The organism is Desulfoluna sp., from assembly GCF_030145185.1.
Classification (GTDB): domain Bacteria; phylum Desulfobacterota; class Desulfobacteria; order Desulfobacterales; family Desulfolunaceae; genus Desulfoluna.
Genome location: NZ_JAQYWB010000017.1, coordinates 1 through 88,062, shown reverse-complemented (window position 1 = coordinate 88,062; position 88,062 = coordinate 1). Strand labels below are relative to the sequence as shown.

74 protein-coding genes, 1 tRNA gene and 1 other RNA gene are annotated in these 88,062 nt (G+C 56.1%); 39 read left to right on the top strand and 37 right to left on the bottom strand.

Annotated elements, in window-relative coordinates:
- Positions 1–300 precede the first annotated feature (300 nt).
- The gene (locus tag Q1Q75_RS07445; RefSeq protein ID WP_300668763.1) at positions 301–891 is read right to left on the bottom strand and encodes a transposase; all 591 of its coding nucleotides are present in this window, start codon (positions 889–891) and stop codon (positions 301–303) included.
- A 151-nt stretch (positions 892–1,042) separates the two neighbouring features.
- Between Q1Q75_RS07445 and Q1Q75_RS07440 the strand changes: the two genes are divergently transcribed.
- The gene (locus tag Q1Q75_RS07440) at positions 1,043–2,269 is read left to right on the top strand and encodes a glycosyltransferase family 4 protein (protein ID WP_300668760.1); all 1,227 of its coding nucleotides are present in this window, start codon (positions 1,043–1,045) and stop codon (positions 2,267–2,269) included.
- Positions 2,270–2,286: 17 nt separating this feature from the next.
- Here the strand turns inward: Q1Q75_RS07440 and Q1Q75_RS07435 are convergent, their stop codons facing one another.
- Positions 2,287–3,147 carry a protein phosphatase 2C domain-containing protein gene (locus tag Q1Q75_RS07435; protein WP_300668758.1) on the bottom strand — a complete coding sequence of 287 codons (861 nt, stop codon included), beginning with the start codon at positions 3,145–3,147 and terminating at the stop codon, positions 2,287–2,289.
- A 449-nt stretch (positions 3,148–3,596) separates the two neighbouring features.
- Here Q1Q75_RS07435 and gcvA point away from each other — a divergent pair, with 449 nt between their 5' ends.
- The gene (gene gcvA / locus Q1Q75_RS07430; protein ID WP_300668756.1) at positions 3,597–4,520 is read left to right on the top strand and encodes a transcriptional regulator GcvA; all 924 of its coding nucleotides are present in this window, start codon (positions 3,597–3,599) and stop codon (positions 4,518–4,520) included.
- Between the two features lie 148 nt (positions 4,521–4,668).
- Here gcvA and Q1Q75_RS07425 read toward each other — a convergent pair whose 3' ends face one another.
- Complete coding sequence (locus Q1Q75_RS07425) at positions 4,669–5,130, bottom strand: hypothetical protein (protein ID WP_300668754.1); 462 nt, start codon at positions 5,128–5,130, stop codon at positions 4,669–4,671.
- 353 nt (positions 5,131–5,483) lie between these two features.
- Here Q1Q75_RS07425 and Q1Q75_RS07420 point away from each other — a divergent pair, with 353 nt between their 5' ends.
- Together Q1Q75_RS07420 and Q1Q75_RS07415 are read left to right on the top strand one after the other, a co-directional pair.
- Positions 5,484–6,689: a diguanylate cyclase gene (locus Q1Q75_RS07420; protein WP_300668753.1), complete on the top strand. Its 1,206-nt coding sequence runs from the start codon at positions 5,484–5,486 to the stop codon at positions 6,687–6,689.
- A 184-nt stretch (positions 6,690–6,873) separates the two neighbouring features.
- Positions 6,874–7,701 carry a hypothetical protein gene (locus Q1Q75_RS07415; protein ID WP_300668751.1) on the top strand — a complete coding sequence of 276 codons (828 nt, stop codon included), beginning with the start codon at positions 6,874–6,876 and terminating at the stop codon, positions 7,699–7,701.
- Between the two features lie 38 nt (positions 7,702–7,739).
- On the opposite strand, the gene Q1Q75_RS07410 is transcribed toward Q1Q75_RS07415, so the two are convergent.
- The 8 genes from Q1Q75_RS07410 to Q1Q75_RS07375 all read right to left on the bottom strand — a co-directional run bounded on the left by Q1Q75_RS07410 (position 7,740) and on the right by Q1Q75_RS07375 (position 20,063).
- Positions 7,740–10,007 carry an ankyrin repeat domain-containing protein gene (locus Q1Q75_RS07410; protein WP_300668750.1) on the bottom strand — a complete coding sequence of 756 codons (2,268 nt, stop codon included), beginning with the start codon at positions 10,005–10,007 and terminating at the stop codon, positions 7,740–7,742.
- A 30-nt stretch (positions 10,008–10,037) separates the two neighbouring features.
- On the bottom strand, positions 10,038–10,745 hold the full coding sequence (locus Q1Q75_RS07405; RefSeq protein ID WP_300668749.1) for an ATP-binding cassette domain-containing protein: 708 nt from the start codon (positions 10,743–10,745) through the stop codon (positions 10,038–10,040).
- The gene (locus Q1Q75_RS07400; protein ID WP_300668748.1) at positions 10,746–11,546 is read right to left on the bottom strand and encodes an ABC transporter permease; all 801 of its coding nucleotides are present in this window, start codon (positions 11,544–11,546) and stop codon (positions 10,746–10,748) included.
- 192 nt (positions 11,547–11,738) lie between these two features.
- Positions 11,739–12,710 carry a tungstate ABC transporter substrate-binding protein WtpA gene (gene wtpA, locus Q1Q75_RS07395; RefSeq protein WP_300668747.1) on the bottom strand — a complete coding sequence of 324 codons (972 nt, stop codon included), beginning with the start codon at positions 12,708–12,710 and terminating at the stop codon, positions 11,739–11,741.
- A gap of 202 nt (positions 12,711–12,912) precedes the next feature.
- A complete protein-coding gene (locus tag Q1Q75_RS07390) occupies positions 12,913–13,644 on the bottom strand; it encodes a hypothetical protein (RefSeq protein WP_300668746.1) in 732 nt (243 codons plus the stop codon).
- A gap of 490 nt (positions 13,645–14,134) precedes the next feature.
- Positions 14,135–18,553: an efflux RND transporter permease subunit gene (locus Q1Q75_RS07385; RefSeq protein ID WP_300668744.1), complete on the bottom strand. Its 4,419-nt coding sequence runs from the start codon at positions 18,551–18,553 to the stop codon at positions 14,135–14,137.
- On the bottom strand, positions 18,554–19,735 hold the full coding sequence (locus Q1Q75_RS07380) for an efflux RND transporter periplasmic adaptor subunit (protein ID WP_300668742.1): 1,182 nt from the start codon (positions 19,733–19,735) through the stop codon (positions 18,554–18,556).
- Entirely contained in the window at positions 19,728–20,063 is a 336-nt protein-coding gene (locus tag Q1Q75_RS07375) for a hypothetical protein (RefSeq protein WP_300668740.1), read from the bottom strand. Before Q1Q75_RS07375 ends, Q1Q75_RS07380 begins: the two co-directional genes overlap by 8 nt.
- A gap of 203 nt (positions 20,064–20,266) precedes the next feature.
- On the opposite strand from Q1Q75_RS07375, the gene Q1Q75_RS07370 reads away from it, so the two are divergent.
- On the top strand, positions 20,267–21,811 hold the full coding sequence (locus Q1Q75_RS07370; protein ID WP_300668738.1) for a sigma 54-interacting transcriptional regulator: 1,545 nt from the start codon (positions 20,267–20,269) through the stop codon (positions 21,809–21,811).
- A 176-nt stretch (positions 21,812–21,987) separates the two neighbouring features.
- Here the strand turns inward: Q1Q75_RS07370 and Q1Q75_RS07365 are convergent, their stop codons facing one another.
- The gene (locus tag Q1Q75_RS07365) at positions 21,988–23,058 is read right to left on the bottom strand and encodes an HD domain-containing phosphohydrolase (RefSeq protein WP_300668736.1); all 1,071 of its coding nucleotides are present in this window, start codon (positions 23,056–23,058) and stop codon (positions 21,988–21,990) included.
- A gap of 759 nt (positions 23,059–23,817) precedes the next feature.
- Between Q1Q75_RS07365 and Q1Q75_RS07360 the strand changes: the two genes are divergently transcribed.
- From Q1Q75_RS07360 to Q1Q75_RS07340, 5 genes are read left to right on the top strand one after another with little or no spacing between them, the layout of a single operon-like run.
- On the top strand, positions 23,818–24,402 hold the full coding sequence (locus Q1Q75_RS07360; protein WP_300668735.1) for a TetR/AcrR family transcriptional regulator: 585 nt from the start codon (positions 23,818–23,820) through the stop codon (positions 24,400–24,402).
- Positions 24,402–25,835 (top strand): TolC family protein, encoded by a 1,434-nt coding sequence (locus Q1Q75_RS07355; RefSeq protein WP_300668734.1) that lies wholly within the window; start codon positions 24,402–24,404, stop codon positions 25,833–25,835. Before Q1Q75_RS07360 ends, Q1Q75_RS07355 begins: the two co-directional genes overlap by 1 nt.
- Positions 25,835–26,821, top strand: a complete 987-nt coding sequence (locus Q1Q75_RS07350; protein ID WP_300668732.1) for an efflux RND transporter periplasmic adaptor subunit — start codon at positions 25,835–25,837, stop codon at positions 26,819–26,821. The genes Q1Q75_RS07355 and Q1Q75_RS07350 overlap by 1 nt, the downstream gene beginning before the upstream one ends.
- Position 26,822: 1 nt before the next feature.
- A complete protein-coding gene (locus Q1Q75_RS07345; protein WP_300668730.1) occupies positions 26,823–28,013 on the top strand; it encodes an ABC transporter permease in 1,191 nt (396 codons plus the stop codon).
- The gene (locus Q1Q75_RS07340) at positions 28,010–29,176 is read left to right on the top strand and encodes an ABC transporter permease (protein WP_300668728.1); all 1,167 of its coding nucleotides are present in this window, start codon (positions 28,010–28,012) and stop codon (positions 29,174–29,176) included. Before Q1Q75_RS07345 ends, Q1Q75_RS07340 begins: the two co-directional genes overlap by 4 nt.
- 65 nt (positions 29,177–29,241) lie before the next feature.
- Here Q1Q75_RS07340 and Q1Q75_RS07335 read toward each other — a convergent pair.
- From Q1Q75_RS07335 to proC, 6 genes are all read right to left on the bottom strand, one after another.
- Positions 29,242–29,317 (bottom strand) — tRNA-Ala (locus Q1Q75_RS07335).
- Between the two features lie 246 nt (positions 29,318–29,563).
- Entirely contained in the window at positions 29,564–30,559 is a 996-nt protein-coding gene (locus Q1Q75_RS07330) for an HDOD domain-containing protein (RefSeq protein WP_300668727.1), read from the bottom strand.
- A 140-nt stretch (positions 30,560–30,699) separates the two neighbouring features.
- Positions 30,700–31,455 (bottom strand): alpha/beta fold hydrolase, encoded by a 756-nt coding sequence (locus Q1Q75_RS07325; RefSeq protein WP_300668725.1) that lies wholly within the window; start codon positions 31,453–31,455, stop codon positions 30,700–30,702.
- A 39-nt stretch (positions 31,456–31,494) separates the two neighbouring features.
- Entirely contained in the window at positions 31,495–32,421 is a 927-nt protein-coding gene (locus Q1Q75_RS07320) for an alpha/beta hydrolase (RefSeq protein ID WP_300668723.1), read from the bottom strand.
- Between the two features lie 155 nt (positions 32,422–32,576).
- Entirely contained in the window at positions 32,577–34,010 is a 1,434-nt protein-coding gene (locus Q1Q75_RS07315; RefSeq protein ID WP_300668721.1) for a hypothetical protein, read from the bottom strand.
- 302 nt (positions 34,011–34,312) lie between these two features.
- Complete coding sequence (gene proC, locus Q1Q75_RS07310) at positions 34,313–35,176, bottom strand: pyrroline-5-carboxylate reductase (RefSeq protein ID WP_300668719.1); 864 nt, start codon at positions 35,174–35,176, stop codon at positions 34,313–34,315.
- A gap of 231 nt (positions 35,177–35,407) precedes the next feature.
- Here proC and Q1Q75_RS07305 point away from each other — a divergent pair, with 231 nt between their 5' ends.
- The 5 genes from Q1Q75_RS07305 (at position 35,408) to Q1Q75_RS07285 (ending at position 38,913) form a co-directional block, all read left to right on the top strand.
- Complete coding sequence (locus tag Q1Q75_RS07305) at positions 35,408–35,704, top strand: YggT family protein (RefSeq protein ID WP_300668717.1); 297 nt, start codon at positions 35,408–35,410, stop codon at positions 35,702–35,704.
- 86 nt (positions 35,705–35,790) lie between these two features.
- The gene (locus Q1Q75_RS07300; protein ID WP_300668715.1) at positions 35,791–36,873 is read left to right on the top strand and encodes a type IV pilus twitching motility protein PilT; all 1,083 of its coding nucleotides are present in this window, start codon (positions 35,791–35,793) and stop codon (positions 36,871–36,873) included.
- 10 nt (positions 36,874–36,883) lie between these two features.
- A complete protein-coding gene (locus Q1Q75_RS07295) occupies positions 36,884–38,053 on the top strand; it encodes a type IV pilus twitching motility protein PilT (RefSeq protein WP_300668714.1) in 1,170 nt (389 codons plus the stop codon).
- A gap of 19 nt (positions 38,054–38,072) precedes the next feature.
- The gene (locus tag Q1Q75_RS07290; RefSeq protein ID WP_300668713.1) at positions 38,073–38,741 is read left to right on the top strand and encodes a zinc-ribbon domain-containing protein; all 669 of its coding nucleotides are present in this window, start codon (positions 38,073–38,075) and stop codon (positions 38,739–38,741) included.
- 4 nt (positions 38,742–38,745) lie between these two features.
- On the top strand, positions 38,746–38,913 hold the full coding sequence (locus Q1Q75_RS07285) for a hypothetical protein (protein ID WP_300668712.1): 168 nt from the start codon (positions 38,746–38,748) through the stop codon (positions 38,911–38,913).
- Between the two features lie 160 nt (positions 38,914–39,073).
- Here the strand turns inward: Q1Q75_RS07285 and Q1Q75_RS07280 are convergent, their stop codons facing one another.
- The 5 genes from Q1Q75_RS07280 to tilS form a co-directional block, all read right to left on the bottom strand.
- Positions 39,074–39,841 carry a type III pantothenate kinase gene (locus tag Q1Q75_RS07280; RefSeq protein WP_300668710.1) on the bottom strand — a complete coding sequence of 256 codons (768 nt, stop codon included), beginning with the start codon at positions 39,839–39,841 and terminating at the stop codon, positions 39,074–39,076.
- Between the two features lie 173 nt (positions 39,842–40,014).
- On the bottom strand, positions 40,015–40,947 hold the full coding sequence (locus Q1Q75_RS07275; RefSeq protein WP_300668709.1) for a CdaR family protein: 933 nt from the start codon (positions 40,945–40,947) through the stop codon (positions 40,015–40,017).
- Between the two features lie 86 nt (positions 40,948–41,033).
- Positions 41,034–41,894, bottom strand: a complete 861-nt coding sequence (gene folP / locus Q1Q75_RS07270) for a dihydropteroate synthase (RefSeq protein ID WP_300668707.1) — start codon at positions 41,892–41,894, stop codon at positions 41,034–41,036.
- A gap of 94 nt (positions 41,895–41,988) precedes the next feature.
- A complete protein-coding gene (ftsH, locus tag Q1Q75_RS07265) occupies positions 41,989–43,884 on the bottom strand; it encodes an ATP-dependent zinc metalloprotease FtsH (RefSeq protein WP_300668706.1) in 1,896 nt (631 codons plus the stop codon).
- A gap of 119 nt (positions 43,885–44,003) precedes the next feature.
- Positions 44,004–45,470 carry a tRNA lysidine(34) synthetase TilS gene (gene tilS / locus Q1Q75_RS07260; RefSeq protein ID WP_300668705.1) on the bottom strand — a complete coding sequence of 489 codons (1,467 nt, stop codon included), beginning with the start codon at positions 45,468–45,470 and terminating at the stop codon, positions 44,004–44,006.
- Between the two features lie 365 nt (positions 45,471–45,835).
- Here tilS and ffs point away from each other — a divergent pair.
- From ffs to Q1Q75_RS07170, 18 genes are all read left to right on the top strand, one after another.
- Positions 45,836–45,918, top strand: an RNA gene (ffs, locus tag Q1Q75_RS07255) — signal recognition particle sRNA small type.
- A 398-nt stretch (positions 45,919–46,316) separates the two neighbouring features.
- Positions 46,317–46,976, top strand: coding sequence for a nucleotide exchange factor GrpE (gene grpE / locus Q1Q75_RS07250; RefSeq protein WP_300668703.1), 660 nt, complete (start codon positions 46,317–46,319; stop codon positions 46,974–46,976).
- A 90-nt stretch (positions 46,977–47,066) separates the two neighbouring features.
- Complete coding sequence (dnaK, locus tag Q1Q75_RS07245; RefSeq protein ID WP_300668701.1) at positions 47,067–48,974, top strand: molecular chaperone DnaK; 1,908 nt, start codon at positions 47,067–47,069, stop codon at positions 48,972–48,974.
- A gap of 401 nt (positions 48,975–49,375) precedes the next feature.
- Positions 49,376–49,618: a BMC domain-containing protein gene (locus Q1Q75_RS07240; RefSeq protein ID WP_300668699.1), complete on the top strand. Its 243-nt coding sequence runs from the start codon at positions 49,376–49,378 to the stop codon at positions 49,616–49,618.
- Positions 49,619–49,799: 181 nt separating this feature from the next.
- Positions 49,800–49,994 carry a hypothetical protein gene (locus Q1Q75_RS07235; protein WP_300668698.1) on the top strand — a complete coding sequence of 65 codons (195 nt, stop codon included), beginning with the start codon at positions 49,800–49,802 and terminating at the stop codon, positions 49,992–49,994.
- Positions 49,995–50,131: 137 nt separating this feature from the next.
- Positions 50,132–52,726 carry a PAS domain S-box protein gene (locus Q1Q75_RS07230; RefSeq protein ID WP_300668696.1) on the top strand — a complete coding sequence of 865 codons (2,595 nt, stop codon included), beginning with the start codon at positions 50,132–50,134 and terminating at the stop codon, positions 52,724–52,726.
- Positions 52,727–52,799: 73 nt separating this feature from the next.
- Positions 52,800–54,293, top strand: a complete 1,494-nt coding sequence (locus Q1Q75_RS07225; RefSeq protein ID WP_300668694.1) for a sigma-54 dependent transcriptional regulator — start codon at positions 52,800–52,802, stop codon at positions 54,291–54,293.
- A gap of 468 nt (positions 54,294–54,761) precedes the next feature.
- Positions 54,762–56,123 (top strand): ethanolamine ammonia-lyase subunit EutB, encoded by a 1,362-nt coding sequence (locus Q1Q75_RS07220; protein WP_300668692.1) that lies wholly within the window; start codon positions 54,762–54,764, stop codon positions 56,121–56,123.
- Positions 56,124–56,142: 19 nt separating this feature from the next.
- Complete coding sequence (eutC, locus tag Q1Q75_RS07215) at positions 56,143–57,039, top strand: ethanolamine ammonia-lyase subunit EutC (RefSeq protein WP_300668691.1); 897 nt, start codon at positions 56,143–56,145, stop codon at positions 57,037–57,039.
- Positions 57,040–57,057: 18 nt separating this feature from the next.
- Positions 57,058–58,575: an ethanolamine ammonia-lyase reactivating factor EutA gene (locus Q1Q75_RS07210; protein ID WP_300668690.1), complete on the top strand. Its 1,518-nt coding sequence runs from the start codon at positions 57,058–57,060 to the stop codon at positions 58,573–58,575.
- Between the two features lie 136 nt (positions 58,576–58,711).
- Positions 58,712–59,365 carry an ethanolamine utilization microcompartment protein EutL gene (gene eutL, locus Q1Q75_RS07205; protein ID WP_300668688.1) on the top strand — a complete coding sequence of 218 codons (654 nt, stop codon included), beginning with the start codon at positions 58,712–58,714 and terminating at the stop codon, positions 59,363–59,365.
- A gap of 13 nt (positions 59,366–59,378) precedes the next feature.
- Entirely contained in the window at positions 59,379–59,990 is a 612-nt protein-coding gene (locus Q1Q75_RS07200) for a BMC domain-containing protein (RefSeq protein ID WP_300668687.1), read from the top strand.
- Between the two features lie 80 nt (positions 59,991–60,070).
- Positions 60,071–61,513, top strand: a complete 1,443-nt coding sequence (locus tag Q1Q75_RS07195; protein ID WP_300668686.1) for an acetaldehyde dehydrogenase (acetylating) — start codon at positions 60,071–60,073, stop codon at positions 61,511–61,513.
- A gap of 92 nt (positions 61,514–61,605) precedes the next feature.
- Entirely contained in the window at positions 61,606–62,271 is a 666-nt protein-coding gene (locus Q1Q75_RS07190) for a hypothetical protein (protein ID WP_300668685.1), read from the top strand.
- Between the two features lie 482 nt (positions 62,272–62,753).
- Positions 62,754–64,037 (top strand): iron-containing alcohol dehydrogenase, encoded by a 1,284-nt coding sequence (locus Q1Q75_RS07185; protein ID WP_300668684.1) that lies wholly within the window; start codon positions 62,754–62,756, stop codon positions 64,035–64,037.
- Positions 64,038–64,764: 727 nt separating this feature from the next.
- A complete protein-coding gene (locus Q1Q75_RS07180; protein ID WP_300668682.1) occupies positions 64,765–66,360 on the top strand; it encodes a BCCT family transporter in 1,596 nt (531 codons plus the stop codon).
- 113 nt (positions 66,361–66,473) lie between these two features.
- A complete protein-coding gene (locus Q1Q75_RS07175) occupies positions 66,474–67,736 on the top strand; it encodes an aconitase X catalytic domain-containing protein (protein ID WP_300668681.1) in 1,263 nt (420 codons plus the stop codon).
- Positions 67,724–68,143 (top strand): DUF126 domain-containing protein, encoded by a 420-nt coding sequence (locus Q1Q75_RS07170; RefSeq protein WP_300668680.1) that lies wholly within the window; start codon positions 67,724–67,726, stop codon positions 68,141–68,143. The genes Q1Q75_RS07175 and Q1Q75_RS07170 overlap by 13 nt, the downstream gene beginning before the upstream one ends.
- A gap of 303 nt (positions 68,144–68,446) precedes the next feature.
- Here Q1Q75_RS07170 and Q1Q75_RS07165 read toward each other — a convergent pair whose 3' ends face one another.
- Positions 68,447–70,396 carry a sigma 54-interacting transcriptional regulator gene (locus tag Q1Q75_RS07165; RefSeq protein ID WP_300668679.1) on the bottom strand — a complete coding sequence of 650 codons (1,950 nt, stop codon included), beginning with the start codon at positions 70,394–70,396 and terminating at the stop codon, positions 68,447–68,449.
- Between the two features lie 606 nt (positions 70,397–71,002).
- Between Q1Q75_RS07165 and Q1Q75_RS07160 the strand changes: the two genes are divergently transcribed.
- The 4 genes from Q1Q75_RS07160 (at position 71,003) to Q1Q75_RS07145 (ending at position 74,656) form a co-directional block, all read left to right on the top strand.
- The gene (locus tag Q1Q75_RS07160; RefSeq protein WP_300668677.1) at positions 71,003–71,887 is read left to right on the top strand and encodes a dihydrodipicolinate synthase family protein; all 885 of its coding nucleotides are present in this window, start codon (positions 71,003–71,005) and stop codon (positions 71,885–71,887) included.
- A 49-nt stretch (positions 71,888–71,936) separates the two neighbouring features.
- A complete protein-coding gene (locus Q1Q75_RS07155) occupies positions 71,937–72,314 on the top strand; it encodes a RidA family protein (protein WP_300668675.1) in 378 nt (125 codons plus the stop codon).
- A 355-nt stretch (positions 72,315–72,669) separates the two neighbouring features.
- Positions 72,670–72,975 carry a hypothetical protein gene (locus Q1Q75_RS07150; protein ID WP_300668674.1) on the top strand — a complete coding sequence of 102 codons (306 nt, stop codon included), beginning with the start codon at positions 72,670–72,672 and terminating at the stop codon, positions 72,973–72,975.
- 61 nt (positions 72,976–73,036) lie between these two features.
- Positions 73,037–74,656, top strand: a complete 1,620-nt coding sequence (locus tag Q1Q75_RS07145; protein ID WP_300668672.1) for a BCCT family transporter — start codon at positions 73,037–73,039, stop codon at positions 74,654–74,656.
- A gap of 114 nt (positions 74,657–74,770) precedes the next feature.
- Here the strand turns inward: Q1Q75_RS07145 and Q1Q75_RS07140 are convergent, their stop codons facing one another.
- From Q1Q75_RS07140 to Q1Q75_RS07130, 3 genes are all read right to left on the bottom strand, one after another.
- Positions 74,771–75,250: a hypothetical protein gene (locus Q1Q75_RS07140; RefSeq protein ID WP_300668670.1), complete on the bottom strand. Its 480-nt coding sequence runs from the start codon at positions 75,248–75,250 to the stop codon at positions 74,771–74,773.
- 188 nt (positions 75,251–75,438) lie between these two features.
- Positions 75,439–76,032, bottom strand: a complete 594-nt coding sequence (locus Q1Q75_RS07135; protein ID WP_300668669.1) for a DUF922 domain-containing protein — start codon at positions 76,030–76,032, stop codon at positions 75,439–75,441.
- A gap of 38 nt (positions 76,033–76,070) precedes the next feature.
- Positions 76,071–76,496 carry a hypothetical protein gene (locus Q1Q75_RS07130; protein ID WP_300668667.1) on the bottom strand — a complete coding sequence of 142 codons (426 nt, stop codon included), beginning with the start codon at positions 76,494–76,496 and terminating at the stop codon, positions 76,071–76,073.
- Between the two features lie 302 nt (positions 76,497–76,798).
- Between Q1Q75_RS07130 and Q1Q75_RS07125 the strand changes: the two genes are divergently transcribed.
- Positions 76,799–77,254 (top strand): hypothetical protein, encoded by a 456-nt coding sequence (locus tag Q1Q75_RS07125; protein WP_300668665.1) that lies wholly within the window; start codon positions 76,799–76,801, stop codon positions 77,252–77,254.
- Entirely contained in the window at positions 77,251–78,081 is an 831-nt protein-coding gene (locus Q1Q75_RS07120) for a type IV pilin protein (protein ID WP_300668664.1), read from the top strand. Before Q1Q75_RS07125 ends, Q1Q75_RS07120 begins: the two co-directional genes overlap by 4 nt.
- Positions 78,082–78,093: 12 nt before the next feature.
- Here Q1Q75_RS07120 and Q1Q75_RS07115 read toward each other — a convergent pair whose 3' ends face one another.
- The 10 genes from Q1Q75_RS07115 to Q1Q75_RS22595 form a co-directional block, all read right to left on the bottom strand.
- Positions 78,094–80,334, bottom strand: coding sequence for an ATPase, T2SS/T4P/T4SS family (locus Q1Q75_RS07115; protein ID WP_300668662.1), 2,241 nt, complete (start codon positions 80,332–80,334; stop codon positions 78,094–78,096).
- Positions 80,335–80,709: 375 nt separating this feature from the next.
- Complete coding sequence (locus Q1Q75_RS07110) at positions 80,710–81,528, bottom strand: 4Fe-4S binding protein (RefSeq protein ID WP_300668660.1); 819 nt, start codon at positions 81,526–81,528, stop codon at positions 80,710–80,712.
- A gap of 244 nt (positions 81,529–81,772) precedes the next feature.
- Entirely contained in the window at positions 81,773–82,369 is a 597-nt protein-coding gene (locus Q1Q75_RS07105; protein WP_300668658.1) for a PepSY domain-containing protein, read from the bottom strand.
- Between the two features lie 320 nt (positions 82,370–82,689).
- Positions 82,690–84,138: a HAMP domain-containing sensor histidine kinase gene (locus Q1Q75_RS07100; protein ID WP_300668656.1), complete on the bottom strand. Its 1,449-nt coding sequence runs from the start codon at positions 84,136–84,138 to the stop codon at positions 82,690–82,692.
- Positions 84,119–84,793, bottom strand: a complete 675-nt coding sequence (locus tag Q1Q75_RS07095; protein WP_300668654.1) for a response regulator — start codon at positions 84,791–84,793, stop codon at positions 84,119–84,121. The genes Q1Q75_RS07100 and Q1Q75_RS07095 overlap by 20 nt, the downstream gene beginning before the upstream one ends.
- A 141-nt stretch (positions 84,794–84,934) precedes the next feature.
- Positions 84,935–85,285 carry a 4Fe-4S binding protein gene (locus Q1Q75_RS07090; RefSeq protein ID WP_300668653.1) on the bottom strand — a complete coding sequence of 117 codons (351 nt, stop codon included), beginning with the start codon at positions 85,283–85,285 and terminating at the stop codon, positions 84,935–84,937.
- Positions 85,286–85,300: 15 nt separating this feature from the next.
- Positions 85,301–86,107 (bottom strand): DUF169 domain-containing protein, encoded by an 807-nt coding sequence (locus Q1Q75_RS07085; protein WP_300668651.1) that lies wholly within the window; start codon positions 86,105–86,107, stop codon positions 85,301–85,303.
- The gene (locus Q1Q75_RS07080) at positions 86,104–87,291 is read right to left on the bottom strand and encodes an MFS transporter (RefSeq protein WP_300668649.1); all 1,188 of its coding nucleotides are present in this window, start codon (positions 87,289–87,291) and stop codon (positions 86,104–86,106) included. The genes Q1Q75_RS07085 and Q1Q75_RS07080 overlap by 4 nt, the downstream gene beginning before the upstream one ends.
- On the bottom strand, positions 87,278–87,742 hold the full coding sequence (locus Q1Q75_RS07075; protein WP_300668647.1) for a MarR family transcriptional regulator: 465 nt from the start codon (positions 87,740–87,742) through the stop codon (positions 87,278–87,280). The genes Q1Q75_RS07080 and Q1Q75_RS07075 overlap by 14 nt, the downstream gene beginning before the upstream one ends.
- Positions 87,743–87,883: 141 nt before the next feature.
- Positions 87,884–88,062, bottom strand: a 179-nt coding sequence (locus Q1Q75_RS22595) for a Fic family protein (RefSeq protein ID WP_366945176.1), incomplete at its 5' end; no start/stop codon positions are given.

Sequence of the window (88,062 nt, the reverse complement as noted above, 5' to 3'; positions counted from 1 at the left end):
ACTCGTGGTCATCGTTAACTTGCGAGGCCGAGGGTCCTCTCTACGGTAGAAGGTGCGGGAGCCGCACCCTACGCGGTGATGAAAAGACGTGACGTATTGGCATTTGAATCTTTCTGTCATTTGCCTCGAACGACCTGGCGAAGGCAAGCTGAATAGTTTCTTTTTCTTTAGCCTTTAGCCTTTAGCCTTTGGCCTTTAGCCTTTGGCCTTTAGCCTTTAGCCTTTAGCCTTTGGCCTTTGGCCTTTAGCCTTTGGCCTTTAGCCTTTAGCCTTTAGCCTTTAGCCTTTAGCCTTTAGCCTTTAGCCTTTAGCCTTTAGCCTTACCATGGGCTCACCGCTTTGTTCATGGGCGTAGAAGAGGTCGGCCTCTTCGCTGGGGATGGGGGTGGCGAGAAAGTCCGACCAATTTTCCTGAACGCGATCCAGCAACGGGGCCACGGTGACCAGGGCGTCGTCTTTTCCGGCGAGGTGGGCAGAGGCGCTGCTGAAGGCCCACGCCTCAGGCGTGGTGACGTATTCGCGCTTGACGGGGTTGATCTCAACGTAGCGGACGCACCGAATCAGGTAGGTGTCGTCCAGAAGGTGTCGCGCCGGCTTTTCTTTAAACTGGGGGAGGCTCGGGGCCCCTTGTTTGATGAGGAAGGCTTTGTAGCGCTGGGTGGCCGTGTGGAGGCATGCATCGATGGCGGTGGCGGCTTCGGCCAGGGCGATGAGGTGGATGTGGTCGGGCATGAGGCAGTAGCCCCAGACGCGGATACGGTGTTCTGCGCAGGCCTGGGCCAGAATGTCAGTGAAGGCGGCGTACTCTTCGTCGGAGAAAAAGAGCGTCTGGCCGTCAACCCCGCGCTGGATGACGTGGTGCGGTGCTTCGGTCCCCTGATGGGTGGGCATGGTTCCTCCGGTGACGGAAATTATGGATGGCGGCGGCCCGGTCACTTGCGATATGAATGAAGCGTGGCAAGGCTCACCGTTTGTTAAACGGTGGTTGAGATTATCGTAAACGCACGGTTCAGTCATTGCTTTTTTCGATGGAAAGGGACCCATGAGAATATTACATCTGCTCAGCCAGAGGCCGGAACAGACCGGAAGTGGGATGTATGTCCAGGCGCTGATTCGTGAGGCGGCATCAAGGGGGCACGAGAATTTTCTCGTTGCAGGGGTTCCGGCAGGGGCACCGCCCGATGTGGCGGAGATTGATGGCAGCCATTGTGCTTTTGTGCGGTTCGACGGAGAGGATTTGCCCTTTCCCGTGGTGGGCATGAGTGACGAGATGCCCTACCGGAGTACGCGATTTTCAGACCTTCTCCCCCGTGAGATTGCGGCCTATGAGGCCGCTTTTTCTGACACGCTGACCCGGGCCGTCTCGGACTTCTCACCGGATATCATCCACAGCCATCACCTCTGGTTGATGAGTGCCCATGTTCGGGATCTTTTTCCTGAGATCCCCATGGTGACCAGCTGCCATGGCAGCGACCTCCGGCAGTTTGAACTTTGTCCCCATCTTGCGGACCGGGTGGCCTCTCCCTGTGGGCGTATCGACGGGGTGATGGCCCTGACGCGCAGTCAGGCCAAGGGAATTGCATCGTGTTGCCCGATCTCTCCACAGCGTCTTCACGTGGTGGGGGGCGGGTATGATGAGGCGCGTTTCGCCTGGGCCGAGAAAGCGACCCCGCCGCCCGTGGAGATTCTCTATGCCGGAAAGCTCAGCCGGGCCAAGGGGGTCCCCTGGCTTTTGAAATCGCTTTCTCGGCTAACGGATCTGCCGTGGCGGCTTCATCTGGCCGGCAGCGGTATCGGTGCGGAGCGAGATCTTTGTGAAGGGTTGGCAACGGAGTTGGGGGCGCGGGTGGTGTTTCACGGGATGCTCTCCCATGGGGCTTTGGCCGATCTGATGAAGCAAGCCCATCTTTTTGTGCTGCCCTCCTTTTTTGAGGGCCTTCCTCTGGTGCTTTTAGAAGCTCTGGCCTCCGGGTGCCGGCTGGTGGCCACCTCCCTGCCGGGGGTCCGTGAGGTCTTAGGGGAAAGCGCCCGAGAGTTTATGTGTTTTGTGGACTTGCCCGCCCTGGAGACGGTGGATGCGCCTTATGCCGCGGATGAAGAGCCGCTGGAGCAGCATCTCGCTGAAACGCTGCGGGATCAGATCATCGGGGTGATGAAAACACCCGAGATCGATGGGGACTCCGTCCGCCAGTTTCTCTCCCCCCACACCTGGAGCGGGGTCTTTGATCGGATCGAACAGGTCTATATGAAAGCCACAGGCGAGGGATAACAGGTGAAAGATCCGGGTTAGGCGGCAAGTCTGGAGGCAGGAAAGGAGAGGGCGATGGCGGCGATGTCATCATGGGATTTGAAACGCGGGTATTTTCGGCATCCGGGGTCGGTTTTTTCAAGGGATCTTACATGGTCGCGAACCCCTTCCAGCCCTCCGGCCAGGTAAAGAGAGACCAGCTCCTTGAAGTTACTTTCGGCCTCGGGATCTTCCCTGGGAATAAAGAGGCCGTCGGTGAACATGAGGATATGCGCCACCCCGGTCAGATTCAGGCTGCCGTGGTTGAGAAAATCCAGGGCCGTCTCCTCACCGTTTATCACCCCGTAGGTGATGTTCATGCCGGCCCGAACCTTCCTTATCTGCACATTCAGCTCGTCTAAGATGGAACCGGATCGCGTTGCGGCGGTCTCTTTCCATAGTTTGAGGGTTTCCAGGTCGTGGTCGAAGTCCTGAACCAGAAGTTCGTGGGTGTGGTCTTCATAGATGACCAGGATCAGGCTGTCTCCGGATTGAACCCAATCGAACATCCCGTCTTCCACTCTACCCACCGCCGCACTGGTGCTCCAGAGGTGTTCCTTTTTTTTCACGTCGACCCCTTTTGAGACCATTTCTCGGAGGATGGCCGTGTTGGCTTTGTCGGCCAGCTCGAACAGGGAGGCGTCGTTGCTGTGGAACATCTCTTCTGCGATGGTGGCGGCCAGGTATCCCCCGGTCTCTCCATGGGCAAAGGTCGTTTTATCAAGGCTCGTGGCCCCGTCAAAGACGCCGAACAGGTTGCCGCTGATGAGCAGGGCATCCTCGTTCATCACGCCTGTTCCCTGCTCGTGGATCGATTGCGTCTGAGGGGTCTGGACAGGGGGGTGGTCGGCTTGTCTCATGGGGCGTCCTGATTGAGAGTTTAAAAAAGGGGAACGAGTCACGGATTGTTTATATAATTGAATGCCGTGGGGGGCAAATTGGTAATATCGATCTGTTTTTGAAATGAATAGAAAAGGTCAATAGATGGCGCGTTGGGGCGTGTTACCTGCCGTACGGGAAAAAATGGATGCGCGGGGGGGGATCCAAGAAAGGGCTCGTTCATGGGGGCTTGAACAGAAAATGTAGAGAAGATAAAAGGGTGGGGTGGGATGAAAAATTTCTGACCGCCGCCGGCGTTGCCGGCGGCCAGAAATCGAACAAGGAGGAGAATCAATGTGTTCAGAATGTCTCCCGACAAAAGGATGGCTGATGCCGGTAGACGATGTTACATGTTGGAGTGACAAAAGTGATATCCTGAAGGCAGACAATAGACAAACCATTAATTCTTAACCGAGTATTAGAAAAACTAATGACGCAGACTCTTCCCCCTTTAAATGCCCTGGTTGTTTTTGAAACGGTGGCCAAATATTTGAGTTTTACCACGGCTGCCAGGGAGCTTTGCATTACCCAGGGCGCTGTCAGTCAGCAGATCAAGAAGCTGGAGGATTTTCTTGGGCACGCTCTTTTTCTTCGAGGTCACCCCTCCCTGAGCTTGACCCATGCCGGTGCCGACTACCTGCCGTCGGTCATCGAAGCGCTGGATAAAATCAGGATTTCCACGGCCGCTCTCTCCCGGAAAGATGCGAAGGGCAGTCTGTCGGTGAATGTCTCCCCCAGTTTTGCCAATCAGTGGCTGCTCTCGAGGTTTCATCTTTTTTGCCAGAAATATCCCGATATTGATTTGAAAATAAATGCCACGCCCATTCGAACGGAGTTTGGAAAAGAGGACGTGGATGTGGCCATTCGCTATGGCGCCGGACCGTGGCCGGGTATTCACTGCGATCGGTTGTCGCATGGACGGGTCTACGCCGTGTGCAGCCCTGAGTTATTGGATGGGCCCCACCCCTTGACAACGATCAGAAATCTTAAGCACCACCTCCTGTTACGGAACAGTGAGCTCTGTCTGTGGCCCATGTGGCTCGAAACCGTGGGGATGAACCTGGCAGAGATGCGGCAGGGGCCCACCTTTAATTTGCTCTACATGGTCCTCCAGGCGGCGGCAAACGGTCAGGGGGTGGCCCTTGGCAGCACGGTTCAGATCTTTGATCAGGTCAATACCGGCAAGCTGGTGGCCCCTTTTAAGGTGGGGGTGATCTCTCCCTTCGCGTACTGGTTTCTTACCCCGGAGATTAAAGCGGAGGCGCCAGCGGTGCTTGCCTTTAAAAACTGGATCACCGCAGAGCTTCAGGACCAAGCCCATTTTATGACGGAAAACGGAGGGGTGTTTACTTGAGAGGCTGGCTTTGAGGACGTGGGAAGAGGGCAGGACGGTAGCGCTGGCCTCCTGCACGGTGATTTTTGCCGTGCAGGATGGTCAGGCAGATACGCAAATCGCATCCCTTTGAGCTATCGAGAGGGCGAACGCACCTCATTTTTTCTCGTTATACGGGCCAGACAGGCTCGTCGTTTGCGAAGGTGTAACCGATTTCGATCTCTACCAGGCGGTCGGCCTCAAACCAGAGAAAAAGGCTCTGCTCCACATACTCCACCAGCAGGTAGTCTGGGGCGTCGTCATCGGAGTGGAACTCCTCTTCAGGCTTTTCATCCAGGTGCTCGGTTAGGTGGGTCAGGACGCGCAGTTTGTCCATCCCGAACAGATCCTTGTCGAAGAGGGTGTGGCCGGGTTCACGGATTGCGATGGTCGAGAGCCGGAAATCGTCGTCGGAGTCGAAGTTGAAGACGAGGCCGTCTCCATAGTATCCCAGGACTTTTGTGCCGTCTCCCAGGGCATCCTCGAACTCGATGTATTCTCGTGATTCGGGCAGGCCCAGGTGTTCGGAAATGCTCTCTTCTTCCTGCCCGAAACGAATGGGGCCGATGCCGATGCCGATTTGAATGTCCATGGTGAACTCCTTGGTTAGTCTGGGGTATTTTCTTACCATACTCCAGCGTTCTTTTCCCTGCAATCGGAATCAGGCAGGGTGACCTTCCTCCGCTGAGTCCTCGACGTGGGTTCCCCCCGGAATCCTTCCAGTCGTCTCTTGTCTCCTTACCTGATATAAAAAACAATATATTGAGTTGTCTGGATGGTACCCCTCTCCTTTTGTGCCGCCTGGCTCGTTTCTGTGGATGTCATGAAAATCATTCTCATGTTCCGTGAACCATCAACCGATAAATAATGACAATGGCCGGGATGTGTGGGGCATGGGCCGTTGTGGTCTGGCGTCGGTACAACAAGACATGGGGGAAAGCTAAGGTGAGATGTAACCTGAAAAGCAGAAAGGATATTCCTCCGCACGAGGTGGCCGGATTTAACGTACGGGCTGCCATGGATAATATGGCCCGTGAGCAGGTCATCGCCCTGCTGGTGATTGTGCAATATCTTCTCTCCCTTTTGTGGGTGATTTTCATGGATGATGTGGGGGCGCTCCTTGCCGATGTGGTTCCAGGCATGGCTTTTGAGCTTTTTTTTGGAGCGGTTTTTCTGCCCCCGTTTCTGACCGTGGCGATCTCCTGGTGGGCTCGACGGTTTCTCCGTGACTCCCCATGGCTTTTTTTTACACATCGGTTGAACCTCTGCCTTTTGATTTTTGGGGCCGCCCTGACCGCTATTTTTGTGGATGCCCCCTTTGTCTTTGAAACGGTTATTCTCTTGAGCTCGCTGCTTATTGTGATCACCCCTTTTTTTTCAAAGGGTCTCTACCTCTCCTCCCTCCTGCTTTTTTTTGTGGGTTCGTCATGGACCGGTGGCTGGCAGGGGTTTTCCTGGTTTGATATCGGGGATGTGGTGCTCACCACGCTGGTGGGGCTGATCATGGTTCGGTTTCGGTTTTCCGATCGGGTGGGAAATTATCTGACGACTCGTACCATCGAAGAGCAGCATCGACAGCTTCGGGAAACCAACCGTGAGCTGGTGGATGCCAATCATCAGCTGCAATCCATTACCCATCTGGATGGATTGACCGGGGTGAGTAACCGGAGGGCCTTTGATGAGACCTTAGAGCGTGAGTGGCGGCGTGCCATGCGCGCTGGGACGCCCCTTGGGATGTTGATGATGGACATCGATTTATTCAAGCCCTACAACGATACCTATGGGCATCAGGCCGGAGATGTCTGCCTGAAAACGGTGGCCGGCGCTCTGGGGGCGGGGACGCGGCGGGCCGGCGAGATGGTTGCGCGCTACGGTGGCGAAGAGTTTGCCGTCATTGTTCCCGGCGGGAACGCAGACGCACTGGCCGTGATGGCGGAGTCCCTTCGCCGAACGGTGGCAACCCTTGGCATCCATCATCCCACCCTTGCCTGGGGGTATGTGAGCCTCAGTATTGGCGGGGCCTTGATGGTCCCTCAGTTTGGAGAGAACCTGGAAACCTTGATTTCCCGTGCTGACGGTTCCCTTTATGCGGCAAAGGAGGCGGGAAGGAATCGGGTGGTGCTTCGGAAATCAGTCAGTGAGAAGGGGTGAGGGGCGTTGGGAAAAGAAGGGGACAAAGTCTATGGGCTTGGGGCATGACCTTGTCGCGGAATTTTTTTCGTAAAAAGGTGGCTGGGAAGGACAAAGACGTGATACATCAGATATCAAGAACCGAGGGCGTGAGACCTCATACCTCACCCCCTGTGTGATCGTCTTTCTATGCGAGGGATTTCTTGTGTTTATCAAACGTTCTCAGCTTTCTACGGTGCAGCATTCTCGAGCCTGCGGCCATTTCACCTACATCTACCCAGTCATCTCCCGCCGTTCCCGCGGCCTCTCCATTGGGGTCAATCTCAATCTTGACAATCGCTGCAACTATGATTGTGTCTACTGCGAAGTGGATCGGGGTGTTGTGGGGTCGGAGACGGTTGTGGATCCAGACTCTTTTGGGCAGGAGCTCTATCAGATTCTTGCCGATATCAAGTCCCAGCCCCATGGTTTGGAGGTGCGGGATGTCACCTTTGCCGGCAACGGCGAGCCCATGGCGGTCCGCTCCCTTGCCCGTTGCATCGACCTGGCCTCGGGCATTCTTGATGCGCTGGGTTTTACCCAGACGCCCGTGGTGGTGATCACCAACGGCACGTTTCTCCATCGTCGGTGGGGACTCCAGGCGTTGCAGAGCCTGGACGCCGCAGGAGGTGAGGTGTGGATTAAACTCGACGCCGGAGATCAGGAGGCCATGACCCGCATCAACGGAACTCATTTTCCCCTCCAACGGTTGGAAGAGAACATCTTCGATGCCAGCAGGATCCTGCCCGTGACCCTTCAGTCCATGTTCATGAAGCGCTGGGGCCAGCCTCCTGCCCCCGAGTCTGTGGGGCATTACCTCGCCTGCCTGAAACGCCTCATAGAGGGCGGTGCCTTGATATCAAAAGTTCAAGTGTACACGGTGGCGCGTCAGCCTCGTTCATCTCACATCACCGCCCTGGATGCCACCACCCTGGGCGAGATCGCCTGCCGTATCCGTCGGGAAACCGGCCTGTCCGTCGAGGTCTTTGCGTGATCCGACATCCGGTGATGGCCGGAAGACACCCTCTTCGCTTATTCGCCTGATGGCGTCGTTGTGGCCGCAACCGTTTCCAGATAGGCGATGACAGCCTTGTTATCATCGAAATGCGCCCAATCCAGAGCGGTCTGGCCACCGCGACACCCGGCATTTACCGGAACCCCCTGTTCCACCAGGTAGCGGACCATTTCCAGGGTGCCGTCCTGGGCAAGGTAATGAAGGGTGGTGCAGCCGTCTGTATCTGCCTGACCGATCTCCCCTCCATAGTCAGCCAATAATTTCATGGCGTCAAAATGCTCCGCCAGGGCCGCCAGGGTCATGGCGGTTCCCTGTTTTCGGTTGGGGTCTCCCCCTTGACGAAGCAGCATGTCCAGGGCGTCCATATTTCCCAGCAGAGCGCTTGTTTCCAGCGGGGTGTATCGTTCGTGGCCAGGATGGTTGGGGTTGGCTCCTGCCGTGCAGAGGGCTTCGATCTGTTCGGGGTCATTGTTTACCGCGGCCTTGTACAAAAGGGTCTGGAGCTGCTCCGGACTTCGTTCCCGTTTGGCGGCAAGGGCCTCTTCGTTGATGGGTGACGCGTTTTCCAAGCCGGCATCGCTGCGGGGGGCCTCGGGCTGGGGAAAAAGATCCGCCAGGGAGTGGATGGAGGCGTGCTTCTTGCCATCAAAGGCGATGAGTTGGTCACGGACCACGTAAAGGGTGGTGATAAAGCGCTGATTTGAATCGATTCTGCGGACAAGACGGGCTTTCCCTTTTTTTGAGAGCCGGTGGATGGTCACCCCTTCGAACCCTTCAGCCCGGAAGAGGTACTCCCCTTTCACCACCAGGGAATCATAATCGGCCAGCCCGCCCACATCAGCCTGGTCGGTGGTGAGGACGTCGCAGATTTTTTTCACCCCTTTGGACCGGTGCGGTTTAAGCACGGAGAAGCGGTCATCGCTCTGGTTGACGACCAGCTTGTCGCCGGCGACTTTGATGGACCAGGCACTCTTTTTAAAGAGTTTACATCGCTTCACCAGGCGGGGCGCGGAGGCCTTGGAGACATCAAACACGGTCACCCCGCGGTTAAAATCGGAGAGGTATACGCGTTGATCGAGGCATGCGATGAATTTGGCGTAGTGGGGGATCAAGGTGCTTGAGATCAGCTCTGGGCTGGCCGGTGTTGAGATGTCATAGAGATGCAGCTGTCCGCGTTTTTTAAAAAAGTGGATGTCCGACACATAGAGATGCTCTCGGTCAACGGCCACGTTGAAGATGTTGTTGCCGAAGGCCAGGTCCTTAAGGTGTCTGGGTTGGCGGGGATTGGAAATATCAATCAGGGAGACCCACCCCTTTTTGCCTTCCAGATAGGGATCGCCCTGGGCAACAAAGGCGATGTCTCCGGCGAGCTGGACGGTCATGGCCCGGCCGGGCAGTTCCATTTGGGAGAGGAGAAGGGGGGCGTCGGCCTGGGTCAGGTCGACGATAAAGAGCCCTTGGGTGCCCCGGGCATAATACCCAAGATCCCCGTCAACGGTGACGCTTTCCGCCCAGAAATCGTCAAGGGCGATCTCCTGGGCGGGTTGTTGTTGGGGAATATCCTGGCCACAGGGCGTGGGTCTGGGATCGTCGGCAAAGAGGATGTTGACATTTCGGGTGTTGACGGTGATGGAGCTTCCTGTCGGGGCATGGAGGAGGGTGTTTCCTTCCCAGACAAAATCGTTGCGGGCGAGGCCTTTACTGAAGATGAAGAATGAGTCGTAGGGGTAGGGGTACCCGGTGAGGTGCTCCCGGGTGAATCGTTGCGTGTTCACGGTGAGGGTGTCATGCCCCCAGTTCGGCTCGAAAATAAAGATGTCGCTGCCGGTTCCGCTGTCCAGGATGTCATCCCCTTCGCCGGCAAGGACGATATCGTTGCCGGTGATGTCGTCAAGCCAGTCATTGCCCTTGCCCATCAGGATGAGTGTGTCGCCTGTGGCACAGGTGACAGAGTGATCGTCATCCGACAGGGCGAGAATGATCTCATCTTCATGGGCTGGACACCTTGCGTCCTCATCCCAGTGGATCAGGGTTCGGAAATCGAGGGCGATGGTTTCCAGGCGGGGCGTTGAGATCGCATCGGCCCGGACCACTTTGTTGGGGAAGTAGCCTTCTCTCTGGCCCTCTTCGATAAAGTGTTTCAAAGCCTCGACCGAGTCGATTTGCTGACTTTGTTTGATGGGATAACGAACCGCGGGTTGTGTGTCGGACCATAGAAAAAAAGAACCGAGAGCGGCGGCAGCGACAACACAGGCAAGAATCAGGAGCAGCGTTCTGTTTTTCATCAATCATACCTTCCTTTGGGAGGGGACGTTTCAAGTGCCCGTGCCCAGAAACCTTGCAACAAAGGGCGTTTCCGGGTGAGAGAAGAGGGCGTGGACCGGACCGGACTGTTCGATGCGGCCGTCACGGATGACGGCCATGGACTGGCCGAGGTATCGGGCTTCGGCAAAGTCGTGGGTGACCATGAGGCAGGTCATTTTTTTCTCTTTGTGGAGGGCTTTGAGGAGGTCGGCGATCTCCTTTCGGGTGGTGGGGTCCAGGGCAGACAAGGGCTCGTCTAAAAGGAGAATGTCTGGTTTGACAGCAAGGGCCCTGGCCAGGGCGGTGCGCTGCTTTTCGCCACCGCTGAGGTTTTTGGGTTTTCGTTTTCTGAGGTGGGTGATGCCGAGGCGGTCCATGAGATCCTGGACGATTGCCTGGGGTTCGGTCGCCTTTTTTTTGGCGTAACGCAGGCCAAAGCCGATGTTCTCTTCCACGGTGAGGTGGGGAAAAAGAGCGCCGTCCTGGTAGACGATGGCAAGGTTTCGCCGTTCCGGGGGCAGATGGGTGATCTCTTCTCCATGTAAGCAAAGCGATCCTGAGGAGATGGGGATCAGGCCGGCCAAGGCTTCTAAAATCAGGCTTTTTCCGGCACCGGTGGGACCAAGAAGAATGAAAAAGTCTCCGGGTTCGATGGATAGAGAGACGTCAGGGATGTCAAAGTCGGGCAGGTGGATGGCAAGGTGCTTTATATCGATCATTTAAGGGGTTTCTCCGCGCAGGGTCAGAACTCGTAAGGCGATAAAAAGCAGGAGACTTGCCGCGATGAGCCAGAAGGCCACGGGCTGGGAGTAGGCAAGGCCGTATGCGGTGAAACGCTCATAGACCATGACCGGGGCCGTCATGGGGTGGTAGGCCACGATGATGACGGCCCCGAATTCGCTCAAGGCACGGGCCGCGCTCATGATGAATCCCACGAGGATGGAGCGCCAGGCCAAAGGCAGGGTGACGCGCAGGAAGGTCTGGGGAAAGGAGGCGCCGAGACTTCGAGCCACATTTTCCAGGCGTTCCGGAACTTTTTTGAACCCGCTCACCGCGCTGCCGATGAAAAAAGGCAGGCCCACGAAGGTGAGGACGGCCACGATGCCTGTGGTGGTGCCCATGATGCGGATTCCCAGGGCGTGCATGAGGTCGCCGATGACATGCCCTTTTCCGGCGATGCCCAGAAAGGCGATGCCGATGACCGGGTGGGGGATCATGATGGGAAGGTCGACAATGCTCTCCACCAGGTGTTTTCCCCAAAATTTTTTCCGGGCCAGAAGGTACGCAAAGGGTGTGCCGAATACCAGACAGAGGGTAGCCGCCCCAAAGGAGGTGCCCAGGCTGAGCCCGATGGCCCCCCGCACATCCGGGTCCCGGATGGCTTCCCCCAGTTGGGCCAGGGTGGGCCCGGTGATCATCTGGATCAGGGGCAGAAGAATCATTAGGGCCACCAGAACACTGGCAAAAACCATGCTCCAGAGGACCGGCCCCGAGTGAACGCGGGAGGGTGAAAATTTCACAAGATTAACCTTGTCTGATTAATATGGGGCAAAATGCGCCTCCGGCGGCAAGGTGTGCCACCTTGAAAGCAGGTTGCAAATGCGCTTTGGATTTATCCAAAATTATTTTTTAAGGCCTGTTTGGCAACCTTTTCAAAAGGTTGGCCCCCGGCAGGGCCGCCGGAGGCAGAGTCTTTTGTGCTGTTTATCCGTTTACATTTTTACTTCCACTCTTTTCTGGAGGTTGGCCGGAAGCTTGCTCAAGGCCGCATCTGAGGGCACTCGGCAGGGGATAAAGGGGGGTTGGCCCATCTCCTGGAGCATTTTCAGGCCCTGGATCGGATCTAAAAGGAAGTCGAGGAAGAGGGTGGCGGCTTCTTTGTTGGGGGCGTCCTTGACCAGGGTGATGCCGTAGGTGCAGGATTTGCCTTTTCGGGTGAGGAAGGTGCCGGGCTTTTTGCCGGAGACCTTCACTTCGGCTTTTTTATAGGTCTCGTCGAAGCGGTAATCCCCCAGGTTGATGGCGTCGGGGAGTTCCACGTATTTCAGGCCGTGCTGGACGGCCACGGAGAGGTATTCAAAGGCATAGTCCATGTGGCCGGTGTTGAGCAGGGAGATCAGTTCCACGGATTTCGGGCGGATGTTCCGTTGGGGACGGTTGGCGATGAGGGCCTTATAGAGCCCTGCCTTGCCATAGTGCATCTCGGCCAGCTTCAGGACCATGACGCTGCGGTAACCGCAGGGGTCGAGGTTGGGATCGGAGTGGCCCCAGACCACGTTTTTACGTTGGAGGATCTCATACCAGTTAAGGCCTGTGATCTCCTGCGCATCCTGGCTCTTGTCGGTGTAGCAGAGGACCAGGCGGTTGGTGGCAAAACGGATGTTCCAGTCGGCGTGGGCAGGGATCAGGCCCTTATCGATGACGGCGTAGTCGGCGGAGGCCATGATATCGGCGGGTTTTCCCAGTTCCGAGATCATGCGGGCCATTTTGGTGCTGCCTCCGGCCTCTCGTTGAATATCGATGTTCGGGTGGGCCGCCTCAAAGGCTTTTTCGATTTTGGCAAAGGGGACGGTGAGGCTGCCTGCGTGAAAAATAATTACCTTGCCGGACGGGGCGGCAAAAAGCAGGGCTGGAATGAGAAGAAAGAGGGCCGTAAAGAGGACGTATCTCAGGGATGTTTTCATGGGTGGTTGTCTCCAGGATGAGAGGGGATGGTGAATCGGTGTCTCCGAATTGTGTGACAGAAAAACTCATATCTTGGAGGGGGAGAAATGGCAAGACCCTAATGAGCAAATGCTCATATCTTTTCGGCTGGAGACCCTGACCCAGGTCGGGGCGGGGCCGATCCCAAACGGGACGCCGGGCGGAAAAAGGCCCGGCGTTTTTTTACGGGGTGTGAGGGTGGAAGGGGTCGTGGGCCTGCATGGCGGGGCGTGTCTCTTCTTCCAGGCGTAGCGCCCCCAGGGAGGACGGCGAGGCGGCCGGGTGCTTCGCTTCACGAGCCACGAGGGTGTCGTGGAGGAATTCAAAGGCACCGAAGAGGATGAGTGCATAGCCCAGGAGCTCGCAGTTCTCTTCCGCGGCGCTTTTGACCGCCCGCATGTAATGGTCTCCCATCACCGCTCGCCAGAGAATCTGCCGGCCAATCAATCGGGAAAAAACGAATACCGTGATAAATCCTCCGGCCATGAGTCCAAAGCAGGGTCGCTCCAGGAAGTCAAGGGTCGCTGTTTTGAATGCCTGGCGGTGTCGAAAGACACGGATGGCCGTGAGGAGAGCCACGCCCAGGGCAAGGCATTGCCAGGCCCCATCAAAGACAAATCGGTCCAGTGCAAAATCGAACTCGCGGATGGAGGCGATGGTCGCGGCACCCAGCAGGACGGCTGCGAGGGACTCTCGGCTGTCGTCGATGTAGCCCGCCAGAAAGGCTGAAGCTGCCGTGAGCAGGAGAAGGCCTGCCTGGAGACTCTCAAGGATGGAGTTCTCTTCGAAGAGGTTCTCCCCGATGTGATGCTGGGCCTCCCAGGTGACCAGACACACCAGGCATCCCATGGTGAGTGAATAGATAAAATAGCGCAGAGCCGTTGCGGTAATCGAGTTGTGTGGTTTTAAAATCATGATGTGTGACCAAATTGAGCTTTTCGGTGGCGCACGGGGTAGGCCTGCAACGCGTCAGGCTGCCGTCTCACCGAAGTGTTTTTAGGGTTAATGGGCCGAAATGATTTGTAAGAGGGGGCGTCGGGTCTGAATGCCCACCCTTGAAGAGCCCTGTTCATCCTTTGTTTACTATATTGTTGGGAATTCAAAATCAAACAATATCCGTGACAATGCCGGTGTTTGCGCCTGTTCATGACCCGGAGTGCTGTTCTCCTGTATTTTCAATGGGTGAGACCTTTGATTTTATCCCGGATATTTCACGAGTTGGGTGCGCTCATATGCAAGGCATCAGAGCTGAAGATGTAGTGGTTTACCTCAAAGCTATGATAACGCGGCAGATGAGTGCACCCGGCTCGCCCGAAGGGTGAGAAAATCAGGCAGAATACCGTGGATTACATTTTGCATTTTTGAAACGACTGAAAATATTACTACAAAGAACTGTAATTACGGATTATTCCTTAGCCCTGATTGTTTTCTCATGAAATATCCGGGTTATGGGGCCTCCGATGGCCCGTTCCAGCTCGCTCAAATGGATCAGGTAGCCGTAGAGGGCTTTAAAGTGATTGGTATCGGCCTGGGTGAGAAAGCTTCGTGCATCCAGCACGTCCTGGGAGGTGGCCAGCTGCTGATGGAAAAGGAGCTGGGTGATGCGCATGTTTTCCCGTGCCTGGCCCAGGGCTTTTTCAGCCGTGTCGATGTTTCGTTGGGAGACGGTGAGGTTCAGGCGGGCCTGTCGTACTTCTAAGCGAATTCGGTCCGACCTGCCGCGTTTTGTCTCTTCCAAGGCCTGACGGCGGTAACGGACGGCGGCCAGGTTTTTCACGGTCGCCCCGCTCTGGAACAGGGTCCATCGAGCCTGGACCCCGGCCCAGCTGTTCTCTTCCAGACCGTAGTCGTTGTCCCTGCCCCCCGCATTCCGTCCGTCTCGCTGGTAGCCAGCCACCAGGGAGACGGTGGGGTAACGCTGGCTCTTTTCAAGCCGTTGGGCCTGAAGGAGGCGCTGGGATTCGAGCTCGAGGATCTTGAGCACGGGCCTTCTCTGGAGAGCCAGGGGGATCAGCGCTTCATCGGGGGTGACGAAGGGCTTGGGGGGCACGGTCTCCATGAGGCATGTGGCGTGCCGCAGGGGCAGCCCCACGAGGAGGTTTAGATCGGCGCGGGCGACCTCCAGGGTCGCGCAGGTGTGTTCTCGGGCCTGTTTGGCATCGGCCAGGGCCACTTGGGCTTTGAGGAGGGCGTTTAAGGGGATAAGGCCCTGGTCGTGGAAGGCGAGGGCATCCTTTGCGTGGCCGGAAAGAGCCCGGACGTTTTCATCGGCCACGTATAAAAGTTTTTCGGAGAGAAGGAGATGGGTAAAGCTCCCCTTGACCTGGTGAATCAGATTGAGCCGGGCCACCTCCTGTTCCTGTTCCCGGATGGTCGCCTCAAGGCTTTTCATGCGAAGCTGTGAGGTGAGGGCAAAGCCGGTGAAGAGGGGCTGACTCAGGGTGACTTCCAGGTGGTGCTGGGTGTCGTGCCCGACAGGCAGGCTGACATCCCCGGACCGGGTGATGGGTTGGTCCTTGAGCTCGGTGGCGCTGTAAGCGGAGGAGAGGGTGGGGAGAAGGGCGCTTCGTGCGCCCTTCTCCGCCTCAAGGGCTGCCTGGTGGGAGAGGCGGGCCTCTTCCACCGTGAAATGGGTGGCCATCGCCCGGCTGAGCGCGTCGGGAAGGTTCAGGGGGGGGGAGAGAACCTCCCCGGCCAGGGCCCCTTTTGCCGGTAGGAGACACAAGACGGCAAGGGGCACGATCAGCCGGGCGACAGCCCCGGCCTTGGGCCGGTCTGACGCGCAGTGGTAAAGAGCGGGTAAGAGAAAGAGGGTGAGAATGGCCGACACGAGGATCCCGCCGGCCGCGGCGATGCCACTGGCGTTTCGCAGTTCGGCGCCGATACCGGTTCCCAGGGCCATGGGGAGCATGCCGAGGACGGCGGCCAGAGTGATCATGATAATGGGGCGGAATCGCTCGCAGGCGGCTTGAATGACGGCATCCTTGGGGTTCATGCCTTCATCGACCAGGTCGGTGAAGGGCTCCATGATAAGGATGGCGTTGTTCACCACGATGCCGATGAGCATGACCCCTCCCATGATCACGAAGATTTCCATGCTGTGGCCCGTCAGAACCAGAGAGAGGATCATCCCCATGAGGGCGGTGGGCACGGTGATGAGGATCACCCCGACCTTTGTGAAAGATTCCATGATGGCGGCGAGGGTGAGGATTACGAGGATCATGGCGATAATGCCTGCTTCGGTAAGGCTGGCCTGGCCCTCGGTCATGGCCTCGTAGTTTCCGGAAAATTGAAAAGCGTATCCCAGGGGCAGGCCGCCCTTTTCATTTATGGCGCTGGACAGGGATTGCACGGCGCTGCCCATGGGCAGGTCTGCGAGGTTGGCATAGAGCTTGGCTACGCGGCTTTTGTCGCGTCGCGTGATCTGAACCGGGGATTGTCGTTCTTCCACATGGCCGAGGCTTGTCAGCATCAGGGGCTGGCCGGGGATGCCGGGAAAGAGGAAGCGGCCCACCTGCCCCCGGCCTTTCTCTTCGGCGAGTTTGACCACAATGTCATAGTTTCGGCCCCCGTTTTTAAAGGTCCCGGCTTCCAGCCCTTCGAGGTTGGCGCGCAGGGCCATGCCGATGGCCGTGGTCGGGATGTTGAGGTCGGCCAGCACGGCGCGATTGGGGGTGACCCGGAGCTCGGATTTGCCGGGGCGCACCGTGGTGTCCGGTTCGACAATACCGGGGATTTGAGCGGCCAGTCCTTTGGCGCGGAGGGCCAGGGTGTCCAGGGTCTTCAGGGAGTCCCCGGAGATTTCCATCTCGACATCGCTGCCCTGGCCCCCGATGCCGTTAGGCATGGTGACCGTGACGATGCAGTCGGGCAGGGTGGCCAGGCGTTCGCGGGTCATGGTAAGGAGTTCGTCCATGGTGACGTCGCGTTCGGTGCGTTCGGAGAAACGAAGGAGGATCTGGGCGAGCTGGACCCCTTCGGAGGATTGCCCGACCAGGCCTTCCACCTTGCCGATGGTGGCCAGGCTGTGGCGCAGGTGGGGGAGATCGGCCAGGGCGTCTTCGGCGTCTTTGACCGCCGCTTCGGTGCGGTCGAGGCTGTAGCTGACAGGAAATTCGAGTTTGGCAAAAATTTCCCCCCGGTCCGGGTCGCTGGACATGCTGGTCCCGAGGCGCCCTCCGACATAGAGGGTGGCGACAAGGAGTCCCACAAAGAGCGCGACGAGGCCAAGGGCAACCCTGCGGTTGCCTCGGGTGACCCCGAGAAGGGTGGCGTAGCGGCGGATGATGGCATTAAGCCCTTGGTTCCAGAGGGTCTCCATGCGATGGAGCGGGCCGGTGGCGTCCTTGTCTGTCGGTTTCAGGATGAGGGCGCAGAGCATGGGGGTGAGGGAAAAGGAGATGAACAGGGAGATGGCGGTCATCACTACCAGGGAGAGGGCAAAGGGCCGAATCAGGAGGCCGACCATGGATGGCATGGCCGCCATGGGCAGAAGGACCACGATATTGGTCCCTGCGCTGGCGAGAACGGCGATAAAGGCTTCATTGGCGCCGAGGGTGGCGGCTTCGCCGGGTGGGATCCCGTCATTCACGCGTTTAATAATGGCTTCCAGCACCACGATGGAGTTCGTGACGAGCACGCCGACGGACATCCCGATGGCGGCCAGGGTGGAGAAGTTCAGGGTGAATCCCAGCATCTGGAGAAAGAAGAGCCCGATCATGATGGTGAGCGGCATGGAGATGACCACCACGACCAGGGAGCGCAGGTTGTAGAGGAAAAGAAAGAGGACCAGCGCGGTGAGGGCGATCCCTTGGGCCACGTTGATCCAGGCGCTGCTGACGGTGGCTTCGGTGAAGGTCCCGTCATCGGTGACCCAGACGAGGTCCATGCCCCCGGGCAGGGTGGATGAGAGGGTGGCGAGGGCTTCTCTGACTTTTTTCACCACCGCCACGGCGTTGGCGTCTGATTTCTTCACCACCTTGATGGCCACGGCGGGGCGGCCATCGACGGTGGCTTTTTCCCGCATCTCTTCTGTGGTCATGCGGAGGGTGCCCAGGTCTCGCAGGTAGCAGCGTAAGCCATTGTTACCTGCTATCTCCAGGTTTCCCAGCTGGGAGACCTCCTCCATTTCAGACACAAATTTGACCGAGAACTCTTCCCCGCCATCCCGGAGACGGCCCGAGGGAATGGTGCCATGGTCGTTTTTCAGGGCCTTGACCACGTCCAGGGAGGTGAGGCCGCGGGCGGCCAGTCGATTTCGGTCCAGGGCCACATGCACTTCCCGCTCGGCGCCGCCGATGAGCTGCACGTCAGCCACCCCGGCGATGACGGTGAGGCGGTCCCTTAAGGTGTTGTCCGCGTAATCGTAGAGTTCTTCTACGGAGAGGTCGCCGGTCAGCGCCAGCTGGATGATGGGCTTTGCGTTGACGTCATATTTCAGGATGATGGGGTCTTCCACAGCGGTGGGGAAATCGGCCCGGATGAGGTCGAGTTTTTCTCGAACATCGGTGGCGGCGATGTCCACATCCACATCGAGTTCGAACTCCAGAAGCGTCTGGCAGGCGTTCTCCATGCTGGCGCTGGTGACATGCTTGAGTCCGTCGATGGTGACCATCTTATCTTCGATGCGTTTGGCCACATCCACTTCGATCTCTTCGGCGCTGGCGCCCGGGTAGACGGTGACGATGGTGACAAAGGGCATGTCGATGCGGGGGAGCAGTTCAATGCCCATTTTTCGAAAACTGTTGAGGCCTAACAGGGCCAGGCCGATGATGAGGCAGGAGATGGCCACCGGTCGTTTGACTGAAAAATCAGAAAGCTGCATCTACTTCATTCCCTCCTGAACAGCCACAAGGGTACCCTCTTCCACAAAGGAGGCGCCGCGGGTGATGACGGGGGTGCCCTGGGACGGGGCACCGGAGAGAAGCTCCACAAAACCACCACTTTCCATGCCGCGACGGACCTCCATCGGGTGAGCGCGGTTGTCGGCCAGAACGAAGATCAGGCTTTTTCCCTTCCGGATTTGAAGGGAGGCCCGCGGTACGCCCACGCCTGAGCGCTCTTTGATAAGAAGGGTCATGTTGGCCATGGCCCCGGGGACGGCGGCTTCCGGGGGGGTGTTCATGATGCATTTGATTTTGAAACTGCGAAGGGTTTCGTCGATGGTGGGGCTCTTAAAGGAGACCGGCCAGCTGCCCACCGGCTTGCCTGAGATACTGAGGGTGACCAGGGTTTCGCCCCGGATCACGGAGGGGTACATCTCCGCTGGAAGCCAGGCCACGGCTTCCAGCGGGGCCAAGGCTTCGACGCGCAGCACCGGACGTCCAGGGCTGCCGCTTTCCCCCTCCTCCTGGTATTTGTGGGAGACCACCCCGGTGATGGGGGCGACGATCCGGGTGTCTGCCAGGTCCTGGCGGGCGATGGCCAGGGCGGTTTCTGACTGACTAACCTGTCCCTTGGACAGATCCACCAGGCTTTGGGCGTGCTTGCGTGAGGCCTCCATCTGTTTCGTGGCCGACTGCTGCTGTTCGTATTGGTCCTGGGAGATGGCCCTTTTTTTGAAAAGTTCTTCATAGCGCCGGTAATCGAGCCGGGTTTTCTCAAGTTCCACCATCACCCGTTCCTGGGCGGCTTCTTTTTCACGCAATGCGCATCGTGAAACGGCCAGGTTCTGCTCCTGCATTCGAACGGCCTGTTCCCGTTTGACCGGGTCGGTGAGAAATAAGACGGTTTCTCCCGCCGTGACGGCATCCCCTTCATCCACAAAGATGCTCTCCAGGGTTCCGGGGAGCTTGGGGGCCACTTTGCTGGTGGTTTCTGCTTCGATGGTGCCTTGAACGTTGACGGTTTTGCTGAAGCTCCGCGTGGTGGCCAGAGACGTCTCCACAGGAATGGCGGTTGCGGTTTCCGCGTTACTGGCCGGAGGTTTGCCGGTCATGGTATTGCCGATCAGGATCAGCCCCGAAAGGAGCAGGCCGCTTGTGATGATCAGGTGTTTTTTAGTCATGGTGTACATCCGTCTTGAGAGTCTGTGGGGGCACCGGGGTTCGGGAGAGATAAAACCGTCGGATCCAGGCGTTGCTGTCAATAAGTCCGAACTCTTTCAAGTTGTCTTCCAAAAGAATGCAGAGGTCACTTTTCCATCGTTTTTCAAAGGGACGGTCCCAGGTCAGGTGGATGCTGATATCACTGTCCATGTCGGCGTGGGCCTGGCATTCCACTGTCGTGAGATGCTCCGGGAACCGGAAGGCGTCGATATGAGATTCCAGAAGGCACAGGAGGTTTTCTCTCTGGGGACCTACGGCACGCACGGTAATGGTTTCAACGATCGGCATGGCTCATCTCCTGGGGTGTTGTGGCAATGGTGGGATTACTTGCCAGAACCATGCCAAATAGGTAAGTGCGTGGTTATGAGAGAAATTTAGTGTCAGGCTGTTTTTTGTTTACGCCATGGGGTATATTTCAATAACGCTATGGCGTATATTGCGACAAATTGTACGCTATGGCGTAAATCGAAGCAGGGAGGAGTAGTATTGCGATGGATGACAATCTTTTTTTCAGGGAGGCGGCCACCCGTATCTGCGGCACGCTGGATATTCAGGCGGCCATGCAGGGGTGCTACGATTATATAAAAACCTATCTTCCCGTGGGGAGCGTGAACCTGTTGCTCTACGATGGGGAGCGCCATGCGTTTCGTTCTCTGGCCATGGTGAGTGTTGAGGACGACCCTGTCGGAACCCTCTTCTCTGTTCCCGAGAAGAGCCGTGACTTTCTGGCCCGGCGCAACGCACGCGACTGGGATGTGGAGGTCTACAATCGCCCGGACGAGGATCCGGACCTGTGTGGGATCCTGCATCACTTTGACATGGACACCGACGTTTCGCTCATGAGCCTTCGACTGCAGCTGGAAGGAAGCCGCATCGGGGAGGTCAACCTGAAGGTGAAGGGGCGGAATCGGTATACGGATGCCCATGTGCGTCTGGTGAAGCTGCTCCATGATCCCCTGGCCATGGCCATGGCCAACGCCTTGACCCATGAAGAGATCCTGACCCTTAAAGACCTGCTGGCCGATGAAAACAGGTTCCTTCACCGGCAGCTTCGGGAGATCTCCGGCGCGGATATTGTCGGTGCGGGGTTTGGGCTGAAGAAGGTGATGGGCATGGCCCGTCAGGTGGCGGGGCTGGAGAGCCCGGTGTTGCTTCTGGGGGAGACCGGGGCGGGAAAAGACGTCATCGCCAGTGCCATTCACTACTCTTCCTCGCGGAAGGACGGCCCCTTTATCAAGGTCAACTGTGGGGCCATTCCCGAGAGCCTTATCGACAGTGAGCTGTTTGGGTATGAGAAGGGGGCGTTTACTGGGGCGCTGGCCCGGAAGCGGGGGCGCTTTGAGCGGGCGAACGGAGGGACCCTTTTTCTGGATGAGATCGGGGAGTTGCCCCTGGCCGCCCAGGTGCGATTGCTTCATGTGCTTCAGAGTCATGAGATCGAGAGGGTGGGGGGCAGCGAGGTGATCCCGGTGGATGTGAGGATCATCGCGGCAACCCACCGCAACCTTCAGTCCATGGTGGAGGAGCGTTCCTTTCGGGAGGATCTCTGGTTTCGCTTAAATGTGTTTCCCATCATGATTCCCCCGCTTCGCCACCGGCGCGAAGATATCCCGGACCTTGTGCTTCATTTCGTGGAGAAAAAAGCCCGTGAGCTCAAGATGCGGGAGGTGCCGATCCTGGCTCCCGGGGCTGCCGAAGCCCTGATGGATTATCCCTTTCCCGGGAATGTGCGTGAGCTGCAGAACCTGGTGGAACGGGCGTTGATTCAATACAGCGGTGGGTTTCTTCAGATCCACGTCAGGGACAGGGGGCGCGTTCAGTCCGTCGGGGTTTCAGACGGTGAGCTGCCCGAAGAGCTGACCCTTGACGAGGTGACGGCCCTTCATATCCGTCGGGTGCTTTCCCATACCCGGGGCCGCATCAACGGGCACGAAGGGGCCGCCCAGCTCCTGGGGCTCCACCCCAATACCCTCCGGAAGCGGCTCGATAAGTTGGGGATTCCCTATGGAAGGAGCGCACAAGGGGTCTGGGGATAGGCCTTCTATGGTTAAAGTATGGGGCAAAGCACGCCTCCGGCGGCAAGGTGTGCCACCTCGAAAGCGGGTTGGCGAATGCGCATCGGGAGTCGCTTCCGGGAGGGTTGCCAGAGACGCGTTGTTTTGTATTTGCGCAGTCGGGTGTGGTTGACTTGTAATGCGTTTGCATTGCGAGGCTAACGCATCTCGGCAATGTCGCGTTCGCTCAGGCGAAAGGGGCTGTCGTCATCGGGGAGGGCATCCGGGTGGTTGAGGTGGGAAAGGGCCAGGAAGTGATCGAAATTTCCGAGGATCAGGTCGGTGATGTCGGGGTCGAAGTGTTCCCCACGTCTTTTTTCGAAGAACTCGAAGACCACATGGGGCGGGTAGATCGATTTGTAGGGACGCCGCGAGGTGAGGGTGTCGAAGACATCGGCGGCACAGACGATGCGCCCGGCTAAGGGGATCGCCTCCCCGGTGATGCCTTTCGGGTATCCGCTGCCGTCCCAGCGTTCGTGGTGGGAGAGGGCGATACTCTGGCCGAGGCGGATGACTTCTGAACTTGAGTTGGCCAGGATCTTGGCTCCGATGGTGGTGTGGGTCTTGATGACGTTGAACTCCTTGTCGGTGAGCCGTCCCGGTTTGGAGAGGATGGCGTCGGGGATCCCGATTTTTCCGATGTCGTGCATGGGGGAGGCATAGCGCAGGAGCTCGATGAAGGCGTCGGGCAGGTCCATCATCCCCGCAAGGAGCACGCAGTAGTCGCCCATGCGGACGATGTGGTCTCCGGTCCCTTCGTCTTTGTGCTCGGCGGCCACCACCAGGCGGCGGACCGTATCTAAGTAGGAGTGCTTGATGGTGGCGTGGGCCATCTCCAGTTCATGCATCAGGCACCGTTCCCGGAGCACCCGCTGCAGCCGCAGAACCACCTCGGTCATTTCCAGGGGTTTAACCAGGAAATCCACGGCCCCTTTTTGAATAATCGTGTCGTAGCGGAACCCTTTGATGTCACCGGTCATCACCACCACGTCTACCGGTATCTCCTCGTTCAGGTGCTTTAAAAAGGTGAGCCCCCCCATGCCAGGCATGTGGATGTCCGTGAGGACCAGGTCCATGGGGGTGGAGCGTATGATGGAGAGGGCCTCTTCGCCGGAGGAAGCGGTCAGGCATTGAGCCCCCTGCTTTTCCAGGGTGCGCCTGAGGAGAAGGCGGGTGGCCGGGTCGTCGTCCACCACCAGGATTCGGGAGGTTGTCAAGAGCATTTCCATGGTGTTTCCTTGAAAGGTTGTCGTTGTTGTGTGGTGGCCAGTCAACCGTACCTTAAAGAGGGCAAAACACCATGATGACCTGGGGTCAAAGAGAAAGCAAAGGCGCTGTGCGGTGTGTCGGCGTGAACGGGTATATCATACCACAGGTAGGGGGATTAAAAAATGGGCGGCCGTGGGTGATAAAACGGGGTGGAAAGGTGATTCCGTATGCGTAACAGGGTTCCTTGTCATTACGGCCGGTTGGGCATTGGGTGCGGAACCTTTTTTTTTATCAAGGGGGGTGAAGGCGGGACGGGCTGCCTGGTTCATGCTTTGTTGCTGATTTTTTTGAATTTTTAAGGGAAATAGTTTCTGGGATAGACCTCTTTGACATATTTTTGACCCCGTGGGGGACCCTTTTATTGCAATCAAAACCGTGTTCATCTCTTTACAAAACCGGGGGTTGCTCTTATTTTTGAACCGTGATTCAGTATTCATTTTTTGCGGACCGAGGCACTGGCCTCTTCCGCGGCGTGTCCCACTGGCCTGGTCGGGGAAAGGGGGCAGAGTGCTGGAAATTTTATCTTGATAATACGCGCATAGAGCCTTTTGATTGGGCTTTGCCGGGGCGACTTCATGGGGGTTCCTACTCAGGGAATGGGGGGCTCCGAGGTTTCTGGTGAATGAATAACCGTTCAAAATGGCGCTATCTGTGAGGCCGGGCCGGAGGATTTGAAAGACCGACCGGGTCTCGATACCCAACCCTTTGGAGATGAAAACGTGGCAGTCAGTATTGACAAGGAACGCGCCATTCACAAGGCCGCCATTCAGGTGATCAGTGAGTACGGGTTTCACAAGGCCAAGATGGCCAAGATCGCTGAAGTGGCCGGGGTGAGTGCCGGCAGTCTCTACACCTATTACAGCGACAAGGATCATATTCTGGATCGCATTTTTGAGATGCTCTGGAAAAAGGACTGGGCCGGGCTGGTGCCTCTTTCCGAGCGGAAAGACCTCTCCCCCCAGGAAAAGCTGGAAGGAGCCATCGATCTGGTCTTTGACGTCTTGACCGGGGACCGCAACCTCATTATTGTTTTTGTTAACGAATTCAATAATTTCATGAAAAACAAAGAGGTCAGCTTTTCCCTTTATTACCATGAGTTTCTGGGGGCCTTTTCCGCCATCATAGAAGAGGGACAGGCCACCGGAGTGTTTAATCCCCATATTCCGGCCAATGTCACCTGTGATTTCATTTTGGGGGGCATCCGGAAATCTCTTTACGGCCAGGTCATGGGGACCCTCGCCGTGGACGGGGCCGCCCTCAGGACCCACATTAAGGCGATGATTCGACGGGGAGTGCTGGTGTAATGAAAAAAAGAATCAATCGATATTTAGGCGTTGCCGCAGCGCTTTGTCTCATGATGAGCCTGGGCGGCGGGGTCGCCCTGGCCAGAGAGCTTACTTTAGATGCTGCGCTTGCCCGCATGGAAGCGGGTAACGACACCCTGGCCGCGGCCCGGGAGGCCAAAGCGGCCACAGAGTATGAGAAAGAGGCGGCCTTCGGGCTTCACCTGCCCAAGGTGGAGGCCTCCATGCGCTGGACGCGCATCGATGAGCCCATTGAGATCGACTTGTCGAGTATCAAGGACGCCATGGGCTTTCTCCACGGGCCCAATCCCATCTCGGGCAGTCCTGGAGACCCTCGACTGGCGTATTTGCCCGAGTTCACCATGGAGGTCCAGGACGACACCTTCGTCAAGGGCCGCGTCACCGCCTCCCTGCCCCTGTATGCCGGCGGGCGGATTCAGGCGGCCAATGAGGCAGCAGCCTCCAGGGTCCAGGAAGCGGGGGCTCAGCTTCGGGAGACGGGCAATCAGTTGATGCGGGACATGGTGACGCGCTACTACGGCCTTCGCTTTGCTAAAAAGGTGGTGGAGGTTCGCACCTCTTATTTTCAGGGGATGGAGCAGCATGTGTCTGAGGCCCGGCAGCTGGAGACCCAGGGGATGATCTCCCGTTCGGAGAGCCTGCATGCCGAGGTGGCCCGGGCTGAGGCCCATCGTCTGTTGAAACGGGCCGTGCGGGATCAGGCCATCGCCGAGACGGCTCTGGCCAACCTGTTGGCGGTGGAGGAGGGGGATCACGAAGCGATCACCCCGGTTTCCCCACTTTTTCTGACGCGGGAGCTTGAGCCCATGGACTATTTTATCTCGGCAGCCCTTCGCTTGAACCCGGTGCTGCGGCGCATTGATGAAAAGGGCGTGCAGGCCCGGGCCGGTGTGAAAGCGGAGAAGGGAGCCTTTCTTCCCAAGGTCTATCTTTTTGCCAGCCAGGAGCTGGTGACCGACGATCTCACCATGCTGGAACCCGAGTGGGCGGCCGGCGTGGGCATGGAGATGAATCTGTTCGAGGGGTTCTCCTCGGTGAACCGGCTTCGGTCGGCCCGCATGCAGAGGTCTCGGGTGGATCATCTTTCCACCCAGGCGAAAAAAGATATCGCGACCTTAACGGAGAAGCTCTACCACGAGGTGGTGGGGCAGGTGGAGCAGCACGATGCTTTGAAGACCTCCCGCGCCCTGGCCGAGGAGGCGGTGCGGGTGCAGACCCGTGCCTTTGAAGAGGGCTACGCCACATCGCTTGATGTGGTGGACGCACGGCTCACCCTCTCCGGGGTGGAGATTAAGCAGCTGATGGCTGCCTACGGCTATGACGTGGCCCTTGCCCGTCTTTTGGAGACGGCCGGGTTGGCCACGGAATTTAATACCTATCGCAACGACAAGGAACAGGAGGTGACCTTCTGATGAAGAAAAAATACACAACGGTAATGATGGTTTTGGTGGGGCTTGGTATTGTCGGCTCTGCGGCGTCTCTTCTGGCTATGAAGCCAGCGCCTCTGGTGGTCCAGGGGGAAGTGGACGCCACTCGGATTGATGTGGCCTCCAAGTTGCCCGGCCGGGTCTCCGAGGTGCTGGTCACCCGGGGAGAGCAGGTGGTCAAGGGCCAGCCCCTGTTTGTGATTGACAGCCCTGAGATTCGGGCCAAGCTCAGCCAGGCCGAAGCGGCGGTTAAAGGGGCGACGGCCCAGCGGGACAAGGCCAATTTCGGCGCGCGGGTCGAGGAGGTTCGGGCATCGCGAAACCTTTGGAACAAAGCAGAGGCGGGGCTGGAGCTGGCCCGCAAGACCCACGCTCGCGTGGAAACATTGAATGCGGATGGAGTCCTTCCTGCTCAGAAACTTGATGAGGCGGTGGCCCGCATGGAGGTGGCCCGTCAGACCGCCGAGGCGGCCCGTGCCGCGTATGAGATGGCAGAAAAAGGGGCGCGCCAAGAGGACAAGGAGACGGCACAAGCCCTTATGAATAAGGCCGCAGGAGCCCTTGCCGAGGTGGAGGCCTTTGAAAGTGAGACCCGCCTTCAGGCCCCTCGTGCTGCCGAGGTGTCGGACATCGTGGTGGATCCCGGTGAGTTGGCCGCCACCGGATGCCCCGTGGTGACGCTGGTGGATCTCTCCGATGTCTGGGTGACCTTTAATTTACGTGAGGATCTTCTGGCAAAGATTCGGATGGGAAGCACCCTGCATGCACGGATTCCAGCCTTAGGAGACCGGGAGGTGGCGTTGACGGTGAATCACATCGCCGCCCTGGGGGCCTTTGCCACCTGGCACTCCACCAAGGCCACGGGGGATTTTGACATGAAGACCTTCGAGGTGCGCGCCGTGCCTGAAGGGGGGGTGGATGGACTGCGTCCCGGCATGAGCGCCGTGGTACGCTGGGATATGGGAAGCTGACATGGATGGTGCGAAGAGTTTATTACGGGTGATGGCGCGCGAAGTCTCCGCCATGGTCTCCGGAAGGCTGATGCGCCTGATGCTTTTGTTTATTCCTCTCATTGGCATCGGGCTGTTTACCGCCCTTTTTTATCAGGGGAGCCCGGAAAATCTTCCGGTGGCTGTGTGCGATATGGACCGGTCTGGGCTTTCTCGCTCCATCGTTCGGATGGTGGAGGCCACCCCGGATATGTCGGTGATGCCGGTGCCGGATCTTGCCGCTGGCCGGCAGGCGATTTTATCCGGAACCGCTTACGGGCTTCTCGTTCTTCCCGAACACATGGAGCGGACCCTTCTGGCCGGTGGGGCTCCGGCCTCACGGTTTTATCTCAACAACCAGCTGATGCTCGCCGCAGGGCTGTTGACGCGGTCCATGAGTGAGGTCTATTCCGCGGCGTCGACGGGCATGAAGCTTCGGGTGACACAGGCCCAGGGCGTGCCCGAAACCCGATCCCGGGAGCGGACGAGCGGCATTCACATCAACCGCAAGGTTCTGTTTAACCCCCACCTCGATTATCGCTGGTTTCTTCATTCATCCCTCTGCCCGTTTCTGATGAAAATATTTATCATGTGTGCCACGGTCTGGGCCGTGGGGGGGGAGATTAAACGGCAGCGCGTGGACTCCTGGCTTGAGGCAGCGGGGGGGAACATTCACCTAGCGCTTCTGGGCAAGCTGCTGCCCCATACCCTCTGGTTTACCCTGATGGGGTGGGGCATTCTGGTGCTCTTTTTCGGCTCGATGGATTTGCCGAAGCCCCAGGACCCAAGGGCGCTGATGGTCGGTATGCCGCTTTATGTCATGGCGTGTCAGTCGGTGGCTCTTCTTTTTGTGGCCTTTACCGGGGAGATGGCCCAGGCGGCCAGCTTTACGAGTTTTTATGCCAGCTCCTCCTTTGTCTTTGCCGGGGTGACCTTTCCCAGCGCGGCCATGCCCCTGGCGGCTCGCCTCTGGCACGATGTGCTGCCCCTGACGTATGTGGTGCGGCTGATTAATGAACAGACGGTGAGGGGGCTTGCTCCCGCACAGTCCCTGGGCACCTTGGGGGCGCTTGTCTGGATTGTGGTTCTCTGCGGCGGTGTGGCCTGGTGCCGGCTTACCTTCCGGTTGTCTGCGAAGAATGTGGCATTGACCACGGCAGGAGGGGTGGCATGAACTGGTTTCGATTGATTGCCCAGGAGCTGAGACTGGCTCTGGGGGATACCAGCTGCCGGCTGGTTTTGTTTGGTTCTGTGTTTATTTATGCTTTTTTTTACCCTTACCCGTACTCTCCGGAGGTGCAGAACAATGTGCCGGTGGTCGTGGTGGATCAGGATCAGACCAGCCTCTCCCGCCAGCTGATTCGCATGGTGGATGCCGGGGATCGGTCCCGGGTGACCCGGCGGGCCCTCTCCTTTGATGAGGCGAAAAGCCTTTGCGAGAAGGGGGAGGTGCAGGCGATTCTGCTTATCCCCGGCGATTTTGAGAAAAGGGTGCTGAAGGGGGGGAAGGTGGAGCTTTCCGTGTGGATTGATGCCACCTGCTTTTTTACCTACCGTCAGGTGACCACCGGGCTTCTTACCACGGTGAGGACCCTGGCCGCCGGGATCGAGATCAAGCGGTTCCGCGCAAAAGGCATGAGCGAGGGGGCGGCCATGGCGGCCATGGACCCCCTGCCGTTGCAGGTGACCCAGCTTTTTAACCCCTCGGGCGGCTATGGAACCTATATCGTCCCCATGGTCTTTATCCTGATTCTCCATCAGACCCTTTTTCTCGGCGTGGGCATGGTGGCCGGAGGACGACGGGAGGCCGGGGATCGATCCTGGTTTGTGGCTTCCCCGGGGCTGTCAGGTGCCGTGTCCATGGTCTCTGCCAAGGTCGCCGCGTATCTGCTGCTCTACAGCATTCACGCCCTGTTCTATTTTGGCGTCCTGCACCGTTTCTACGACTTTGTCGAACGGGGGGCGGTCTTTGACATGATGATTTTCATGGGGGTGTTTTTGACCGCGGTGATTCTTTTGGCGTTGGCCCTGTCTGCCTGTTTCCAGCACAGAGAGAACAGCCTGTTCATGCTGCTCTTTACCTCGCTTCCGATGGTCTTCCTCTCCGGGATTTCCTGGCCGGTGGAGTCCATCCCTTCCCTGCTGCGGGTCCTCTCTCTGGCGATTCCCGGAACCGCCGGGATTGATGGCTTTATGCGCATCGCCACGATGGGATCCACCCTGGGGGATGTTTTGCTGGATGTGCAGGTTCTGGCTGGGTTGTGCCTGGTCTATTTTGTGTTGGCGACGTTGATTTTTTATAAGAATGGACAGTCTGAAGAGATGGAAACCTCCTGATAAGAAGCGACCGAAGGGGATAAAATAAAAAACCCGACTGATAAATCAGTCGGGTTTTTTAATTGTGGTGGAGCTGAGGGGGATCGAACCCCTGACCTCATGACTGCCAGTCATGCGCTCTCCCAGCTGAGCTACAGCCCCAAAATCGGATGAAGGAAAAACCTTCGTGGGATGGGATCACAAGCTGTGTTGCGTTCCGTGGCCCTTACATAAGGAAAACGGGGTGGGTCTGTCAATTGGAAATTTTCAAAGGACGCATCCTTTGCCCTGGCGCAAAAGAGAGGGCCGGTCAAATCTCTCGCTCTCCCGGCAGGTTGGGCGGCAGGAGAGCGAGATGTATTTTTTTTCATGGGACGGCTGTTTTTTCCATCGGCGAGGAATCGGCGATCAGGACAGCGATTGGGTGACGGAGTCCACCGCCAGCTTGGCTTTGGCGCCGATCTCTTCCATTTCTTCGGGGGTGAGGCTGAGTTCCTGAACCGCGTGGGGGTTGATGCGGCTGTGGGCGCCTGTGGGGTCGGGGCTTCCCATGATCCGCATGGCGATGATGTCCGCCACATGAATGATGTGGGCCAGGGGGCTGTTGCCCTCCTCGGGGGTGTGCTGGAGGCGGATCGCTTCGGTCTGGATCCTGGGTAGGTTCCATTTTTGGAAGAAGAGACCTGCGACTTCCGCGTGGGTGAAGCCGAAGAGTTTTTTTTCGGCGTCACAGAAGGTGGCGCTGCTCTCCTTCATCGCTTCGTTAAAGGCCGGCTTGATCATGCTGATAAAGGGGTCGAGCATGAGGAGGCCAGAGTCGTGAATCAACCCGGCGTTGAAGGCGTCATTGGCAAGGGTGGGGGCCTTCGCCTCGGCGATGAGGCGTGAGGTGTAGGCACAGGCGAGGCTGTGTCCCCATATATCGTGTGAGGAGAGCCGGTAACCGGTCAGATTTTTTCCCAGCATTTTCGAGGTGCTGACCACGGTGATCAGATCGGCGATGGCCTGGCAGCCCATAATGGCGGCAGCCTGCTTCACCGTAGAGACAGGAACGCTTAGACTGTAGTAAGCGGAGTTCGCAATTTTCAGGACGCGGGTGGCCAGGGCCTGGTCGGTTTTGATCACCTCGCCTATTTCATTGAAACCGCAGGTCTCGTCGCTTAAGACGGCGATGGCGCGCCCCATGACTTCAGGCATGGGAGGCAGGGCCTTCGATTCTTTAACGATTTTTTTAAGCAGGGCATCCCCTTGCATGGGCAGACCGCTGGGGGCTGCTGTCGCACCCTTTTCCACCACGATGGGGGTCTTGCATCCCGGGCAGGGGGTTTCGATTCGACGCCCTTCGGGGATTTTTGAATCATCCACGTTATAGCTTTTACCGCATCCGCTGCATGTGACTTTCATTGACTCGAACACTCCAAACTGATCAAAAAAATGATGACGTCGAAAAGGCTCGAGGTCCCCACTTTTGTCCCCCATAACTGGGGGGCGGTGGGGCAGCACAATCGCTTGCCAGGCTGTCTGGCCTGCCTTTTAGGTTGCCATCAAAAAAAAGCCACTATTTTTTCGTTAAACTCTTCGGGTGATTCAATGGGAGAGAAGTGGCCACACCCTTGAATCATAATTAGAGAAGCGTTGACTATCTTATCGCTTAAAAGGCGTCCGTACTTTAGAGGTGTTGAGATATCTTTTTCTGCTGTTATGACAAGGACCCGGCTTTGAATTTCGGAAAGACGAGGCATGACATCAAAGATATCACAGGCTTTCAAGTCGGCGAGGGCCGGATCATTGTTTTTTTCTGTGGCGGCAGAAAGGATGTCTTCGACCCTCGGTGTTCGCTTGGCCGGGGGGATGGCAAAGTGAAACATGGCTTTGAGATAGGCCGGGTAGTTCGTTTGAACGGCCTCGAGAATGTCAGGCAGGACCCTCAGTCGCGCCCCGGTATTGGCAAGGATGGCTTCGGGAAACCGGGTTGGGTGATCCAGGAGCAATTGAAGGACGATGGCTCCTCCCATGCTGAGGCCGCAGGGGATGACGGAGGGGAGCCCGGCGGCATCCATGAAGTTAAGGACGGCTTGGGCCATGTCGGGGACCGTTGTGTGCAGGGGGCCATCACTTCGATGGTGGCCGGGAAGGTCCAGGGCAAAGGTGTTGACGTGGGGGGCCAGGCCCTTCACCTGATGGCTCCAGAAATGGCTGTTTTGGCCGGCGCCATGGATGAAGAGAAGATTTTTTTGTTTTGGGTCGGGCTGCGCCTGGCCGGCAAGAAAACCAAACCCGTTGATGCGTGATGTGATCATGGCGACTCCTTTTTGTGGGGGGGGAGGGACGAAGGGTTCTCAGGAGAGCCTGTGCTTCATCCAGTCAATGATGTCGGTGTAGACGGTCTCTTTTACGGGTTCACCGAAGAGTTCGTGGCGGGCGCCCTCGTACAGGATGGCTTCGACATCCCGGATGCCCGCGGCAAGGTATCGGGCGGCAAGGCTTGAGGCCGAACGTCCCATCATGCCGACGGGGTCTTTTCTACCTGCCAGAAGCAGGATCGGCAGGTCCGCGGGGGCTTTTTCGATGTGAGACCTCTGCCCGATGCGGAGGAGGGCTTCGTTCATGTCTCTGAAAAGGGCGGCTGTCGAGATGTAACCGCAGAGCGGGTCCTCTATGTAGCTGTCCACACGTTCCGGGGCGCTGCAGAGCCAGTCAAAGGGGGTCCGTGCGGGAAAAAAGCAGAGGTTGTAGGCGCCGAAGCTGAAGTGGTCCATGAACAGGCTCGGGGCACGGGGGCCTGAAATTTTTGCGTGGAGACCGGCCAGAAGTTTTCCCGTGGCCGCCACAAAGGCGGGCAGGGTTGCGGTGCCGCTGATCACTGCCCCGGCAAGGGGCGGTGTGGGGTTCGCGATGAGATCTCTGGCCAGAAAGGAACCCATGGAGTGTCCATAGATAAAAATGGGCAGACCCGGATGGGATGCTGCGGCATGGGAGACCACGGCGCCCAGGTCGGCGACGGCCAGGTCCCATCCTCCTTTGTCACTGAAATGGCCGAAGGTCCCTCCTTCGGGAACGCTTCGCCCGTGGCCTCTGTGGTCGGTGGCGAAGACGGAAAAGCCATTTTCTGTCAGGCGCTCGGCAAATTCCCTGTATCGGCCCGTGTGTTCTGCCATACCATGGGCGATGACCACGGTGGCGGCGAGCGGTTTGTCTTCCGGGTACCAGTGAGTGAGAAAAAGGGTGTCGTCTTTGACGGCAAAGGGGGAGAAGGTCTCGATCATGGCGCCTCCTGAGGTGAAAAGTGAAGGATCATGGGGGATTGAGGGTCCGCTTGAGAAGGGTTATTGTCCGTCATACCATGCGTGCGGGGGGAGGTAAAGAAGGAATGGGGATGAGAAATGCGGCCTCCGGCGGGTTTGCCGGAGGCACGCTTTTATTATTTTTCAGGGAGAATCATGCCCATCAGGGGGGTGGAGGCCAGGGAGCAGAGCATGCCAATCGTTCCGGCTTCCGGTGAGGGGGTGCCGGTGGCGTAGAGGCCGAGACAGAGGGTAAGGGATAAAAGGGCCGAGGCCATGGCGCCTCTACCGTGGACGGGGTGCCCCTTAACAAAGAGCCCCCAGACGAAGGGGCCGAGGAAGAGCGAGCCGATGGCGCCCCATGAGATGCCGAGGATAGCCACGATGGTGGCGGGGCGCATCCAGGCCAGGGCCACCGAGATGACCACAAAGAAGATGCTGGCGCCGCGCATGAATCGGGTAAGGCTTTTTTCGGAGGCGTCTTTGTTAATGAAGCCTTGATAGATGTCTTTGACCAGGGAGGAGCTTGAGATCAGCACCAGGGCCGCCAGGGTGCTCATGGAGGCGGAGAGGACGAGCAGCAGCATGAGAACCGACAGGGAGTCCGGGATCACGTTGGCCAGGAGCTCGGGCATCAGGGCATCGAAGAGAGGTTTTCCGTTATGAAAGGCTCCAGGGGTGTTTCCCGGGGTGAGGAAGACGCGGGCCGTGGCGCCGGTGAAGTAGGCGATCCCACCGATCAGAAGTGCGAAAAAGGTCGAGGCAACCATGCCCACCTTGATGGCGCGATCATCCCGGATGGCGTAGAATTTCTGTACCAGCTGGGGCATGCAGAAAGGGGCCGCGCTGGTTAAAAAAATCAGGCAGAAGAGGGGCCAGGCGCCCGGAGGCCCCACCGGTGCGGTGAGCTTGGGGTCCACAGCGGTCAGGGAGGCGGTGAGGTGTGAGAAGCCGCCACCGGCCTTGAGGGTGAACACGAGAAGGGTCAAGACCCCGGCGATCATTATGATCCCGAAAAGCACGTCCAGGGAGGCCATGGCCCGGTACCCGCCCATGCTCATGTAAAGGGCGGTAAATCCACCCATGAGCGTCAGGGCCAGGGTGTAGGGCAGGCCAAAGTTAGACTGAAAAAGGTAACTCAAGCCCATAAACACCGCCGAGGTGTAAGGGATGAAAAAGACGAAGACGGCGCAGGAGGAGAGGAGCTTGAAGGCTGGGCTCTGGTAGCGCACTTCGAAAAATTCGGGCATGGTGTGGACGCACAGTTCTTCGGTCATGCTGCGGATGCGGCTTCCCATAAAATACCAGACCGCCAGAACCCCGATAAAGGCGTTTCCCAAGGCGATCCAGAGTCCGGAGTAGCCAAAGCCCCACCCAATTTTTCCGGCAAAGCCGATGAAGAGCACGGCGGAGAAGTAAGAGGTGGCATAGGTAAAGGCGCTCATCCACGGGCCGATGGCCCGTCCGCCGAGGAAAAAGTCCCCGAAGGAGCTGCTTCTTTTGAGGTTGATGATGCCGACAAAGGCGATGACGGCGGCATAAACGGCGATGACAGCCACTTTGAATCCCATGCTCGATCTCCCGGAGTTCCTTTTAAAACAATAAGAAAGGCGTGTGAACAGGTTTGATTTGGTCCGGGGATCATATAGAGTGCGGGACGATTTGGCAACAAAGAGCCGCGTTATCCCTGTGGAAAATCAAGGAGAGGCTTGGTGATGCGGGGTGAATCGCGTCTCGCCGGGTTCTCTCTGGGCGGTGTTTTTGGTTTTAAGGGATGGGAGAAGGCACCGCCGAGGCCTCCCCGGCTTAGACCGGAGGATGCCTCGGTACGATGGATGAAAAGAGCTTTATAGAGTAGGGGGGGCTCCGTCCTTTACTTTACGAGGGCATCTTTCAGCTCTCGGGATCGGCGGGCCGCTGCGAGCATGCCTTCCCGGATCCCTTCGGCCACGTTTTGGGCGATCATCTCGTTGATGGCCGCTTCGGTGGTGCCTCCCGGTGAGGTGACCTTTCGACGGAGGGCTTCAGGCTCTTCGTTGCTGGAAAGAAGCAACTTGGCGGCTCCGTGGATGGTCGCAAGGGCGAGCTGTTTGGCGTCATCGTTTTCAAATCCCATCTCTTTGGCCGTGTTGACCATGGCCTCCACCACGTAGAAGAAGTAGGCGGGCCCGGACCCGGAGACGGCGGTGACGGCATCCATCTGGCCTTCGGCAACCCGCAGGACCTCTCCCATGGAAGAGAGGATGGCTTCGGCGAGATCCATGTCGTCCGGTGTTGTGTGCCGGTTGCCGCAGAGTCCCGACATCCCGGCAAGGACGAGGGCGGGGGTGTTGGGCATGACGCGTAGGATCGGCAGGCGTGCGGCGCACTGGTCGGTGATTCCCGCATAGAGGATCTCTTCGTAAAAGGAGAGGGGAAGTCCTGCGGCAATGGTGATGATCTGTTTGCGTTCCTGGGTGTTGTTGAGGCCTTTTTCGCTCAGTTCTTTCAAGAGGGGGGCCATGCCCTGGGGCTTGACAGCCAGGATGACGGTGGTGGCTTTCTCAAAGGTTTCAGCGGCTGAGTCTGCGGTGTGGACGTTGTATTGGGTTTCGAGATAGGTGAGTCGGTCTTTTCGGATATCGCAGAGGGTGAGCTGCCTGCTCTGTACTTTTCCAGAGGAGATCAGGGCTCCCGCCATGGCCTCGGCCATGTTTCCTGCTCCGATAAAGCCAATGCGGATATCTGATGCGCTCATGGAACGGCTCCTTAAAAGAGGGGACTTTTGGGTGGGGGATGGATGAGAATCCCAAGGAAAAACCGGTGCTTCATGGGGCGCAATGCAGCGGTGAAGCTCGGTATTTTCGGACAAAATATCTTGACTTATCGCCGGTATATAACATATTTTTATCAGAATATCTATTCGCGTGGCCCCCTTGAGGGGTCTTCTCTTGTTTGAGGCTTTTTGGAAAGGTATTTTTAATTAGAAATGTTTATATTAGCTAACTTTATCAAAGCGATGGCCGTGGTCCTTGACATGGCCCTGAGCCTTTATCTGATCGTCGTGATTGCCCGTGCCGTTCTGTCATGGGTCAGCCCGGATCCTTACAATCCCATTGTCCGTTTTATCCATAATGCAACCGAGCCGGTGCTGTATCGCGTACGTTCAAAAATTCCTTATATGGGCGGCATCGATCTCTCTCCTCTGGCAGTGATCGCGGCGGTCTATTTTTTGAAAATTTTTGTGGTGGATTCCCTTTATCACATTGCACGAACGATGATGTAGTGAACCCATGTCACCTTGGGGCCGCCTGCCAAGACGGTGCCCCTTTCGGTATGATGCGGATCTGAAACGATCAGGAGTAATTATCCATGGCAAAGATCGATGCGTTCTTTAAGCTGATGCACGACCAGGGGGCTTCCGACTTGCACCTTGCGGCCGGTCAGCCTCCCGTCCTTCGAATTAACGGCGAAATTGAGCGGGTCAAATACAAAGTGCTGGACAACAACACCCTGAAGGGGATGATCTATGAGATCGCACCCGAGGGTAAAATCAAGGTGTTTGAAGAGACGGGCGACATAGATTTCGGTTATGAAATTCCAGGCCTGGCAAGGTACAGGGCCAACTTTTTCATGCAGAGAAATGGGGTCGGCGCCGTTTTCCGGGAGATTCCCAGCCAGATCATGAGTGCCGAGCAGTTGGGGCTTCCGCAGGTGATTTCCCGCCTGGCCACCCTCCCCCGGGGGCTGGTGCTGGTGACCGGTCCGACGGGCAGCGGCAAGTCCACGACTCTGGCCGCCATCATTGATGTGGCCAACCGCATGCGGCAGGACCACATTATCACCATCGAAGATCCCATTGAATTTGTTCATCAGAGCAAAGGCTGTCTTGTGAACCACCGTGAGGTGGGGAACCATACCCAGAGTTTCAGTGCCGCCTTGCGGGGCGCCTTGAGGGAAGACCCCGATATTATCCTCGTGGGCGAATTAAGGGACCTGGAAACCATCAGCCTTGCCATCGAAGCGGCCTCCACGGGTCACCTTGTCCTGGGCACCCTTCACACCTCCAGCGCGCCGAAAACCGTGGATCGTTTGGTGGAGGTCTTCCCCGCCAACCAGCAGGCGCAGGTGCGTTCCACTTTGTCCGACAGTATTCGGGCGGTGGTCGCCCAGACGCTTTTTAAACGCATTGACCGCAAAGGCCGTTGTGCGGCCTTAGAGATTATGATCGCCACGCCAGCCATACGGAACCTGATTCGGGAGGGCAAGACCCATCAGATTCCTTCGGCCATTCAGGTGGGGCAGAAATATGGAATGCTTTTGTTGGACGATTCCATCATGGAACTTTATAATAAAGGGATGGTCAGTCCCGAAGAGGCCTACAGCAAGGCGTATGACAAGCAGAGGTTCAGGCCGCTTCTTTCAGGAACGCCGGATGATTTCACGGATGCGTAAAGGGTAGAATATGAGAAAACAGGAGTTGGATTACTTCCTCTCACGGATGCTTGATTCTCACAACAACGTGTCGGATCTCAATCTGACCGTGGGGCGCCCCCTCCAGGTGGAGAGTTCGGGCAAGTTGCTCAAGGTGGATGTGGAGCCCGATATCAAGGAGCTTACCCCTTTTCAGACGGAACAGATCGCCATGAATCTCATTGGCCAGGATCGTCGTCTGAGCGAGGCGCTTATTCGAACCGGTTCCTGTGACCTCTCTTACAGCCTTCCGGGCAAGGCTCGTTTCAGAATTAATATTTTTTCTCAGTCCGGCAACTATTCGATTGTTTTAAGGCGTTTGGAAACAACGGTTCCGTCTATCAAAGAGCTGAATCTTCCCAAGGCCTTCTACGAGGTTCCCAAGCTGTTAAACGGCATCGTCTTTGTTACAGGCGCCACCGGGACCGGTAAAACGACCTCTCTGGCTGCGGTTCTTTCAGAGATCAACGCCACGCGTCCCGTCCACGTCATCACCCTCGAAGACCCCATCGAATATCAGCACGCCCATAAAATGGCCACCTTCAACCAGAGGGAGCTGGGCAGCGACTTCGAGAACTTTGCCAGCGGTCTTCGCGCTGCGTTGCGCCAGGCCCCCAAGGTGGTCCTCGTCGGGGAGATGCGAGACAAAGAGACGGTGGAGATCGGGCTAAGGGCTGCGGAAACGGGGCACCTTGTTCTCACCACCCTGCACACCAACAGCGCCGGAGCGACCATCAACCGTATCCTAGGGATGTTTGAATCGGATGAAGAGAGGCAGCTGCGCCTTCGCCTTGCCGATTCTGTGCGATGGATTATCTGCCAGCGTTTGCTGCCCAAGGTGGGCGGGGGACGTGTGGCGGCCTTTGAGATGTTAGGGACCAGTCTTCGCGTCAAGGATATGATCCTCCACGGAGAGTCCGATGGGAAGACCTACGATGACGTCATGGAGCAGGGCAAGCATTTTGGGATGTCCACCTTCGACAATTATATCGTCCAACTTTATGAACAGGGGCTCATTACCCAGGAAACGGCCATGGTTTTCTCCAGCCATAAGGCGGTGGTGGGACGGGGCATTGACTCCGTGAAGAGCGCCCGGGGTGAGAAAACCACTGACATCGACTCCCTTGAGATTGATCATGGGTACAAAGATAAAATGAAGTGAGGCGTTTCGGGAGGCGATTATGAACATCACGTGTGAAAACTGCAGCGGAAAATTTAACTTTCCCGATGAGAAAGTGCCGGAAGATTGCACCTTGTCCCTCAGCTGTCCCCGCTGTGGGAATAAGCTCTCGGTGGGGCCTCGCGGTGGGGCTTCGATTAGTACCAGCATGGGCTTTGAAGAAGACGACGACCGGAAACCCTCCATCAGTTTTGATGAAAAAGAGACCGACAATTACAACGACGATGAGCGTCCCTTTGATTTTATCGAGGAGGAGGGCCTCACGGCCATCATCTGCGTGACAGATGCCGGAAGGCGCGAGAAGGTACGCATCGCTCTGGATTTGTTGGAGTACAGCGTGACCCAGGTAAAGGACACACGGGACGCCTTGAAAAATATGAGGTACCACAGCTACGATGTGGTGGTCCTTGACATGATGTTTGATACCAAAAATCCAGAGGTCAATGGGGTGTTGATTTACCTGAACCGTCAGCCCATGGTGATCCGAAGAAAAATGACGGTATTTTTGATGTCGGAGACGCATCGGACCCGAGACGAGATGGTGGCCTTTCATAAGAGCGTGAATATTGTCGTTAACAACAAGGATATTGATAAAATTGACACGATTCTTCAAAGAGGGACGCGTGAAAATGTTCTTTTTTACAGGATTTACAATGAGTACGTGAGGTAGGGATATGGCAACACGAAAACCGGGAACGCCTTATACCTGTGGTGATTATCGTGAAGAGATGGTGCTTTTGGGCCTGAGGAAGCATCTGGCACAGGGGAGCCTTACCTCTGAAGAAAAGACGGTGATCGAAAAAGAGATTGCTGAGTTGGAGAAGGCGATGGGGATGGATTGAGGCCCTGTCGGGTCTCCTCGGTGAAACGTAGAGAAGCAGAAGCCGCTCCTTAAAGAGAAATCTTTAGGGGCGGCTTTTTTTTGTCTGGAGGGGCTGTGGTTGTGAAATCCTTTAAAAGGGAAGCCCCCGGCGGGATTGCCAGAGGCCTTTTTTATGCGCCTCAGAGCCTTTCGCTGATGATCTGAAGGCCTTCCAGTGTCAGCTCGGGTTCCACGGACTCGATGGTAGAGGAGACGTGGCTGATCAGGGTGGCGAGTCCGCCGGTGGCGATGACTTTGGGTTTGCATCCCATCTCGGACTTGATGCGGGCAACCATGCCGTCCACGAGCCCTGCGTACCCGAAAATAATGCCGGATTTCATGCTTTCGGCGGTGTCGAGGCCGATGACCCGTTCCGGTGGAGAGCAGATCTCTACGCGGGGGAGTTTGGAGGCGTTGGCGAAAAGGGCTTCAGAGGCGATCATCACGCCAGGGGCGATGGCCCCGCCCAGATATTCTCCCTTTGCCGAGATGATATCAAAGGTCGTGGCCGTGCCGAAGTCGATGGCGATGATGGCGCAGCCATATTTTTCATAGGCGGCGATGGCGTTGACGATGCGGTCGGCACCCACCTCGGCCGGGTTGCGATAGAGCACCGGCATCAGGTCTTTGGTGGTTTCAGCGTCCACCCAGATGGGGGCATGGCCAAGGTACTTGGTGCAGAAGGTCTGCAGGATGTTTTTTACGCGAGGGACGACGCTGGAGATGACTGTTTTTTTGATGCTTTTTGGGTCGATCTCCCGTTCTTTGAAGAGACCATTCACCAGCAGGTTGAATTCATCTTCCGTCATATTTTTCTGGGACCGGATCCGCCAGTCATGGATCAGTTTTTTTCCCTTGAAAAGTCCCATCACCGTGTTGGTGTTTCCCACATCGATAACCAGTACCATAATCTCCTCATCTGTGTGGCCTGATGGCCCCTTGGGGCATGCTGCCGGTTGTTCCCCCACCTGCTTCATGTCATTGAAGGTGAAGAGGCCTGCCTGCCGGGTTTATAAAACCCGGCCATCCTACTTCATTTTACAGGGCTGGGCAACAGTTCTGAGCCGGGAGAAGAGGAAGGTCAGGAGCTTGGGGGAATGGTCACGGTGAAGAGTTCGGGGGTGGCTCCGATGAGGTTCACCCCTTCGGGGAGGGTGATGGCGGCCCGGCGGACAAAAATGCCGGTTTTAAGGCTCTGGGTGTCGATGACGGCGGTGACGCCCTGGCCCGTTCGCAGGGCCTCGACCAGTCGGGAAGGACCCGTAACATCAATGTCTACCGTCTCGGGGATGACAGACACCTCTCGTGGTTCGTTGAGGCCGGGGGTTACGGGGACCCCTTTGAGGCGGAGGGTGGTGGGGATCTCTTCCACCTGAATGAGCACGGTAAACAGCTCTGGGGCATAGGTGAGAGAGGTTTGGTTGGGTTTTTCAGCGGAGACCACCCGTTTGATTGGCGCGGTGGCCCCGGTGACCGACAGGGGCGTGGTCTCGATGACCTTTATTTTTTGAACGGTCTCTAAGGGGCCGGAGACTAGGGTCAAAGCGGGAACCACCGTGATGGCTCCCAGGCGGAATCCAGGGGCGGGCTCTCCTTCCAGCCGGACCCGGACCGGGACATTTCGCCTGGCCATCTTCGCAAGGTGGATCTCAATGTTGGGTGGGGTGATCTCGAGGATTTGAATGGCAGAGGGGCTCGAAAGGCTTGCGACGAGTGGGTAGGCTCCATCCATGTCGGGGTGTTCGGGCAGATTCACCTGGAGCCTGAACAGGTCGGAACGGTTGAGGTCGGCGGGAGAACCGGTGAGGCGTATTTTGGCCTGGGTTTTGGATTGCCTGACCACCACATAGCCTTCGGGGACCCCGGTCACCTCAATGGGGGAGACCAGAGTCTGTTCGATTCTCCGGAGCTGTGGCAGGACGAGGGTCCCAAGGAAAACCAGGGCAAGAAGGGCAAGGCCCCCCAGGACGAGCCGGGGCAGATATCTCCGTTCATTTTTTTCCTCAGGTGTCACCATTGACTCCATGGATCAGCGGGTGCGTGCGATGGTCTCGAGATGAAGCGGGGCTGCCATAAAGAGAGGACGGACCCGCTGTGGGGCTATCGAGCCGTTACGATGGCGTCCATGATGCGGACGGTGGTGGCCGTCGATTTGACGTCATGGACACGGACAATGTGGGCGCCACCCAGGATGGACGCGGAGACCGTGGCCTGTGTGCCGAGCTCAAGCTCCTCCAGGGTGGCCGCGTGACCTCCCTCCTCAAGGATTTTGCGAATGAAGGATTTTCGTGAGGTTCCCATGAGAATGGGGACCCCAAGCCCTTCCAGATTCTTCAGGTGTTTCATCAGGGTGTAATTGTGACCGACGGTTTTACCGAAACCGATGCCTGGATCCACGATGATTTTTTCCCGGGCAATGCCTGCGGCCTCAGCGTTCTTGATGGATTCGATCAGGTAGGCGGTGACCTCCCCGACGGGGTCTTCGTAAGAAGGGTTGGCCTGCATGGTGCTGGGAGCGCCCTTCATGTGCATGAGAACCACGGGCACATCGAAATCGGCGACGACTTTGGCCATCTCCGGGTCTCCGGTCAGGGCTGTGATGTCGTTGATGATGGCCGCACCGGCTTCAAGGGCGAGTCTTGCCACCTCGGATTTGACGGTGTCCACGCTGATGGGCACGTTGATGTGTTTCACGAGCTCTTTGACCACGGGCACCACGCGCCTGATCTCTTCTTCAACGCTGACCGATTTGGCATTGGGGCGTGAGGACTCCCCCCCGATGTCGATGATGTCGGCCCCCTCTTCCACCATTTGGCGGGCTCGGTTGATGGCGTGCTGTGCGTTAAAGAATTTTCCGCCGTCAGAAAAGGAGTCCGGGGTGACGTTCAGGATACCCATGATACAGGTACGGTGGCCGAGGGTGAGGTGGTGATTTTTCCAGGAGATGTCGAAGGAAGTCATACGCGGAGGGTCCTTTCGCCCCGTGGGGGGGGAAGTACAGGGCAGGGGGTGTCACGGGGCGAAAGGCGCCCCGTGACGTGGAATAAGCATCGAACTAAACCGTCTCTTCAGGTTCGTCTTTGGTGTCAGACTCCAGGATCACCTCTTCGGGGGTCTCGGACTCGTCGCCGGTGTCGAGGCGGTTGGAGAGGAGAACGATTCCGGGACGCATGGTGTAGATGAGATCATCGAGCTCTTTGCCCATGATGGTCTCTTTGTCCAGGAGCAGTTCGGAGAGGGCGTGGAGCACATCGAGATTTTCAGTCAGAACCTCTTTGGCCTTGGCATAGCTGGAGGTGATGAAATTTGTGACCTCTTCATCTATGCGCCGGGCGGTATGCTCGGAGTAGTCTTTGTGCTGGGCAATCTCTCGACCGAGGAAGACGTGATCCTCCGTGTTTGAATAAGAGAGGGGTCCCATATCACTCATGCCCCAGTCGCGGACCATTTTGTTGGCCAGGCCGGTGGCCTGTTTGATGTCGTTGGAGGCACCGGTGCTGATGCGGTTGAAGATGAGCTCTTCCGCCACACGCCCACCGTAGGCCACAGAGAGTTCGCTGACGAGCTGGTCTTTGTATTTGAAGTCCCGCTCTTCCGGGAGGAACCAGGTCACCCCGGCGGCTCGGCCTCTGGGGATGATGGTGACCTTGTTTACCGCGTCGGTACCGGGGAGGAGCCGCGCCACCAGGGCATGGCCCGCTTCGTGGTAGGCCGTGGTTTTTCGGTCCTCTTCCCTGATCACCTTGGATTTGCGTTCAAGGCCCATGTACACCTTGTCTTTGGCGTCTTCAAAGTCCACCATACGCAGTTTCTCCTGATCGCGTTTGGCGGCCAGCAGGGCCGCTTCGTTGACCATGTTTTCAAGGTCCGCACCGGAAAAGCCGGGGGTCCCTTTGGCCAGGTTCAGGGCATGGACATCGTCATCCAGAGGGGTTTTTCGCATATGGACTTCGAGAATCTGTTTTCGACCGTTGATGTCGGGCAGATCCACGACCACCTGGCGGTCAAAACGGCCCGGCCTCAGAAGGGCCGGGTCAAGGACGTCGGGGCGGTTGGTGGCGGAGATGAGGATGACCCCTTCGTTGCTTTCAAAGCCGTCCATCTCCACGAGGAGCTGGTTTAAGGTCTGTTCCCGCTCGTCGTGTCCCCCGCCGAGGCCGGCACCGCGCTGGCGGCCCACGGCGTCGATCTCATCGATAAAGATGATGCAGGGCGCATTTTTTTTGGCCTGGGCGAAGAGATCTCGAACCCTGGAGGCCCCGACACCTACGAACATCTCCACAAAGTCAGAGCCGCTGATGGTGAAGAAGGGGACCTCTGCTTCTCCGGCCACGGAACGGGCCAGAAGGGTTTTACCGGTACCCGGAGGGCCCACAAGGAGAACACCCTTGGGGATTCGACCCCCGAGTCGGGTGAATTTTTTGGGGTTGCGGAGGAAATCAACCACCTCGGTCAGTTCCTCTTTGGCTTCTTCAATGCCGGCCACGTCACGGAAGGTGATCCGCTCACGGTCTTCGGAGAGGAGGCGGGCTTTGCTTTTGCCGAAGCTCATGGCTTTGCCGCCGGCTCCGCCCTGCATCTGCTTCATAAAGAAGATCCAGATTCCGATGAGAATGATCATGGGCAGCCAGGAGGCGACAATCGAGACCAGCCAGTGTGCTTCCGCCGGTGGTTTGGCTTCAATCATGACGCCCTTGTCCCGCAGGGTGGGGATGAGCTGGAGGTCGTCGGGAGCAAACACCTTGTAGGAGGTGTTGTTGCTCGCTGTGACCAAAAGGTCTTGATTTTGAATGGTGACTCGGGTCACGTTCCCGCCCTCGACCTGGGCAATAAATTCAGAGTACGGGACGGTCTGGCCTCCGGGCTGATTCTGATTGAAGATGTTGTACAACATGATCATCATCAGAATGATTACCAGCCAGAGAGAGAGATTTTTATAAAATGGGTTCAAGAAATGGGTCCTCCATGATCTTTCGTCATCGGTTCATCCCTGAATTCAGCGCAGGGTTACCATCATATTAATCATCATTGCAATTTAGGCAAGGCATAATCCAGCGTATGGGGGGGGATTTATCCTTTTTTATATTTTTGAAGTACGATTTCAAGGGCGGGGTACCCCGGTGGTGGAGCGGTTGCAGCCGCATCCAGTCTGTATCCCGCGACCCACAGGATGTCCTCTTTGGATACCACCAGAGGAATTTGTGACCGCATGGGGCCTTCTACCTGGCAATCGGCCAAAAAGCGACCGATCTTGCGACTGCCCTGGCCTCCCTCGGGCCGAAAGCGATCTCCGGGGCGGGTATTGCGTACAGTTATAGGAAAGGCCGCGGCTTCGGGTGCGAGGAAGACACGTTGGACGTCCCGGCTTAATGAGAGGGCGGCCGGGGTACGGGTACAGCGAAACAGCAGCTGATCCCCGGTCTCGGTGATGGTCAGGTTGAGAGGGCGTGTTGGGGTGGGGCGGTCTATGGTGTAGGCGAAGGGAGGCGTTTCCGCAAGAAGGGCGGGGCGTCGCTTTCGCAGGTTTTCTGTTTCAAGCTGGAGGTGAAGGCTTCCCCGGGTCAGGACACCGCGAAGTCCGCGGGTGAGGTCGATAGAGCGGCCGGCGCGGCCCTGCTTCAGGAGGAGCGAAAGATTTTCTATGTGGGCCGTGGTGAGGGTCCGGGTGGACCCGCAAAGCGTGGCCACAGAATGTCTCAATACCCGGTTTCGAGCGGCGGGATGGAGTGTGAGGAGTTTTGGGGCTGAGAGCTCAAGGTGCGGTGCCTCGTGGCAGAGGAGGCAGTCGGTGTAGAGCGTTTCGGTCATCTCCTGGAGCCAGGCCTCGTCATCTCTTAAAAGGGCGGCGGTTCGTGCCAGGGTGTCGACGGTGGAAGGGTTGAAGGCGCTTTCCATGAAGGGAATCAGCCGGTGACGGACCCGGTTTCGGGTGTAGGTTGTGTCGCTGTTGGTCTGGTCGGTGACATGGGTGAGGTCGCGGGCGGTGAGCCAGGCGGTGATCTCTTCCCGGGAAAGAGTGATCAGGGGGCGGATGATGCCGCTGGCCGTCACCGGTTCCATGGCTCCAAGGCCCTTGAGGCCGGAACCGCGCAGCAGGTTGAGCAGCAGTTGTTCGGCCATGTCCCCTTTGTGGTGGCCCACGGCAATGCGCCGGGCTCCGCAGGAGGAGGCCACTTCATGGAGAAAGGCATGCCGGGCTTGCCTGGCAGCCTCCTCCAGGCCGATTTGGGTGTTATGGGCCAGGGCAGGGACGTTGACGGTGTCGGTATAATACGGAAGCGACAGAGCCCGGGCGGCCTGGCTTGAAAAGAGCTGGTCCCGGTCTGCGGCCTCGCCCCGGATGCTGTGATTCAGGTGGGCCACGGAGAGGGTGAGGCCCAGCCTGGGGGCCAGCTCATGGAGGCTGTGCAATAGGGCCATGGAGTCGGCGCCCCCCGAAAGGGCCACCAGGAGATGGTCACCTGGGGCGCACATGGCGTGATCTCTCAGGGTGGCGTGGACTTTGTGGACCAGGGTTGTCTGTGGGTGTCGGGTCATGAAAAGGGCGTTGCCTGTTCTTTGGTTAGGGGCTGCCGGGTGCAGACCAGAGTTTCGGGTGCCGTCGCGGAGCGTGTGGATGACAGGGGATGGGGTGCCGTTTGCTTTTGTCATCCACATGAATGAGGGTAGAATACCCCCCGGCCGGTGTCAACCGGGGATGGGGGAGGCAGGTCGATGCTGGCCGTGCGCGGTGGGTATACAAGATTGGATATAAAGGGGATATAAAACAATGGATGCGGGGTGTTAAAGGTTGCCTTTGCCTCCATTGATTCCCTTGGACCTCACTTTTGAATAAAAAGGGGGTTGAAAAGGTCCTTCGTTCAACGTATATGTAAACCTCCTGGCCGTGTCTTGCCGACCGGCCGCCATGCAACAGCCCCGCTTGAACCGTGTCAGATCCGGAAGGAAGCAGCACTTAGGGATGTGGTCTGTGTCGTGGATCGATCCCGGTCGGCGGATGCGGTCAGGTTTTTTTTTAGTCTCACTTTCCTTCCTTGCCCCTGTGAACGCCCCTCTGGCTCTTTATTCTCCCATCTTTTGCTTAAACACCCCATTGACAACTGATTAATACGTATTATTTTTTTTTCGAATCGCAAGAATCATGTGATTCGTGAATGGTTTCGGCAAAAAAGTCCGACTGTTTGTCCTTCAATGATATCCGGGTGGTTGACCCGGTCCAAACTGCGTGGCCCCGAATCTTCATATTCATGGGAGTGTGAACTGGCTGCTTGTGAAACGCAACCATCCGTAAAGACAATAGGATGGTTAATCGAATGAACCCTTTCAGGTGGTTTCACAGCGTGCGGCGGAGTTTTTTGGGCTTGAGAGAATCAGGAGTGAACATTGGCCAAGAAGCGTCAGAACGATACAGAAGAAAAGAGTGTGGAGCCTGGAGAAGAGACTGTTATACCGACGGAAGAGGTTGGGGAAACGGTCGTCGAAGAGGTGGAAGCTGAAGGGGTGGAAGCCGAGCCGGTGGTGAAAAGTCCCGAAGAGCTTCTGGAAGAGAAGGTGAAGGCGGCTGAGGCCAAGGCGACGGAGAATTATGATCGCCTGCTTCGGTCCACCGCCGAATTTGATAATTACAAGAAGCGTTCCGCTCGGGAGTTTCAGGAGTCGAAGAAGTACGCCAATGAGGCGTTTATTAAACAGCTTCTTCCCGTCGTGGATAACCTCGAAAGGGCTGTAGAGTCCATTGATGACGGGGTCGATGAGTCCCGACAGAGCGTGATTGAGGGGGTCAAAATGACCCTGTCTGAAATAGTTAAAGTGTTTGATAAGTTTCACCTCAAGCCACTGGAGTCTGAAGGCAAACCCTTTGATCCTAATTTTCATCAGGCGGTGATTCAAGAGGAGACCAACGAGGTTCCCGAGAATACCGTGGTGAAAGAGATGCAAAAAGGGTACCTGCTCCATGACAGGCTTATTCGCCCGGCCATGGTGGTCGTCTCTAAGGCGGCTGCAGAAAATGCAGGTGAAAATGAAAAGGCCGAGGCTGAATAGACGACGTCCCGGGCTATACACATCAGAACAGTTATTCAGAAAAGACTTATTTGGAAGCCTGCTCTCGGATGCACAGGCATGGAGGAAAAAATGGGCAAAGTTATTGGTATCGATCTGGGAACAACCAACTCGTGTGTCGCGATCATGGAAGGTGGAGACGCCCAAGTCATCACCAACACTGAAGGGGGGCGTACCACCCCGTCTACCGTTGCCGTGGCTGAAAATGGTGAGCGTCTCGTGGGTCAGATCGCAAAGCGTCAGGCCATCACCAACCCTGAAAATACCGTTTTCGGCGTAAAGCGCCTTGTGGGGCGTAAATTTGAGTCCCCCGAAGTACAGCGAGACGCAAAAATTCTTCCCTATGAGCTGAAAAAAGCAGACAACGGGGACGTGCGCATCGATCTGCGAGGCAACCTGCACAGCCCCGCTGAGATCTCTTCTTTTATTCTTGCCAACATCAAGAAGACCGCAGAGGAGTACCTGGGTGAAGAGGTGACCGATGCCGTGATCACCGTCCCCGCTTATTTCAATGACAGCCAGCGTCAGGCCACCAAAGATGCCGGCCGCATTGCGGGCCTGAATGTGCTTCGTATCATCAACGAGCCCACCGCCGCATCCCTGGCCTATGGCCTTGATAAGAAGACCGAAGAGAAGATCGTTGTCTTCGACCTGGGCGGCGGTACCTTCGACGTTTCCGTTCTTGAGATCGGTGATGGGGTTTTCGAGGTAAAATCCACCAACGGCGACACCCACCTGGGCGGCGAAGACTTTGACCTTCGTATCATCGATTTTCTGGCCGACGAGTTCAAACGTGAGCAGGGGATCGACATTCGCTCCGACAAGATGGCCCTTCAGCGCCTGAAAGAAGCGGCTGAAAAGGCCAAGATGGAGCTCTCCACCGCCATGGAGACCGATATCAACCTGCCTTTCATCACCGCTGACGCTTCCGGTCCCAAGCATTTGAACGTGAAGCTCTCCCGTGCCAAGCTCGAATCCTTGGTTGCCGATCTTCTTGACAACCTTTCCAAGCCCTGCGTCACCGCCTTGAAGGATGCCGGTCTTTCTGCCAGCGATATCAACGAGGTGATTCTCGTGGGTGGCATGATCCGTATGCCCGCCGTGCAGGAGCGTGTGAAAGCTATTTTTGGTAAAGAGCCCCACAAGGGTGTAAACCCCGATGAAGTGGTTGCTCTGGGTGCTGCCATTCAGGGCGGTGTTCTCAAAGGCGATGTGGATGACGTGCTTCTTCTGGACGTGACGCCTCTCTCCCTGGGGATCGAGACCTTGGGCGGCGTGATGACCAAGCTGATCGAAAAGAACACCACCATCCCGACCCGTAAGAGCCAGGTCTTCTCCACGGCAGCCGACAGCCAGCCCGCCGTTTCCATCCACGTGCTCCAGGGTGAGCGCGAGATGGCAGAAACCAACAAGACTCTGGGCCGTTTCGACCTTTCGGACATTCCCCCCGCACCGCGCGGTGTGCCCCAGATTGAGGTGACCTTCGACATCGACTCCAACGGGATCGTCTCTGTGTCCGCCAAGGACAAGGCCACCGGTAAAGAGCAGTCCATTAAGATCACCAGCGACAGCGGTCTCTCTGAAGAGGATATTCAGCAGATGGTTAAAGACGCTGAGCTCCACGCGGATGAGGACAAGCAGAAGAAGGCCCTCGTTGAAGCCCGCAACAACGCCGATGCCCTGATTTATCAGACAGAGAAGGCGGTTAAGGAAGTGGGTGAAGGTGCGGATGAAGCCACCAAAGCCGGTGTTGTTGAGATCATCGAAAAACTGAGAAAAGCCATGGAAGGGGACAGCGCTGAGGAGATCACCAAACTCACCGAAGAGCTGACCCAGGCCTCTCACAAGATCGCCGAAGCCGCCTACAAGAAGGCTGCTGAAGAAGGCCAGGCCGGAGCCGAGGGCGCAGCCCCCGGAGCCGCACCCGCCGACGACGATGTCGTGGACGCCGACTTCGAAGAGGTCAAAGAACAGAAGTAAGATCAGGGCCTGCTCCGGCAGGCCTGTGACAGAATAAAAAAACCCCGCCTTTTTTTAAAAAAGGGCGGGGTTTTTTGTTGGGACAAAAAGATCAGGGTGCGTCTCGGATCATGGGTCTCAGCCGTCTCTTCACCTATACAAGATAGCTGTCCACTTTTTGTGGACGAATCGTCAGTAAATAACATCTGCTTATGGGGCCTGTCCCCAAGCGCGGGGCAAAGTGCATTCGCAACCTGCTTTCAAGGTGGCACACCTTGCCGCCGAAGGCTTTTTGGGGCGCTGAATCGTTCCCTTTGGTCTTTGTTTTTTGGGTTCGAGGGTGGGGTTGGCAAGCAACTTGCTGTAAAGGGTCCAGGTTTCATATCGAATAGCTGGATCGTATCCCACGTAAGGAGAGACAGATGAGTTCGCAAAACGCGCTCGGAATGATTCAGACAAGTGGTGTTATGGGGGCTGAGGAGGCTGCCGCTGCCATAGGTAAGGTTGCCAACGTCACCCTGGTCAGCCGCAGTCAGATGGGTGCAGATTTTGTTGTTCTGATGGTCCGCGGTGATGTGGAGGCTGTCAAGACCGCCATTGATGCCGGTTCAGCCGCGGCTGATCGTGTGGGTGAGTTGCTGACCAGTATCCACGTTGTTCCCTGACGCGGGGAGCTTTCGTGCTTAAACTAACGAACGCTTCGGGGCAGGGGGCTCCTCTTTAAATCTGGAGAAATGATCCCAGATAGAGGATAGTGAACGGGTTTGTTTTTTTATAAAGGGCTTAAGCAGGTTTACAGTCTGATGCTTCGCCTTGTTGGGCCGGATATGGGTAGGGACGAGTGATATGATGGGAGGGGTCAAGTCAGCAGGTTTTGCCGGTGAGACACAAGCAACGCCTCTTACCGTGCGGCTTTTGACCTGGGATGGGTATGCGCCGAGAGAGGTACAGGACGTCTTTATCAAGTGGATGAAGGCAAGGTCTCCTGTAACCGAAAAAGGGGTAGAACGGTTTCTTCATGCCGTTGAAGACACCCCTTAAGGGGAGAGGCTCAGGCGTCTTCTGGAGAGTAAAATCACCTTTAAAATCTTAAACACCAGAGACCGCAACGCCTTTAAATTTTTGTGGGAAGAAGCGATCAAGGCCAGGCCAGAGGCCAGCCAGGGAGAGGGCCACTGATGGAACACCCAGGTCACAGGAGAAAGCAAAATTCTCTCAGGACAGAATTCACCTACGCCCTTTTTATCGTGCTGGCGGTTACCTGTAATATTGTCACCATGATCGATTGTTATATGGTCTATGTGCGTAACACCCGCATGCTGGAGAAAAAAGCGGAGACCACCATCGAACAGGCGGTCGAGACGCTGGTGCAACCCATCGGGTCTTCCGACGTGGCCTTTGTGCGAAAATTTGCGGACATCCTTGCCAGCGATCGCAGTCTGATTCATATTGCCGTCTATGACGAGCAGGGAAAGGCGCTGGTCACCCATGACCGGGACAGTCAGAAGCTCTTCAAGGCCAGTATGAAATGGGAACTGGAGCGTCCGGTTCGCCTGAATGGCAAGGAGATCGGCCGTATCGCCATGACCTTTACCAATCGAGATGTCTGGACCCTCACCCAGCAGATGATCTTCTCGGATTTGATCATTATGTTTTCGGCTCTGTTTGCGGTGGTGGGGACCACCTGGCTTTTGCTGAACCGTCGGATTTTAAAACCGCTGGGGGTCATGGAGATGGCTTTTCATCAGATCTCAGCCGGGGACTACTCGCGAAGGGTGAGCTTAAGCAGGAACAACGAGCTCTCGGGCATCGCTGAGGAATTTAACACCATGGTGGCGCAGGTGGCCTTAAGGGACAGCCAAATCAGGGAGAGTGAAACCAATTACAGGAACCTTGTTGAAGGCACCACGGACATCATCTTTCGCACCACCTTGGACGGCAGCCTCATCTACATGAATCAGAACTTCGAGAAGAAGACGGGGTTTCATGTCTCCGACTTTTTGGGAAAGCCCTTCTTTGATCTGCTCGCTTCCGGCTACACAAGGGCCTCTTTTGAGCTGCTGAAACAGGGGGGGCTTGCCGAACGGACCAACCTCCATGAAATTCAGTTGGTGAAAAACGATGGCACCCTGATCTTTATGGAGTTAAACATTACCCTTCAGGAAGGGGTGGATGAGGCCCCCATGGGCACCATGGGTATTGCTCGGGATATTACCTGGCGTAAGCGTACGCAGGAGGACCTTAAAAAATATGAACAGATGGTGGCCGCCTCCAGCGATTGCATGTGGCTCACCAATGAGAGCCTGACTATCCAGGCCGTGAACGAGGCTTACCTTACGGCCAACGGCCGGGAACGTGCTGAACTCATTGGCCGGCCCGTGGTGGATGTCATGGGCGTGGACTTTTATGAAGCCAATGTCAAACCCCATCTTGAGGGCTGTCTCAAGGGGAAGACCGTTCGGCACAGGGACTGGGTTCGGTTTGCCAACCGGGGCCTGAAGTTCATCGATTCGACCTTCTACCCCAGCTTTGACGCAGAGAACAAGGTGAGCGGGGTCTTGGTCAACGAGCGAGATCTGACCAACCAGAAGACCCTGGAGACCCGGCTTCAGCAGTCCCAGAAGATGGAGTCCATCGGCACCCTGGCCGGTGGCATTGCCCATGACTTTAACAATATTCTTGGGGCCATTATCGGATATGCCGAGATGATCGAGATGTTTGATGTCGAGGAAGACGAGCGGGTGGCTGTCCGCATTGGACATATTCTCAAAGGCGCGTACCGGGCCCGGGAGCTGGTGGAACAGATCCTGACCTTCAGCCGCCATGGTGAGCAAGAGAAGAGCGTCATCAGGCTGTCTCCTCTTTTGAAAGAGAGCCTCAACTTCCTTCGCGCCTCCATCCCCTCGACCATTGCCATCAAAGAGGAGATCGACTGCCCCAACGATGTGGTGCTGGCCAACGCGACCCAGGTTCATCAGGTGCTCATGAATCTTTGTACCAATGCCTCTTATGCCATGAGCAAGGAGGGGGGGACCCTGTCTGTCTGTCTTGACGATATCCACGTCGAGATTGCAGAGGCCCGGCAGCTTTCGGGTATTTTGCCCGGTCCCCATGTGAGGTTAACGGTGACGGACACCGGGCCGGGGATGGATCCGGAGGTGATCGGTCGCATCTTCGATCCCTTTTTTACCACCAAGAAGACCGGGGACGGCACCGGTATGGGACTTGCCGTGGTGCACGGCGTGGTGAAGAACTTTAACGGGACCGTCACCGTTCAGTCGGCTCCCGGTGAGGGGACCGTCTTTAGTGTGCTGATACCCGCAGCTGAAGAGGGCCGCTCCGAAGAGGAAGAGGAGACGCGTGCCGTTGTCTCACGGGGCAACGGAAAGATTCTCTTTGTCGATGATGAAGAGGAGCTGGTGAACTTTAGCTCGGAGATTTTAAGGCAGCTGGGCTACGATGTGGTCGCAGAGACCAGCAGCCTTCGCGCTCACCGCCTTTTTATGGAGGCGCCGGAGGCATTTGATCTGGTGATCACAGATCAGACCATGCCGGAGATGACCGGTTACGATTTGGCCCGGGAGATGCTGGTCCTCAGGCCCGATCTTCCCGTGGTGCTCTGCACCGGGTTCAGCTCGTCAACACTTGAGGAAGAGGCACTGAGGTCTGGAATACGATGCTTTATGAAAAAGCCCATCGGGGCTCGTCAGTTGGCCGACCTTGTGAGTCGAATAATGAATCGTGTGCAGGCAAGGCCCTGCGACTGGACGTAAGGTCCCGATCTATGGTTTTTAATCTGTCCGGGACTTGGATTTTACGGAGTCATCAGGTGAAGGGGTAAAGACGATGGCCAATGTATTGATCATTGATGATGATCTTGAGATGTGCACCATGCTGCATGATCTCGTTCTCCATGTGGATCATGAGGCGACCCATGTGCAGACCCTGTCGAAGGGGTTGCCCATGGCCCTCTCCGGGCGTTATGACGTGGTCTTTCTCGATGTGAGGATGCCCGACGGCAACGGTCTTGAGGTGATGAAAGAGATCCTTGAGATCGATTTTCCCCCGGAGATCATCGTGATGACGGGGATGGGGGACTCAGACGGAGCCGAGAAGGCCATACGCAATGGGGCCTGGGACTACATTCAAAAACCTCTGTCTCCCAAAAAGATTATTCAGCCCTTAAACCGTGTGCTTCAATACCGCGACAACATGCGAGGCGTCAATCGCCCAGCTGCCGGCCTTAAACGTTCGGGGATTGTGGGAGAGAGCCATCAAATTCAGGAGTGCCTCAACGCTGTTTCCAAGGCCTCAAAGAGTCTTTCGAATGTTTTGATCACCGGCGAGACAGGGACCGGTAAAGAGCTCATTGCCCGCGCCATTCATGTCAACAGCCCTCGCTCGCGCCATCGGTTTGTGGTGGTGGATTGCGCGGCCCTGCCTGAAAACCTGGTGGAGAGCGCTCTTTTCGGACATGAAAAGGGCTCTTTCACCGGGGCGGATAAAGCCTCCGAAGGCCTGGTGATTCTGGCTAACGGGGGGACCCTCCTTCTGGATGAGGTCGGGGAGATGAGTCCGAATCTTCAGAAGGTTTTTTTACGGGTTCTTCAGGAACGGCGGTTTCGGCCTGTGGGGGGCAAAAAAGAGGTGGACAGTGATTTCCGCCTGGTCGCCGCTACCAACCGAAATCTTCCTGAGATGGTGAAGCAGGGGCTGTTCCGGGAAGATCTTCTCTATCGATTAAATACCATCTCTCTTTCCCTGCCTCCGCTGCGGGAGCGCTTAGAGGATCTGCCCTCTCTTGTGAAACAGCTCAGCAGCAAGGTCTATCAATCTTTGGGGATCAAGCCCAAGCTCATCTCCCAGGATTTTATCTCCGCCTTGAGCAGTTACCACTGGCCGGGCAATGTCCGGGAGCTGGTGAATACCATGGAAGCCTCCATCAGTGAGGCTCTCTACGAACCGGAGCTCTTTTCGAAACATGTTCCTGAAAGGATTCGGATCTCCATGGCCCGCCAGGCGGCCTCGTCTGTGTTTGAAACAGGTCTGAAAAAAGAGGCCCCCATCAGGTTGGCCTCGGTTCCAGGTGAGCTCCGGGGGGGGGATGTTCCGGTGCCCTCCATGGCTGCCGGAGAGGCCACCGGGGAGCCTCTTCCTTCTTACAAAGTTTACCGGGAGGCGGTGGTCAACAAGGCGGAGAAGCTCTACCTTCAAAAGCTGATGCGATCCACCCATGGCAACATCAAAGCGGCCTGCTCCCTGTCGGGGCTCGGACGCACCCGGCTTTATACCCTGCTTAAAAAACATGCGGTGGACCGTATGGGGTGGAATGTGTCCTGATTTATTAACATGGCGCAATTTGGTCATCGTTTCGGCTGTGATCTTGAAAAAAACCTGAAAAAGACGGGCTGAAAAGAATCGCCGCACTCCGGTGCGGCTTTTTAGTTCGTTGTTCCCTCGCCGCATCGGAATATGGCGCAGCCAGAAACCCGTGCTGCGATTTATCTCCGTCTGTCTCTTCTCTTCCCTTCTCATGTTCCCCGTTAAGGCGGAAACCATGTCCTTGGCCGAAAGATGATCAAGGCCGATCATCCCTTTTCGGACAAGAGTTCAATAAAAGTGGATACAAACCTTCTATAACCGGACGTCTTTATCTCCTGTTCTGCCTTCCTCTCTCCCTGTGGTTTATAACTCGCCTTAATTCCTTCTTTAAATATTGCCTTCCTCCGTTGGTACGTATTTTGATTACTGACTCAGGCACCTCCCTCTTGCCGGAGGCTGGTTTTAACACGAGAAGGAGAAGCGCACGTGAATCTGAGTAGCAAGATCGGCGATAAGGTCTTTACCTTTCAATCGGTTTGTGAGGTCCTGGCCAAAGCCAACAACGAGAAGTCCGGTGATGCCCTGGCCGGCATCGCTGCAGAGTCTGCCACGGAGCGTGTGGCAGCCAAGCTTTGTCTGGCCAACCTGCAGTTGAAGGACATTTATGAACATCCCGTCATCGCCTACGAAGACGATGAGGTGACGCGGGTGATTTATGACGACCTCAACACCACCCTCTATGAAAAAGTTAAAAACTGGAGCGTGGCGGAGCTCAGGGAATACATCCTCAAGAGCCGAAGCCAGGAGCAGCTTTTAAACACCGCTCGGGGTCTTACCAGCGAGATGGTTGCAGCGGTGGGAAAACTCATGTCCGCCATGGACCTGGTGTACGCCAGTCGGAAGATCAAGGTATCGGCCCACTGCAATACCACCATCGGCCTTCCCGGGACCCTTTCCTATCGAATTCAGCCCAACCACCCCACCGATTCCATCGAAGGAATTCTTACCTCCCTGAAAGAGGGTCTCTCTTTTGGTGCCGGTGACGCCTGTATTGGTGTCAATCCCGTGGAAGACAACGTGGAAGGGTACAAACGCGTGATGACGGCCATCTCTGATTTCAGAGATAAATATGCCGTCCCCACCCAGTGTGTGGTTTTGGCCCATGTCACCACCCAGATGCAGGCCCTCAGTCAGGGGGCTCCGGTGGACTTGATGTTCCAGAGCCTCGCGGGCACCCAGAAGGCCAATGACGCCTTTGGTATCTCTGCCGACATGCTCAGCGAAGCCCGGGATATGGCCCTTCGCCTTGGCACCTCCACCGGACCCAACGTCATGTATTTTGAAACGGGGCAGGGTTCGGAGATTTCCCTTGGCTGCCACCATGGCGTCGATGAGATGACCCTTGAATCTCGCTGTTACGGCCTGGCAAAGCGCTACAATCCCTTTATGCTCAACAACGTCTCCGGTTTCATTGGACCGGAGACGATCTACACCGGCAAGGAGCTGGTCCGGGCCGACCTGGAAGACCTCTTTATGGGCAAGATGCACGGCATCGCCATGGGGACGGCCCCCTGTTACACCAACCATATGAAGGCGGATCAGGACGACCAGGAACTGGCCACCATGCTCTGCGCCATGGCCGGGTCCAACTTTTTTATGGGGATTACCGGGGGGGACGACTGCATGCTCAACTACCAGGACTGCAGTTTTCATGACGATGCCGCGACCCGTGAGATCTTGGGGTTAAGGCCAGCGCCTGAGTTTGAGCGGTGGATGGAGACGCTGGGTCTCATGGAAGATGGGTGCCTCACCGAGGCTGCGGGTGACGCCTCAATTTTTGATCAATAGGCAAGGAGCGTTAAATCACATGAATGAACAGGAACTGATTCAAAGCGTCATCGGCAAGCTGGTGGCGCAAGGCGTTATCAAGGGTGGCGGGAACACCGGGGTTGTGGCCTCGTCTGCCCCTGCCTGCTCCCGTGTTGCCGAGGGATGCGACCTTGATCCCGTCACCTTATCGCCCATTGATGAGGTGAAGGTGGACAACCCGAAGAACATGGCGGCCCTTGAGGCCATGCGCAAGAGCACCCCGGCCCGTATTTTCATGGGGCGTTGCGGGGCGCGTCAGAGGACTCACTCTTTTCTTCATTTCCAGGCGGACCACGCCGCCGCTGTGGATGCCGTTTTTCTTGATGTCTCCGGCAAGTGCCTTGAGGAGAACGGGCTCTTTGACGTTCAGACCGTGGTCCGGGACAAAGATGAGTACCTCATGAATCCGGAACGTGGCAAGCAGATCAGCGATGAGTCCCAGAAGACCCTCCTTGAAAAATGCACCCGGGGCGTTCAGGTGCAGATCATCGTGGTGGACGGATTGAGCTCGACGGCCATTGAAGCGAACATTGCCGACACCGTCCCTGCTCTGGTCCAGGGCCTCAAGGCCGAGGGTATCGGCGTGGGTGCTCCGTTCTTTATCCGTTACGGCCGTGTGGGCGTTATGGACGAGGTGGGGGAACTTTTGAATCCCGACGTGGTGGTGGAGCTCATCGGTGAACGCCCCGGGCTTATCACCGCCGAGTCCATGAGTGCCTATATGGTTTACAAGCCACATCGCGGCACCATGGAGGCCGATCGCACCATTATCTCAAATATCCATAAAGGCGGAACCCCCCCTGCTGAGGCAGGCGCCCATATGGCGACGGTTGTCAAGCAGATGATGGATTTCAAGGCAAGCGGTGTCGCCCTTTCCAAGGCGATGAAAGGCTAAGAACCCAGGGAAAAGACGATGGCAGACGGATCCAAAATTTCAACACATGATGCCGCCCACATCACCCCTCCGGAAGGGGCGGGGGCCGGAGAGGTGGTGATCAGCGTGGGCATCGACATCGGCACCACCACCACCCAGTGCGTGATCAGCCGGCTTACGGTGAAAAATACCGCCCCCGGGACCCTGGTGCCCCGCATGGAGATCACGGATAAGGAGGTGGTCTACCGAAGCGATATCCATTTCACCCCCATCACAGGGGCGAACCTCGTGGACACCGAGGCGGTCTTTGGCCTCATTAACGGGGAGTTCAGAAAGGCGGGGGTCCAGCCCACGCGCATCGATACCGGGGCTGTGATTATTACGGGGGAGACCGCCAAAAAAGAGAACGCCCGAAGCATTTCAGGTGAACTGGCCGGTTACGCAGGGGACTTTGTGGTGGCTACCGCCGGGGGGAAATTGGAGTCGGTCATCGCCGGTCGGGGCTCTGGGGCAGCGGATTATTCTCGCAGGCACTTTCTCACCGTGGCCAATATCGACATCGGCGGTGGCACGGCCAATATTGGGGTTTTTAAAAGCGGAAAGGCCATCGACAGCTGTTGCCTTAACGTCGGGGGCCGGCTGCTCCGGGTCGACGGGGAAACGGGCCGGGTGGTTCAGGTCACCGAGCCCATGACGTGGGTGCTTGAGGACCTGGGATTCTCATTGGCCGAGGGGACCTCCGTAGACCCGATGACCCTTGAGATCATCTGTCGCCGTATGGCGACGGTGGTTTTAAACGCCTTGAAAGAGACCCCTCCCAGTGGCCTCGAAGCCGCCTTGATGATGACCGATCCTCTGCGCCTCGATTACAAGGTGGACGCGGTGATGATCTCAGGGGGTGTGGCCGACCACGCCTACACCACCTCGCCGTGCGACACCATTGGGGAGATCGCACGTTACGGGGACATCGGCCCCATGCTGGGAAGGCAGGTGCGCCAGGTTTTTACGGGGGACGGGGTGGAACTCATTCGGCCAACTGAGACCATTCGCGCCACCGTGATCGGGGCAGGGGCACAGACCGTGGATGTCAGCGGCAGCACCATCGTGGTGAGTGATGAACGCCTGCCCATGAAGAACGTTCCGGTGGTGATTCCCTTTGGCCGGGAGATTCCCGGGACCCCCGGGGCCATCGCTGAGGCCATTGGGCAGAGTCTTTCAAACCTATACGAGGCCGGGGCCCTTGAGCCCCTGGCCATCGGCATTCAGGGCAATGGTTACCTCTCCTATGCCCGTGTCCAGTCCCTTGCGAAAGGTATTCTTGAGGGCGTCGAACCTCTGATTCGGGCGGGGCACCCGGTGGTGGTGGTGATGGAGCACGACAGCGGGAAGGTGCTGGGGCAGAGCCTTCGGGTCTTAAATCCCTCGGCCCAGGTGATCTGTGTGGATCAGATAGAGGTCAACGAAGGGGATTATATCGACATCGGTCGGTCCATCGCCGGAGGGACCGTGGTACCGGTGGTGATCAAGACCCTGGTGTTTGAGACCCGCCAGGCCTGAATAATGATGGCAGATTGTAATATCTCTTCATAGATATGTTTTTAACCATGAAGAGCTTGAAAGAACGTGAGCAACCCATACCGTTGTGTACGGGAGCATTCGTGAACCTGGGGATGAGCCTTCAAGGAGGAAAGATATGAAAGGGGATGCACTTAAATCCAAAGTGTTGAGCGTGAAGATGATACCCAACGTGGATCAGGCGATGGTCGGGGAACTCACCCTGCCGCCTGAGCACCGCAGCCTGGGAATGCTCACCTGCGATATAGACGACGTGGGGTATACGGCTGTGGATGAAGCCACGAAGAAAGCCGATGTGCGGGTGGTCTACGCCAAGAGTTGTTATGGCGGTGCCGTGAATGCGAATACACGGCTTGCCGGAGAGTTTATCGCCATCCTTTCTGGCCCCAACCCCGCAGAGGTGAAAAGCGGACTCAACGCCGCCATCGATTTCATTGAAAAAGACGCCTGTTTTTACAGCTGCAACGAGGATGACTCGATCTGTTACTACGCCCATTGTATCTCGCGAAGTGGCTCGTTTCTCTCCGGAGAGGCGAAAATTCCTGAAGGCGAGGCCATGGCGTACCTCATCGCCCCTCCCATCGAAGCGGTGTACGCAGTGGATGCGGCCCTTAAGGCGGCGGATGTAAAGATGGCGGTCTTTTATGGCCCTCCGTCTGAAACCAACTTCGGTGGGGCTCTGCTTACAGGAAGCCAGTCCGCCTGCAAGGCCGCGTGCGATGCCTTTGGCGAAGCGGTTCAGCATGTGGCCGACCACCCTTTAAAATATTAGACGGGAGACGCCCATGAAGGGCAAGGCGCTTGGAATCATTGAAACGGTAGGACTTGTTCCCGCAGTGGAAGCCGGAGATGTGGCGGTGAAGACCGCCGATGTCTCCATCATCGGCCTGCAACGGGTGGGGGCAGGCCTTGTCTCTGTCTTGATGGCTGGGGATGTCTCTGCCGTCAAGGCTTCTGTGGATGCAGGCCGTACGGCGGCGGCAAAGCTGGGGACGGTGCGTGCCGTCACGGTCATCGCCCGGAAGGCCGATGGCCTTGACGAGATTCTTATGGACGAAGAGAGACGATTGGTCCGTGTGATCTCGAGCTCGAAGGTAGAAGAAGAGGCCGAAGGTGGCCTGCCCTGCCCCTCAGAGTGTGGGGAGGCCCAAACTCCCGCAGTTCAGGGGGCTATCCCGTTAACGCCAGCCCCCTGGAGCCGCGGGGGAAAAAAACAGGACCCAGGGGCAATCGCCGTTGACTTAGCGGAGCTTAAACGCACCAAGGTCTCAAGGCTCAGGGGACTGGCCCGTCAGATTCCCGCCTTCTCCATTGAAAGGGGCCGGATTAAGTTCGCCAGGAAAAGGGAGCTTCTCGAAGCATTCGAAACCTATATAAAATCATTACCTGATGCATGACGCAAGGGGGCATGTGGGGGCATTTTTTGAAATGTCCGACGTCCCCGTTGTCCATCAATAAACAAAAGAAGAGGATACAGATGGTAGATAAGGATTTACTCTCAATCCAGGAAGCCCGTGCCCTGGTGCGTGCTGCACGTTCCGCCCAGCCTGTTTTACAGGAAGCCGGTCAAGAGTCTGTCGATGCTCTTGTTGAAGCCATTGCCAAGGCAGGGGCTGAAAAGGCTGAAGAACTTGCCATCATGGCAAGCGAAGAGACCGGCTTTGGTAAATGGAAGGATAAAAAACAAAAGAATATTCAGGCCACTGTCCGACTGGTTGAGTACTACAAAGGGATGAAGACCCTCGGAATTATCAGGGATGACCTGGAGAAGAAAATTGTCGAGATCGCCACTCCCATGGGGGTGATTGCAGGGCTTCTTCCCTCCACCAACCCCACCTCCACCACCCTCTACAATGCCATCATCGCCTTGATGAGTGGCAACGCCATCGTCTTCAGCCCCCATCCCGGCGCTGTAAAGTGCATCACGGCCGCCGTGAACCTCGTCAAAGGGGTGCTCAAGGCCCAGGGGCTCCCCGAAGAGCTTGTGGGAGTTATCAGTGTCCCCACCATTGAGGGGACCGCAGAACTTATGAAGCTTACCGATATGATCATCGCAACCGGCGGGGCGGCCATGGTCAAGGCGGCTTACAGCTCCGGGACCCCGGCGCTGGGGGTCGGGCCCGGCAATGTGCCTGCCTTTATCGAACGCAGCGCGGATGTGGATGTGGCGGTGAAGAAGATCCTATCCTCAAAAACCTTTGACAACGGCACGGTCTGCGCTTCCGAACAGTCCATTGTGACGGAAGCCTGTATCGCCGACAGGGTTAAAAAGAGCCTGGTCGCCCAGGGCGCCTATTTTTTAACCGGTGACGCCCTTGAGGCGATGAAGCGCGTGATGGAACGCCCCAATGGCGCCATGAATCCCGCTGTTGTAGGACGGAGCCCCGCCGATCTGGCAAAGATCGCAGGGATTAAGATTCCCGCCGGGACCACCATTTTAGTGGCCGAAGAAGAGGGGATCGGACCCAAGTTCCCCTTCTCCAAGGAGAAGCTCACCTCGCTTTTGGGTTTTTACACAGTCAACGACTGGCAGGAGGCCTGTGAGATCTGCTTTAAGCTTCTTAAAAATGGGGGGCTGGGTCACTCTATGGGCATTCACTCAAACAATGAGACCGTCATTCGTGAGTTCGCGCTGAAAAAACCCGTCTCCCGTTTTCTGGTCAACACCCCCACCACGCAAGGGGCCGTGGGCATCACCACCCACCTGCCGCCCTCTTTTACCCTGGGATGCGGGACGGTGGGCGGAAGCGCCACCTCGGAGAACGTGGGCCCTCAGCACCTGTTTAACATTCGCCGAATGGCCTATGGCCTGGATGCCCCTTGCGCGAAACCCGCAGCAGGAGGGGAGGGGACCCTGGACGTGGAGGCGGTGACCTCCCTGATCATGGACCAGCTTAAAAAGATGAGCGCCGTTCGGTAGTTTTTTGATGATGGCAAACGTAGGGGGAAGCCCCATGTCCCTTCACGGGGCATGGGCTCCCACTTGATACGGCGTAAAGGAGTGAGGCTTAGATGAAGAGGTTGATCGGTGCCGATATCGTCATGGCAGAAGTAAAAGAGGGGGTCTTCTACCTTGATGAGGCGATGATTGTAACCCCCATGGCCCGGGACCTTCTTCGGGATAAAAAGGTGAAGATCATTGAGGGCGTGAAGCCCCGGGATCCCGAAACGAAGGAGGCTCCCCGCGGGGCGCCGGAGTGTATGGATTGCAGTGAGTGCGTCATGGACACCCATGACGTAGCGGCGCTGGAACCCTTGATCCGTCAGCTCGTGGCCGCGAATCTGGCAGGGAACACAAAGGGTTTTCAAAAGACCGTGGACAGTCAAAGCGGTGTCCTCTGCGTCAAGGCGGAGACGGTAAATCCGGCCCCCTTTGACACAGGGAAACCAGGCGACAAGGTGTATATCACCGATGTGGTGAGTCTTGCGGAGAGCCCACGCCTGGGCTTTGGGATTATGGCGATGAAAGAGGGGGCCGCCTTTGACTGGACCCTTAAATACGATGAGGTGGACTACATCATCGAAGGCACCCTTGACATCCTCATCGACGGGCGCAAGGTGACGGCCTCCAAGGGAGATATCCTCTTTATTCCCCGAAACAGCGCCATCACCTTCAGCACCCCGGATGCCACCCGGTTCATGTTCTGCACCTACCCCGCGGACTGGGCCGACCAGTAGCCCAAGGTGAGCCACCTTGAGAGCTGATTTGCGAATGCGTTGTGGAAATCGTCATCTCAGGCTGAAATGCGTCCGCATTCGCGCAGTTTTTGACGGTATGCGTCATAATCGCAGACAGAACGGGGGGGATACTTTGTCGTCAGAACCCTGCTGTTTTCACCCGCATTAACCATGGAAGGCCTTATTTTATCTTACGGCTGGGTGTTCCCCTGGAAAGGGCAGGAATCCATAAAAACTGAACAGATCGTTACAAAGGGTGGCGTAAAAGGTGGTGGGCAGAGACCGGCAGGAGGGGCCGGGTTTTGCCATGGATGGCGGGCGGGTATTTAAGATGCTCATTTCTTGAGCAAAAAGAATACACCATGGATGATGGCATGCATTTTGATACGTAACCTGCTTTCAGTAACCAACATGGGTTGGTCATACGTAATTTACCTCATCTTGTTTGATCGAATTATACAAAAAATTGCCTGGAGAAAAAGATGTTTCAGTCATTAGCAAAGCACAATGGTCATTTGATGAACAGGGTTGACGAATATGGTCTGCTCCCTGATATCAAGTTCGGTTTTGACGCGGTAAAGAAGACCGGTGAAGTGGCCCTGAAGTATGCCAAAAACAAGAAAGCCATCATCATCACCGATCATGCCATTGACGACCTGGGCTACACCGAACCCGTGGTGAAGTCCCTTGAAGAGAGCGGCTTTACCGTTGATGTGTTTGCCCAGGGCGCCATTGAGCCTGTGATGAGCCAGGTCATTGAGGTCTGTGAGAAGGTAGGTAAAGGGGGCTACGGTATCGTCATCGGGTTCGGCGGTGGCAGCTCGCTGGACCGTGCCAAGCTCGCCTCTGCCTTTGCCTCCATGCCCGAAAAGCTTCCCGACTATGTGGCTCCCAACGAGGTGCCGGTTCCCATGGACGGGGTGATTCCCAAAATTCTTATCCCCACGACTTCCGGCACCGGCAGCGAGGCCTCAAACACTGCCGTGGTGATTGCCGAGGGCTGCGCCCTGGGTTCACAGAAGACGTGGGTGGCCGGCGAAGCCATTCTCGCCAATGCAGCCATTCTCGACCCCACCTTCATGGCGAATCTTCCCCCCAGGGTGACCGCTGCAACGGGGCTTGACGCCTTGAGCCACTGCGCGGAAGGGATTCTCTCCAAGCAGGCCAACTCCTTTTCTGACTGCCTCTCCCTTGAAGCGGTGCAGCTTGTCTTCACTAACCTGAGGGCCGCTTACCATCACGGAGAGGACAACCCTGAAGCCCGCTGGAACATGGCCATGTCCGCTATGATCGGTGGCATGGTGATCAGCTTTGGTTGGGTGGCGGGACCCGCGACCCTTGGCCATGCGGCCTCTGAAGGCATCTCCCCCATGCTGAACATGTCCCATGGCGATGCCTGCGGTGTGTTGCTTCCCTATGTCTACTGGTACAACCTGGCCGACGATTACGCCAAAAAGAAGCTGGCCATGATTGCCGAAAGCATGGGGATCGATACCACGGATATGACTCGCCAGGAAGCGGCAGAAGCAGCCATTTTGGAGACATTCCAGCTGATGGAAGATCTGGATGTGCCCACCTCTCTTAAAGATTACGGCATGAAAGAGGAAGACATCCCCTCCATGGCGGAATACATCCTGGAGAGGGCCGAAGAGATGTACTGCATGAGCCAGTACAATCCCCGCAAGGCCACCCTTGAGAACCTGAAAGACTTTTTCCACGTGGCTTATCTGGGAAAGGAAGAACTCAAGAAACGACTCGCTGTCTAAGGGTTCATTAAACGTACGTCCTAAAACTGGCCACCTGAAATGAGACCGGGAATCCCCCTCCCCTTGATGCTCTCGTTTCAGGTGGTTTTTTTTTGCCGCGCAAGGACTTCTTTTTTACCCGTCCGGCTTCGGGTCGCGGGTGTTTCAGTAGATCCCCTGGGGTGCGGCGACTTAGGTCCTGTTGCCGTCGTGAAAGGCCTGTGGGAGGGGCGAGTCTGTTAGGGGTGTTAATTCTCCGTGAACTCAGGGTATAAGGGGGGCAGAGAGCTATTTTCGTGGGTCGAAGGGCTCTCCTCTGTCCCAATATGAAACAGTGTTGGCCTGTGTGTCCATTCAATATTGAGCGTCAAACAAGAGTTATATTCGATTATCATTCTTTGCTTGAATGCAATGGTGGTCTTTCTGTCCTAAAATGGCACAATTCTCTCTGCGCAAATCTCTTTTGTGTTCCATTTCGCTACAATTTCGCAGCTCTCTTGAGGAGATGATTTTATTTTTAATTATGTAACCAGGCAGATGGCCCATAGAAGCGCTTTTATTTCGGGGCGTTAGCGGTGGTGTGCCGATCAAAAAATGACTCAGTACGAAGGGTGGCATAGAAGGTGCATTTATCTGAATTGTTGCTGCCTGTTCACAAGGGGATGCGTATCGCGAATCAGGGTGGCTTGGTCTTAATATTCGTGCATAGAGGTTTTTTGATGATTCAAGATGTAAAGGAGGATTCGTAGTGGATAGAAATTCGACAAAGTGGCCCATTCAGCCCATGGCATTTTTTCCGGCATTTATCTGCATGGTTGTGTTTATTTCCGTTGGTATCTTGAACACCGATGCGCTTGGTTCTTTTCTTAACGGGGCCCTTGATGTGCTGTCGGCCAAGTTTGGCTGGCTTTACATGCTTGTTGCGTTGGCGTGCGTTGTGTTTTCACTTTATTTCAGTTTTTCCAAATTTGGAGATATACGCATTGGCGGTCAGGATGCCAAGCCTGATCTCACTATGTGGCAGTGGTTCAGCATCTGCCTTTGCTCCGGTATCGGGACCGGCATTCTGTTTTGGGGCATGGGGGAGCCGATGTTTTTTTACGCGGAACCCTCTCAGGCGAGCGGGCTTGTCCCCTTCAGCCACCAGGCAGGGGTTAACGCTATTTCCCAGGCGGCCTTCCACTGGACCATCATGCAGTATTCCATGTACACGATGGGCGCGCTTGGAGCAGCCTTAGTGGCGTACGGCAAGGCCTCAAATTTCTCGGTCAGTGCTTCTCTGAGTGGTCTGCTTGGTGAAAAAGCTGCGGGTACCGTGGGGCATATTATCAACGGCATCTGCCTGTTTGCCCTGTGTGGTGCAGTTTCCTGTTCCATGGGGGCGGCGTTGCTGCAGATTGGTAGTGGGTTAAACAACCTCTTCGGTGTCTCTGAGGGCAAACTCCTCTGGCTGGTTATTGCCATTGTGATTACGGCGACCTACACCTTCTCCAGTATTACCGGTATGAAGAAGGGCTTGAGCTTTCTTAGCTCGCTGAACACCAAGATTTTCCTGGGGCTTGCCCTGGTGATGCTTCTCCTCGGGCCGACGAACTTTATTGCGGACATTGGGGTTGCCGCCCTTGGCGATATGTTTTCCACCTTTTTTGATAAAGCCACCGTCACCAACGCGTTGACCACTGACCAGTGGGCCAAAAACTGGACCGTTCAGTACTGGGCGTCCATGATTGTCGTGGCTCCCCTGATCGGCCTGTTTTATGCCCGACTCGCTAAGGGGCGTACGGTTCGGCAGTTTATCGCCATGACCATTTTTGGGCCCTCCGCCTTTTGCTTCATCTGGATCTCCATTTTTGGCGGCACGGCTATCTATCTTCAGTCTTCCGGTTCCTTCGACATGTGGGCAAGCATTCAGGCCAACGGCATGCAGAATACGGTGTTCGCTATTTTCAACCAGTACCCTCTGGCCAAAGTGTTTATCGCGGTCTTTCTCTTTGCGATCTTTGCCTCTTTGGTGACCTATGCCGACCCCATGACCAGCGTGCTGGCCACCCTCAGCTGCAAGAGCCTGCACATTGATCAAGAGCCTCCACGTACTTTGAAGCTTCTTTGGGGCGGAACCATTGGCACCATTGCTTATCTCATCATCGCCACCGGAGGCATTGATGGCATCCGCGGGATGTTTACTCTCATCGGGTTCCCCTTAATGTTTTTGTTGATCGGTATCTGTGTCTCTGCCGTGATAAGTGCGGCCAGATACTTCGAAAAAGGGGCAGCCATGGATTCGGTTGTCACCCCTGTAGAGGGCTCCTGTACCAGGGGTAGGTTGGGTTCCTCTGCAGAGTAGGCGTCATTTTCCCTGAAAAGAAAGATTCACCGCATACACGATGTCTTGGTGTGTGTGCGGTGAATGGAACGGTCGGTTTGATCGTGAGAAATAAAAAAAAGTAAGGAAGCATCATGCAATTAACGGATTATGAAAAAGCGTTGCTGGATGGAAAGCATGGAGAGGCTCGTCAGATGGCCATGAACGTGCTCTACGATCTTGGCGTATACTATGGCGTTGATCGCTTCGTTGAGATCGTTGGATGCCATGACGACAGTACGGTTTATTTTGGAGAGGCTCAGGTCGCTTTTGCAGAGCACCTCGCCGACTTAGGAGCCCACTTTGCAGTCCCCACCTCCACCAACGCGGTGGCTTTGGATATGAAACGGTGGGACATTCAGCGTCACGGAAGCGATTGGATGGCGGCCACTCGTCGCATCGAAGCCTCCCACCTGAAGATGGGGGCCATCGCCAGCTGGACCTGCGCTCCCTATCAGGCTGGGTTTTCTCCCGCCTTCGGCCAGCAGGTCGCCTGCGCGGAATCCAACGTCATCGCCTTCGTGAACTCCATCCTTGGGGCTCGCACCAATCGTTATGCCGGCCCCTTGGAATTGCTGGCCGGCATCGCCGGGCGCGTCCCGTACTTTGGCTTGCATGTTCCTGAAAACAGAAAAGCCGAAGGGTTGGTTGTTTTAGGTGACGACATCACCCCAGACATGTTTGCGGATCGCAGCTTGTATAACTTTATTGCTTATGCCTACGGCAGCATTGTTGGTGACAGGGTGTGGGCACTGGACGGCATGCCCACCCAGATTGCCATGGACGACCTGAAGCAGTTCAGTGCCACGGCCGCGTCATCAGGCGGCATTGCCTTGTTTCACCTGATCGGCGTTACCCCCGAGGCTCAGACCCGTGAGATGGCCTTCGACAAAGAGCCGACAGAGGTGGTTACCCTCACCCAGGCCCATCTTCGTGAGGCCGAGGCCGAACTGTGTAATTTTGATGGAGACGGTTCAATCGATCTTGTTTCGCTGGGGTGCCCCCACTTTTCCTGTGCCGAGTTCCAGGATCTGGAAGATGCCTTTGCTGGACGGCGGGTCAGCGAGAACACCAAGATGTGGATCTTTACCGGTCGTGGTACCTACAATACCGTTCAAGACAGCGGGTTGCTGGACCGCGTCAAGCGCCTGGGCGTTCATGTTTTTGTTGACGGTTGCATCATGGAATACCCCACCGACAAATGGGGTACGCGGTCCATCATGACCAATTCAGGAAAATTTGCCACCTACTGCTTTAACAAAGTGGGTATCCATCCTGTGTTTGGAAATATCAACGAGTGCGTTGAAACCGCTGTGGCGGGCAAGGTCATAAGGAGCAAAAAACCATGGTCAAATTAGAGTGCAAAAAAGTCATTGCCGAAGATCTTCGCGCGGAGTTGGTGTTTTCCAATGATCCCATCAGCTTTGTCGGCGGTGTGAACATCCAGACAGGTGATGTGAGTGACTATCGCCACGCGAATTACAAGCAGAATATTACTGGCAAGGTGTTTGCCTTTCCCTTTGGTAAAGGAAGCAGCGGTGCCGGGCTTGTTCTCATGGAGATGCTGCGCATCGGTACCGCACCTGCGGCCATCATCAATATTCGTACCGATCCTGTCATCCTGACGGGGCCCCTGGTTTGTCACCATTTTTACGACCAGACACTTTCCGTCATTAACCTTTCGGAAGAGGACTACGCCAAACTGGCCGAGGGCAAAGAAATCGAATTGTTCAAGGATTCAGACTATCTTCATGTCTATAAGTAGATTTTTAGCTGCAGCCACGCATTGCGGACCACTCGTGAGTGCCTGAACGATTTCCTCAGCGTGGCTTGTCTGGGCAGGGAGGGGTTCAAAAAAGACTCATTGTCCAAGGGTCTAAGCAATCAACTTCCTGAGACTGACCGCTTGAAAAGAGACCGGGAACCCCCGTCGCTCTCGTTTCAGGCGGTTTTTTTGTTGCCGGGCAATCCGTTTTTTAAACCTGTTTGCCAAGCCCAACGTCAAAACAGGTAAACGTATGGCCTTCGGAGGTCTGGCCTTTGGGCTAAGATATTTTGTACAGTTTTCTTATTTGATTTTGTACCTTTCCAACTTGCGGTAGAGGGTGCTCCGAGGCATGCCAAGGGAGGCTGCGACTTTGGTCATGTTGCCGTTATGGAAGGCGATGGCCTGTTTAATATGGACTTTTATGCTCTCTTCAAGGGGGATTATGGGCATGCCTTTGGGCGAGCCTGTGGGGCATTCGATGCGGTCTGAGATATGGACGGCGCAAAGGGCTTCACCGTCTGCCATGACCAGGGCCCGTTCACAGGCGTTGTAGAGCTCTCGGACATTGCCGGGCCAGCTGTAGGAGGTCAGGGCGGAGAGAAACTCGTCGGTGATCTCTGAGGGCTGGCATTTTGTGTCTTTGTTGATGGTGTCGATGATGTGTCGGGCCAGGATGGGGATGTCAGAGGGCCTCAGGCGAAGGGGGGGGAGCTTTAACTCCACCACGTTTAAGCGGTAGTAGAGGTCTTCCCGAAAGCTTTTGTCACGGACCGCGTGCATGAGGTCCCGGTTGGTCGCCGCAATGATCCGCACATGAACCGGGGTGGGGGCGGTGTCTCCCACTCGCACGATCTCACCTTGTTGAATGGCGCGCAGCAGTTTGGCCTGCATATCCAGGGGGAGGCTGTTGATCTCGTCAAGGAAAAGGGTCCCGCCGGAGGCGATCTCGAATTTGCCTGTGGCCCCCTGTCTGCGGGCGCCGGTAAAGGCCCCGCCCACATAGCCAAAGAATTCCGCCTCCATCAACTGGTTGGGGATGGCGGCGCAGGAGATGGCGACAAAGGGGCCTTTTCGGACGGGGCTGTTGTTGTGAATGGCTTGGGCAAAGAGCTCCTTGCCCGTTCCGCTCTCCCCTGTGATCAGCACCCGGGAGTGGGATGCGGCGACCTTGCGGGCCAATGCCATGCATTTTTTCAGTTCTTGGGAATCCCCTTTGATGTGGTGAAAGTCGTGAATGGCGCAGTTGCCGCCCAGCTTTTGGGTCATGTCTACAAGCTGTTTGTGGGTGGTGATGCTCAAGGTCATGCCCACCGGTTTGCCTGAGGAGACCAGGGTTGGTTGGATGCGGCAGTGGTGAAGCGTTGTGTCCAAGCTGTCTGCAAATCGGATATCGCATGATGAGACCTTGCCCTGGGTGATGAGGTCCAGGACCTCTTCCTTGCAGCCGTCATGGAGCAGGCTCCCTACCCGCAACCCCAAAAGCCCTTGGGCCTCCATGGTGAGGAGGGCGGCGGCGTTTGAGTTGGCGTGGGTGATCCTGCCCTGGGTGTCCAGGCCCAGGATGGCTTCGGGAAGAGAGTTGTAGACCGAAATGAGCATGGAGTTGAGGCGGTGCTGGTTTTTGGCCAGGGCGGCTTCACGCAATCGGGTGCTGATGGCCTCAGCCGCCGAGGTAACCAGGGCCAGGGTGTGGGGATGCCACTCGGGGGTCCATCCAGAGATGCCGATGGAGCCCACGGTGTCCCCCTTCTCGCTGTAGATGGGCGCTGCGTAGCAGGAAGTGGGGTGAAATTCTTTGCAGTAGTGTTCGGCCCCGCAAAGGCTCAAGGGGTGACCCTCCTGAAGGCTGAGGGTGATGGCCCGTCCTCCCATTTTTTCCGGGGAGCAGAGGCAGCCTGGTCTGTTTAAGGCGCGTTCTCCCAGAGAGAGCGCCGATTCGTCCCCCTCCACGGCAAGGAGCACCCCCTCCACCGAGTAGAGAAGGGCAATGGAGTTGGTGGACCGTTTGGAGATGGCCGCCATGTTCAGGATGGGCCGGGCCGCGTCTATGAGGGCGGCGTTATTTTTGAGCACGCGCTCAAGGGCCTTGCCGGTGAGCACCTCCACCGGAGGCGAGGCCTCGGGGTCCACGCCCTGGAGACGGCAGGTCTTCCAGGATTTGAGCACATAGTCAGAAACCTCGTCAGGGGCGATCTCCTGGCCGGCAATAAATTTTTTCCAGGTGGTGAGTGTGGCTATCCTGTCATGCATGCGTTGCTCCAGGCGGTGCTTCGGGTGAATGTGTCAAAATGGGACAACGAGAGGGGCGCTCATCTATTTGCGCCTTGTGGGCTCTTTCGCAGGTTTATCGTTGTCTGGGATACCTTTGTGATAGCTGCCTTGGGGCCATGGAAGGGAGAGCCTATCAAGCCTGAACACCCAATATGACTAAGACCCCAGGGAGAGCACCCAGGCAAATTCTGCGTATTTTCAATAAACCTGTATCATTATGGGACAGTGGCGTCAAGGCAGCAGAGACAACTGTCTTATATTGGGACTGAAGGGGGGCGGCGACATTTTTGGGGAGGAGAGGGACCCTGTGGCAAGTTTCTTGGGCGGTAGTAACTCCCCCTATTTTAAGTGTGTATGGTCTTATTTTGATTTTTTAATACTCTATTTGATTGTTTTGGCACAAAGGTTGCCTATAAGCATGCATGAAAATGAATGATTTAAAATAAGCTGGAACGAAAGTCTTTTTTTAGAAGGTTTTCTTTAAAATCATGATGGCAGGCTGTGTTTGTCCGCCCGTAGACGCGTGGGGATGCATGCCCGCTTATTGAGAAAAATGTGAACTAATATATGAATGAGGAGAGTCCATTGGGCAAGTTAAAAGGCGTGTATATTGTGATGGCGACGCCATTTCTTAAAGATGGGGCCATCGATTTTGATGGGGTGACCAAAAACCTCGAGCATTACATCAAAGTCGGTGCCCATGGGGTGATGGTCGCCGGGGCCCTTGGTGAGTATCTCACCATGACCTTTGACGAACGCAAGGCTCTCGTGGAGCATGTCGCCAAAGTGATCGACGGGCGCATCCCCTTTACGGTGGGCACCATCGCGCACCGCACAGAAGACGTGATTGATCTGACCAACCATGCCGGGGCTCACGGGGCCGCCGGGGTTATGATTCTCCCCCCCCCTGGGACCGGTCTGATGGAAGACGAGATCATCGCTTTCTATAAAGATGTCACCGCGGCCATCACCACTCCGGTTCTGCTTTACAACAATCCCGGAAGTGCGGGGATGGACATGGATTTTGATGTGATCAAAGAGATTGCAGACTTTCCCAACGTCGATGCCATCAAGGAAGCGTCAGGGGACATCAAACGTATCACCCGGATTTCCACCGAGCTCAAGGGGAAACTTACACCCTTCTGCGGTTGGGAAGACATGCATCATGAGTCCTTCTTAGCCGGTGCCAAGGGCTGGGTCTGCATGGGAGCCAACTTTGCTCCCGGACTCACCCGGGATATTTTTGAGCTCGCCGAGTCCGGTGACATCGTAAAGGCCAGGGCTCTGACCGATATCTACACCCCCCTTGCCCGGTACCTGGAGACCGCCGGAAAGGTGACCCAGACCACCAAGTACATCATGGGCAAGGTGGGCCTCGTCGGAGGCGAGGTAAGGGCTCCCCGCCTTCCCCTGACCGAGGAAGAGATGAAGAATATCGATGCGGTTCTTGAGTCCATCGAGCTTTATTAACGCACGTAAGGATCAGGCCGGCGTGAGCTGGTGAAAGGAAGGAGACGCTATGGAGCCTTTGTATACTCCGGGTTTTAATATTGAAGACTCATTCTACAGCCCGGCCATGCGCGTGGGGAATCAGGTCTTTATCTCCGGGCAGGTGCCCCTTGACCCGAAAACCGGGGCGGTGGTGGGCAGCGACATGACCACCCAGGCGAAGCAGGCTTTTGCCAACCTTGAAGGGCTTTTAAAGCACAATAAGATGGGCATGAAGAACCTTGCCAAGGTGACCCTTTATATCAGCGATGTGGACGCGATGGGGGCCATGAATAAGGTCTATGCCGACGTCATGGGCGGTCATAAGCCCGCCAGGGCATGCGTTGAGGTCTCGCGTCTTGTCCTGGACATGATGATTGAAATCGAAGCCATCGCCGTGGTGGAGTGACATTTTGGCGGTTGACAGGGTGGTAAAGGGGGCGTCAACCGCCTTTTTGTCAAAAATTCGAGTGGGAACGACGGCGCGGTCTCTTTTTGGAGCCTCGTTGATGACGATTCAGTTCTCGATCGATGGAAAATCAACCTTTAAAGGTGGGGCATGCGAGATGCACAGATTTTTCCGGTTGCGGCAGGACATCTTGGTTGGTTTGATGTGTCACGGCACAAAGAACACAAAGCTGCCGATATCAATGATCTGAAGGCCCGTTTGACTTTGTGACCACCGGCGGCGGTTCAGGCTGCACAATCATGTGATCAACCGGATGCGTAGATTCTTTGAATCGCGTTTTCCCTGATTGAAACATGTGAACGTCGAGTCTGTCTACGGCGGGATGATTCCCCTGACCCTTAACGGGGAATCTCTCTTCACCCAGGTCAACAAGCGCATTTACGCCGCTGCCGAAGGCGCCGGCCTAACCCACCACAGCTCCATGCTCGGGGTCTACCTGGCCGAGTGGGCCTGTGGCGAAAACAGCGAAGAGCTGAGGTACCTGAAGAAGACCACCACGCCGCGGTGGTGCCCGCCCGAACCCTTCAAGGCCATCGGAGTCAACGTGCGCCTGGCAGATGAGTCCATTGCTGCCAAAGGCGATCTGTCGCCTTTCTCGTGAGACTCACCCCGGCGGGGAGGGATGGGCAGGATGGGGCGGACCGAATAACGGAGAAAAAATTATGAATCAAACAGCCGTGCTCGAAACGGGTTTGGGTGAACCTGTCACTTCCGAAACGGAAGCCAACGCGAGTGAGCGGCAAAAGATCAACCCCTTTGCCTTCTGGCCGGGCTACATTGTTCTGATTCTTTTCATCGGACTGGGACTGTTGAACCAGGGGGCGTTTAAGATTTTTATAGACACCTGCAAAGGGTGGCTCAGCACCCACTTTGGCTGGTTGAACGTTTTCAGCTCCATGGCCATCGTGATCTTTACCTTCTGTATCGCCTTCTCAAAAATTGGGAATATCAGGCTCGGGGGAGAGGATGCCACGCCCGAGTACACCCTGTGGCAGTGGTTCTCCATGGCCCTTTGCGGATGTATCGGCATCGGTATTCTCTTCTGGGGGATGGGCGATCCTATTTTCCACATGATGCAGCCCCCCCAAGGGCTCCCCCTCGTTCCTGGCTCACGTGATGCAGGGATCTTTGCCATCTCCCAGGCTGTCTTGCACTGGAGCGTGGCCCAGTACTGTATTTATACCATCTGCGGGGTAGCCATCGCCCTCGTGGCCTACAACAAGCGGTATCCTTTATCGGTAGCTGCTGGGGTTTACTCTCTGTTTCCCCGTTCATGGCGACCTGCCATGACCTCCATTATCCACGCAACCTGTCTTTTTTCTCTCTGCTGCGCGGTGGCCTGCAGCTTAGGGGCCGGTCTCATGCAGCTGGGCAGCGGTGTCGGGTTCCTGTTGAATGTGACCCTCGGCAAGGTCATGTGGGGCATCCTTGCCGTTGGCGTCATCGGCATGTACACCTTCTCTTCCACCACCGGGATCAAGCGCGGTATGCAATTCCTCTCCGCTCAGTGCACGAGGATCTTCTTTGTTTTTATGCTCTTTACCCTCCTCTTCGGGCCGACCCTTTTTATCCTGACCGTCGGCACCGAAGCCTTCGGGTACTTTGTGGGGAACTTCTTCAGAAACAGCATGCTTTTAAACGCCATGGTTCCCAACGATCCCTGGCCTGCCAACTGGATCCCCGTCTTTATGGCGTCCTTTTTCACCTATGCGCCGCTTCTGGGCCTTTTTCTGGCCCGCCTCGGACGGGGGCGCACCATTCGCCAGTTTATTCTGGTCAACGTCTTTCCCCCCACCGTATTCTGTTACGTCTGGATGTTCATCTTCGGTGGCACTGCGGTTCAGTTTCAATGGTCAGGGGTTTTCGATATCTGGGCCGCGGTTCAGCAAAATGGCTTTGAATCCACGGCTTATGCGATTTTTCAGCAGTTTCCCATGAGTACATTGCTCATCGTTGTGTTTGTTATCACCGTGGCCATCTCTTTTGCCACCCTGGCAGATCCCATGACTTCCGTGCTCGCCACCCTCTCCACCAAAGGGTTGCGCGTCGAAGAAGAGGCCCCCATCCGCCTTAAGATTATCTGGGGTCTGACCACTGGAACGATCGCCTATCTCCTTGTGGCTTCAGGGGGTGTCAGCTCCCTTCGAGGGATGCTCTCCCTGGCCGGTTTTCCCATGATGATTTTAACCCTCTTTATGTGTGTCTCTGTGGTCAAAGAGGGCCTGTTTCTCCTGGGACAGCCTAAAAACTATGTTGATAAAAGCGATGAATTTATTTCCTGAAGCCTGATCTGTCGACGTCAGTGAAAAGAGAAGGGCCCCCCGGTTTGAACCGGGGGGCCCTTTTTTTGTGTTTTCATCAATTTGGGGACTTGCCCGCACCTTCAACGTTGGGGATCACCCCTTGGAGATCGTTTCCAGGATGCGCCCGGCGATGCTGTTGCAGTTCTCTTTGGCCCGTGCCCCCTGGAAGTAGACCGGCGAGAGGGGGAGGGACTCGCCTTTTACAATGAATTCGATGCGGTACTTGGCCAGTTTTCCCTTCCCGCGATACCCCAGCCTCACGTCCTCCACGTCGGAAAAAGAGAGTCGGCCCGCTTTTTCCTTTCGGAACAATTTCTTTCGGCTCCAGAAGATCTCTTGTTTGATGCGATGAAAGGTGAAGTCCACCTCTTCGATGAAGCTGTTGCCGGCTATGCCCGCTATCACTGCCAGGAAAATCCAGTGGAGATAGGACTCGTAGGCAAGCCCGAAGGTGTAAATGAGAAAGCCGGTCCGGACCAGGGCGAAGGACATAATAATTCCGGCGATCAATACAATGGTCCTGTTTTTCTCCTCGACGCGGAGGATCTTTTTGTCATCTTGCGTAATTCTCATCTGTATCGTCCTGCCCGGGGATGAAACCCCGTGTTGCTGATCTTGGGGGACTCGTCGTTCCCCGGTGGGTTGTCAGGGAAACACCGTTCCCTGGTGGGTTGTCAGGGAAACACCGTTCCCTGGTGGGTTGTCAGGGAAACACCGTTCCCTGGTGGGTTGTCAGGGAAACACCGTTCCCTGGTGGGTTGTCAGGGAAACACCGCCCCCTGGGTTTGGCCGTGGCCGGTGTGTCGGTCGTAGTCCGTTTCAAGCGCTCTGTATGTCTCGAGAATACTTTCCCCCAGGGCATTGGCAGCCAACTCCAGGGCCTCGCAGGTTCGTTCGGCGGGCATCCGGGCGATGGCCGCCTCAATGTCTGCAGCGGCTGCAATGCCGATATCCTTATGGCCATTTTCATGCATTTGGAGGGCTTTCATGTAACGCTCCCATCGATGCCTCAAGGCCGGGGGAGATTCAGCCTTGTTCACCCACTTTGGGAGACGGAAGAGCACTTCCACCGAGGTTTCGACGCCGGAGATCTCACAGTGATGGATGCCGGACTCCCAGGTGTAGTGCCACCGGGTGATCCAGGTGGTCAGGGCGTCGTATTTTTTCCCGTCTTTCCATGTGACGCCGAAGAGAACCATCTGGTCTCTCAGCTCCTGGGCAGTGGCCCCGTAAATATCGTAGGTCTCGGTGGTGACGGTGACCGTGGGGCTGGCCCCGGCCGTGGGCGCAAAGAGGGTAAGGACTGCAAAGAAGATGAGGGCCGCAAGGGAAACCAGGATTCTTTTTTTCATCATTTGCCTTATTGTCACGTGTTTGCGAGGGGGGCTCGGAGTCAATGGGTGACCTCAGCCTGCCTCCAGACACTCTTTTTTGCTTTGTCTGTTTCCGGTTTGAGCACGGCCTGCACATCAAATCCGGGGAATCGGGTCTCGATCTGATCCCAGAGCTGTTGAAAGCCCTTGGCCTCCGTCGGGATGGAGCACCCTTTTCCCTCTCCCACAAAAATCAGCCAGAACGAGGGGATCATGGGGCCTTCGAAGGCCGTGATGAGAACGATTTCATGGATCTCCTCCCAGGGCACCGCCTCACGTTTCCGTATGGCGTGCTCGCAGGCCAGTTCATACGGGGTGATCACGACGTGAAAAGGGGCCATCTCCTCTTCCGGTATCGTTATCTCGTCATCCGGGTTGTAAATCAACCGCAGAATCACAAGGACGACAACGGAGCAGAACAAAAGGGCAACCAGGGCTGTGGGCATAGGCTCTCCCCAAGGTTATAAATAAGTAAGGTATGACTATGTTCTCATACGCGGATTTAAATGTACAGATGGAGACGTTGTGACAGGCCGGTTCCCGGTGACGATTTGGGGCGTCTCGTCGGCTGGTTTTTTTTATGTCCCTAATTTTTTTGTAAAAACACCTGTGTTCCTGTATACTTAACCATCCTCCTTTAAAAATGAAAGTGCCCTGGTCCTGGTGTGTGATGGCTGCCATTGGGGCTGCCTTTGGGTGGGCTGGGTGCGTCGGTGGAAAAGCAAACAACAGGGGCTTCGCGGTCATGATGGATGAAAACAAAGAGTTGGATATCGCCGAAAAAGCCATCGCTGAGTTTTCCAAAGAAGAGACAGCGCGGCAGAAACAGCAGCAGGAAAAGAAAAAGAAAAAAGACTATCGGGTGATCTATTTCCTTATCCTGGGACTCTGCGTTGTTATTATTGCCTTTCAGGTGCCCCGGATATTCGCTCTTCAAAAAGAGAATGCCAAACCGCATCGGCTTGGAACGACCGAGACCGACAGGCAAACCGACGCATGCATTGATAATCTGTGGAAAATAGTTCAGAGGCTTCAGTTGGATCAGAAGGAACTCGGTGACTATGCGTGTCCGCTGAACCACAAACCTTACATTTTGACACTCGAAAATGATGGTTATTCCGTGGAATGCCCCAATGCAGAACTTCATGGCTTCTCCCATCTTCGCATCACAACAAACAAACCCATACCCGAGCTTATTCCATGAAAAAGTCAAAGAAGAACCAAGCAGGCTTTTCTCTTATCGAGCTTATGGTGGTCGTCGCCATCGTCGGGGTGCTGAGTTCTATTGCCCTTCCAAGGTACATGAACTATCGGGAAAAAGTCTATGCCGCCAACTGTCTCTTGCTTCGCAGGGATATCGAAACACGGACCCAAGGCTATTTTTTCGAAAACGATGTTTTTACGCCGGAATATATCACCTCATTGCAATGCCCACGGGGGGGCGTTTATACGTGGAGCAGCTCTTCCATTGAGGTCCCGGGATATGGGCAGGTGCAATGCTCGCTGCATCATACCTCGGTTGCCCACCCTCCTCAGCCCCAAGTGCCCACGGGTGAAAATCTGATCCAAAATTTTGATTTCGATCTGGTTGATCAAACAATCTCCTCGTGGGCGGCGGTTTCCACAAGCAAAATCAAAGGATGGGATTCAAATACCGGTGCCATTGAAATGTGGAAAGATGGATTTCTTGGCTACAAGTCTCCAAACGGGGGCTATATCGTCGAGCTGGATGGGGGCCGGGCCACCGATACCATGTCACAGGAGGTGGCAACGGAAGCGGGAAGAATTTATGAGGTGAAGATCATGGCACGGGCCAGAACAGCCAACTCCTCAGATTTCTCTGTCGGTTGGGGCGGGGAAGCGAAAGGCACCTTTTCACCTCCGACCCGGGAGTGGACAGAGTATACTCTTCGGGTGACCGGCACAGGCCAGCCCATCCGCCTTTCATTGTCTGAAATCCCCGGACAGAGCAACGGGCTGGGGGCCTTGATAGACAAGGTTCAGGTCATTGCCACGGAGGCCTTCGAGTAGGCACCGGAAGGTTTACCGTTCCGCCGCTTCGAGTCTCCTTTGAATCAGCCTGTTGACCCGGGCAATGAACCGTTCATAGTTGACGGGCTTTGTCATATAATCATCGGCACCCACCCCCAGCACCTCCACTTCAGATTGAAGATCTTCATTCGCCGTCAACATGATGACCGGAATCATCCGGGTCGTGATTTCTGATTTGAGTTTCTTGATCAGCGTGAGGCCATCCATTTCTGGCATCATGTAATCCGTCACGATGAGGTCCGGCATGGCCTGGTACACCATTTTAAGGGCTTCTGTGCCATTTGTTGCCTTAATGATGCGATAATTCTGGGTTTTTAAGAGGTGGGACATCATTTCGAGTTCTATCTGTTTGTCATCGACGACCAGAACGGTGGGGTGGCCCACACTCGTGACACGGGGCATGGGTTCATAGAGTTTGCAAGCCGTCTCGGGAAGGGCTTCATCAGGCGTTGAAGGCCCGGGGGCCGTGCCGGAGGCCTCGTCATCCAGGGACTCTGGAGAGGCCACGCGGAGCACCTCGCCGATGGTGGTCAACCCTTGCCGGGCTTTCAGGAGCCCATCCATGAAAAAGGGCTGGAACCCCTCCTGCATGGCCTGCTTTTTAATCATGGTCGCCGACACGTCTTTTTTGATGAGGGACTGGACGGATGGGGTGATCCGTAGAATCTCATAAATGCCGATGCGACCGACATACCCGGAATACCGACAGGCTTCGCAGCCTTCTCCTTTGTAGTATTGGACGTGTTCCCCGCCGCTGTGGCCGGTTGGTATTTTATCGAGAAACTGAGCTGACAGCTCATCCGGTGTTTTGCATTGATCGCAGATGCGTCGGACCAGTCGCTGCCCCACGCACGCCACCACCGAGTCTGCCACCACAAAGGCATCGACCCCGAGGTCCAGCAGGCGAGTGATGGCCGACGGCGTGTCATTGGTGTGCAGGGTTGAGAGCACAAGGTGTCCCGTTTGTGACGCCTGACAGGCAATGGATGCTGTTTCGCCGTCTCGAATTTCACCGATCATGACAATGTCCGGGTCCTGTCTCAGGATGGATCTCAGGGCCGAAGGAAAGGTGATGCCGGCCTTGGGATTGATCTGGCCCTGGTTGATTCCGTCGATTTTGTACTCCACGGGGTCCTCCACCGTGATGATATTGACCTCCGAAGAGTTCAGCCGGTTGAGGCAGGCATAGAGCGTCGTCGATTTTCCGCTGCCCGTGGGCCCCGTCACCAAAATGAGACCCTGGGGCCTGCGGATGCTGTTTTCAAGGCTTTTATAGTGTGCCCCCTGCAGCCCGAGGTTTTCAAAACTCATTTTGGCAGATTCCGGGTTGAGAATTCGTATCGTGATTTTTTCACCGTAGGAGGTGGGAAAGGAAGACACGCGTAAATCATAGGCAATGCCGCCGTATTTGACCTGGGCGCGTCCATCCTGGGGCTTGCGACGGATAGAGATATCCATTCCTGAGAAGACCTTGATTCGGGAGACCAGGGCGGCGTGGATGAGTTTGTCGGTTTTTAGAATCTCACGCATGATGCCGTCGATTCGGTAGCGGATGATCACCGAGGCCTGGCGCGGCTCAATATGAATATCACTGGCTTTGAGTTTCACGGCGTCCGCGAGGATGCTGTTGGCAAACCGCACCACCGGAGGGTCTTCGACGATACGTGTCAGCATGCTTTTATCCACCTCTTTTTCCTGGGGCTCAACCGACTTAATCAACTCTATCGCCGCCTCATCCTGAAGTGTCTCCTGGAGGCCGATTCCCTTTTTGGGGTAGTATTTATCAATGGCGGCCAGGACCTCACTCTGGGGAGAGACCGCTATTTTAATAGGTCTCTGGGTCATGAATCGTAAATCATCCAGGGCATAAAATTCCAGGGGATTGGCCATGGTGACCACCAGCTCTCCCTCTTCCTCTGTGATCGGTAAAAGCAGGTAGCTCTCCGCCATTTCAGCCGGGACCAGGGCGATTACCTCGGATGAAACATGGATCTCCGACAGGTGGAGGAGCGGGATGTTTAACTGGGTGGATAAGGCCCTGGCTATCTGGATATCATCCACGATGCCCATATCCATGAGAATCTGACCGATTTTTTTCGTGGTGGTTCTCTGGGCGTTCAGGGCTTTTTGCAGGTCGTTCGGGGAAAGAATACCGGCCTGGATCAGCAGGTCCCCCAATCGTTTATGTTTGTGCGCTTTAAGGGGATTCCCCTTATCAGACTCGTTAGTCATCATCTCTCCCCTTGGTGTGGGTGGGTATTCACGCACTTCGTACAGAGACGCCTCGGGTGAAGGGTTTTAGAAAGGAAGCTGGTTTAAGGTGGCTGGGGTCACAGAGGAGTTGAGGGGCCGATAGAGATCGTCGCCGCAGGAATAAAAAAGAAACGTGGACTTATTCTCACACACACCGGGAGAAAAGTACATATGGCGGCCAGTAGATTTGGTTTTTTGGATTGGGGGGCACCCTTGACGGAAAAATCATCTTGAACGCGTGGTGCCGCAGCGATTTAACCCTCGTTTTCGGGTCAAATCGCTGCGGCATTTTTATAGGCATCGTGACGTTCTTTTTTGCGTGAGCCCTTAATCTCTGAAGAAAAGGCTGAAAACTCAGTGAATGGGGGCGATGTGGATCATCCAGGTCACGAGATAATAGAAAATAAGGGCACCCAGACAGAAGACCCACGGGTTGACCCGGGTTCCGAGAAACGAAAGATAAATGGCATCGGCTTTCTCCGGGCACACGCCCGTGTCGATGCAGTTGTAGCACCCCAGGCAGTCGCCCCCTGCGATGGTCGCTTTTTCCGATATCTTGATCTGAACAGGGCAGACCTGGTCGCAGCGACGGCAGGAGAGGCAGGCGGAGGCCTCCCGCTTGATGACGGTCAGCGGGAGAAAGCGATTGATGAGGTTGTAACCTGCTTTCTGGAAGCAGATGTACTTGCAGAAAAAACGGGGGATCAAAAGCGGAATCAGGAGAATGAAGACTTTTTTGGCTTTGATATACCCCCAGGTGAAGGCCGTGGCTTTATACATGATCATGTGATCCCCCCAGAAGTAATCGATCCCTTCTGAGATGATGACAAAGACGAATCCGGTGAGGAAGAGGTACTTCAGGTACCGCAGGGGCTTGTCCACTTTTTCCGGGAGGTCTCTCTGAAGGCTTGGGAACATTTTTTTCCCGATCTTGCTGATGAAGTAGTCGGCGTTTCCGAAGGGGCAGATCCAACCGCACCAGAATGATCCGAAGAGGACAAACATCAGCAGGACGATCACCTCCATCTCAACGTCCAGCTCTGTGCCAAATAGGGTCTCTGGCACCCAGGCAATCCAGGGGAGAAAGAGGAGGACGGTCATCAGGCGAACGAAATCGCGCAGGTGAAGCAGGTGAATCCCGTCCCATTTTTTTTCAGTTGATTTGGGGGCCATGGTCTTTTTCCTTGTTGTCGTGATGATGTTAGGGCCTTGTGCGGCTCTGTCGAGCAAAAAATAAAGTGCAAGATTTTTTAAACGGGTATGGTCGGCGTTTTGTAATAATTTTCGCAAGTCATCTCACACCGACGCGCGAAGGGTGAGATGACTTGCAACCTGGGGGGCTCTGGCCTTTTAGATGAAGAGGCTTTGCCACCCCGGCCGCCGGAGGAAAATGGAGGGGTGATAGACGGGTTTTCTTTTATGACTCATGGTCGTCGTTCCCTTTCTCTGAATGATGAGAAGAGACCGGATAGATGTTTCCGTTCAGGGGGTCGATGAGAAGGCTTTGGTCGGTGCCTGCCTCATTTATCCGCAGATGATAGAAAAAGTTTCCCCCTTCTTCCTCAAGTGTTGCGCTGGTGACCACTCCGACCCTTGTTTTTTCGGCTTTGGCAATGGCCTGTTTCAGGGTGAGTTCCATGCCCTCTGGAAGGTTCCGGTAATGAAAGGTGGCCAGGCGATCCCTGTTGCTTGAAATGATGTTGCCGTCTTTCGGATCCACCCTGTATTCCATTACCCCTTCAGGGGTAACAGCCTCGACCTCATAGACGAGGGGGCCGTCTCCGAAGGAGAAGAAAGAGTCCATCTCTTCGAAATGGATCTCAACCACGCGCCCATTGGAATCGGTGGCGACCTTGTCGATGACCTCCTCCAGGGAAACGTTCGCCCGTCCTCGAGCGATCGCGGCCTTCATACCGTTGGGGTGGTCGTCGGCCAGTGCCACGGAGCCCAGAAGGGATAGAGAACTCAGAAAGGCCAGAAAACCGGCTGTCATGAGGGTGCACTTTTTATTCATGGGGACCTCCATTTGAGATTTGTTTGTATTCGCTGGAGGTCATCATCACAGAAGGGGCCTTTCAGAACGCTTACAGGAGGATGACAGTTTTGAAAGGAAGGAAGAAAGGCGGCCCTGCCGGGGGCCAAACTTTTGAAAAGTTTGATAAACAGGTTTTAAAAATGTATCGGTTCCTCATTGTCTCTGACAACTTACTGTTTTGACGCTGATTTATTTTCATGGCAGCCCCTACGCCGGTACAGCCGATAAGCTTTTGCGAAGCCCGTCAGCGAATGTGAGGTGCACGAGGAACGAGGGCTCGGAGCTTTCGTAACCTGGGATCATCCCCTTGCTGCCGGAGGCATGTTTTTTGGTGTGTTTGGCAGGTTGACCCTGAAGGTGGTGCCTTCATCGGGGCTGCTGTTGACTTCGATGCTGCCGTTGTGGGCGTTGACCACGGCTTTCACCAGGGAGAGGCCGAGGCCCAGCCCTTTTTGTGAGCGGCTTTTGTCGCTGCGGTAGAGCCGGTCGAAGATACGGGGCAGGTCATGGGCTGGAATTCCGATGCCGGTGTCTGTGATCGTGAGGGTAAGCTGTGCCTCGCTTTGTGTTGCGCAGAGGGTGATGTGGCCGTTTTCGGGGGTGTATTTGATGGCGTTATCCATCAGGTTGCAGAGCACCTGCCGGAGGCGTGCGTAATCGGCGTTTACGATGAGTTCCGCCGGAACGTGGGTGTCCAGGCCATGGTGTTTTTCTTCGGCGGGGTAGAAGAAGAGGTCCCTGATTTCTTCCAGGAGATCGGCAAGGATGAACTCGGAACAGGTGAGCTTCATCACGCCGGTTTCTGCCTCGGAGATATCCATGAGAGCTGTGAGCATGGTGGAGATGCGTTCAGATTCTTCGGCACAGTCCAGAAGAGCTTCGCGAAGGGTGTCCGGGTCTTCGGAGACCACGCTGGTCTCGATGGCGCTTCGCATGCGCATGAGGGGGGTGCGCAGGTCGTGGGCCGCATTGTCCAGGGCCTCGCGCATGCCGTTGATCAGGGCTTCGATGCGGTCGAGCATGGTGTTGAATTGCCCGGCCAGGATTTTCAGTTCGTTTTCGGTCCCATGGACGGGAACTCGGGTGTCGATCCTGCCGGACAGGACCCCTGCCACCGCCTCGGTGAGGTCCCGAACCGGCTTGAGGGCGCGTCGGGCGAGGAGGGAGCCAATGAATACGCTGAGGGCGATGAGTGGCCCCATGATGTAGAGAAACAGGTCCCTTAAATGTTCCAGAAACTCTTCCCGCGACTGGGCCGAGTAACCCACCTGCAGTCTGAAGCCGTTTTTAGATGTTCTGCCCAGGATTTCCAATGAATCATCACGGATATCACCATCGGTGTGGAGGGCCTGGTCCGTTCTCTGCGTGACCCAGGCACGCTCTGAAAATGGCAGGCGGTTCCAAATGCCTTTTGTGGGCACCGCCCGCCATCCATAGGGGAGGGACAGGTAGAGGATGGATTCGTCCGGCGCTTTGACCATCACAAAAAAACTCCCGGTGATGTGGGACAGCTGGTCCTGCTTTAAAGAGGCCATCAGGGCATCCACCCCTTGGGTTTTGGAAATGACCAGGTATTTTTCGAGCATCTGGGTAATGATCTGATGGTCTTTCGCGCGGATCGATGCGTTGATGATGGTGAACCCAACCGCAAAAAGAATCAGCCAGCTCAAGATAAAAATCAGGGCATACCAGAAAGTCAGCTTGACTCCTGTGTTGCGCTTGAGGCCCTCAAGGCGCTTTGAGAACATATCCGACCCCCCGTAAGGTATGCAGCAGTTTTTCGGGAAACTCTTTGTCGATTTTGGCTCGCAGGCGACAGACCAGAACATCGACGGTGTTGGTCTGAGGGTCAAAGTTATATCCCCAGATGTGCTCCAGGATCGCGGTTTTCGAGATCGCTTTCCCGGCATTTTGCATCAGGAACTGCAGGAGGGCAAACTCCCGCGGCTGCAGTTCAATGTCTCGGCCCGCGCGGACAATTTCCCGGGTGAGCAGGTTCAGGGTGAGATCCGCCATGCTCAGGCTGGTGGGGTCGGTGGTGCCTCGGGAGCGGCGGATCAGGGCCTGCACGCGGGTCAGCAGCTCAGAAAAGGAGAAGGGCTTGACCAGGTAATCGTCCGCTCCGGTTTGCAACCCCTTGATGCGGTCGTCTACCCGATGCCGGGCGCTCAGGATGATCAGCGGCATGTTGATGTCGCTGCCGCGCATTGTCTCGATGATCTGGAGGCCGTCGATTTCCGGCAGCATGATATCGAAGATGCCGGCATCGTAGGTTTCGGTCAAGGCCAGGTGGAGGCCGTCGGTGCCGTTGGCGGCATGGTCCACGGTGTATCCGGCTTCCTTTAAGCCCTTGGCGATAAACGCCGCGATTTTTTCGTCGTCTTCGACCAGTAATATGCGCATGGTGTGTTATCGGCCTCATGAATGATGTGATTCATATAGAGGGGTGCGTGCACCCTCTCCGGTCTTTTTTTAAGAGAGGGAACACCTCTGCGGGAACAATGGCCCTTGCATCATGTTCCTGTCGTCTGTGGTTTTCTTTCGTTAAAGAAATGAGATGGCTTTTCGCGGGCAAGCTTCAACACATTGGCCGCACCCCCGACAGATGTCCCTGTGGACCACGGCAATATCCGTCACGGTGATGGCACCCGTCGGACAGACTTTTTCACACATGTGGCACCCGACACATTTTTCAGTATCTACCTGAACGCCTTGACGTCTCTGTGATCTTGTTTCCAAGGGTGGGTGTCCGGGAGGAGAGGGTGGCACCGATGGGCTTTGGACCACTCCCCCGACGCCTGCCCTGCAAAGAACCCTGTATGCATTGCGGTGATGATGCTTTCCGATTTCGTGACGATGTTTATGTTCTCCGTGTCCTGTGTGGCAATGTTTCATGATCGGCCCTTTTTATTACAGCTCTGTCCACAGGGGAGATTTGAAAATTCCTTCCTCCGCCGCTTCTTCCAGTTTCAGGAACAATTCCCAGGGCAGGGCGTAGGTCAGCACATCATCCGGGAGGATCTTTCTGACATTGATTCGGGCGGCCAGGTCGATCATGCCGAGGACGGCCCTTGGATTGGTCGATTCCGCTTCGTTGAACACATAAGCGCCGAGCATTTGGCAGGCGCCGCCCTGTGGGGTGACGGTCTCGTTGATTCCTGTTCGAATGGAACCGGCCAGGGTCATGAGGGCGCTGAACTGGATGGGGTTGACGGTAAAAATCACGGACTCTGGGGTTTCATCTTCCGCCAGCTCATTCAAGGGCTTAATGACCCGGTACTTTTCCGGAAAATCATACACGGGAAGGTCTTGGGTGATCCAGGTGAGAGCCCTCTCCTTGGAACAATAGAGCCGCTCGCCTTCCATAAGTTTTTTGCGGACATGGGGATTCACCTTGTCCGCCATGGCCGTGTAAGCCTCTTTGTCGACCGCGTCTTCCAGTCCCTTGGAAAAAAAAGCTGAAAAAGTCTCCAGGCCTCCCAGGGCCTTGTCGTAGGCCGTGCCGAATCCCAGGCCGGCGCAGGCCCCCGGGCACCCATAGGTTTCACGATCAAAGATCACGGTTTTTCCCCGCGTGACGGCCTGGGCAAAGAGGGTCATGACGCAATAGTATCGTCCTGCCGAGGCCTGGGTGGCCTGGGCGGGTTTTGTATCGGTCCTTAAGAGGACCACGGTCTCTAGAGCAGGGTTTAATTTTTCAACGATTAGACTTTTCATGATGGAGTCTCCTTTGGCTTGGCGAGGTGAGAGTCGCTTTTATGGATGAGTACGATAAGGAGGAGCACAAGGGCAGCGGCCGCCGAACTCAGCCAGCAAGCCACAAGAAAAGGGCTTCCCGTGGTTTGGGCCATCCAGTGGCTTCCGATTTTGTCGATGAGAAGAGGGGATGAGAATTGACCCAGGTACATCATGCTGCTGATCAGGGCCATGGCGGAGACAGACTGGTCGACATCCACGGACGTCCTGACGCAGTGGAAGATATAGGGCAGAAGATAGCCTTCCCCAAGGCCCACGAGGGCGACCCCGAAAAACACAGGGGGCAGGGTCTCGGCACCGGAAAGAAATCCCAGGCCACAGGCCATGAGAGCGATTCCCACCACCACCGAAAAATACTTCAACGCGGTATAGACCCGTTGGAAACAGAGCCCCATCACAAAGCCCCCGCCCGTGATAAAGGCACACGCCATGCCCGATGACGAGGCATCGCCCATGCCGGTTTTTGCGATGAACAGCGCGATGTTGACAGGCACGGTATAAAACACAAGCATCAGCAGAAATATGGCACCCGCGCAGAGGTAAACAGGCACCGACAGCCTGGGCTTTGGGCTGGTGCAGGGTCTCTTTTTTCCGGCAGGCTCCGGTAGATAGAAGAGAACCATGGCAATGGCAACGCAAGCCAGGCCATAGGCCCCGAAGGAATAACGCCAGCACAAGGTGGCCAGGGCACCGGAGAGGATCTGTGCCGCCATGCCGCCCAGGTGGTTTGAGGCACTGATCCACCCCATCATGCGTGTGGCCTTCTCTCCTTCAAAAAAATCGGAAACAAGGGCGGTCGAGATGGGCATGATCAGCCCGACGGAGAGACCGAGCAGGGCACGGCAAAACAACAGGACGTGAATGGTTGAAGCAAATCCTCCCCCGATGCCCCCGATGAGATACAGCCACAATCCGGTCAGCAGGACCTTTTTTTTGCCAAAGGCGTCGGTCAACCTGCCTGCGAGCAGTGCAAAGGGGATGACCATCAGCGGGGGCAATGTCACGACCAGTTTGATGATCTCGGGTCGAGTACTTGAAAACGCGTCCGCGATGGTGGCCACCGCCGGGGAGATGGCAGCGCCCGCCATGACGGTAAGCAGGGCCACGGAGAGGATGGCCGGGGCGACCCCTTCAGTCGATTTCACTGTCGCATCCTTTCATGTTGACGAGGACTTGCTTGAGTACGTTGATGCACAGGGCCAGTTCTTGCGGATTAATATCCGCTGTGGCCTGTGCCAGATTGTCTTTGGCCAATCCGATGAGTTGTTCCTGAATGCTCATGCCCTTTGGTGTGAGAAAAATGTGGTTGCTTCGGCGATCGTTCGGATCAGGCCGCCGATTTACCAGGCCTCGGCGTTCCAGTCCGTCCACGAGTTTGACCAGGGAGACCTTGCTCTTGTGCGTTTTTTCAGCCAGCTGCTGCTGCGTCAGCCCGTCTTCAAACCAGAGGATAATCATCACCTTCCACTGTTCGGAGGTCGCGTCGATTCCTGCCGCTGTAAATTTGCGGTTGAGCTCAAGCCGCATGAACTGAGAGGCCCAGTCGAGAAGCATTCCCAATGAATTTTCAAGGTCATAGTCAGGTTTTTTGTGCATGGCAGGGCTCCGGGTGAAAAGTTAATTGATTTATAGTTAACTAATTAACTATTGGGCCCGATGTCAAGGCCAATCGGTTACATTGTATCGAGATTGATGACGCTGTGGATGTGTTTTTATTGGGAAATAAGGGCCTTTGACTTAATTTTTCTTGAACCGTTTGCCCTCTCGTCGCAGCCATCGGTGGCCCTTGCGCGTCAACCGGTAACGCTGTGTCGGGCTGCGCGGTGAGTCGGGCTGGGTGCGCTCGATCCATTCGTCTTCCAATGTCGGATTGAGGTCGATTTTTCGAAAGGTGGGGGGGTGGGATAGGGCCTGCA

Excerpts from the sequence above, each read along its gene's own strand:
- Q1Q75_RS07445 (WP_300668763.1), bottom strand. The coding sequence starts at position 891 with ATGCCCACCCATCAGGGGACCGAAGCACCGCACCACGTCATCCAGCGC.
- Q1Q75_RS07440 (WP_300668760.1), top strand. The coding sequence starts at position 1,043 with ATGAGAATATTACATCTGCTCAGCCAGAGGCCGGAACAGACCGGAAGT.
- Q1Q75_RS07435 (WP_300668758.1), bottom strand. The coding sequence starts at position 3,147 with ATGAGACAAGCCGACCACCCCCCTGTCCAGACCCCTCAGACGCAATCG.
- gcvA (WP_300668756.1), top strand. The coding sequence starts at position 3,597 with ATGACGCAGACTCTTCCCCCTTTAAATGCCCTGGTTGTTTTTGAAACG.
- Q1Q75_RS07425 (WP_300668754.1), bottom strand. The coding sequence starts at position 5,130 with ATGGACATTCAAATCGGCATCGGCATCGGCCCCATTCGTTTCGGGCAG.
- Q1Q75_RS07410 (WP_300668750.1), bottom strand. The coding sequence starts at position 10,007 with ATGAAAAACAGAACGCTGCTCCTGATTCTTGCCTGTGTTGTCGCTGCC.
- Q1Q75_RS07405 (WP_300668749.1), bottom strand. The coding sequence starts at position 10,745 with ATGATCGATATAAAGCACCTTGCCATCCACCTGCCCGACTTTGACATC.
- wtpA (WP_300668747.1), bottom strand. The coding sequence starts at position 12,710 with ATGAAAACATCCCTGAGATACGTCCTCTTTACGGCCCTCTTTCTTCTC.
- Q1Q75_RS07390 (WP_300668746.1), bottom strand. The coding sequence starts at position 13,644 with ATGATTTTAAAACCACACAACTCGATTACCGCAACGGCTCTGCGCTAT.
- Q1Q75_RS07385 (WP_300668744.1), bottom strand. The coding sequence starts at position 18,553 with ATGCAGCTTTCTGATTTTTCAGTCAAACGACCGGTGGCCATCTCCTGC.
- Q1Q75_RS07380 (WP_300668742.1), bottom strand. The coding sequence starts at position 19,735 with ATGACTAAAAAACACCTGATCATCACAAGCGGCCTGCTCCTTTCGGGG.
- Q1Q75_RS07375 (WP_300668740.1), bottom strand. The coding sequence starts at position 20,063 with ATGCCGATCGTTGAAACCATTACCGTGCGTGCCGTAGGTCCCCAGAGA.
- Q1Q75_RS07370 (WP_300668738.1), top strand. The coding sequence starts at position 20,267 with ATGGATGACAATCTTTTTTTCAGGGAGGCGGCCACCCGTATCTGCGGC.
- Q1Q75_RS07365 (WP_300668736.1), bottom strand. The coding sequence starts at position 23,058 with ATGGAAATGCTCTTGACAACCTCCCGAATCCTGGTGGTGGACGACGAC.
- Q1Q75_RS07355 (WP_300668734.1), top strand. The coding sequence starts at position 24,402 with ATGAAAAAAAGAATCAATCGATATTTAGGCGTTGCCGCAGCGCTTTGT.
- Q1Q75_RS07350 (WP_300668732.1), top strand. The coding sequence starts at position 25,835 with ATGAAGAAAAAATACACAACGGTAATGATGGTTTTGGTGGGGCTTGGT.
- Q1Q75_RS07345 (WP_300668730.1), top strand. The coding sequence starts at position 26,823 with ATGGATGGTGCGAAGAGTTTATTACGGGTGATGGCGCGCGAAGTCTCC.
- Q1Q75_RS07340 (WP_300668728.1), top strand. The coding sequence starts at position 28,010 with ATGAACTGGTTTCGATTGATTGCCCAGGAGCTGAGACTGGCTCTGGGG.
- Q1Q75_RS07330 (WP_300668727.1), bottom strand. The coding sequence starts at position 30,559 with ATGAAAGTCACATGCAGCGGATGCGGTAAAAGCTATAACGTGGATGAT.
- Q1Q75_RS07325 (WP_300668725.1), bottom strand. The coding sequence starts at position 31,455 with ATGATCACATCACGCATCAACGGGTTTGGTTTTCTTGCCGGCCAGGCG.
- Q1Q75_RS07320 (WP_300668723.1), bottom strand. The coding sequence starts at position 32,421 with ATGATCGAGACCTTCTCCCCCTTTGCCGTCAAAGACGACACCCTTTTT.
- Q1Q75_RS07315 (WP_300668721.1), bottom strand. The coding sequence starts at position 34,010 with ATGGGATTCAAAGTGGCTGTCATCGCCGTTTATGCCGCCGTCATCGCC.
- proC (WP_300668719.1), bottom strand. The coding sequence starts at position 35,176 with ATGAGCGCATCAGATATCCGCATTGGCTTTATCGGAGCAGGAAACATG.
- Q1Q75_RS07305 (WP_300668717.1), top strand. The coding sequence starts at position 35,408 with ATGTTTATATTAGCTAACTTTATCAAAGCGATGGCCGTGGTCCTTGAC.
- Q1Q75_RS07300 (WP_300668715.1), top strand. The coding sequence starts at position 35,791 with ATGGCAAAGATCGATGCGTTCTTTAAGCTGATGCACGACCAGGGGGCT.
- Q1Q75_RS07295 (WP_300668714.1), top strand. The coding sequence starts at position 36,884 with ATGAGAAAACAGGAGTTGGATTACTTCCTCTCACGGATGCTTGATTCT.
- Q1Q75_RS07290 (WP_300668713.1), top strand. The coding sequence starts at position 38,073 with ATGAACATCACGTGTGAAAACTGCAGCGGAAAATTTAACTTTCCCGAT.
- Q1Q75_RS07285 (WP_300668712.1), top strand. The coding sequence starts at position 38,746 with ATGGCAACACGAAAACCGGGAACGCCTTATACCTGTGGTGATTATCGT.
- Q1Q75_RS07280 (WP_300668710.1), bottom strand. The coding sequence starts at position 39,841 with ATGGTACTGGTTATCGATGTGGGAAACACCAACACGGTGATGGGACTT.
- folP (WP_300668707.1), bottom strand. The coding sequence starts at position 41,894 with ATGACTTCCTTCGACATCTCCTGGAAAAATCACCACCTCACCCTCGGC.
- tilS (WP_300668705.1), bottom strand. The coding sequence starts at position 45,470 with ATGACCCGACACCCACAGACAACCCTGGTCCACAAAGTCCACGCCACC.
- dnaK (WP_300668701.1), top strand. The coding sequence starts at position 47,067 with ATGGGCAAAGTTATTGGTATCGATCTGGGAACAACCAACTCGTGTGTC.
- Q1Q75_RS07240 (WP_300668699.1), top strand. The coding sequence starts at position 49,376 with ATGAGTTCGCAAAACGCGCTCGGAATGATTCAGACAAGTGGTGTTATG.
- Q1Q75_RS07235 (WP_300668698.1), top strand. The coding sequence starts at position 49,800 with ATGATGGGAGGGGTCAAGTCAGCAGGTTTTGCCGGTGAGACACAAGCA.
- Q1Q75_RS07230 (WP_300668696.1), top strand. The coding sequence starts at position 50,132 with ATGGAACACCCAGGTCACAGGAGAAAGCAAAATTCTCTCAGGACAGAA.
- Q1Q75_RS07225 (WP_300668694.1), top strand. The coding sequence starts at position 52,800 with ATGGCCAATGTATTGATCATTGATGATGATCTTGAGATGTGCACCATG.
- eutC (WP_300668691.1), top strand. The coding sequence starts at position 56,143 with ATGAATGAACAGGAACTGATTCAAAGCGTCATCGGCAAGCTGGTGGCG.
- Q1Q75_RS07210 (WP_300668690.1), top strand. The coding sequence starts at position 57,058 with ATGGCAGACGGATCCAAAATTTCAACACATGATGCCGCCCACATCACC.
- eutL (WP_300668688.1), top strand. The coding sequence starts at position 58,712 with ATGAAAGGGGATGCACTTAAATCCAAAGTGTTGAGCGTGAAGATGATA.
- Q1Q75_RS07200 (WP_300668687.1), top strand. The coding sequence starts at position 59,379 with ATGAAGGGCAAGGCGCTTGGAATCATTGAAACGGTAGGACTTGTTCCC.
- Q1Q75_RS07195 (WP_300668686.1), top strand. The coding sequence starts at position 60,071 with ATGGTAGATAAGGATTTACTCTCAATCCAGGAAGCCCGTGCCCTGGTG.
- Q1Q75_RS07190 (WP_300668685.1), top strand. The coding sequence starts at position 61,606 with ATGAAGAGGTTGATCGGTGCCGATATCGTCATGGCAGAAGTAAAAGAG.
- Q1Q75_RS07185 (WP_300668684.1), top strand. The coding sequence starts at position 62,754 with ATGTTTCAGTCATTAGCAAAGCACAATGGTCATTTGATGAACAGGGTT.
- Q1Q75_RS07175 (WP_300668681.1), top strand. The coding sequence starts at position 66,474 with ATGCAATTAACGGATTATGAAAAAGCGTTGCTGGATGGAAAGCATGGA.
- Q1Q75_RS07170 (WP_300668680.1), top strand. The coding sequence starts at position 67,724 with ATGGTCAAATTAGAGTGCAAAAAAGTCATTGCCGAAGATCTTCGCGCG.
- Q1Q75_RS07165 (WP_300668679.1), bottom strand. The coding sequence starts at position 70,396 with ATGCATGACAGGATAGCCACACTCACCACCTGGAAAAAATTTATTGCC.
- Q1Q75_RS07155 (WP_300668675.1), top strand. The coding sequence starts at position 71,937 with ATGGAGCCTTTGTATACTCCGGGTTTTAATATTGAAGACTCATTCTAC.
- Q1Q75_RS07145 (WP_300668672.1), top strand. The coding sequence starts at position 73,037 with ATGAATCAAACAGCCGTGCTCGAAACGGGTTTGGGTGAACCTGTCACT.
- Q1Q75_RS07140 (WP_300668670.1), bottom strand. The coding sequence starts at position 75,250 with ATGAGAATTACGCAAGATGACAAAAAGATCCTCCGCGTCGAGGAGAAA.
- Q1Q75_RS07135 (WP_300668669.1), bottom strand. The coding sequence starts at position 76,032 with ATGATGAAAAAAAGAATCCTGGTTTCCCTTGCGGCCCTCATCTTCTTT.
- Q1Q75_RS07130 (WP_300668667.1), bottom strand. The coding sequence starts at position 76,496 with ATGCCCACAGCCCTGGTTGCCCTTTTGTTCTGCTCCGTTGTCGTCCTT.
- Q1Q75_RS07125 (WP_300668665.1), top strand. The coding sequence starts at position 76,799 with ATGGATGAAAACAAAGAGTTGGATATCGCCGAAAAAGCCATCGCTGAG.
- Q1Q75_RS07120 (WP_300668664.1), top strand. The coding sequence starts at position 77,251 with ATGAAAAAGTCAAAGAAGAACCAAGCAGGCTTTTCTCTTATCGAGCTT.
- Q1Q75_RS07115 (WP_300668662.1), bottom strand. The coding sequence starts at position 80,334 with ATGACTAACGAGTCTGATAAGGGGAATCCCCTTAAAGCGCACAAACAT.
- Q1Q75_RS07110 (WP_300668660.1), bottom strand. The coding sequence starts at position 81,528 with ATGGCCCCCAAATCAACTGAAAAAAAATGGGACGGGATTCACCTGCTT.
- Q1Q75_RS07105 (WP_300668658.1), bottom strand. The coding sequence starts at position 82,369 with ATGAATAAAAAGTGCACCCTCATGACAGCCGGTTTTCTGGCCTTTCTG.
- Q1Q75_RS07100 (WP_300668656.1), bottom strand. The coding sequence starts at position 84,138 with ATGTTCTCAAAGCGCCTTGAGGGCCTCAAGCGCAACACAGGAGTCAAG.
- Q1Q75_RS07095 (WP_300668654.1), bottom strand. The coding sequence starts at position 84,793 with ATGCGCATATTACTGGTCGAAGACGACGAAAAAATCGCGGCGTTTATC.
- Q1Q75_RS07090 (WP_300668653.1), bottom strand. The coding sequence starts at position 85,285 with ATGAAACATTGCCACACAGGACACGGAGAACATAAACATCGTCACGAA.
- Q1Q75_RS07085 (WP_300668651.1), bottom strand. The coding sequence starts at position 86,107 with ATGAAAAGTCTAATCGTTGAAAAATTAAACCCTGCTCTAGAGACCGTG.
- Q1Q75_RS07075 (WP_300668647.1), bottom strand. The coding sequence starts at position 87,742 with ATGCACAAAAAACCTGACTATGACCTTGAAAATTCATTGGGAATGCTT.